The sequence below is a fragment of the Bacillus sp. BPN334 genome (assembly GCF_008368885.1).
Taxonomy (GTDB): domain Bacteria; phylum Bacillota; class Bacilli; order Bacillales; family Bacillaceae_G; genus Bacillus_A; species Bacillus_A wiedmannii.
Genome location: NZ_QOZW01000020.1, coordinates 1 through 115343 on the forward strand (window position 1 = coordinate 1; position 115343 = coordinate 115343).

85 protein-coding genes, 5 pseudogenes and 1 riboswitch (1 of these 91 running past the window's edge) are annotated in these 115343 nt (G+C 33.7%); of the genes and pseudogenes, 20 read left to right on the forward strand and 70 right to left on the reverse strand.

Features of this window, described 5'->3' with window-relative positions:
• Nucleotides 1–22: 22 nt before the first annotated feature.
• Genes DN393_RS26715 through DN393_RS26725 form a run of 3 tightly spaced genes read right to left on the reverse strand, consistent with a single transcriptional unit; the run spans nt 23 to nt 1349 of the window.
• On the reverse strand, nt 23–343 hold the full coding sequence (locus DN393_RS26715; protein ID WP_064476358.1) for a carboxymuconolactone decarboxylase family protein: 321 nt from the start codon (nt 341–343) through the stop codon (nt 23–25).
• A gap of 8 nt (nt 344–351) precedes the next feature.
• A complete protein-coding gene (locus tag DN393_RS26720) occupies nt 352–759 on the reverse strand; it encodes a tautomerase family protein (protein WP_064476359.1) in 408 nt (135 codons plus the stop codon).
• A 41-nt stretch (nt 760–800) separates the two neighbouring features.
• Entirely contained in the window at nt 801–1349 is a 549-nt protein-coding gene (locus tag DN393_RS26725) for a DUF4865 family protein (RefSeq protein ID WP_064476360.1), read from the reverse strand.
• 120 nt (nt 1350–1469) lie between these two features.
• Here DN393_RS26725 and DN393_RS26730 point away from each other — a divergent pair, with 120 nt between their 5' ends.
• Nucleotides 1470–2258, forward strand: a complete 789-nt coding sequence (locus tag DN393_RS26730) for a LysR family transcriptional regulator (protein WP_149174104.1) — start codon at nt 1470–1472, stop codon at nt 2256–2258.
• Between the two features lie 92 nt (nt 2259–2350).
• Here DN393_RS26730 and DN393_RS26735 read toward each other — a convergent pair whose 3' ends face one another.
• The 6 genes and pseudogenes from DN393_RS26735 to DN393_RS26760 all read right to left on the reverse strand — a co-directional run.
• Nucleotides 2351–3304, reverse strand: coding sequence for a branched-chain amino acid ABC transporter permease (locus DN393_RS26735; RefSeq protein ID WP_064476679.1), 954 nt, complete (start codon nt 3302–3304; stop codon nt 2351–2353).
• A gap of 49 nt (nt 3305–3353) precedes the next feature.
• Nucleotides 3354–4214: a branched-chain amino acid ABC transporter permease gene (locus DN393_RS26740; RefSeq protein WP_149174105.1), complete on the reverse strand. Its 861-nt coding sequence runs from the start codon at nt 4212–4214 to the stop codon at nt 3354–3356.
• 21 nt (nt 4215–4235) lie between these two features.
• Nucleotides 4236–4937, reverse strand: a complete 702-nt coding sequence (locus DN393_RS26745) for a branched-chain amino acid ABC transporter ATP-binding protein (protein WP_064476363.1) — start codon at nt 4935–4937, stop codon at nt 4236–4238.
• The gene (locus tag DN393_RS26750; protein WP_149174106.1) at nt 4915–5688 is read right to left on the reverse strand and encodes an ABC transporter ATP-binding protein; all 774 of its coding nucleotides are present in this window, start codon (nt 5686–5688) and stop codon (nt 4915–4917) included. Before DN393_RS26750 ends, DN393_RS26745 begins: the two co-directional genes overlap by 23 nt.
• 90 nt (nt 5689–5778) lie before the next feature.
• Nucleotides 5779–6996 carry a substrate-binding domain-containing protein gene (locus DN393_RS26755; RefSeq protein ID WP_149174107.1) on the reverse strand — a complete coding sequence of 406 codons (1218 nt, stop codon included), beginning with the start codon at nt 6994–6996 and terminating at the stop codon, nt 5779–5781.
• Nucleotides 6997–7177: 181 nt separating this feature from the next.
• Nucleotides 7178–7627 (reverse strand): annotated as a pseudogene (locus tag DN393_RS26760) (3-oxoacyl-[acyl-carrier-protein] synthase III C-terminal domain-containing protein); the annotation flags it as partial.
• A 233-nt stretch (nt 7628–7860) separates the two neighbouring features.
• Here DN393_RS26760 and DN393_RS26765 point away from each other — a divergent pair.
• Nucleotides 7861–8856 carry an S-layer homology domain-containing protein gene (locus DN393_RS26765; RefSeq protein WP_149174108.1) on the forward strand — a complete coding sequence of 332 codons (996 nt, stop codon included), beginning with the start codon at nt 7861–7863 and terminating at the stop codon, nt 8854–8856.
• A gap of 100 nt (nt 8857–8956) precedes the next feature.
• Here the strand turns inward: DN393_RS26765 and DN393_RS26770 are convergent, their stop codons facing one another.
• Both DN393_RS26770 and DN393_RS26775 read right to left on the reverse strand, forming a co-directional pair.
• Nucleotides 8957–9880 carry a CobW family GTP-binding protein gene (locus tag DN393_RS26770; protein ID WP_064476367.1) on the reverse strand — a complete coding sequence of 308 codons (924 nt, stop codon included), beginning with the start codon at nt 9878–9880 and terminating at the stop codon, nt 8957–8959.
• A 103-nt stretch (nt 9881–9983) separates the two neighbouring features.
• On the reverse strand, nt 9984–11420 hold the full coding sequence (locus DN393_RS26775) for a flavin monoamine oxidase family protein (RefSeq protein ID WP_064476368.1): 1437 nt from the start codon (nt 11418–11420) through the stop codon (nt 9984–9986).
• Between the two features lie 201 nt (nt 11421–11621).
• Between DN393_RS26775 and DN393_RS26780 the strand changes: the two genes are divergently transcribed.
• Complete coding sequence (locus DN393_RS26780) at nt 11622–12566, forward strand: L-lactate dehydrogenase (RefSeq protein WP_149174109.1); 945 nt, start codon at nt 11622–11624, stop codon at nt 12564–12566.
• 87 nt (nt 12567–12653) lie between these two features.
• On the opposite strand, the gene DN393_RS26785 is transcribed toward DN393_RS26780, so the two are convergent.
• From DN393_RS26785 to DN393_RS32230, 3 genes are all read right to left on the reverse strand, one after another.
• Complete coding sequence (locus tag DN393_RS26785) at nt 12654–13667, reverse strand: AI-2E family transporter (RefSeq protein WP_087980217.1); 1014 nt, start codon at nt 13665–13667, stop codon at nt 12654–12656.
• 178 nt (nt 13668–13845) lie between these two features.
• Entirely contained in the window at nt 13846–15456 is a 1611-nt protein-coding gene (locus DN393_RS26790; protein ID WP_149174110.1) for an amidase family protein, read from the reverse strand.
• 97 nt (nt 15457–15553) lie between these two features.
• Nucleotides 15554–15688, reverse strand: a complete 135-nt coding sequence (locus DN393_RS32230) for a hypothetical protein (protein WP_064476371.1) — start codon at nt 15686–15688, stop codon at nt 15554–15556.
• A gap of 184 nt (nt 15689–15872) precedes the next feature.
• Here DN393_RS32230 and DN393_RS26795 point away from each other — a divergent pair, with 184 nt between their 5' ends.
• Nucleotides 15873–16292, forward strand: coding sequence for a GNAT family N-acetyltransferase (locus DN393_RS26795; RefSeq protein WP_149174111.1), 420 nt, complete (start codon nt 15873–15875; stop codon nt 16290–16292).
• 151 nt (nt 16293–16443) lie between these two features.
• On the opposite strand, the gene DN393_RS26800 is transcribed toward DN393_RS26795, so the two are convergent.
• The 4 genes from DN393_RS26800 to DN393_RS26815 all read right to left on the reverse strand — a co-directional run bounded on the left by DN393_RS26800 (nt 16444) and on the right by DN393_RS26815 (nt 19246).
• Nucleotides 16444–17046: a nitroreductase family protein gene (locus tag DN393_RS26800; RefSeq protein ID WP_064476373.1), complete on the reverse strand. Its 603-nt coding sequence runs from the start codon at nt 17044–17046 to the stop codon at nt 16444–16446.
• 57 nt (nt 17047–17103) lie between these two features.
• Complete coding sequence (locus DN393_RS26805; RefSeq protein WP_000216675.1) at nt 17104–17754, reverse strand: DsbA family oxidoreductase; 651 nt, start codon at nt 17752–17754, stop codon at nt 17104–17106.
• A gap of 70 nt (nt 17755–17824) precedes the next feature.
• Nucleotides 17825–18256, reverse strand: a complete 432-nt coding sequence (locus DN393_RS26810) for an Rrf2 family transcriptional regulator (protein ID WP_064476374.1) — start codon at nt 18254–18256, stop codon at nt 17825–17827.
• Nucleotides 18257–18376: 120 nt separating this feature from the next.
• On the reverse strand, nt 18377–19246 hold the full coding sequence (locus DN393_RS26815) for a LysR family transcriptional regulator (RefSeq protein ID WP_000156767.1): 870 nt from the start codon (nt 19244–19246) through the stop codon (nt 18377–18379).
• A 97-nt stretch (nt 19247–19343) separates the two neighbouring features.
• Between DN393_RS26815 and DN393_RS26820 the strand changes: the two genes are divergently transcribed.
• Both DN393_RS26820 and DN393_RS26825 read left to right on the forward strand, forming a co-directional pair.
• Nucleotides 19344–20249, forward strand: a complete 906-nt coding sequence (locus DN393_RS26820; protein ID WP_064476376.1) for a DMT family transporter — start codon at nt 19344–19346, stop codon at nt 20247–20249.
• A gap of 122 nt (nt 20250–20371) precedes the next feature.
• Nucleotides 20372–21148 carry an alpha/beta fold hydrolase gene (locus DN393_RS26825; RefSeq protein WP_149174112.1) on the forward strand — a complete coding sequence of 259 codons (777 nt, stop codon included), beginning with the start codon at nt 20372–20374 and terminating at the stop codon, nt 21146–21148.
• 123 nt (nt 21149–21271) lie between these two features.
• Here DN393_RS26825 and DN393_RS26830 read toward each other — a convergent pair whose 3' ends face one another.
• The 10 genes from DN393_RS26830 to DN393_RS26880 all read right to left on the reverse strand — a co-directional run bounded on the left by DN393_RS26830 (nt 21272) and on the right by DN393_RS26880 (nt 57207).
• Nucleotides 21272–21892, reverse strand: coding sequence for a YcnI family copper-binding membrane protein (locus DN393_RS26830; RefSeq protein WP_149174113.1), 621 nt, complete (start codon nt 21890–21892; stop codon nt 21272–21274).
• A gap of 34 nt (nt 21893–21926) precedes the next feature.
• Entirely contained in the window at nt 21927–23576 is a 1650-nt protein-coding gene (locus DN393_RS26835; protein ID WP_149174114.1) for a copper resistance CopC/CopD family protein, read from the reverse strand.
• 560 nt (nt 23577–24136) lie between these two features.
• Complete coding sequence (locus DN393_RS26845) at nt 24137–36376, reverse strand: non-ribosomal peptide synthetase (protein WP_149174146.1); 12240 nt, start codon at nt 36374–36376, stop codon at nt 24137–24139.
• Complete coding sequence (locus DN393_RS26850; protein ID WP_149174115.1) at nt 36360–39527, reverse strand: cyclic peptide export ABC transporter; 3168 nt, start codon at nt 39525–39527, stop codon at nt 36360–36362. Before DN393_RS26850 ends, DN393_RS26845 begins: the two co-directional genes overlap by 17 nt.
• A gap of 23 nt (nt 39528–39550) precedes the next feature.
• On the reverse strand, nt 39551–44035 hold the full coding sequence (locus tag DN393_RS26855) for a non-ribosomal peptide synthetase (protein WP_149174116.1): 4485 nt from the start codon (nt 44033–44035) through the stop codon (nt 39551–39553).
• 18 nt (nt 44036–44053) lie between these two features.
• The gene (locus DN393_RS26860) at nt 44054–48280 is read right to left on the reverse strand and encodes a type I polyketide synthase (protein WP_064476382.1); all 4227 of its coding nucleotides are present in this window, start codon (nt 48278–48280) and stop codon (nt 44054–44056) included.
• The gene (locus DN393_RS26865; protein WP_149174117.1) at nt 48273–54041 is read right to left on the reverse strand and encodes a non-ribosomal peptide synthetase; all 5769 of its coding nucleotides are present in this window, start codon (nt 54039–54041) and stop codon (nt 48273–48275) included. Before DN393_RS26865 ends, DN393_RS26860 begins: the two co-directional genes overlap by 8 nt.
• Nucleotides 54031–54750 carry a thioesterase II family protein gene (locus DN393_RS26870; protein ID WP_064476384.1) on the reverse strand — a complete coding sequence of 240 codons (720 nt, stop codon included), beginning with the start codon at nt 54748–54750 and terminating at the stop codon, nt 54031–54033. The genes DN393_RS26865 and DN393_RS26870 overlap by 11 nt, the downstream gene beginning before the upstream one ends.
• A 194-nt stretch (nt 54751–54944) precedes the next feature.
• Complete coding sequence (locus tag DN393_RS26875) at nt 54945–55955, reverse strand: fatty acid desaturase family protein (RefSeq protein WP_002189230.1); 1011 nt, start codon at nt 55953–55955, stop codon at nt 54945–54947.
• Nucleotides 55956–56175: 220 nt separating this feature from the next.
• On the reverse strand, nt 56176–57207 hold the full coding sequence (locus DN393_RS26880) for a serine hydrolase domain-containing protein (RefSeq protein ID WP_098111938.1): 1032 nt from the start codon (nt 57205–57207) through the stop codon (nt 56176–56178).
• 324 nt (nt 57208–57531) lie between these two features.
• On the opposite strand from DN393_RS26880, the gene DN393_RS26885 reads away from it, so the two are divergent.
• Complete coding sequence (locus DN393_RS26885) at nt 57532–58251, forward strand: 4'-phosphopantetheinyl transferase family protein (protein WP_149174118.1); 720 nt, start codon at nt 57532–57534, stop codon at nt 58249–58251.
• 217 nt (nt 58252–58468) lie between these two features.
• Nucleotides 58469–59308 (forward strand): dimethylarginine dimethylaminohydrolase family protein, encoded by an 840-nt coding sequence (locus DN393_RS26890; protein WP_149174119.1) that lies wholly within the window; start codon nt 58469–58471, stop codon nt 59306–59308.
• 171 nt (nt 59309–59479) lie between these two features.
• Here DN393_RS26890 and DN393_RS26895 read toward each other — a convergent pair.
• The 5 genes and pseudogenes from DN393_RS26895 to DN393_RS26910 all read right to left on the reverse strand — a co-directional run.
• Nucleotides 59480–59686 (reverse strand): annotated as a pseudogene (locus DN393_RS26895) (branched-chain amino acid transporter); the annotation flags it as partial.
• 35 nt (nt 59687–59721) lie between these two features.
• Nucleotides 59722–59823, reverse strand: a pseudogene (locus tag DN393_RS32565) (copper resistance CopC family protein); the annotation flags it as partial.
• Nucleotides 59824–60038: 215 nt separating this feature from the next.
• On the reverse strand, nt 60039–60458 hold the full coding sequence (locus DN393_RS26900; RefSeq protein WP_064476389.1) for a VOC family protein: 420 nt from the start codon (nt 60456–60458) through the stop codon (nt 60039–60041).
• Between the two features lie 85 nt (nt 60459–60543).
• Complete coding sequence (brnQ, locus tag DN393_RS26905; RefSeq protein ID WP_064476390.1) at nt 60544–61899, reverse strand: branched-chain amino acid transport system II carrier protein; 1356 nt, start codon at nt 61897–61899, stop codon at nt 60544–60546.
• 235 nt (nt 61900–62134) lie between these two features.
• Entirely contained in the window at nt 62135–62827 is a 693-nt protein-coding gene (locus tag DN393_RS26910; RefSeq protein WP_000522525.1) for an FMN-dependent NADH-azoreductase, read from the reverse strand.
• Nucleotides 62828–63121: 294 nt separating this feature from the next.
• Here DN393_RS26910 and DN393_RS26915 point away from each other — a divergent pair, with 294 nt between their 5' ends.
• Complete coding sequence (locus tag DN393_RS26915; RefSeq protein WP_064476391.1) at nt 63122–64087, forward strand: arsenic resistance protein; 966 nt, start codon at nt 63122–63124, stop codon at nt 64085–64087.
• A gap of 127 nt (nt 64088–64214) precedes the next feature.
• Here DN393_RS26915 and DN393_RS26920 read toward each other — a convergent pair whose 3' ends face one another.
• Nucleotides 64215–65462: a DUF4153 domain-containing protein gene (locus tag DN393_RS26920; RefSeq protein ID WP_064476392.1), complete on the reverse strand. Its 1248-nt coding sequence runs from the start codon at nt 65460–65462 to the stop codon at nt 64215–64217.
• A gap of 1321 nt (nt 65463–66783) precedes the next feature.
• On the opposite strand from DN393_RS26920, the gene alr reads away from it, so the two are divergent.
• Entirely contained in the window at nt 66784–67899 is a 1116-nt protein-coding gene (gene alr / locus DN393_RS26925) for an alanine racemase (RefSeq protein ID WP_064476393.1), read from the forward strand.
• 561 nt (nt 67900–68460) lie between these two features.
• On the opposite strand, the gene topB is transcribed toward alr, so the two are convergent.
• Nucleotides 68461–70605: a DNA topoisomerase III gene (gene topB / locus DN393_RS26930; protein ID WP_064476394.1), complete on the reverse strand. Its 2145-nt coding sequence runs from the start codon at nt 70603–70605 to the stop codon at nt 68461–68463.
• A gap of 332 nt (nt 70606–70937) precedes the next feature.
• Between topB and DN393_RS26940 the strand changes: the two genes are divergently transcribed.
• Nucleotides 70938–71486 carry a hypothetical protein gene (locus DN393_RS26940; protein ID WP_088048519.1) on the forward strand — a complete coding sequence of 183 codons (549 nt, stop codon included), beginning with the start codon at nt 70938–70940 and terminating at the stop codon, nt 71484–71486.
• Between the two features lie 97 nt (nt 71487–71583).
• Here DN393_RS26940 and DN393_RS26945 read toward each other — a convergent pair whose 3' ends face one another.
• Nucleotides 71584–72867, reverse strand: coding sequence for an aminopeptidase P family protein (locus tag DN393_RS26945; protein WP_064476396.1), 1284 nt, complete (start codon nt 72865–72867; stop codon nt 71584–71586).
• 221 nt (nt 72868–73088) lie between these two features.
• On the opposite strand from DN393_RS26945, the gene DN393_RS26950 reads away from it, so the two are divergent.
• Together DN393_RS26950 and DN393_RS26955 are read left to right on the forward strand one after the other, a co-directional pair.
• Complete coding sequence (locus DN393_RS26950) at nt 73089–74072, forward strand: F510_1955 family glycosylhydrolase (protein WP_064476397.1); 984 nt, start codon at nt 73089–73091, stop codon at nt 74070–74072.
• 15 nt (nt 74073–74087) lie between these two features.
• Nucleotides 74088–74804: an urease accessory protein UreH domain-containing protein gene (locus tag DN393_RS26955; protein WP_222654983.1), complete on the forward strand. Its 717-nt coding sequence runs from the start codon at nt 74088–74090 to the stop codon at nt 74802–74804.
• A 45-nt stretch (nt 74805–74849) separates the two neighbouring features.
• Here DN393_RS26955 and DN393_RS26960 read toward each other — a convergent pair whose 3' ends face one another.
• The gene (locus tag DN393_RS26960; protein ID WP_064476398.1) at nt 74850–75722 is read right to left on the reverse strand and encodes a LysR family transcriptional regulator; all 873 of its coding nucleotides are present in this window, start codon (nt 75720–75722) and stop codon (nt 74850–74852) included.
• Between the two features lie 143 nt (nt 75723–75865).
• Here DN393_RS26960 and DN393_RS26965 point away from each other — a divergent pair, with 143 nt between their 5' ends.
• Both DN393_RS26965 and DN393_RS26970 read left to right on the forward strand, forming a co-directional pair.
• Nucleotides 75866–76573, forward strand: a complete 708-nt coding sequence (locus DN393_RS26965; protein ID WP_064476399.1) for an alpha/beta fold hydrolase — start codon at nt 75866–75868, stop codon at nt 76571–76573.
• Between the two features lie 146 nt (nt 76574–76719).
• The gene (locus DN393_RS26970; protein ID WP_064476400.1) at nt 76720–76950 is read left to right on the forward strand and encodes a DUF896 domain-containing protein; all 231 of its coding nucleotides are present in this window, start codon (nt 76720–76722) and stop codon (nt 76948–76950) included.
• 50 nt (nt 76951–77000) lie between these two features.
• On the opposite strand, the gene DN393_RS26975 is transcribed toward DN393_RS26970, so the two are convergent.
• The 12 genes from DN393_RS26975 to DN393_RS27030 form a co-directional block, all read right to left on the reverse strand.
• On the reverse strand, nt 77001–77480 hold the full coding sequence (locus tag DN393_RS26975; protein ID WP_064476401.1) for a CcdC family protein: 480 nt from the start codon (nt 77478–77480) through the stop codon (nt 77001–77003).
• 15 nt (nt 77481–77495) lie between these two features.
• Nucleotides 77496–77891, reverse strand: a complete 396-nt coding sequence (locus tag DN393_RS26980) for a DUF2871 domain-containing protein (RefSeq protein WP_064476402.1) — start codon at nt 77889–77891, stop codon at nt 77496–77498.
• Nucleotides 77892–78037: 146 nt separating this feature from the next.
• Complete coding sequence (locus DN393_RS26985; protein WP_064476403.1) at nt 78038–78433, reverse strand: cytidine deaminase; 396 nt, start codon at nt 78431–78433, stop codon at nt 78038–78040.
• 33 nt (nt 78434–78466) lie between these two features.
• Nucleotides 78467–79768 carry a pyrimidine-nucleoside phosphorylase gene (locus tag DN393_RS26990; RefSeq protein ID WP_064476404.1) on the reverse strand — a complete coding sequence of 434 codons (1302 nt, stop codon included), beginning with the start codon at nt 79766–79768 and terminating at the stop codon, nt 78467–78469.
• 36 nt (nt 79769–79804) lie between these two features.
• Complete coding sequence (locus DN393_RS26995; RefSeq protein WP_064476405.1) at nt 79805–80986, reverse strand: NupC/NupG family nucleoside CNT transporter; 1182 nt, start codon at nt 80984–80986, stop codon at nt 79805–79807.
• A gap of 102 nt (nt 80987–81088) precedes the next feature.
• Nucleotides 81089–81760, reverse strand: a complete 672-nt coding sequence (deoC, locus tag DN393_RS27000; protein WP_088048516.1) for a deoxyribose-phosphate aldolase — start codon at nt 81758–81760, stop codon at nt 81089–81091.
• Nucleotides 81761–82065: 305 nt separating this feature from the next.
• Nucleotides 82066–83013 carry a sugar-binding transcriptional regulator gene (locus DN393_RS27005; protein WP_064476407.1) on the reverse strand — a complete coding sequence of 316 codons (948 nt, stop codon included), beginning with the start codon at nt 83011–83013 and terminating at the stop codon, nt 82066–82068.
• A 368-nt stretch (nt 83014–83381) separates the two neighbouring features.
• The gene (locus tag DN393_RS27010) at nt 83382–84008 is read right to left on the reverse strand and encodes a LysE family translocator (RefSeq protein ID WP_064476408.1); all 627 of its coding nucleotides are present in this window, start codon (nt 84006–84008) and stop codon (nt 83382–83384) included.
• A 233-nt stretch (nt 84009–84241) separates the two neighbouring features.
• Entirely contained in the window at nt 84242–85321 is a 1080-nt protein-coding gene (gene nheC, locus DN393_RS27015) for a non-hemolytic enterotoxin NHE subunit C (RefSeq protein WP_064476409.1), read from the reverse strand.
• Nucleotides 85322–85428: 107 nt separating this feature from the next.
• Nucleotides 85429–86637 (reverse strand): non-hemolytic enterotoxin NHE subunit B, encoded by a 1209-nt coding sequence (gene nheB / locus DN393_RS27020; protein WP_064476410.1) that lies wholly within the window; start codon nt 86635–86637, stop codon nt 85429–85431.
• Between the two features lie 37 nt (nt 86638–86674).
• Complete coding sequence (gene nheA, locus DN393_RS27025; RefSeq protein WP_046959101.1) at nt 86675–87835, reverse strand: non-hemolytic enterotoxin NHE subunit A; 1161 nt, start codon at nt 87833–87835, stop codon at nt 86675–86677.
• A gap of 593 nt (nt 87836–88428) precedes the next feature.
• Nucleotides 88429–90255 (reverse strand): APC family permease, encoded by a 1827-nt coding sequence (locus DN393_RS27030; RefSeq protein ID WP_000254869.1) that lies wholly within the window; start codon nt 90253–90255, stop codon nt 88429–88431.
• Nucleotides 90256–90398: 143 nt separating this feature from the next.
• Nucleotides 90399–90545, reverse strand: a riboswitch (cyclic di-AMP (ydaO/yuaA leader).
• A 138-nt stretch (nt 90546–90683) separates the two neighbouring features.
• On the opposite strand from DN393_RS27030, the gene DN393_RS32235 reads away from it, so the two are divergent.
• Nucleotides 90684–90812 carry a hypothetical protein gene (locus DN393_RS32235; RefSeq protein ID WP_000031869.1) on the forward strand — a complete coding sequence of 43 codons (129 nt, stop codon included), beginning with the start codon at nt 90684–90686 and terminating at the stop codon, nt 90810–90812.
• A gap of 55 nt (nt 90813–90867) precedes the next feature.
• Here DN393_RS32235 and panE read toward each other — a convergent pair whose 3' ends face one another.
• Nucleotides 90868–91812, reverse strand: coding sequence for a 2-dehydropantoate 2-reductase (panE, locus tag DN393_RS27035; RefSeq protein WP_078183608.1), 945 nt, complete (start codon nt 91810–91812; stop codon nt 90868–90870).
• A gap of 174 nt (nt 91813–91986) precedes the next feature.
• Here panE and DN393_RS27040 point away from each other — a divergent pair, with 174 nt between their 5' ends.
• Nucleotides 91987–93462 carry a hypothetical protein gene (locus DN393_RS27040; RefSeq protein ID WP_064476412.1) on the forward strand — a complete coding sequence of 492 codons (1476 nt, stop codon included), beginning with the start codon at nt 91987–91989 and terminating at the stop codon, nt 93460–93462.
• A gap of 173 nt (nt 93463–93635) precedes the next feature.
• On the opposite strand, the gene trhO is transcribed toward DN393_RS27040, so the two are convergent.
• A complete protein-coding gene (gene trhO, locus DN393_RS27045; RefSeq protein ID WP_000246220.1) occupies nt 93636–94595 on the reverse strand; it encodes an oxygen-dependent tRNA uridine(34) hydroxylase TrhO in 960 nt (319 codons plus the stop codon).
• Between the two features lie 492 nt (nt 94596–95087).
• Here trhO and DN393_RS27050 point away from each other — a divergent pair, with 492 nt between their 5' ends.
• On the forward strand, nt 95088–96383 hold the full coding sequence (locus DN393_RS27050) for an Nramp family divalent metal transporter (protein WP_064476413.1): 1296 nt from the start codon (nt 95088–95090) through the stop codon (nt 96381–96383).
• On the opposite strand, the pseudogene DN393_RS27055 reads toward DN393_RS27050, so the two are convergent.
• From DN393_RS27055 to DN393_RS27065, 3 genes and pseudogenes are all read right to left on the reverse strand, one after another.
• A pseudogene (locus DN393_RS27055) lies at nt 96373–97282 on the reverse strand (M23 family metallopeptidase). The gene DN393_RS27050 and the pseudogene DN393_RS27055 overlap by 11 nt on opposite strands.
• Before the next feature lie 82 nt (nt 97283–97364).
• Nucleotides 97365–98432: a sensor histidine kinase gene (locus DN393_RS27060; RefSeq protein WP_149174120.1), complete on the reverse strand. Its 1068-nt coding sequence runs from the start codon at nt 98430–98432 to the stop codon at nt 97365–97367.
• Nucleotides 98422–99120: a response regulator transcription factor gene (locus DN393_RS27065; RefSeq protein ID WP_064476415.1), complete on the reverse strand. Its 699-nt coding sequence runs from the start codon at nt 99118–99120 to the stop codon at nt 98422–98424. Before DN393_RS27065 ends, DN393_RS27060 begins: the two co-directional genes overlap by 11 nt.
• A 142-nt stretch (nt 99121–99262) precedes the next feature.
• Here DN393_RS27065 and DN393_RS27070 point away from each other — a divergent pair, with 142 nt between their 5' ends.
• On the forward strand, nt 99263–99787 hold the full coding sequence (locus DN393_RS27070; RefSeq protein WP_064476416.1) for a GNAT family N-acetyltransferase: 525 nt from the start codon (nt 99263–99265) through the stop codon (nt 99785–99787).
• Between the two features lie 170 nt (nt 99788–99957).
• Here DN393_RS27070 and DN393_RS27075 read toward each other — a convergent pair.
• The 13 genes and pseudogenes from DN393_RS27075 to DN393_RS27135 all read right to left on the reverse strand — a co-directional run.
• Nucleotides 99958–100101: pseudogene (locus DN393_RS27075) on the reverse strand (radical SAM/SPASM domain-containing protein); the annotation flags it as partial.
• A 27-nt stretch (nt 100102–100128) separates the two neighbouring features.
• A complete protein-coding gene (locus tag DN393_RS27080; protein WP_064476417.1) occupies nt 100129–102174 on the reverse strand; it encodes a class I SAM-dependent methyltransferase in 2046 nt (681 codons plus the stop codon).
• Between the two features lie 51 nt (nt 102175–102225).
• On the reverse strand, nt 102226–102456 hold the full coding sequence (locus DN393_RS27085; protein WP_064476418.1) for a hypothetical protein: 231 nt from the start codon (nt 102454–102456) through the stop codon (nt 102226–102228).
• A gap of 45 nt (nt 102457–102501) precedes the next feature.
• A complete protein-coding gene (locus tag DN393_RS27090) occupies nt 102502–102882 on the reverse strand; it encodes a BA_1872 family lipoprotein (protein ID WP_000771817.1) in 381 nt (126 codons plus the stop codon).
• 59 nt (nt 102883–102941) lie between these two features.
• Entirely contained in the window at nt 102942–103151 is a 210-nt protein-coding gene (locus DN393_RS27095; RefSeq protein ID WP_000726954.1) for a hypothetical protein, read from the reverse strand.
• 441 nt (nt 103152–103592) lie between these two features.
• Nucleotides 103593–105221: a peptide ABC transporter substrate-binding protein gene (locus DN393_RS27100; protein WP_149174121.1), complete on the reverse strand. Its 1629-nt coding sequence runs from the start codon at nt 105219–105221 to the stop codon at nt 103593–103595.
• A 154-nt stretch (nt 105222–105375) separates the two neighbouring features.
• Nucleotides 105376–106701, reverse strand: a complete 1326-nt coding sequence (locus DN393_RS27105) for a bifunctional S-methyl-5'-thioadenosine deaminase/S-adenosylhomocysteine deaminase (protein WP_142289441.1) — start codon at nt 106699–106701, stop codon at nt 105376–105378.
• Between the two features lie 53 nt (nt 106702–106754).
• The gene (locus tag DN393_RS27110; protein ID WP_064476422.1) at nt 106755–107114 is read right to left on the reverse strand and encodes a YunG family protein; all 360 of its coding nucleotides are present in this window, start codon (nt 107112–107114) and stop codon (nt 106755–106757) included.
• A gap of 27 nt (nt 107115–107141) precedes the next feature.
• On the reverse strand, nt 107142–107585 hold the full coding sequence (locus tag DN393_RS27115; protein ID WP_064476423.1) for a GNAT family N-acetyltransferase: 444 nt from the start codon (nt 107583–107585) through the stop codon (nt 107142–107144).
• Nucleotides 107586–107815: 230 nt separating this feature from the next.
• Complete coding sequence (locus DN393_RS27120) at nt 107816–109330, reverse strand: acetyl-CoA hydrolase/transferase family protein (protein ID WP_064476424.1); 1515 nt, start codon at nt 109328–109330, stop codon at nt 107816–107818.
• Nucleotides 109331–109457: 127 nt separating this feature from the next.
• Nucleotides 109458–110102 (reverse strand): LytTR family DNA-binding domain-containing protein, encoded by a 645-nt coding sequence (locus DN393_RS27125; RefSeq protein ID WP_000389704.1) that lies wholly within the window; start codon nt 110100–110102, stop codon nt 109458–109460.
• A gap of 81 nt (nt 110103–110183) precedes the next feature.
• Entirely contained in the window at nt 110184–110789 is a 606-nt protein-coding gene (locus tag DN393_RS27130; protein ID WP_048561151.1) for a pentapeptide repeat-containing protein, read from the reverse strand.
• A 55-nt stretch (nt 110790–110844) separates the two neighbouring features.
• Nucleotides 110845–111768, reverse strand: coding sequence for an alpha/beta hydrolase (locus DN393_RS27135; RefSeq protein WP_149174122.1), 924 nt, complete (start codon nt 111766–111768; stop codon nt 110845–110847).
• A 204-nt stretch (nt 111769–111972) separates the two neighbouring features.
• Between DN393_RS27135 and DN393_RS27140 the strand changes: the two genes are divergently transcribed.
• Nucleotides 111973–112734 (forward strand): DODA-type extradiol aromatic ring-opening family dioxygenase, encoded by a 762-nt coding sequence (locus DN393_RS27140; protein ID WP_000982936.1) that lies wholly within the window; start codon nt 111973–111975, stop codon nt 112732–112734.
• 53 nt (nt 112735–112787) lie between these two features.
• Here the strand turns inward: DN393_RS27140 and DN393_RS27145 are convergent, their stop codons facing one another.
• The 3 genes from DN393_RS27145 to DN393_RS27155 all read right to left on the reverse strand — a co-directional run.
• Entirely contained in the window at nt 112788–114002 is a 1215-nt protein-coding gene (locus tag DN393_RS27145) for a multidrug efflux MFS transporter (RefSeq protein WP_000179291.1), read from the reverse strand.
• Between the two features lie 167 nt (nt 114003–114169).
• A complete protein-coding gene (locus DN393_RS27150) occupies nt 114170–115021 on the reverse strand; it encodes a GNAT family N-acetyltransferase (protein ID WP_142289440.1) in 852 nt (283 codons plus the stop codon).
• An 18-nt stretch (nt 115022–115039) separates the two neighbouring features.
• Nucleotides 115040–115343, reverse strand: the 3' portion of a protein-coding gene (locus DN393_RS27155) for a DUF554 domain-containing protein (protein ID WP_064476426.1). It continues 413 nt past the right edge of the window; 304 of the gene's 717 nt are visible here — the last part of the coding sequence; its start codon lies off the right edge, out of view; the stop codon is at nt 115040–115042.

Consider the following 115343-nt stretch of genomic DNA (forward strand, 5'->3'; position numbering starts at 1 on the left):
GAATTCTTTCTTATCGTTATTCTTAACTTTCCATTTCATTCATTGCTATATTTAAAGCTCCCACTGCTTTGGGCCAACCAACATAAAAAGCCATATGTGTTATTAATGCGATCATTTCATTTTCTCCAATTCCATTTTGTTTGGCCAGTCGCAAATGAAATGGTAATTGTTCTGTATGACCAAGACTGATTAATACCGACACTGTACATAAACTTCTTTCTCTTAATGTTAAAGTGTCATCCCGCCACACTTCCTCGAACAATATCTCTTCACTATAATGAGCAAATGCAGGTGCCATTTCTTTCATTCTCTCTTGAATACAATATTTAATTGATTGATTCATTCATCATTTCACTCTCCCTTCACTTTTACCAATTGTGTCAATCCTTGACCAAATGACCAATTTTCAGCAGATGTCTCATTTAGCGTAATAAAAATATCTGCACTTTTTATACTAGAACATTCAGAAATCTTCAAGGATATCGACTGATATAGATTCATTTTCTGTTTTATCGTTCTTCCCGGTCCGCATGTAATAGAAACATAAATCATCTTCTCTGTTCTCTTTTCTCCTCTTTCTAATAAATAATATGGATTATATAAAAAGTGATTTTGTTGATAAGGTAAAAACATTTGAAAAAAATCATTTTCAAGGATGTTAAAATGTTCAATTAATGACAGATGAATACATTCACCTATCTTTTTCAACTCTTCTTTATTTAATATATTTTCATGATAATAAACGTTCACAAAAGGCATACATTTTCATTCCTTTTTCCTAATTTAACTTCAACAAGTTTTCATCGTGAAATGTGCAAAATCTCATATACTGTAACACCTTTATTTGTTACCATTTCAGGCTTTTCTTCATAAAAACTTAACTGACTATACCTCCATTTATCTGAATTATAAATCATTACATTTCCTAAACACTTTTCTATATTTTGTACACATTCATTCATAGTTTTTAATTGAGTCTCCCTCAGTGAATTACTTTGAGAAATACTCCCTACATATTCAACAGCATATTTACTTTTCTTAAAATCATCACTTAGATTAACAACTAATGGAACACCTATATTTATTTGTTGCCACCCAAAAGATTGTAAAATATTATCGTAATACCCTTCAAAGATAAATTTGTTCATTCCTTCATGGCCATTCCAAATATATAAAGGTGCATAACAGTTATAGAAATTCCCATCCTTACCTGTCTCAGTAATTAAATATGCTTTGAAATTCAATTCTTGAAAACCATCCGTTTTATATCCATTATCCTTTACCCTTTTTTTAATAATCTCTATGTCATAATCCTTTGGCAAAATGACCTTATATTGCATTCCAATCATGTTTATCACTCACTTTCAATCTTATATACACAATGATAAACCGATGATTGACTAACGTAAAATAGGTATAAATTATATTTGATATCATTTATAATGATATCAAATAAGGGGCTGTGATATATGGACATAAATGATCTTATTATATTCAAAACTGTAGCCAGCGAAGGTTCTATTAGTAAAGCTGCGAAAGAGTTAGGATATGTTCAACCGAACGTAACTGAGCGAATCAAAAAATTAGAACAAGAATTAGAAACGCCTTTACTACATAGAGATAACAAAGGAGTATCCTTGTTACCTTCTGGTGATATTTTATTAGACTACACGAATCAAATATTAACTCTAGTAGAAGAAGCGAAAGATAAAATTAAAACGAATAGTTCTTCTTATATAATCGCGACGTCACAATCTATTTTGACTAATTATGTAAGTAAGCGCATTAAAGAAAATTTCAGGAATTATCAAATATATGTAGAAAATAGTAGTCATTTGCAAAAATTACTGCAACAACAAAAAGTTGATATGGTCATTACTTACGAGGATGATCCCGACGCAGCTTTTAAAAAAGTATTTACTGCTTCAATTTCTGTAGGCTTATTAAAAGCGAAAGAAACGCCTACCATTGACTATTCAAAGGAACTCTTCTTCGTTAGTAATGACAAAAGGTGCCCTTTTAGAAATAAGACAATACAATTTTTAAAAGAAAATAATTTATCTCAGCGTCAACTTCAACAATTAGATTCTTATTCGCTTATGGAAGAGTTTATTCAGGATGGAAAAGGAATAGCCTTTTTGCCGATTAGAAATGATACATTGGTACCAATTGAAGATTTTCCAATTGAGAAATTAGCTGTTCATTTTTTTACGAATCAACACTCTTTAAAACAAATCCCTGATGAACTATTTAATTAATAGAATAGCTATAAACTAATTACATACACCAATAAAAATCCCTCCTTTACGAATCTAAAAGAGGGATTTTCATATTCTATACAATTGATTTTTCACACATTTTGCTCCACTTCTGCACTTTTCTCCTTCTTATTCCGTTTCATATTCTTCAAACTCTTTACCGTTCCAACTAATCCTTTCGGGAAAACTAGCAAGACGATAATGTACAATAAACCAAGAATAATCGTCCATCGTTCAAAAATCGGATACGCTGTAGCTAGTTCTGATAAATAATATTTCAGTGATTCAATAATTCCAGCTCCAGCAATTGCTCCAATTAACGTTCCAACGCCTCCAATCATTGTCATCAATAATGCATTTAATGTCATTTCAATTGAAAATACAGTTGTATTAACAAAGCGTAGTGTGATAACAAATAAACCACCGCTAATCGTAGCAACTACTCCTGCAACAATACTAGCAATAATTTTATAATGAAGAACTTTATATCCTAATGCTTCAACACGTTGTTCATTTTGTGAAATTGCCTTTAATACTTTTCCGATAGAAGATTTTGTGAAAAGACGTAACAGAATAAAAATGACAATTAAACATATAAGTGTTACATAATAAAACGTAAAACGATCACGGAATAAGTCTGGTACACCAAATGTAAAACCGTCCCCTCCGTGAGTGAGCCCACGCCATTTTTCAGCAAGTACGAAAAACAACTGTGAAATAGCAAGTGTTAACATTGCATAAAAATGACTTTTCAGTCGTAACGAAAGCAAACCGATTATATAACTAACAATTGCTGAAATGATAATTGCAGCTACTAGCCCTATTAAAAAGTTCGTTATGGATACTCCTTGCCGATCAAATAAAAGTGCTACGCCATATGCCCCTATTCCAAAGAACATACAATGACCGAATGATACAATTCCTGTATATCCAAGCAATACATCAAAACTCATTGCAAAAATAGCAAAGATGAAGATTTGAGTGAACAAAATTAACAAGCTCCGTGAATCATTTACGAATGGAAATACACTTAAACAAATGAGCATACATACTCCGAAGTATACTTTAATTCGATTTGAAGTGCTGTTCACCATTTCACCCCTTTTCACTAACAAGTCCATTTGGCTTCACGATTAAGAAAAATAGTAACATTAACATATTGATTGCAAGTGAGAAATCCGGCATAAAATACGCTGTAAAAGCACCAGCTAATCCGACAATTAAAGATGCGATTGCTGAACCTTGTACGCTTCCTAATCCTCCAATTATTACTACTATGAAAGCTAAAATCGCATACTGCATACCCATCTCGGCGAAAATAACTCCTGAATACGGCGCTAATAAGAAGCCTCCCAACGCTGCCATCCCTGCTCCTAATAAAAAGACGAAAGAAAATATCGCTTTTACGTTAATACCGAGCGCTTGAACCATTTCTTTATCCATTACACCTGCGCGGATCATTAGACCTATCTTTGTTTTTTTAAGCAATAATAGTAAGGCAATATAAATGATGATCCCAATTAAAATTACGAATAGACGATATTTAATTAATATAATACCTTCAAATGTATAACTACCTTGTAACCATAACGGTAATTTAGCACCAATTGGATTTGGCCCCCAAAATACTTTAATACATTCACTAAGTACAAGCATTCCTCCAAGCGTCACAAGAAGCTGGCGAACATGATTTCCATATACCGGTCTAATAAGGAATCTTTCTAAAATGAATCCAAGAAACATTCCCATAGCAATTGCTCCAATTAACGCTAATACATAACTACCTGTCATATTAAATAGCCAAACACCTGTAAACGCTCCCCAGGCAAATAAACCACCATGTGCGAAGTTTAGAACGCTCATTAAACCGAAAATCAGTGAAAGACCTGATGCTAATAAAAAAATGAGCATCCCTGTTGAAATCCCATTTACAAATAAATTGATTAACACATCCATCCTTCTCACCTCGGATTCATGTTAAGAGATTCCTAAATATTTGTGACACATTTCCTTATCCTCTTTTAATTCATGCATAAAACCGTTATGAACAATTTTTCCGTTATCCATAATATAAAAGTAATCACCAATTTGACTAGCCATCATAAAGTTTTGTTCAACGAGTAAAACGGTTGTTTTCTTCTTCATTTTCAAAATGGCTATCATTAATTTTTCTATCATAATAGGGGACAAGCCTTTACTCGGCTCATCGATAAGTAATAAACCATCACTATTAATAAATGCTCTTGAAATTGCTAGCATTTGCTTTTGTCCTCCGCTTAATAGTCCGCTTTTTTTGTGCCAAAACTGCTTTAAATCTGGAAATAGTTCAAGCATCCACTCAATTTTCTCTTCCGCTTCTTCTCCCTTACCCCTAGCAAGAGCGAATGTTTCTTCTACTGTCAAATCGTGAAAAATACCTTGATTTTCTGGTACATACCCTATTCCTTTTCTTGAAATTAAATGTGTAGATAATCCATTTACTTGTGTACTATCATAATAAATTTCACCATGTGCGATATGGTGAAATCCCATAACCGAACGTAATGTCGTCGTCTTCCCTGCCCCATTTCTTCCAAACAGTACAGTAATCGTTCCTTTCTCAACAGCAAGAGATACGCCTTGTAAAATATGAAACTGATCTAAATACGTCTCTATATTATTCACTTGTAATAGTGCCACTATATAATCCCCCTAAATAAGCACTTTGTACACGCTCATCTTTCATAATCTCTTCGGGCAAACCTTCAGCCAATAGCTCTCCATGGAATAAAACGATAAGATGGTCTGACAAATCTAGTACCATATCCATTTTGTGTTCAATTAGTACAATTGTACTCTCTGGATGTTTCTTAATATTTTCAATCACTTGTAAAATAGCCGGTACTTCCTCAACTGATATACCTGCCGTCGGCTCATCAAGTAGTAACACATCTGTTTTTAAAGCTAATAACATTGCAAGCTCTAACTTTCGTTTTTCTCCATGCGCTAAATCTTTCGCTAATACATGTTCTTTTTCCTGAAGTAATACAGTTTTTAAGACACGTCTCGCCTCTCCCACTTGTTGCTTAAATTTTGCCGAACTCGGAAAAAAACTATAGCAATCTTGCACAAATGATTGAACACTTAAACGAACATTTTCAAGTACCGTTAACTCTGGGAATATATTTGTAAGTTGAAAAGAACGACCAATTCCTAATCGAGTTCGATCCGAAATTGATAATTTTGTAATCTCTCGTCCTTTAAAATATACTTCCCCCTTTGTTGGAGAAATTTGTCCACTTAGTAAATTAAATAACGTTGTCTTTCCTGCACCATTAGGTCCAATAATGGAAATGAGCTTTCCTTTTTGTACTGTTACATTCACATCTTTAATAACATGATGCTCGCCAAAAGATACGCAAAGATTTTTCGTTTCTAGCAAATGTGTCACGAAATCCCTCCTTTTAAAGCTTTAAGTACAAAAGAAATACGTATAAAGAGGGCGTCCCCCTCTTTATACAAAATCAACGGAAAATTCAGTTTATTTATTTTGAACTGGTGGTTCTGTCTCTTTCATCGTTAATTCTCGCTCTAATACTGGCACCGGATAGTCAACACCATCTTGCTTTTTCAATTTGATAGAATACAGTGTCTGCATCGCTTGGTGATCCTTTTCTCTAAACTTCATCTTTCCTTTCGGTGTATCAAATTCCATTCCTTCCATTTTCTTAATCAATGTATCTACATCTGTATCACCTTTTGTTTTCTTTAAAGCTTCTACAATAGAAATTGCCGCTGACATTCCACCCGCTGTAAATAAATCTGGCACCGCACCATTAAATCGTTTTTTATGTTCTTCAACTAACCAATCATTCACCTTATTTTTCGGAAGTGTATGATAATAAACAGAAAAACCTTGCATTCCTACTAACGCATCCATCGTTTTTAATGCCGGTATATCTGGTGCACCTGTAGAAATTTTAATACCTTGTGCTTCCACATTCATATCTTTTAACTGTTTCCAAGGTGAGTTTGCCCCTGCCCAAACGATAAATAAATAATCTGGTTTTGAGCTAATGATATTTTGAATATTTGCAGTGAAGTCAGTCGAATTTGTATCTGCATATTGCTCGTTTACAATATTCGCACCTAATTTCTTCGCTCCAGCTTTAAACGCTGCAATCCCTTCACGGCCAAATGCATTATCCGGGGCAAACGTCGCAATCTTTATATCTTTTTTTGCAATTGCAGCTGCTCCTGCAATCGCATCTTGCGAAGAGCTTCTTCCTGTTCTAAAAACATATTTATTCCAATTCTTTCCGGTAATACTATCAGCAACTGCCGGTTCTACAACCATTATTTTTTCATATTCTTCAGCTAGTGGTAAAACCGCTAATGTATCACTTGAACTAGACGATCCGACTAAAAAATCCACTTTCTCTTCTTCTAATAATTTCGTAGCTTTTTTAACTGCTACCTCTGCTTTCGTTTCCGTATCTTCTACAACAAACTTAATCTTCTTCCCTTCCACTTTCCCCGTTCCATCCGTCGCATAGTCTAACCCTAATTCAAATCCATTCACTGTTTGTTTTCCATATGATTCTAATGGACCTGTTAATGAAGCAAGAACCCCTACCTTAATCGTCTTTTCATCCTCAGTACTTGTTTTCTTTCCTGAACAAGCTGCCGTTATTAATAACGAACCTAACACACAACCAGTAGCCACCATTCTTAGCCATTTACGTTTTTTTATCGACATTGTGATCCTCCCCATACTTTACTTTCTGATAGAGTCAAACACGCCAAAGTTACCCATCCGTAATTATGACTTTTCCTTTGAATCATACAAACACAGCTGTTTGAAAAATTTAATGAAGTACCTTTACATTCGCCGCCTCTTTCCAAATACCTCCATTTATCATATATTCATCTAGTATTTTTCACCACCTAATTACAGTCGCTGCCCATGTATACCCAGTCCCGGCACTAACTACTACTGCAATATCTCCGGCCTGTAATTTTCCCTGTTCATTTGCAAAGTGAAGACCAATGCAAGGATCAAGCGCTGACATATGTCCATAATGATCTAAATATACAACTTGTTCTTCTTCTAGCCCTAGTCCCTGTATCAATTCTATTAACATGGAACGTTTTGTATGCAGTGGTAACAATACTTTAATATCTTTAGGAGTACATCCACTTTTTCTTAACGCCTCCCTAATAACCTTGTCAAAATTAGGGATTGAAACCCGGTCTAGACGTTCTTTCATACTATTAGGATCTATTACATCAATATAATGTTGTCGATTCTCAACTGTATCATAGCTCGCAACCTACTTCGATCCACCAGCTGGAATACGAACATCGTCATGAAATGAACCATCTGTTAATTTATCAGAATTTTATAGCATATCCCTAATCAAAATGAATAAACGCCCCCGTCAGTTAACCTTTTTGCACTCCCCTCCTTCTTATAACACCACATATATTTAAACAACATTACGAAGGTAAATCCATATTTTACAAAAACAAAATATGCTAATATAATAGATAAGTGATTATCACTTAAAAGGAACTGATATAAGTGAGAAGATATTGTTTTACATACTTAGGAGGAATCATAATGAATTTTAAACATGTACTTGCAACAGGCTTAATTACCGCCACACTATTTGGTGCAACGAATGCTCATGCACAAACTGAACATTTCATTGATGTACCAAAGGAACATTGGTCTAAAGATTCGATTAACTACTTAACTGAACAAAAGGTCATTAGTGGCTATGGCAACGGAAAATTTGGATTTGGGGACAATGTAACTCGTGGGCAAGTAGCTGCGATTATTTCAAGATACTTAAAATTAGAAAATACTGGATCTACAATTAAACATTTCTCTGATATTCATGGGCATATGTTTGAAAACAATATTAAAGCAGTTGCTCAAAAAGGACTCATGACAGGGGACAATAGCACTGACAAGTTTAGACCAGACGATACATTAACTCGATACGAAATGGCTGTTATCTTACAAAAAGCGTTTCATCTACCTGTAAAAACAAACGACCTTTTCTATGATGTTCCAAATAATTTTTGGGCAACAGACTCTGTTCGTTCATTGTATAGTAATGGAATTACAAAAGGAATTGGAAACTATCGATACGGCGGAGAAATGAATGTAACAAGAGAACAATTTGCAACGTTTATGTATAACGCAATTAATGTAAACCCTTATTTTGTTCCTGATTCTATTCCTGCGAAAGATGAGGATAAGTATAAAGAAATTGAGAATATACTGATTGATTCTGGATTTTTAAAAACAGATTATAACTATGTATATACTAAAACTGGTCGAACATATGATGGCATTATGTATTTTAATTTTTCTCCCTATGATGACAGCGCATATAGAATGTCTATTCATAGTGATGATCCTGTATTAAACGAGCCGGTGAAAAAAATCCTAAATACACTACTACCAACTAAAGCAGATTATCTGTATAGTCTAATTAAAAATCCTACTACAAGCTCTCGAACAATAAAATTAGATGGTCGCAAAATTGAATTTAGTAGAGACTCTAGTACTAGTGTAAATGTTTATCTTGGAAAACAAAAATACTAAAAGAGTGACTATTTAACATGAATACAAGTAGCTCTCATAAGAAATAAAAAGGCTGCCCCACAAGTCGGTTTCAACGACTTGTGGGGCAGCTCCTTTAATCTTAATTAGAATTAAGTTCCACTTTCTCTAATCCTTTAGCCAATTGTTTCTTATCTAGCCCTTCTCCTATTACTACCAAGTTCGTTGGGAAACCGAAGTCTTGTTCCAATAAAGTCGGTACCCCGAACGAATATTGGAATAGGTGCGGGTATTTATCTCCATGGAATTTCACAAATCCTTTTACGCGATAAATACTATCTGGTACATTCGAAAGCCATTCGTATAATTTATCTTGATCAATCGATTTCGTAAATTGATACGTCATCGTTTGTATATGTAAATGCTGTTTGACATGTAGTGTCTCATGTTCCCCATCATTCGTAAATTCAGCTTCTTCTATGTCTTCTAAAGATATATTACAATATTTTGTTTCAAACAATTTCGCATGATTGTTTATTGCTTTCACTTCTTCAATTACTTTGTTCTTATCCGCATCTGTTAGTAAATCTGATTTATTAATTAAAATGTGGCTACCAAACTTCAGTTGCTCATGCAGTAATTGCTGAACGTTTGCACTTAATACTCTTCGATTTAACCATCTTACTGCATCTAAAACGACTACAATTGATTTCACTTCTAAGAAAGGTGCTAAAATGGGTGATACACATGCATCTAACACTTCAATTGGATGTGCAACACCTGTCGTTTCTATATAAATGACATCTGGTCTTTCTTGCTGATATAACGAGTGTAATTGTATTTCAAGCTCTTCTTTTAGCGTACAACAAATACATCCTTTCAGAAGTTCTCTTAACACATTTTCTTTTCCAATAATATCCGTATCTACCGAGTATTCACCAATTTCATTCATTAATACTGCAACTTTTCTATTCTTCTTTTTCTCCGCTAACAATAAATTTTGTAATAATGTTGATTTTCCGCTACCTAAAAAGCCACCTAATATATGAATTTCTACTTTTTTCATTTGATCGACCATCCATTTCTTTATTTCAAACGTATTCAAAGCGTAATAATTACGATTTATATTTATTATTTTATTAAAAGAATTGTGATTTGTAAATATATCTTCACTGTTCGTTTACTTCATAAGCAACTCTAATTCCAGACTCTATTGCTCCTTGCATCCATCCATGCGTTAATGTCGTATGCTCTCCTGCAAAGTGTACTTTGCCAGCTGGCGGCGTAATATACGGAAATAACTCTAACTCTTGGCCTGGTTCGAAAGCTGTAAATGCGCCGCAAGAATATGAATTTTGACTCCAGCTAAAAGATGTTCCAGTAACAAACTCACTATAGACGATGTCACCGTATATTTCCGCTAAATTTTTCAATGCGTAACGAATACGATCTCTTTGCGGGAGACTATCCCATGTTAACGCCTCATCTGCCCACGTATAACTCGCTAAAACGATAGCTGCCCCTTGTGTATGAATACCATAACTCGGATAATATGTAAATCGTATAGGTAAATCTGTAATAGATTTTCCACCACATTGTCTCGCTTTCTCCCAAAATCTACTTTTAAATTCTATCGCAATTTTAGTTGCAGCAATATAATTTAATTCACGAATTGCTCGTCTTTTAAAATAAGAGAATAAATGATATGGCTGAACTTCTACAAATCGTAACGCTGAAAATGGAATTGTGATAATAGCAATGTCGCCTGTTACCATAAATGGATGTGACGTTTGTTCATTTGTTACTTGCATCATCACTTTATTATCTTCCTGTATAATTTTTTCTACTTTATAAGACATAAAAATATTATCTTTTAACTTCGGTAAAAATGAATTTGGTAATGTATCCATTCCGCCCGTTATCTCATAATATTTTGTCGTTGAAGTAAAAAAGATCATTTCACGTAATGCTTCAATTAAAGACATTCCCATATATGCTTCCATATCTAGAAGTACCCCAATCATATCTATTGCTCCATCTGAATAATACTCACTTAAAAATGATCCGAGTGAATATGTTTTATACTTTTTTTCAACGATGATCCAGTTTTTATTAGGATCTTTTTTTATAAAATTAAGTATTGGTTCTAATACTACTAACATTAACTCTTCTGCCGTTTTTCCATTTTCGTTCTCTAAAATTGGATATCCAAGTATACTTGGATTTTTTTCAAACACATTCAATCTCGTTTTAATATTATTCGTATAAATAATATCTGAAGCGGTTTTATTTATAAAAAGATTTAACGGTAATTTAAATTTACGAATGTAAGCTAAAGTTAACTCGTGCGTTTCAGGAATTCGCATTGGCCCTGCATTAAAATATAAGCCTCTGCTAAACGGTTCACGGATCGTATATATTCTTCCGCCTATTCGGTTATTCGCTTCTAAAATTGTTATGCTATGCCCTGATTCTTTCAATAACGAGGCTGCAACTAATCCTGAAATTCCTGCACCAGCAATAATAATTTGCTTTGGATTCTTCGTTTTTACGAGTCCCACATTAATAATATGAAGCATTCTTTCCATCGTTAATGGCTGCATCATGCCCTTTTCCCCTTCGATAAAGGATTTTATTGCATTATATTCGGTTCACTTACTTCCTATGTTTCGTGCACGAAATTGCACGGATACATTTTCAAAAACTTGAATATCTTTTATAAAATGTAATAAACTAGATATGAATCTATAGAAGTAAGACGTATTATCTTACATAATAAAATCAATGAAATTGCGAGGAATTTTGAAATGAAAAAAGGTATTAACCGTGTAGTATTAGTAGGAACAGGAGCAGTTGGATGTAGTTATGCTTACTGTATGATTAACCAAGCTGTAGCTGAAGAATTTGTTTTAGTTGATGTAAACGAGGCAAAAGCTGAAGGAGAAGCAATGGATTTAAGTCATGCTGTTCCTTTTGCACCAGCTCCAACTAGAGTATGGAAAGGTAACTACGAAGATTGTAAAGATGCTGACCTTGTAGTCATTACGGCTGGATTACCACAAAAACCAGGCGAAACACGTTTAGATTTAGTTGAGAAAAACGCGAAAATCTTTAAACAAATCGTTCGTAGTATTATGGATAGCGGATTTGATGGTATCTTCTTAATCGCAACTAACCCTGTCGATATTTTAACTTACGTAACTTGGAAAGAATCTGGTTTACCAAAAGAACGCGTAATCGGTTCTGGTACAACTCTTGATTCTGCTCGTTTCCGCTATATGCTAGGTGAGTATTTCGATATTGGTCCACACAACATTCATGCTTATATTATCGGAGAACATGGTGATACGGAACTTCCTGTTTGGAGTCACGTATCAATTGGTATTCAAAAACTACAAACGCTTCTTGATAAAGACAACACATACACGCAAGAAGATTTAGACAAAATCTTCATAAACGTTCGTGACGCAGCTTACCATATTATTGAGCGAAAAGGTGCAACTTACTATGGTATTGGTATGTCACTTCTACGTGTTACAAAGGCGATTTTAAACGACGAAAATAGCGTATTAACAGTATCAGCTTACTTAGAAGGTCAATATGGTCAAAAAGATGTTTATATCGGTGTACCTGCTGTATTAAATCGCGGCGGTGTTCGTGAAATTTTAGAAGTGGAATTAAGTGAAGAAGAAGAATTAAAATTCGATCGCTCTGTTCAAGTTTTGAAAGAAACAATGGCTCCTGTTCTGTAATCGTGTATGCAAAAAAAGCAATCCAATTTATTTTGGATTGCTTTTTTTGATTGCTCCTTAAAAACATCAGTTATTTTCTATCTTTTCCTATTTTTTAAACTGTTCCTCATTGTTTACATCAAGTACATCTAATAAAAAGATAAAGATTGGTATCCCTATAATAAGCCCCCATATTCCAAGAAAATGTTCTGAGAAGATGAGAATCATAAATGTATAAAAGATTGGTAAATTCGTTTTCGCAGACATGAATTTTGGGTTTAAAAAATAACTTTCAAGAGCATGGATTACTGTAATGAACACAAGTATGTATACAACGTACATTACTCCGCCTACGTTATAAGCAATAATACAAAGTGGAAACAAGGAAATGATAACACCAGCAACTGGAATCAAACCGAGTAGAAAGACCATGACGGCCAATACAAGAAGCTGCGGAAATCCTAAAATCACAAGTGCAATTACAGTGAGTACACAATTGACAACCGCAATTAAAAACTGTGCTTCAATTACTTTACCGAACGATCTTGCAAACCTTTCACCAAAATATGCAATCTCCTCATAAAAAACCTTCAGACTACTATCTTTAAATTTCGAAGTAAATGATATTATGCGTTCTTTTTCTAATAAGAAAAATAAACTTAAAATAAGAGAAAGTAGTATTTGCAAACTGACTTTTCCTATATTTGCAATCGATTGATATATGACATCTACACCTTGTTCTATATATTTTGATACTTCCATCCCATTAATTGTTGAAAGTGCATATTTAATGATTTCATTATCAGGTGGATTTTGAAAAAACAACCTAAACTGATAAATCAATTGGGAAATTTGTATCGTTAGCACAGGTAAATATTTATATAATGTTGTGCCGATAAAAGTAACTAATATTATATACAAACATGCGATAACAATTTTCCGATTCACTTTCAATTTCTTTGAAATAAAACGTTGAAACCGATCCATTAAAAATGTCAGTATGAACGTAATTAATATTAAATTGATCATACTTTTTAATCCATATAATACAAGCGCTACTATTATTAAAACGAGAAACCGTTGGAACCCTCTACTTCGAAAGAAATTTTTCACTTCATTCATTAAAATTTAACCTCCCCCTTCAATGGATGGAAATTGAATATATTACATTTTATGAACTTCTATAGACAATCTTTCTTACTAATTGAGAAGAATCCTTTTTTTCTTTTTATATTGTTAGATTCTTTTCATATTAGCCCACCAACATATTTCAGTGGAGCTCTATTTTTCGTTTATCCTTTTACAGTTTTGGTGATTTTCTATTTTTAGACTGCTGCTCATACGCATATCCCATATTGAACAGTTCCTTTTCACCAAATTGCTTCCCGACAAACACTGCACCTACCGGCTCTCCATTGTTATCATATCCTGCTGGCACCGCTAATTCTGGATAGCCAGCTACAGCTGATAGAAGAACTTCTTCGTTGTTAATCATAACTAAAGCATCCAAACCTTTTTTTACTAAATATCTATCTAGCTCTTTTCTTGCATTTTCTTGACTCGATCGCACTATTTTTTCAAACTCATCTTTCGTTATAGCAGATTTTTCAGATCCCTCAATTAATGTTTGTCCGTATTTTATTCGTCTATTACTATCCTTTTTATTAAACACTATAATCTCTTCTAGCGATTTTACCGGCACATTTTTTTGCTGTGAAAGATAATCCTTAACATTATGTTTGAACTCATATTCTAATGTTTGTAGATTATCTACACCCTCAGCGTTTAACTGAATATCATCAGTCAATATTGCACCTGCATCTTGAAGGTCTTTTCTAATTTTTTCTGCTACTTCTTTTCTATTTTCATCTTGTCGATCTATTGAAAAAAGAACTCCTATTTTTTTCCCTTTCAATCCATCTATCGATAAATCCTTCGCATAATCAACTCTTTCTTTATCTTTCATTTTTTCTGTCATAGCATCTTTTTCATCATAACTTACCATTATGCTAAATAACGTTGCCGCATCCCTCACCGTTCTTGCCATCGGCCCTGCTGTATCAAGTGTTTCAGCTAACGGAATAATGCCAGATCTACTCACCATACCTAGTGATGGACGTAACCCAACTACTGATTGTTGCGTCGCGGGTGCTACAATTGACCCAGTCGTTTCCGTCCCGATTGCAAGTGGTGCAAAATCTGCCGCAACTACTGTAGCAGATCCAGAACTTGATCCCGATGTATCAAACGTAATCGGACCGTATGGATTCAAATTTTGTTCTTTTTTCCCGCTATATCCGCTAGGCATTGTAAAGGATAAATAATTTGCCCACTCAGACATATTCGCTTTCCCTAAAACAAAAGCACCTTCTTCTTTCAACTTCTTCACGATTGTCGCATCTTTATCTGCAATCCAATCTTTTAACACATACGTGCCCGCACTTGTCGGCATCACCTTTTCTGTTTGTACATTATCTTTTACGATAACCGGCATACCGTATAAGTTCGACTTCTTATTTGAAGACCTTTCTTTATCTAACTTTCGCGCTTCTTCCATTGCATTTGGATTAATCTCTGTAACAGCATTTAATGATATTCCATTTTGGTCATGTTCTTGTATTCTAAAAAGATAAATACTCGTTAATTCTTCATATGATAATTTTCCATCATCAATCATTTTTTGAAGCTCGTTCACAGTCGCATTTACAACCTCTTTTTCTTTTATCTTTACTTTATCTATGTTGATTCCTTTCAGCTGATTATGTATCGGTTTTAACACTCTATCTTTATCATATACGATACGCTCAGGTTCCTTTGGAAAATAATTTTTATACACGTAATATCCTCCGGCACATGCCAATAGGACAATACCCCCAGCAATTGACAGCGTAATCTTTACCCACTTTTTCATGCTGTTTCCTCCGCTCTAAAAGTTGCTAAATTGTATTGAAAAAGAGAGTTATCCTTATAACCCTCTCTTATTAAAATGCTAAATGAAGAATTTCAATTTAATTCATTCTTTTTTGCATTTGCTTCGCTAATAATTCCTTCACTTGATTATACGTTAATCCTGAATCTTTATTTAAACGTTTTACTTCCTCAACATTAGTACCTACCACTGTATATTTTTTCTCATCATTCATTTTTCCACTTCCCTTTCTACTGCATTATTTCTTATATTTTTCCCCTAAACTCTTATAAATTAACACAAATATAAATAAGGAAACTGTACGAAACTCAATAGGTGAAGGCAATTACGTAAGAGGAAAAGACAAAAAAATGTCGAATTTATATACTTGTTGAATTTAAGGACTTGGAGGATATATTTTGAATACATATGAGTTTAAACATAACATTCCAACTCTACAAGAGTATAAATATTTGTGTGATTCTGTTGGTTGGTCTAATTATATGAATTTTGAAGTGGCGGAAACTTCACTGAAGCATTCTATTCACTGCATCACAGTCAAAGATAATGAACAAATTATCGGCATGGGAAGAATTGTCGGCGATGGATCTATCTATTTCTATATTCAAGATATAGTAGTTCATCCAGATTATCAGAAACATGGTATCGGGAAAGAAATCATGTATCGTTTAGCTGCATACTTACATGAGAATGCCCCTGATATGGCGTTTGTCGGTTTATTTGCATCACAAGGTAAAGAATCGTTCTATGAAAAATTTGATTTTAAGGATTACTCACCACACATGACGGGGATGTTTACTGTCATTACAAAACAATAAACATAACAGATTTTTAATTGTACGGAAAAACTTCAATTCATATGAAGGAAATCGTTCTTGCAGTAAGAGTTTAACATTGCATACGAAAGGAGAGTACATATATGGCTAATATGTACTCTCCTTTTATTTAACTTTTTATACATTAAATTTCTTAATAAAATTTCACTACATCTTCAGTAGGTAAGAAAGTTCTTTCTCCTGGTTGTTCATTTGGCTCACCAAATGGCATTTGTCCTACTAAACTCCACTCTGCTGGAATGTTCCAAGTTTCTTTCACTTCAGCATCTACGATTGGATTGTAATGTTGTAATGATGCACCAATTCCTTCAGCCGATAATAACATCCATACAGTATGTTGTAACATTGCATTTCCTTGATGAGACCAGAATGGGAACTGATCTTTATATAATGGTGCATTTTCTTGCATTTTTTCTACTGTTGCTTGATTTTCAAAGAATAACACAGTCCCAACACCTGTATGGAAACCTTTTAATCTTTCTACAGTCGCTTCAAAGTTTTCTGCTGGTACGCGAGCTCTTAGTGTTTCTTTAACAATATCCCAAAACTTTTCATGCTCTCCATCCATTAATACAACCATACGACCACTTTGCATATTGAAAGATGTTGGTGCGTGTAACGCTGTTTTTAAAACTTCTTCAATTCTTTCTTTCGTAATTGCATCGTTTTTTGTTACTTTACGAATAGAACGACGGTTCACAATTGCTTCTTTTAAGTTTGTTGTAGTTGCTGACATTTTAATTCCTCCAAATATTTGTTTTATAATTTATTTTGTTATTTCATAACAAGCGAATTAGCAATATCCATCTGTATTACATTGCATACCTTCAAATGAATTTGTTTTATCCTTTTCAATTTCTTTATCAATGACTCTTTGTAGCGTTTCTTTACTAGCTAGCCCTTGAATGACTTCATCTCCAATCATGACAGTTGGAACAGCCATAATATTCGCTTCATCATATGCATGCTGAATTGCTTCTTGATGCTTTTCTTTATATTTACGAGTTACTAACGCATCTTTAAATTCAGCTTCAGGAAGGCCTACTTCTACCGCTAATTTTGTTAAAACATCAATATCTTCAATGTTTTGCTCTTCTTGGAAAAATGCTGTGAATACGCGGTGATGATACTCATTTCCTAGTCCACGTTCTTTCGCAAATTGACACCCTTCGAAAGCTAAATGTGTATATGGATGCGGAGAAACACGTGGCAAACGCATATCGATTCCTAACTTCTTCGCAGTTGGAAGAATAAAAGCATCCCATGAGCCTAATTTTTCTGGCTCATTCCATGGATCTATTTTTGAATATGGACTTGGACGTAATTCAAATGGCATCCATTCAATTTCTACATCTTTCTCTTTCGCTACTTCATCTAATGGACCTTTTGCTAAAAAACAAAATGGACATATAAAATCTGAGTATACTTTCATTTTTACAGTCATACTTTTACACCTTACCTTTATAGTTGTAATCAAATCAGTTACATTGATAATAAAAAAATATAAATATGATTTAAGCATTCATTTTTTCTTGCAAAATTTCAAACAAATGCCCCATCGTAATATTTCTCAAAACTTCTTCCATCGCGGATTGCGCTTGTATTAATATAACTTCTAACACCGCTTGAATATTTGCTCCAATTGGACAATCTGGATTTGGTTGCTCGTGAATATGAAATAGTTTGTCTTCTTCGACTACATTTACTGCATAGTATACATCTAACAATGTGATTTCATGTAAATCCTTTAATAATCCCGCACCACCTGGACCGCGATTTACATATACAAAACCAGCTTGTTTCAAGTACGACATAATTTTACGAATGACTACTGGATTTGTGTTTACACTTTCAGCTATATAGTCTGAAGTACAAAGTGAAGATGGATTGTTTTTCAAAATAGATAAAATATGAACAGCTATAGAAAAGCGGCTACTAATTTTCATCGTGATCACCACCCTGATGTAATCATTATAGTTACAACAAAAAGATAAGTCAATCCTTTTCATAGATTTTTTATAAGCAAATAAAAAAGTGTCCCATTATGATATATGAGACACCTCTTTTTATTCTGCAAATAGCGCTTGAAATTCTTCAATAAATAGCTGCACAGCGATTGAGGAATCCTTTAATGAAGGAACAGCTAAAGCAATTTCTCTCCATACTTGTGGTTCCAATTCTCTCGTTTGCACATTCTGTGGTAAATTCGTTAAAGATAATTCGGCTAATATTGCAATACCTAGCCCTTCTTGAATCATGTTTAAAGCTGTAGTAACGGTTGATATTACATACTCAGCCCGAAGTGGTACGTTTGCTTGTTTAAACATATCAATAATGGGTGGTTCGTATCCACCCTTACATAATATGATCGGTTCATTCTCTAAATCACTAATTGTAATAGAGTCCTTCTTACAAAGAGGATGATCATCTCTTAAGATAGCAACCATTTTCCCCTTCGTTAATGGGACAATCTCCATCTCTTTATTAGGCAAAATAACAATTCCTATATCAACAACCCTCGATACTAACCAATCTTCAACTTCTTTAATCGTTCCTTCACAAAGAACGACTTCTAAGTTCGGATACTTCTCCTTAAAAAGGTTTATCATTTTGGGTAAGAAATGTGCAGAGGCACTCGGAAAACTCCCAATTCGAATCGTCCCAACTTCGTGTCCTTTCTCCATCGCAACTTCTTGCTCAATTTTCTCTACACCGTTCAAAATCTCTCTAATATGCACAAGAATTCTGTTTCCTACATCCGTCACGATTAGCCCTTTTCGTTTATCACGTATAAGAATCGTAACTCCTAACTCTGACTCAATACTTGAAATTGCATGACTTACAGCTGGCTGCGTCATATTTAACACCCGAGCAGCCTTCGTAAAACTACCTAACTCAACAGTTTTTATTAATACTTGCAGTTGTGTAATGGTCATAACTAATCACTTATACTCCCCATAAAAAAGATTCATTTTATTTATTACAGTCGATATCATATCATAGTGAAATGAATAACAACAAGGAGGTCTTACCGTGACACAGCTTTCTCGAACTAAGACGGCCATAATCCTTACCTTTCTCGTTTTCATGTGGGGAATCAATTGGCCTTTATCTAAGTTTGCCCTGCATTATACACCACCCGTTTTATTTGCAGGCGTTCGAACTTTAATTGGAGGATTCATTTTACTCCTTTTCGCATTACCGAAATACAAAGAGTTACACTTAAAAGAAACTTGGCATTTATACGTTATTTCTTCTTTACTTAACATCATTATATTTTACGGATTACAAACTGTAGGCCTTCAATATATGCCCGCTGGGTTATTTTCCGCCATTGTATTTCTACAACCTGTTTTACTCGGCATTTTCTCATGGATTTGGCTTGAAGAATCTATGTACGGCTTAAAAATTTTTGGGCTTGTTCTTGGATTTATTGGCGTGGGTGTCATTAGCTCTAGTAGTTTAACTGGACATATTTCTATTATCGGAATCCTTCTCGCGATAGGATGCGCGATTGGCTGGGCACTTGGAACAGTATTTATTAAGAAGACTGGGCACCGCGTTAATTCCATTTGGATGGTAACACTTCAGCTCATTATTGGCGGGCTTTGCTTAATTGGATTTGGTTCAGAGTTTGAAAGCTGGTCTAGTATCGCTTGGAGTATACCATTTGTTAGCGTACTACTCTTTATTTCATTCTTTGTTATTGCAATGGGATGGCTTGCATACTTTACTCTTGTTGGAGCTGGTGAAGCAAGTAAAGTTGGGGCTTATACATTTCTTATTCCATTAATCGCTATTATTGTAAGTTCAATTTTCTTACATGAGGCCATTACTATTAGCTTATTCATCGGACTATTATTTATTGTGGTAAGTATTTGTTTCGTAAATATAAAGCCAAAAACGCTTACTGTAGGGCAGCAAGTTGAAGTGAAATAAATATGAGAAAGAGCCTACTATTTGTAGGCTCTTTCTTATTGTATGATAATACTTAAGTAATAAAAATATTACTTCTACTATACATGGATGAACTAACAATTCTAATCATAAGGGGGAATTATATGGTTTTACAGTATAAAGAATTTGGAGATTCAAGCTCTCCACTTATGGTTTTTATTCATGGGAGCGGAGTCAGTGGATGGATGTGGGACAAGCAAATTAAACATTTTACTAACTTTCACTGCCTTGTTCCTGATTTACCTGAGCAAGGAAAAAACAGAAGTAAAGATCATTTCTCAATAAACTTTAGTGCTGAAAAAATCATAGAACTAATTGAAGAAAAAGGACAAGGGAAGACTGTTATAGTAATTGGGTTTTCATTAGGCGCTCAAGTATTAATTGCTATGCTAAGCATGAAACCAAACTTAATTCAATATGCTATGGTCAATAGCGCATTAGTTAAACCAATTCCTTTCGCTAAAACATTAATAAGCTCTCTTAGCCTAACCTACTTCTTAATAAAGAGTAAGAGATTTTCCAAAATACAAGCAAAATCAATGTACATAGATGAAACACAGCTTGATAACTATTATCATGACAGTTGTCAAATAAACAAAAATACATTTGTAAGGATATTAGAAGAAAATATGTCGTTTACAATACCAAAAAGTTTCAAAGATGCTAATAGTAATATATTAGTAACTGTTGGAGACAAAGAAAAAAGAATTATGAAGGACTCAATGACTGAAATCCTTGAAAATAATACGAATTGCACAGGTATTATCATTCCTGAAATTGGTCATGGAATCTCTTTAGCAAATCCCATGCTATTTAATACTATAATTGAAAACTGGCTCGAACATGATATTCTGCCGGAAGACTTCATAATCGTCAATTAAATTCCAGACATCGATAAACTTCATTATAGAGTGGCTATAATAGTGCCGATATCCTCATTCCTTCTAATCCTTAGACCTAATAAAAAAGGTCTCATTATTTACGATGAGACCTTTCAATCTTACTTATCTTTTACGACGTACTACAAAAACACACGCACCAACCGACGATACAATCGCCAAAATAGATAAGACAATCGCTATTACTTGCATATTACTAGTGCCCTCATTCTTTTCTACACTAGACACTTCACCATGTTCTCCTGTTAATGACGCACCTTTTGCAATTGTAGTAAGTGAATGTGGTTTTTCAGCTTTTTCATCGCCTGTCCATTCAACAATTTCTCCATCTTTATATTGTTGATATGCATCCCAAGCTATTTTTTGTTCTTTATCAGGGTTTTTAGCGACGAAAGTAAATCGCTGGAACTGACCAGGTAAAATCCCTTCTCCTGTTGCTTCCCATACTACAGTTTTAACTTTTCCGGCATTATCTTTCTGCTCTTCCACTTTCCATCCTGGCACTGGTTCATACTGTTGGAACTCTACTCCAGACGGTATTTTTAATGTAACTTTTGTCGTTGCTACATTCTTCTCAACTGGTACTTTTATCGTGTAAGTCTCCCAAGAATTAACGTCCGAAGCTTCTGGTTTCACAGTGACGTGCGCACTAACAGGTAACGAAAAAATCCCCATTGCAATTATTGTTGCGATCATTGTTGTGCCAAATTTTTTTATACGTTTCATTTTCTATTCGCTCCTTTTTATCTATACCTTCTCTTTACCTGCCGCCTACTATAAATTTATAATCCGCATCAAAGCTATCAAGAGATTTTGTTAATCCGTGCACTTTTATATTCCAGTTTCCTATCATGTTAATATACATACCTTCCGCTTCATATTCTCCTGGTGAAACGGCCGAAACTTTAAATGAACCTTTTCCCATGTTCATATCCAATGATTGCGTAGTTAAAATAAGTTGCTCCATATCGGTAACAGGTTGTCCGTTCTCATCCTTTAAAGTAATATGGAATGTATTTTGTCCTACTTTATTAGGACTTACATGTAAAGTAAGTTCATACCCATTATCTAATTGCTTACTCTCTGTAAAAGGTCCCGTAGGAGGCATCGGTGGTGTTTGTACGTTTGTCATAAAAGCTACGATGACGAAAATGATAATTCCAATGATAAACTCTACTTTCACCGTAGCGCCTAATCGTTGCTCCGCTCTCATTTTCCCTTTCACATAATGAACAATTCCCAATATCCCCATGAAAATGAATAAAAGTATCTTTGCTAATAAAGCTAATCCATACTTCGTATCAAATAACGAATGGATTGTTGGAATAAAGAATGTACTGTTAAAAAGACCTGTTATTAAAATCACGATGACAGCACCTGTTGCCCACGGTGAAAAACGCTTAATCATATCCCAATACATATTCCACTTATCATCCTCTTTACGTAAAAGAAGAATAATGGATGATAGACCACCAATCCATAATGAAGCTGCGAATAAATGTAAAAAATCCATAACGACAGCAATATCTTTAAACTTCAAACCATATGCATGGCTATTAAAGGCTTTCATAACAAGTATCCCGATAAACAATACTATTGGAATGCTCCATACTTTAAACGATGACAGCTTCTCGCGCTTCATCGCAAAATACGTAACGATTATAAGCAAACTAATAAGAGCCATTTGAGTGAGCCATACGTAACTAAAAACAGAAAGTTGTAACGTTTCTTTTAATAGTAAAGGATGGAATGCTTCTAACCATGAAACATCAGCATTTATTTTCGCTTGCAGTGGTAGAGTGAATAGTAAGCTAATGAATATGCCAATTAATGAGATCCATATTATTTTTTTACTTCTTGACCGAACCGAGGTTGCATTCCCTTTATACATAATAAGATTAAAGAATAGCACGCCTATAAATAGTGAGAAACTTGTATATAGAATTCCACGTTCCATAATCATATCTATTTGCGGGACATACCCCATCTCTTCTACTTGTATATCGTCTGCTCCCGCTTCTGCTGATCCAATTCGGAACGGAATAACCCCTTGAATAGGATGCCCGTCAGCAGAAATCACTTTCCACTGAATAGAGTAGAGTCCGTTTTTCAAATTTTCTTTTAACCCTGCTTCTAATATTTTTTTATTTTTCTTATCGATATAAGCATCTTTTAGATCTACTCTTGTACCTGAGGTATCTCTTACAAACAATGTATTAAAATGTGAAACTTGTATATCCTCATCGAATTCAATTTTCACAACAGCTGGTGCTTTCTTCAACGTTTCATTTTCAGCAGGGTTTGATTTCACAATGTACGCATGAGCAGATGCACTTTTCGGTATTGCTATGGTAAGCACGCATGCAATTAATAACCATGCCCCTAACCTTCTCATTACTTTCACAATCATTTCACTTCTTTCTTCCTCATCGCTCTATTTTTATTACATCTACTTCCCAAGTCGATTACTTAAAGAAATATTAACCTGATTAAATATAAACTTCTATACAGTAGAACTCTTTATTTCTCTCTCACCTCTAAACTTCTAATAAAATAGTAACTATCTTCATAGATACAACTTACATTTTTAAAGTCGATTGTTATTATATCATAAAATATATTTATGTAAGTTCCTGAAGAAGAAAAGTTATCGTGAATCATTTGTGAAGAAAATGTGAAATACATAAATAAAAAGGTGTTACGTTATTACGTAACACCTTTTCGTAAAAACATATAGTACTACTGCGATACCGCTATCCCCAAAACACTTCTTTAAGTCTCTCCATGATAGAGGGCTCCCTTTATATCGCTACTTCTATATCATCGTTTTAATTATAATTAAAAGCCAATCTTTTCTATACAATATATCCTTTTATTTTTCATATATATTTAAAGAATCCATTTACATAAAACAGCTATTCCTAAAGTATCGCATTAGGAATAGCCTCAATAAAAAATATCTTATCTAGCTTAAAAATTAAATTTGACATTTTCAATTTCTGTATTCTCGATTACTAACCCTTCAATCTTAATATTTTCTAATTTTATTTCCTTATTTGAGCTAATCGCGTCTAAGATACCTAAAAAATTCTCCGCTAATTTTTTAATGGTTTCCATTTTATACAAACTACTCGCATATTCAAATTCAAAAAACAACTCTTTTTTTCCTTTTTCTACAAATAAGGTTAAATCAAATTTCGAAATTTTATTTCTATATTCAACAGGCGTCATTTTCAAATTCCCCATTATACTTTCATTGATTTGAGATTCTTGAAAAGCTAACATTGTAGAAAATATAGGGTTTCTCCCTAAGTCTCTCTTAATTTTTAACTTATCAATAATCATATCAAACTGATAATCTTGATTATCATACGCTTTAATTAGCTGTTCTTTAATCTCTGACAAAAATTCTGTAAAGCTTTTTTTCTCCATAGGGAAACTTCTAATTGCAATAGTATTTGCAAACATACCAATGATATTTTTCAAATCAGAATGTGTCCGCCCTAAAATAGGCATTCCTACAATTATATCGTGCTGCGAGGAACATTTTGATAACAAAATACTATAAGCTGCAGACAAAATCATGTACAATGTCGTATCTGTTTCTAAACTTAAATTGTCTAAACGTTGCTTTAATTCATTTCCTCCTTCAAAAATAAAACTATTTCCTTCAAAACTTTGTATAATTGGTCTAGGAAAATCCGTAGGCATATCTAATACTGGAAGATCCCCTGAAAGTACATCTAACCAATATTTTTCTTGTATACTTGCAGCACTTGTCTTTAAAAACTCATTCTGCCAATAAACGAATTCTTTATATTGAATAGGGTTTTCCTGTAACAGTTTTCCTTGATATAATTCCGATAACTCCTGCAGTAAAATATTGACTGAATATCCATCTGAAATCAAATGATGCATATCTGTTAAAAGCACATGTTTATGACTACTTAAGCGAATGATCTTAACTCTTACTAAAGGTGCTTTACTTAAGTCAAAAGGTTCAATAAATTCATCAATTATATTTTCCAGTTCGACATTCAGCTTCCTTGATAGATTAGAACATAAATGTTCATCTAAAACAGAATAACTAATTTCTATATCCACGTCTCCCTGAATTCGTTGTTTAGGCACACCATCTACTACTTCAATAGATGTTTGAAATGCCTCATGTCTCTTTACAATCTCACAAAAAGCTTTTTCCAATTTATCCAGATTGATTTCACCTTCTAGTAAGGTTGCTCTTGGCATATTGTAACTAGTTCCAATCCCCTCCATCTGTTGTAGTGTGTATATCCTTTTCTGGGCTGAAGAAAGGTCGTAATATTCGCACTTTTCCACAGGTTGTAATGACACATACTTATTTTCAGATCTTTTCTTTATATGCTTACTTATACCTCTTACTGTTGGTGCTTTAAACGCTTCTCTTAACGATATATCTACACTAAACTTTTTATGAATTTCTGCCATTAAAAGCATTAACGACAATGAGTTTCCACCCATTTCAAAAAACGAGTCATTCATACTAATTTGCTTAACATTAAGAGTTTCTTCCCACATTTGTGCAACAGTTTTTTCAATTGGATCCTCAGGCAGTTCATAATTAGTTTTTATCAATAATTCATCCTTAATTTCTGGGAGTGCTTTAACATTTAGCTTACCATTTGGAGTCAAAGGAATTCTATCTAACTTAATAAAGATAGAGGGCATCATGTAGTAAGGAATCTTACTTGAAAGGTATTCCCTTATTCCCCACCCATTCTCATTCTCTTTCAACACAATATAAGCACATAGTATATTATTATTTTCTTTATCTTTTTTTGGAACAACAATTGCATCAAGTATCATATCATGTTGCAACAGTACTGAATTTATTTCTTCTAACTCCACTCTATATCCTCGAATTTTTAATTGATTGTCGATTCTTCCGAGAAATTCTACTTCTTGATGGCATGTGAGCCTCCCTAAGTCTCCCGTTCTATAGAGTTTGATTTTTTCATGTCCCAAAGGTGAAACCGTAATAAACTTTTCGCTATTTAAATCAATTTGATTCAAATAACCTTCTGTCACTCCTACTCCCCCAATACAAATTTCACCAGCCATTCCAAGTGGAACAAGTTTTTGACCTCTATCCAAAATGAATATTTTCGTGTTATCTACTGGTTTTCCAATAACCGTTCCCTTGGATACAAGGTCAAAATCAGTAGCATTAAATTTATGAAATAGAGCGCCAATAGTAGTTTCTGTAGGTCCATAGTGATTCATAATTACAGTTTGCGGATACACCCTATTAAACTTACTAATATCAGCTGACTTCACTTCTTCACCGCCCAATACGATTAACCTTAGCGCCATGCAATTCTCATAATCTTCAACCATACGATGGTTAACTAAATAATTAAATAGTGAAGGAGTCAGTTTTATATAACTGATCTTTTTCTCTTTCAAATATGTGATAAGGGTTTCTGGGAGCATATAATGTTCTTTTGGAATTAAATGTAACTCACACCCATTTAATAAAGCTGTATACAAACTTGTATATCCTAAATCAAATGCGAAGGAAGATAATAGTAGTGTTTTATCCCTATGCGTTATACTTGCTTCTCGTGTGAACCATGAAATATAATTTACCAAGCTTTGATTCTTAATCGGTACCCCTTTTGGGAGCCCAGTGGTACCAGATGTATAAATAATATATATTGGATTATCAACTGTACTTCTTTCCTCTATATTTGAAGGACATTCAAAAAATAAGCTCTTATCTTCCAATTCCATAACCTCACAAGTAAAATCATTAGAAGTTACTAAGTGAGACTGGGTCAAAAGAAGAATTGTATCACTGTCTTCAATCATGCTATTTATTCGTTCTAATGGAAACTCCGGATCAAGAGGTAAATAAATTGCCCCGCTTTTAATAATACTCCATAGTCCAATGATCATTTCAATAGAAGGCTCAGCTAATAAAGCGATTACTGTATCACTTCCTGCCCCCTTCTTTATCAAGTGTTTAGCTAATTGATTTGCTTTATCATTTAATTCCTTATAAGTTATCGTTCTCTGTCCAAACACTACAGCAGTACGATTCGGATGTTTTTCCACCAGTTCTTCAAATATACGTTTAATCGTTTTTTCTTCTGGATACAAAGTATCAGTATTATTAAAAACACCTATTCTATTTTTTTCTATCATGGTTACTAGATCAATTTCCTCAATTGGAATAGTAATGTCCTCTATGATAGTATCAATAATTTTAACGAAATGTTCCGCCATTCGTTCAATCGTCTCTTTACGGAACAAACCTGTACTATATTCAAATATAAAACGAAGTTGTCCATTCTGCTCAGTTACTTTCAGCTCTAAATCAAATTTAGATGTACGATTCGTATACTCGTACGGTTTAATTTCAAAATCACCTATTTCCGCCCTTACTGCATCAACATTTTCAAAAGCAAACATCACATCAAACAGAGGATGACGATTCACATTTTTTTGCAATTGTAGCTTATCAACGAGCATCTCAAATGAATACTCCTGATGTTCGAGAGCTTGAAGTGTGTGGCTTGCAACTTCTTTCAAAAAATCCTCAAACCGTTTCTCTGAAGTAGGATAATTTCTGAGCGCAAGTGTATTAACAAACATACCTACCACATTCTCTAATTCAGAATTCAGTCTTCCTGCTACCGGGCTTCCAATTATAATGTCTTCTTGTCCGCTATATTTAAACAATAGTATATTGAATGCCGAAAGTAATAATGAGTACAGAGTAGCTCCTTTTCGGCTTGAGATTTCATTTAATTTAGATGTATAATATGCATCCAAATTAACTTGAACTACATCACCTTCAGACATTGGCTCATCTAATCTTGGATAATCAGTTGGTAAATTGAGTAATGGTATTTCTTTTGAAAATATTTCAAGCCAGTACAGTTCTTTTAGTTTCCAGTTCCCGGATTCTATCATTTTGTTTTGCCAGTTTGAAAAATCTTTGTATTGAATTCTTACGTCTGGCAAATTATTTTTTTGATAAAGAGATGCAAACTCTCTAATTAAAATTCCCATTGATAAACCATCGGATATAATATGGTGCATATCATAAACAAGCAAATATTTCGATGATGGTAGCACCTCCACAATTGCTGCTCTGAACAAGGGCCCTTTCTCTAAATCAAATGGTCTAATAAATGTTTCAACAACACTCTCAAAATTTTGTTCATCTGCATACAAGTGTTGCATATTCCATTCAGGATTTTGATGGATTTTTTGAACTATTTTCCCTTGTACTTGTTTAAATGATGTTCGCAAACTTTCATGGCGATTAATTAAAGCTTGCAATGCCTTTTCTATCTGTACTATATTAACTTCCCCTTCAAGAAATACTGCTCCGGTAATATTATAGTTTGTAGATGCATCATTCAATTGACTAACAATATACATACTTTTTTGTGCTGGAGAGACTTCATAATACTCCTGTGGTGGTGCTAAACGAATCGCTTCATATGTTTCTTTTTTCCCCATCATTTCTTCAATGATTACAGCCAATTCCTTAATAGTAGGAAATGCAAATATATTTCCAAGTGGAAGTTCAACTTCAAATTCCCTATGAATTTCAGAAACAAGTGTTATTGCTTTTAATGATTGTCCCCCAATTTCAAAGAAATGATGATTAATACCTACACCATCAATTCCCAGTATCTTTCTCCAAATACTTACAAGTTTTTGTTGTATCGTATTATAAGGTTTTTGATACTCTTCATCAAACTCTACTTTAATCTCCATATTTTCTAGGGACTTCCGATCAATTTTTCCATTCGGACTGAGCGGAAGACTTCCTAGTTGAATAAAATAAGAAGGAATCATATATTCAGGAAGTTTCTTCCGCAAAAACCCCCTTATACTGCATTGATTATTTGTACCATGCGAGGGGGAATCATAGAATGCAACAAGATACTTATCATTTGCTACTCCATTCTTCACGACAACTATAGAGTTTTTTATGTTATCACATTTGTTTAACACAACTTCAATCTCTCCTATATCAATTCGATGCCCTCGTATTTTTGTTTGGTCATCCTTCCGCCCCAGAACCTCAATGTTACCATCGCAAAGTAATTTCCCCATATCTCCTGTTTTATAAAGCATTTTTCCATAATTATGATAATACGGATCTCGAATAAACTTATCCTTCGTCAACTTAGAATTGTTAATATAACCTCTAGCTAAAGGTATGCCACCTATGAATATTTCCCCCTTCACTCCAATCGGCAAAGGGTGCATGTTCTCATCAAGGATATAAATGCGCCTGTTAGCAAGTGGTTTTCCCACGGGAATAACTTTTAAGTCGGCACTTTTAGTTCCTTTTCCAGACACTTCATATAAAGTACTTGTCATCGCCGTTTCAGCAGGTCCATATGCATTTAACAAAATAATATCTTCTAAAGGTAACTGTTCCCACATCCCTACTTTCTCCGCTGGCATTTGTTCCCCACCAACTATGACGAGTCTGAGGTTACTATCTGGAATTATTTCTGGTCTTGTATACCATTCTTGTACAATTTCGCCCCAATAATTTGTAGGTAGATTAACAACTGAGAGTCCAAGTTCAACACATTTCTGAGAAAACTGATAAGGAGTCCATATATTCTTATCACGCAAAACAAGAGAACTTCCTGCAGCTAGTGTTGTAAAAATTTGTTCAAGTGAAATATCAAAACTTATCGAAGAAAACTGAAGAACACGATCCTCCGGTGTCAGCTCATAACGTTTGCAAATATCAATGGAGTGGCTTACAACTGCTTCATGAGACATCATTACACCTTTTGGTCGACCAGTAGAACCCGAAGTATAGATGATATATGCCAAATTCTGGGGTTCAATTCTAACACTCGGTTGGTTTTTTGGTTCTTCGAGCACTGAATCCCATTCTATATCAAGACAAACAGTATGCCCCTGATAATCTCTAATCTTCGACTGTAAATTATTTTGGGTGAGTAATATAGGTACTTGGGCATCTTTCAACATCAAATTTATTCTTTCGCCAGGATAATCCATATCTATAGGTAGAAAAGCTCCACCAGCTTTTAAAACAGCTAAAATTCCTACAATCATTTTAGGTGAACGTTCAACATACACTCCCACAGGTATTTCAGGCCCTACTCCTAATTTAATGAGCTTATGCGCTAACTGGTTTGAAAGTATATCTAATTCTGTGTAAGATACACTTTCATTCCCCTGTATAACAGCAGGTTTGTTTAAATTTAATTTTACTTGATCAGTAAATAAATCCTGGAAACATTGATTCTTAGGATAATCCAATGAAGTAGAATTATTATCACTTAAAATATGTGTAAGTTCTTTCTCAGAAATCATTGAGATATTCTCTAACTTACCATCTTCGCTAACAAGCATTTCCCACAAAATATTGATTAAATGTGAAAGTATCTGATTTGCTTCTGTTTCATTTAAAAAGGAACTATTGAATAGTAGCTTCAATTGAAGCTTTGGTTGTAGATTACAATAAACAACCAAAGGATAATCCATTTGTTCATCTATACGTACTGATTTCACTTGTAATGAACCAATTCCGTCTTTCAATTTCACATCGAATGGATAGTTTTCAACAATTACAATACTCTCATACAAATCATATAAGGCAGAGCTTCTTGGCATATCAATCCAACTTCTTATATCAACGAGTGAGGTATATTCATATTGACGCATTTCAACCTGCTTCAGTTGTACATCTTTAAGCCATTTAATCAAATTTACATTTTTATTTATCTTTACCCTAAAAGGAAGAGTATTCATAAAGCAACCAATTATTGAATCCGAACCTTCTAACTCAGCTGGACGCCCTGATGAAGTTACCCCAAAAATAATATCTGTTTCTTGGGAGTAGCGATTTAAAAGAATTGCCCAAGCCCCCTGAATCATAGTATTTAGTGTAATCCGATTCTTTCTAGTAAAGTCTTGAATTATCTGCTGTTTGTCTTCAGACACTTCGTATACTACATCTCCAAAAGCAGATAACTGATTTGAATTTTTTGCAGGAAAAATATTATTGAATCGTATAGGTGTTTTAAATCCATCTAACTCGGTTCTCCAAAATTGTTCCGCTTTCTTCTTGTCTTGCCTACGTAACCAGTCGATATAATCTTTAAATGGATATACATGTCCAAATGTTATCTTTTCGTCAACGCATAACGCTTCATAACACTGACCCAGTTCCTTAAAGAGGATGCTATTACACCAACCATCTAACTGAAGGTGATGATGCGTCCATACTACATCATAGGCATACTCGTCTTGCTTAATGACCAAAATTCTCATAAGTGGTGGTTTTGAAAGGTCGAATCCCTTCTTACGATCTTCCTCAATAAGTTGTTCTAACTTTTGCAATCCTTCAGATTTCGAAACATTTGTCCAATCTAAAACTTGAAAAGGGATTTTCAGATTTTTATGAACAATCTGTACAGGTTCTTCTAGTCCTTCCCAATGATATGATGTTCTTAAACTTTCATGTCTATCTAAAAGTTTTTGCCAAACCTTTTCAAATATCTCAATATCTAGTTTTGATTTTATTGAAAATATTGTTTGCTCCACAGTTACTGACGATTTTGGTGAATAGATATGATGAAAAACCATACTTTGTTGTACAGGTGAAAGCATGTATATATCTTCTATATTTTTATATACCTCAAGCCATTCATCAATTTTCTTTTGATCTATGGAGACAAGTGGGAAATCTGAAGGCGTCAAATATGTACCTTCTTTTGTTTGACAGTGGTCAATTATATCCTTCAAATTGTTGACGAAGTCCTTTGCCAAGCCTTGAATGGTTTCAACTAAATGACTATTCGTACTATATTTCCATTCTACACATAATTTTTTATCAACGATCATACATTCAATTTCAAGCAAGTGACTTCTAATTCCATTCAAATCACGGGTTGGTCCTGTATTCACATCCGATATATTAAATAACTGCTGTTTTTTAATTGCTTGTTCGAACTGTCCTAAATAATTAAAGCTTATTTGTGCCCTTTTCCTAGACGAAATTTGCCCTCGCATCTCTTTCTCTGCTAAGTAATATAAAATTTCATAACCAATTCCACCATTTGGTATAGCACGATACCGCTCTTTTACTTGCTTCAATATTTCTGCTATGCCCTTCTCTTTTTCAATGTCGCCCATAACAATAGGATATACACAAGTAAACCATCCTATAGTTCTTGAAGTGTCGTACTCTTTTAACAAAGGATTCCTACCATGGCCCTCCAAATCAACTAGTGTTTCACCACTCCAATTTGCTAATGTACTAGAAAGTGCGGAAAGCAGAATATCATCAATTCTCATTTTAAATAATTGATACGTGTCATGCAGTAAATACTTTGTTTCTTTCTCCGTCAACATAAAAGAAAGTGTACGAGCAGATTTTTCATCATTTCTCCCCCCTTCCATGTCAATAGGTATAGTATTTACAGAAGAAGAGACATTGTTCTTCCAAAAAGCAAGTTCATCTTTTAATTGATTGGAATAAGCATATTCATAGAGATGCTCAGACCATTTTTTAAAAGAGAGGCCTTTCACTGGAAGTTGAACAGATCCACTATTTGTAAGCTGTTCATATATCATCTGTAGAGTGTCCAGCATAAGTCTCCATGAATATCCGTCTATTACAAGATGATGTACTGTTATAAACAACCTTCCTTTTTCCTGATCCCCAGAATCAAAATATGCAACTTTAATTAATGGACCATCTGTAATATTTAATTCATACTGCAATTTTGATAAAATTTCATGCATATGACTATTATTAAAATCATGTAATTCAAATAACACATTCTCATCGGACTCTGAATAAACTTGAATCCATTCTCCAGCCCTTTGATAATAACGGAGCCTAAAACTATCATGATAATTTGTAAGTATACGAAAACTTTCATGCAACAAATTCGGATTTATACCTGCTCGTGTTTCCAATAGCACAGATTGATTCCAATGATGATAATTTTCCAAATCTTGCTCAAAAAACCACTTTTGAATCGGTGTAAGAAGCACTTCTCCAGTCTCAGGTTCTTCTATTTGATCTTCACTATAGCTTTCTTTAATATCTGCAATACAATCCGCCAGTTCTGCTATCGTTTGGTTCTCAAACATCTGACTCACGGTAATCTCTATACCCTTTTGAAGCGCTTTACCTACTATTTGAATACTTAAAATTGAGTCTCCTCCCAACTCGAAGAAGTTATCATGTATACCAATTTCCCCCTGATGTAGACCCAATACTGCAGACCATACCTCTACTAGTTCTTCTTGAACTTTATTTTTTGGAGCAACGTAACCTTTATAAGTATGAATTTGAGGAGCCGGTAAGTTCCTTCGATCAAGCTTTCCTATTGAAGTTAAGGGCAGACTCTCTAGCTGAATATAGTATGATGGAAGCATATAATCTGGTAATTCTTTTGCTAAAAATCCCTTAAGTTCCTCCATGTTAACCTGAACATGGGAAACGATATATGCACAGATAACTTTTTTCCCATTATTAATTTCCCAATCAATTACAGCAACATCTTCAATGTAGTTCCTTTTTAATATTAAATTATGAATTTCTGAAAGTTCAATCCGATACCCTCTGATTTTCACCTGATGATCCTCTCTTCCAAGAAACTCGATTTCTCCGTTTGGAAGCCATCTTCCTAAGTCCCCTGTTTTATACATACGATCATTTGGATTAAAGGGATCATTCATAAATTTTTCATTTGTAAATTCTGGTAGATTCAAATACCCTCTTCCTACACCGTCCCCAGCAATATACAACTCACCAGGAACACCTATTGGACTAATATTTTTATCTTTATCTAATATATAACATCTAACATTTGAAATCGGCCGCCCTAAAGAGACGGCATTTTCTGAACATTCAACACTTAAAGCATCCACTGTTGTTTCTGCTGGACCATAATTATTATATAATTTATATCCTCTATCAATCAGTGCATCTTTTAATGATTCTTCTAGTCTTTCTCCCCCTGAAATAACTGTGTGTAAACTCTGTAATTTGCGATCATGACATAATAATTCTTTTAATACAGTCGGTATGAAATTAATAATATGAATTTCATGTTGATCAACATAATCACAAAAATGCTTCTTATTTAAAATTAAATTCTTTTCGGCTATATGTAATGTCGCTCCATAAAGTAATGTACCGAAAAAATCCTCAATACTCGGATCAAACACATAATTTGTTAGTTGTAATAGATTTGTTTTTTCCGTTATATTAAATGTTTTTCCAAACCACTGAACAAGATTAACAACATTTCGATTTTCTATCATTACACCTTTAGGTTTTCCTGTAGTACCTGAAGTATACAAAACCGTAAATAAATCATTCGGACTAAGGTTTACTTTCGGTAGAAGAGTCTCACCCGAAAATTTTCTACTATTATCCAATATAAAAACACAATCATTGTTGAATTTTCCAATTACATAGTCGTTTTTATTAATTACATCCTTACTGGTCAATATGAACTTTGTTTGACTATCCTGTATCATATACATTTTCCTTGACTCTGGATATTCTGGATCAATTGGCAAGTATGCAGCTCCGACTTTTAAAATAGCAATTATCCCTATTAGCATTTCAATTGATGGATCCGTCATGATTCCAATAATCTCACCCTTTTTCACTCCTTTTCTAAGCAGTTCATTTGATAAGTTATTGGATATGTTATTTAATTCTTCATAAGTCATAGTCCTATTTTTATATACAATCGCAACATTATCCGGGGTTTTCATCGCTTGTTGCTCAAACAACTGACTAATCGTCAACTGATGTGAATATGTTTTACGAGTATTATTAAATTCCAAAAGGATTTGTTTTTTCTCTTCAATAGATACGATATCAATCTCTTCTATTTTTTTATGAGGATTTTTTATGACTGCTTCTGCAATTTTAGTAAAATGTTGAGCTAAACGCTCAATTTTAGATGATTCATATAATTGTTCGTTGTAACTGAAACATATCTCAATATCTTTGTGCAAACTTATACTAATAGATAAGCCATAATTAGTCATTTCAAAGGTGGAATATGAGTTCAAAGCGATTCTATTTTTGTTTGTCAGTATCGTCTGATCTAAAGGGTAGTTTTCAAAAACAACAATAGTATCAAAAAGATCGATTTCCGTATCCAATTCACTATATTTTTTTATATCTACTAAAGATGATGTCCCATACAATTCCCAATCCTGCAATGTCTTATTTAACTTTTTGATAAGTTCTATAGATGTTTCGCCAGAATCCTTTTTAACTCTTAATGGAACTGTATTTATAAATAGGCCTACCATTTCTTCAATCCCATTAAATGTTCCTGCTCTACCCGAAATAGTTGCGCCAAAAATAATGTCATCGATATTATGATTCTTTTGTAGCACAATTCCCCATAAACTATAAACAAGGGCGGCAAGAGTAACTTCATTTCCCTTCGCAAATCCTTCCAACTTATCCCTTGAAAATTGAATGCGATACTGATGATCTTTTCGAATTGATTTATGTTTCTTTTTTGTTACTTCCAAACTATTTTGCGAGTTAAATCCTTTTAAATACTCTTGCCAAAATACTTTCTGCCTTTCTTTATCCTGTTTTTGAATATATTTAATAAAATCTTTATATTTTTTTTTAGTAGGCAGATTGTAAGTTTCTGATTCACTAAGGCATCGATATGCGTTTAGGAATTCTTTTAAAATAATTCCATTACTCCAGCCATCATATATAATATGATGATTACTTATAATCATTTCATGTCTTTCTTCTGCTAATATGCACAAAGTAACCCTAAATGGTATTTCTTGAAGATCAAACTTTTTTTCACGATCTTTAACTTTTATCTCTTCTAGTAAAATATTTTTTTCACTTTCACTCTTGTGTGTAAGATCAATTATTTTAATATGAGGGGTATGTTCTTTCAATACTATTTGAACAGGAGTTTTCACTTTTTCCCAACGAAATAGTGTACGTAACTGCTCATTTGTTTGGACAACCGCGTCCCAAGCTTTCGTAAACAATCCTGCATCAACACTACCTAAAATCCCCAAACATATCTGTTCAAAATACTCATCACTTTGAGGATTTTTTAAGTAGTGAAATAACAACCCTTCCTGCATTGGTGTTAAACCAAGAATATCTTCCAAATTTTGTTTATCCAATTTTATCATCATTGAGCTCCTCCTTGAGACAATCAAATGAATCTAAATAATTATGCTTCTTCATATTTTCTATAATTTCTCCTCTTTCCATCTTGATAACTTTATCCGCGATATGAAAGTACCTATCATCATGAGTAATAGCAATGATAGCTTTTCCTTTTTCCTTTAATTCAGCCAATAGTTCTGTATAGAAAAAATGTCTAAATTCAGGGTCTTGATCTGCCGCCCATTCATCAAATAGATAAATAGATTTATCCTCTAAATAGCTAATTAATAGTGCTAGTCTTTTTCGTTGTCCTGTTGAAAGTTTAGTTGTACTAAATTCTCCATTTTGAATTTGTACTTTTTCATCGATACGTAATATTTTCAAATATTTTTTTATTTCTTCTTCCTTTGAGCTATAGTCAATACCATAGACTTTTGTAAACAAATAAAAATCACTAAATATTGCGGAATATAGCTCTCTTAACTGTTCCTGATTTATTTCTTGATTGTTAACAAATATGTTTCCGCTATTTGCAGAATATAAACCTGTAATTAGTTTAGCAAGAGTTGATTTACCACTACCATTGCCACCGGTTATAAATACAACCTCTCCTGATTTAAGTTCAAAATTAATTGGCCCAACTTGAAAAGCTTCTCCATGTTCACTTTCGTATTGATATACTACCTCTTTAATCTCCATGTTTATTTTACTTTGAGGTATCAAAGTACTGTTTACGTCTGTCTTATTAGTTTCGGTTTTTAAATACCTTGAAAAATCATTTATTCTCTTCCAACTAATTTTCATTTGAATCGCATTAGGGATCGTATTGAGTATACTATGTAGAGGTCCTGTCATATAAAGAAAAACAAAAACATAGCTTCTTAAAAACTCACTCTGTACCCCTTTAAATAAAAGCGGAAATAAAAATGTAACAGCCCCAATTACCATAACAAACAGCAATTCACCAATAATAAAAACATTAGCAAACTTAAGACCACCTTGAATCCGCTTATCCTTATAATCCTCACAGCTCTCTTGCATCCCTTGTCCAAACTCTTCTCGTTTTGACTTTCCTATGCTTAACTCTTTATAACCGCCAATGAGATCGTTTATATATCTAAAAAAAGTGTTTTGGATGTTTCTTGTTTGTTCCCAAAGATTATTAGCTGATTTTCCAGCTACATAATACATACCTGCTGCAACCAAAATAACTGCAATAGAAACAAGCAGTCCATAAACATTAATTACTCCCAAATAAACCAAACAACATAAAAGTGTAATTGAATCAGTCAAACCAGTAATGATGGTGGCAGCATAATTACTGATAGCTTCTGTATCATTATTTAAGGTGGTTTGAATTCTTTCTGACTCTATTTTTTCAATTTTTTCATAAGGATTTTTTAATATATCGTTAATTAACTGGATTCTTTTTTCATAAATCAGATTATTCGTAATGGTAATCAACTGCGTCCGTACCAATTTTTGCGCTAATACATAAGTAATAATTCCTAGCAAAAAATATAAAAACAAACTATTGTTGCTTGAATAATTACTTCTAGTTAAAGCTTCATTAATAATAAAAATAATCATCGCATTTCCAAAACCACTGGTTACACTCAACACAAAAATCGGAAAAAAATTTTTCTTATTATGCAAAGGAAAAACAGTTATTAAAGATAAATATAGGCAGAACAGTACAATACTAATTAAAGTAGCCCATACCGCAAAACTCATACTGATAGGTAACCAAACATTAACAAAATCCCAAGAAAGTCTCCCGAAAAATACAAATGGAATTTTATAAAGGGCATACCCAGCTAAGAACGCAAATAGAAACGTTATAAAGGGAATACAAATACTTTTAAATTTATTTTTTTCCAACTTCCTTTTTTTCTTATACACCTGAATCATAACTATGAAAATGAAGTATAGAGTAATAATTGAAAAAGGAACCATAAACAAAAGTACAGTAACAGAAAAGGCATCAATACTCTTATACGTATCTTTACCGTTTGTCACCACACTCTCTCCCACAAGTGTGTCCATAATAGCCTGGCCAATATTTTGAGTGTAATCGGAGTTCATGTTAGCCATCACCGCAACTCCTAACTTCTCTTGAGGATGAAATACAACGAAAGAAGAGAAATTCGGATTACTTCCTGCATGTGATATTTCACCAGGACCATTTTGAAAAACTTGCCACCCTCCGGCATAAGAAGAGCCATCCTCAGATGGTGGAACTGATCTGTTTGGTATATGTGTACTATAAATTGCCTTTTGCTGATCATCATTTAGTCCATATATCCCAAGCTGCATACGAAGCCACTTTTCCATGTCTTCATTATTTGAGATAAAATAACCTGCGGGTGTATTTCCTCGATAAATAGGTGCATTAAACTCTATAGGCTTTAAAAAACCTATTTTATATCCCTTTGACATATCATATTTAGCGACATCTTTTCTAAACAAAAAAGTATTACTCATATTAAATTGGTTTAATATACTATTCTGAACGTATTGTTCAAAAGATTGATTGGTAACTTTTTGTATAACTAATCCTAGAATATCGTAGTTAATACTGGCATAATTGAATTGCTCTCCTGGATATGTCTCCAATTTTTGATTTAATATTTCTCTAACTGTATTTTCCAACGCATCATTGTCATTTGAGATAGGTATGTCCCCAATGGTATGAAAAGGGATCCCACTCGTATGATATAAAAGCTGTTCAAGAGTTATTTCAACATTTTTATTAAGTTGTTGTCCTTTATAATTACCTTCATATATCATTTGAAACCACTGCAAATATTTGCTAACAGGGTCCTTTAAATCAATTAACCCCTTTTGAACAAGTTGATATATTGCGAGAGCTGTAAACGCCTTACTATTCGAACCGATTTCAAATAATGTTTTTTCCGTTACACGTTGCTTTGTCTCAAGATTTGAATAGCCAAAACTTTTTTTATATACAGCTTGATCACCTTTGACTACTATCACTGACATTCCAGGAATTTTGGCTTCTTGCATTTGTTTTTTTATAAGCGAGTCTAGTTGTTCTTTATCGTTTTCCGTAAACATTCTATCATTCTCTGCATTTGCTATTTGAATCCCAAATAGCATCTGTACATTTAATAATATTACAAGGGTAATCAAAACAATTTTTACTCTCATCATGATTGAATGACTCCTCTCTAATATCATATATTAAATATATTTTCAAGATCTTCACTCGAGAGGTTTGCCGTTTCAAAATCAGATGGGGTGAATTCAGCATGTTTTCTCTGACAACAATGTTGAATCAAATCTCTCAATTGATTCATATACTCCATGAAAAATTGCGATATTGTTTCTTGTTTAAATTTGTTTTTGCTATACGTAATCGACAAATTCAACTTTTTATCTACTGTATACGCAACGATATCTAGCAAACAATCCATCTCATTTTTATTGCTGTTATCTTGACCGGAATTTTCATACGCAAATTCAAAAATTCCATTGGAAAATGTAGCATTAAAATCACCTAAATAGTTAAAACGAACATATTTTCGAGATTCGGAACTTAATTCCTTCGAAATATACTTTAAAACTCCATAATTTAGACCTTTACTTGGAACGCTACGCAATTGCTCTTTTAATTGTTTAATTTGTTGTGATATATCTACATCCTCAAATTGTAACCGAATTGGAAATAGACTCGTAAACCATCCAATAGTTCGCGATACATCAATTTCATCATTTAATTCTTCACGCCCATGCCCTTCAATTTCAATAATCACATCATTTGTTTTAATATACTTAGCCATTACCAATGATAGCGCTATAATCATTAGTTCATTACCTTTTGTTCGATAAGCTTCATTTGCTTTTTGTAACAGCTGCATAGTTTCTTCTTCTGTTAACTTCTTAATCATTTTCTCGCAAAATTCCATACGATCCAATCCTAAATCAAAATCATGAAATGAATTCTCTTCATATTGATATACATGCTCCCAGTATCGCTTTTCTGATTCTGGAATTTTTTTACTCATTCTCTTTAACTCAATTGCCCAATCCTGTACCGAATTATCTTTTGGCGGCAAAGAAGTTTTCTGCTTATTTTCTATCTGTTTATATAATTGATTTATATCTTCAAAAATAATTCGCCAAGATATACCATCAACAGCTAAATGATGAGCTGTCATCAATAGTCTTTTACCAAAATCACCTAAATCAAATATACAAACTTTAAGAAGAATTTCATTTTCAATATTAAAGCTCGATTTCAATATTTCTCCAATACTAGCAATACGAATACTTTGCTCTATTTTTGATAATTCAGATAAATCAAATGATTCTATTTTTATTTTTTTATTGTAATTATTTTGATTATAAAATAATTCCTTCGTTTCCATCCGGTAACTCAAGCGAAAAGCGTCGTGATGACAAACTAATAAGTTAAATGCCGATTCAAGTATCCCAACCTCAACGTCATCCTTTACTTTGACTAACACTGACTGTGTATAATGGTTTATATTGTTCAAATCTTGCGAAAAAAACCATGAGATAGATGGTATCGTTTCAATACTACCAACACATTGTTGATTACTCTTCTGCTCTTTTGTGCTAGTCATTTCTAAATATAAAATCATATCTTCAATAACTGGATTAGCCAAAATATCCTTTGTTTTTATTTTAATTCCTTTCTCACGTATCTTAGAAGAAATTTGAATTGCTTTAATGGAATCCCCGCCTAGATGATAGAAGTTGTCTCTTATACTTACTTTTTCAACATTTAATACTTCACGTATAATACCTACTAAATCACTTTCTATCTCACCTTCAGTTTTTTTCTCTATTTTAACTTCAGGTTTCGGCAAGGCCTCTCTATCCAGCTTTCCGTTAAACGTCAACGGTATTTCTTTCAACACAATAAAATACGAAGGAATCATATAAACTGGTAAGATCTCTTTTAAGAATCTAAATAGTTCGGATGTCTTCACCTTAGCATTCTCAGTATAGTAGGCACAAAGATAGCGGTTTCCATCATAATCCTCTTGATCAATCACTACCACTTCCTTAATGCTCGGATATTTTTGCAAGTTTATTTCGATTTCTTTTAGTTCTATGCGGAACCCACGAACTTTTACTTGATCATCTTTCCTTCCCAAATACTCAATCTTATCTCCTTCAATAAATCTAGCTAAATCACCCGATTTATACATCTGCTCTTTTGCCGAATATGGATTTACAATAAATCTCTCTCTTGTTAAATCCTGATTGTTAAAATATCCTCTTGCAACACCTTCCCCAGAAATATAAATTTCTCCAACAACTCCCATTGGTACTGGGCGAAGATCGGAGTCCAACACATATATTTTCATATTTTGTGCAGGTACACCAATAGGGACAGATACCCCTTTATCTTTTTCAATATCGAATTGATGAATCATACATCCTACAACTGTTTCTGTGGGCCCATATTCATTATATATTTTTGTTTCTCTACCTAACTTTTTCTGTATGTTTGCGGCAAGGTCTACTGTTAAATTTTCTCCACCAACAATAATTTTTTTAATTGAACACCCTAAAAAGTCTGAATCTTTCAATAAAGAAAGGTGAGATGGAGTTAATTTAATAATACTTGCTTTTTTTTCTTTAAATATCCTATATAATACATATTCGTTTGCATCAGCAGGATAAATAATAATCTGATTACCACTAATTAATGGGGTAAATATAGTTGTAACAGTAAGATCAAAAGCAAGAGATGAATACAATGGGAAAACTTCATTTTCACTTGCGCCTACATATACTTGATTTGCCCAAGAAATATAATTAACCAATCCTTTCTGTTCAATCATTGTACCTTTAGGGTTTCCCGTAGAACCCGATGTATATATGATGTAAGCAAGGTCAGTCGGCTCACTTCTATTTTTAATATTAGAAGTATCTCCCATATAAATATGAGCTGCATTTATATGGATAACCTCAACCGCATACAAAGAAAGATCCCATTGATGCGAAATATCAAAATTAGTGAACAGAATATTGATATCTGAATCTTGCAGCATATAATTGACCCGTTCAGATGGATATTGTGGATCAATAGGTAAATATACCGCTCCTGCTTTTAAAATTCCTAAAATTCCAATAATTGTTTCTAGAGAATGCGTAGTTGATATTCCTATTACTGTACCTTTTGTTACATTTTTCTTTAATATATATCTCGCTAATTGATTAGATCTATCATTCAATTCACGATACGTAAGTTCCTTATCTTCCAGGCAAATCGCAACTCTATCTGGTGTCCTTTCTACTTGTTCTTCAAAAAGCTGATGGATTGTCTTGTCCTTTGGATACTCCCTATTCGTTGCATTAAATTCATATACCAACTTATCCCACATATCTTCTGGTAAAATTTCTAATTCCATCAACTTTTTATTAGGCGACTCCAACATCTGATTCAGTAAATGACTGATTCCAAGATACATTTGTTCAATTTGCTTTTCTGTATACATATGATCCTTATAATCTATATCTAGATTAAATCCTCCTAATCTAGACCATTCTCGAATAATCAATTGAATTGAATAAATCTGATTCCTATTGTAAAATTCTTCATTTTCTATTGGTGTACCATTAATTTCAGTAGGAAGTTTTGTATTGTAATAGTTAATACATGTATCAAATAAATCACCGTATCCCTTTTTCTTTAATTCCAAATCTTTCACCAATACATCATATGGATATTTTTGATGATAATAACAGCGAACCAATTCACGATTAATGCTTTTTATAAAATCTAAGACTGTCATTTTACTATCAACAGTATGACGAAATGGCATAGTACTTGTTAACATCCCCACAATATTTTTTTCATTTTTCCCCGCTCGATTAAGCACAGGCATTCCAATAATTAAATCATCCTGCCCATTTACTTTATTTAAGTAAATATAATATAGGGCAACAAAGAATGCGTACACAGAAACATTTATGCCAGTAGCAAATTGTTTAATTTCATCCGATTGATTACTTGTTAAAGAATATGTTTTTCTATTTGCCTTTGCACAATCTACTTCGTTCTTCCGCTTCACAATTGGGAGCTTACTAAACTTCTCATTCCAAAAATTTTTATCCTTCATAAATCTTTTTGAAGTTAAATAGGATTCTTCCTTCTCAAGGCAATACATATAGGTACTATTAAGCTGATCTGTTATTTTTTCACCTTTCAAAATTTGAGTGTATGCATTACAAATCTGTTCAGTTAAAAGATTCATAGACCAACCATCAGAAATAATATGATGGACCTTAACGAAATATCCCCCTTCTTTAGTATCTTGTAACTTGAACAAAGCAAAATCAAATAAGTCTTGTTCATTGATATCGAAAGGTTTTGCAGCTTCCTGCTGAACCCAGGCATCTAAATCGTTCTGACTATTAAAAATAGTATATCGAACTTGATATTTATGATATTCCTCCACATATTGATGAACCTTCTCATCCGATTCTACAAATCGATGCCTGATTCCATCATTTTTTTTTATAAAATAATTAATTGCTTTCTCAAGACAAACAAAATCCACTTCTCCTTGTATCTTTACTGTTCCCCCAATATTATGCAATGGCTGATGAGGATTAATTTTCTCCATATACCAAATCCTTTGTTGAGGATGAGTTAGTGAAAAATATTCTCTATACTTCAAATTATCACCACTTTATATTTAATGTTTTTCGAAATAATTCACTTTTTGACCATATCTAATCATTTTTTTCGTCATTTCATCCGTAATATTATTCCATACAAAACCCGTTTTTCTTAACAGCATATTCGTTTTATCCCCCATTATATGGAACAATGTTTGTTCGACATCATTAAATGTTTTCAATTCATCTCCTATACAATGCAGCTGTAAATTATATATATCTGATGCATATTGATTAAATTGCTTTTCATCAAAGATATAATCTATAAATTTATCAATTGAAGTTTCTTTTACATCTATGTCTAATCCATACGTTGTTAAAAGAGCTGATAAGCTTACATAGTTAGGATTGAAAATGTGATGAGTCTCATTCATTAATTCTTTTTTATTAAACAACTTAATAATTGCCTGACTAACATCATCCACACATGCAAAATCTATATCTCTTTCCATTTCTGGAACCAATCCAATTCTTATATATGATTTCATCATTGAGTATAATGCATTCTGCTCTATGTTTTCTTGAAACCTTCCTGTTTTAGAATCAAAACCAATGTTTCCCACTCGAAAAATATTTACATTTATTCCCTTACCCCTCATTTCCAGTACAATCTTTTCAGCTTCTAACTTTGTCTTTGGATAAGGATTTTCAATAATTTGCCCTAAATCATTATCATACTCCGTATACAATATGTCTTCGTTATTCTTTACCACACCAGAAGCTACAGCTAATGTAGAAATATGATTCACATCTTTCTTTACTCCCTTAAGCGAAAAATCAATTACATTTCTCGTGGCTAGAACGTTTGCTTCATAGGATTTTTCATATTTCCCATAATGACTAACACTGCCTGCTGAATGTATAATACATTGGATTGTTTCACTCAAATATTGATAGTTCGGCAGATCTAAGCCCATATATTTTTTTGTCAGATCGCCACTATATACAAAAATTCTTTTCTTATACTTATCATAAAAAGATGTTCCAAAATAAGAGCAAACTTTTTCTTTAATGCGATTTTCTGCTTGTATACAATTGTCACTTCTTACAATTAAATGTACATTGCAATCTAATTCAGTTAATAAATCATGTAATAAGTAAACACCCAAATATCCCGTGCTTCCTGTCAATAGAACTTCTTTATAACTGACTTGGCAAGAAAGGTTGATTTCGTAATACTTTTTGTTTCTATCATCATATAAACTTCTTATCGCTATGTCTCCTCTTACCTTCTCCTCCATCAACCGATGCCTTTCTCCTCTAGCAATCAGATAAGTTGCTAATGCATCTGGAATAGTCTTCTCCTTTTTATATGTCATATGTTGCGCTAGATCAGAAACTCTAGGGTATTCAAATAAATGATTAATAGAAATATCAAAATCCTTCTGCAAGCTCGAAACAACATTGATAGCCGTTAGTGAGCTACCTCCTAATTCAAAGAAATCATCATGGATACTAACTTGTTTTACTCCCGTAACTCTCTTATATGATTCTATAATTTTCCGCTGTTTATCATCTTTCGGAACAATATTCCTCTTTAGCTCTTCTACATAGTCGCTTTGCGATAAAGGGGAACTCTCTTCCATTTCAATATCTTTAGACAGGCTAAAGAATTGCCGTTCAAAAGGATACGTAGGGAGCGGAACACGATATCTTCTTTCTTGCGAAAAATACTTGGACCACTCAATCTTCACGCCATGAATATGCAACTTACCAATACTTTGAAGCAAGTACTTGTCATCACAAGTTTTTTCTTTTGGATGCCTTACAGTATTTACAATCGGGCATATAGATTTTCCTTGAGTATGTTGTCTAACAAAACTGCTTAATGTTCTACCTGGTCCAACTTCTACAAAAACATTTTCCGTACCCGATAGTAGATGCTTAACGCCCTCAGAAAATTTCACTACATGTCGCAGATGATTCACCCAATAATCTGCACTTTTTGCTTGTTCTTCCGTAATCCATTCTCCTGTCAAATTGGATATAAATGGTATTTTAATGTCATGGAAATTAATTTCTTTTAACTTCTTTCCATAGGTATCTAAAATTGAGTCCATCATGGATGAATGAAAGGCATGGGAGGTTGCAAGTTTTTTGAACTGAAAACCGTCCCTAATCAATTCCCCCTCAAAAGTATAGATTGCCTCATCAGAACCTGAGATTACGCATGATATTGGACTATTCACTGCGGCAATAGATACATCTTGATTCATTAGTGGTAAAATTTCATTTTCCGAAGCCATTACACTTATCATGCTTCCTTTAGGTAATTGTTGCATTAAGGTCGCCCGCTCATACACCAACTGAAGCGCTTGCTTTAATGAGAACACTCCCGCCAAACAAGCAGCCACATATTCCCCTATACTATGTCCAATCATGCCGTCCGGGTAGATGCCCCATTCCATTAGTGTTTTTGCTAATGAGTATTCAAAAATAAATATTGCAGGCTGAGTATTAGAGGTTTGATTTATATCATCTCTCATTCTAACGTCCAAATCCTTTGGGTATAAGACTTCCTTCCAGTCGACCCCACTAATCTCTTCTAAAATCTCACAACAAAGATTCACTTCATCTCGAAATCTCTTCTCTTCTTTATATAAATCCAATCCCATATTTACATATTGCGCACCCTGCCCGGGGAACATGAAAATTATTTGCTTACTACCGCCATCACAAAGATTAGTTTGAACCTTAGCAGAATTTTGATTAAAAAATTCTTGCTTCGCTTCCTCTATATCCGAAACCACTAATGCTCTTCGATATTTTAAATTTTTCCTTCCATTTAAAAGTGTATAAGCTACATCAGCCAAATTCACATTATTGTTGTGAGTTAAATATTCAGCTAACCTTTTAGTTTGCTCTTCAAGAGATTTTTTCGTTTGTGCAGAAAAAGAAAGCAATTGATATCTCCTGCTCCGCTCCGAAGCTTCTCTTTGGGGAGGTTCCTCAAGTACAACATGGGCATTTGTTCCCCCCATACCAAATGAACTTACTCCCGCTCTTAAAGGAAACTCTCGGTTCTTCCATCCCGCCAATGTATCCTGTACATAAAATGGACTATTACCAAAATTAATTTTTTCATTTGCTTTCTCGTAATTAATGCTTGGTGGAATCATGCGATGCTCCAAAGCAACTACAGTTTTTATCAAACCTGCTATACCTGCAGCGTTATCAAGATGTCCAATATTCCCTTTAACCGATCCAATACCACAAAAATTATTCTTCTCTGTATTAAATGCCAACTTCAAAGCTTCAACCTCAATCGGGTCACCTAGCATGGTTCCCGTACCATGAGCCTCTACATATGATATACTTTCAGATTCTACCTCGGCCATGTGATGGGCTGCTCTAATAACAGCAGCTTGTCCCTCTACACTTGGCGCATTAAAACTAACCTTATCAGCGCCATCATTATTTATTGCGGATCCTTTCACAACAGCATGGATGAAATCTCCATCGGCAATCGCATCCTCCATACGCTTCAAAACAACAATTCCCGCTCCATTTCCATTGACCGTTCCTCTAGCATTAGCATCAAAAGGTCTACAGTGCCCATCTGGTGAAAGAATCATACCCTCCTTGTATAAATATCCTCTTTTCTCAGGTAATGTAAGTGAAACTCCTCCAGCCAAAGCAATGTCACAATCTCCACTTAATAGCGCTTGACATGCCAAGTGCACAGCAACCAACGAAGATGAACATGCAGTTTGAACTGTATAACTAGGACCTCTCAAATTTAATTTATGTGATAATCTGGTGCCGAAAAATTGAGAACCATTTAAAAATTCCGCTTCTTTTATAAAATCTTTCGCTCCATGATATACCGTTTCTAACCAATATAAGTTTGTTGCTGCTCCAATATAAGTACCAATTAAACCATTAAAGGTATCCGGAAAGTAAGCACTACTCTCTAATGCCTCCCAAGCACACTCGTGCAAAATTTTCAGCTGTGGATCCATTACCTCTAATTCCCTAGGTGAGTAATTAAATAATTTATTGTCGAACCATTCTGTTCCTGTAATAGCCCCACCAGCCTTTATATAATTGGAACTCTGGATCGTTTCTAGATCAATTCCTCCTGTCTGTAACTCCTTATCTGTGAAGAAAGTTACCGATTCTACACCATTCTTCAAATTTTCCCAGAATTCATTTATAGTATCTCCACCAGGAAATCTGCAAGACATTCCAATAATAGCAATCTCTATACCATTTCTTATCGGTTCTTGTGCACTATCATTCATTCGAATCCCTCTTTCTTTGACGTCTCTGTTTCAACCTATTTTTTGATTCCTTTATTACCTGAACTCTATTTGAGTTCACTTCTTCCTGTCCCCTGCTCTCAGCGGTCATCTTTAATTGCTGGGATAGAGAATAAATTGTAGGAAATCTAAATAGCATCATCACAGTTATGTCAATGTTCAAATCATTTTTCAACCGTTCATTTACTTGAATAATATTCAGTGAATTCCCACCAAGTTCGAAGAAATGATCATAAATACCGACCTGATTTACCCCAAGTACCTGTTTCCAGATCTCCGCTATCATTTTTTCTAGATTCGTTCCAGGTGCTATATAAGTAGTACCTAACGATATATAATTCTCATCATCCCTTTCTTGCAAGGCCCTTACGTCGACTTTGTCGTTATTCGTTAAAGGCATACTCTCTAATTGCACAAAATGTGAAGGAATCATATATTCAGGTAACTTATTCCTCAAATAATTCCTTAATTCTGTACTGGTAACCTCTTGGTTTGCAATTAGATACGCACACAAATAGCTTTCATTACTTTGATTTTGTTTTGCAACAACAATTGCATTCTCAATAGATTTATGATTTAAAATATGGGTTTTTATTTCATCTGGCTCTACTCGGACTCCCTTAACCTTTACCTGATGGTCAACCCTTCCAATATACTCGATGTCCCCATTAGAGAGCCACCTTGTAAGGTCTCCCGTTTTATACATTTTCTCACCTGGAATAAATGGATCAGGCATAAATTTTTCATCTGTCAAATCTGACTTATTGATATATCCCCTTCCTACACCTGCTCCAGCGATATATAACTCCCCAGTCACACCAATAGGTACAGGATAATAATCTTGATTTAAAATATATGCCCTATAGTTACTTAGAGGCTTACCTATTGGTATGCTCGAACTCTCTTCATTTTCATGACAAATATAGTATGTTGAAAAAATCGTCGTCTCGGTTGGACCATACAGATTAATAATCATCTCTGCATTAACAGTACTCTTTAATTGATTATAAAGACTCTTTGTAAAGACCTCACCGGCTACAAGAACATAGTTAAGAGATTGACTTGTGACAATATTATCTATCAACACTTTCAAATGGGTAGGTACAGCTCCCAAGACATTAATTTTGTTTCTCTCAATAAAGTTCCACATATTTCTTGGCTCAGCGATTAGCTCTTCCTCAGGAATATATAACCTCCCCCCAGAGAGAATCGGGAGAAGAATTTGTTGAACAGAAACATCGAATGTGATTTTCGCCAGTAATAAATGATTCATTTCTTGATTAAATTTTAATTTTTGAATGAGTCCTATCAACTGATTCACAATATTTTTGTGTTCGACCATAACCCCTTTAGGGTTACCGGTTGTTCCAGAGGTATAAATTACATATGCCAAATCGTCGGGCTGGTTTATGCTTTCAAGATGACAACCATCTTTTTTACAGTTTAATTCATCATCCAACCTAATTATTTCCTGTTCAAAAGTAAAGCGTTCCTTCACATTATTTCGGGCCAGAACCAACTGACAATCACTGTCTCCCAAAAAATATTTTATCCTATTTATTGGAAGAGTGGGATCAATCGGCAAAAATGCACCTCCTGCTTTTAGCACACCGAGAACTCCTATGACCATTTCTAAGGAAGGCTCTACAATAAGTCCAACAACGCTATTTCTTTGCACTCCCTTTTTTCTTAAAGTGCGGGCCAGTTGATTTGCCCTTGCATCCAGCTCAGAGTACGTTAGTGTCATCTCTTTATATACGATGGCATTTTCTGATGGATTTTCTTTCGCTTTCTGCTCAAATATCTCATGCACCGTCATTTGATACGAATATTCATCCGTCGTATTATTAAATTTATAAAGAACGGTTTTCATCTCTGCTTCAGACATCATCTGGATATCTTGTAATGGTATATCCATCTTTTTGGTAATCTCATCAAGTAGATAAATAAAATGTTCTGCTAATCTTTGTACTGTATCCTTCTTAAATATATCCTTACGATACTTCCACTTAAAATGCATATCTTCATTAATTTCCAATACATGAATGAACATATCAAATTGAGTCATACTACTTTCAAATGGGAATTTACGTAAAGTGATCCCCCCTGTATCCTTAAAGAAATACTCATCATTATCCAAAGAAAACATAATATCAAATATTGGATTTCTCCCTGTATTTCGATAAACATCAACTTCATTTACTAACAATTCAAATGGATATTCTTCATGATCGATAGCTTTTATTGTATTATCCTTCACTTCATTCAGAAAATTCAGAAATGTCTTTTTGCGACATGGGAAATTTCTTATTACTACCGTATTCACAAACATACCAATAATCCGTTCCAAACCTGGACGAGATCGGCCAGCTGTAAGGGTACCAATCGTAATATCTTCTTGACCCGTATATTTTAAAAATAATACATTTAAAGCAGCAAGTAGCACCGTATATAGGGTTGTCCCATTCTCCTTCGCTATCCTTTTCAAACGCTTTGTCAAATCGTATCCCGCCATAATTGGTACATAATCACTATCATAAAGTTGCACCGGGTGTCGTGGATAATCTGTATTTAACTCTAACAATGGAGGTTCATCTTTAAATATGTTTAGCCAATACTTTTCTTTGCTCTTAAAATCATCAGTCTGAAAAAATTCTCCCTGCCATACTGCGTAGTCTCTATATTGTAATTTAACCGGAGGTAAGTCTTTATTTAAATAACTATCATAAAATTCCTCCATAATTATGTCCATCGATATACCATCAAAGACAATATGATGAGCATCAGTTAACAGTAAATGCTTATTTTCTCTGATTTTAATAACTTTAACTTTAAATAGAGGCGGTTGTTCCAGATTAAAAGGTGTAGCAAACCCATGTACATACTCCATTAATTCTTCTTCCGATGCTTCCACGATATCAACAATAACCTTTAATGTAGGATGTACATACTGCACCACTTGTCCATTGATGAATGAAAACGATGTACGTAAAGATTCATGACGATCAACAAGATGTTGGAAAGCTCTCACCAACATATCATATTCGAGATCACCCTCTATAATTGTCCCAGACGGTAAATTATAAGCTACTGAATCACGATTAAGTTGCCACATAATAAATAGCCTTTTTTGCTGTGATGAAACAGGATAGGATTCTCTTACTTCAACAGGTAATATAATTGAACTTTTATGTTGTTCCCCATCCAGTATTAGAGTTGTAAATTCTTTTATAGTTGGCTTTTTAAACATTTCACTCAAGTGTATATTCACGTCAAATTCTTGATTAACTTTCAATATGATTGAAGCAGCATTTAAAGAATGCCCACCTAACTCAAAAAAATTATCATACACTCCTATCTTTTGAATGTTAAGAACATCTCTCCATATATGTGCAACCTTTTTTTCCAATTCGCCTTCTGGTGCAATATAGTCGAAGTCTGATACTGGATCCAAGTTGGACACTGGCAATGCTTTACGATCAATTTTCCCGTTTTGATTGAGTGGCATTTTTTTCAGTTGAGTGAAGTAGGTTGGCACCATGAAATTCGGCAAACTTTTAATAAGGAAATTTCTTAATTCTGAGTTTGTTATATGCACATTGGCAACAAAATAAGCACTTAATACTTTCGTACCGAAAGTATCTTCGATTGCAACAACAACAACTTCATCTACATCTGGATGCTTCATAAGACAAGTCTCTATCTCCCCAACTTCTACCCGAAACCCCCTTATTTTCGTAAGATTATCTTTCCTTCCAATAAATTCAATATTCCCATCAGGCATCCACCTTGCCATATCGCCTGTTTTATAAACTTTTTTTTCGGTAATTTTCGGAAACTCTACAAATTTTTCTCTCGTTAAATCTGGAGCATTATAATACCCACGTGCCAATCCAACCCCAGCAATACACAGTTCTCCCGTTACACCAATAGGTACAAGATTCATTTCTTGATCCACAATGTATATTTCGACATTATTAAGAGGCTTTCCGATTGGAATCACCTTCAATTGTTCTATCTCTTGATTACTAATTCTATAGAAAGTGGCTAAATCCGTGCATTCCGTGGGACCATACGTATTTATAATTTCGCCCTTGAAATTTATTGATTTAACTAAAGGTTTGAGTTTTTTACAATTTATCGATTCACCACCTAAAAAAATACGCTTCAACGTGATTAACCTACTAAAATTAGTTCTCTCATTATACTCAACCAATGGATAAAAACCACTTGGGGTACAATTAACGCTCGTAATTTCATGAACATTTATATAATCAGACATTTTATTGTAATCATACATACCTGACTCAAAAAGGTGCAATCGCCCGCCTTTTATCAATGGAGCAAATAAATTTTTATGTGCTGTATCGAAACTAATTGGGGCAATTAATAATACATTATCGGTTGGATTCATATCAAATTCATTGGTATACCAATTGAGCAAATTCATAAATGAATTTCTTTTCACCATAACTCCTTTAGGTTCACCAGTGCTTCCAGATGTATAAAGAACATACATTAAGCTCTCTAATGGGATTTTCAATTCTAAATTCCCACTCATTTCTATAGGTGTACCGTCTCTTAAAGTTGTATCTATATCAATAAATCTAGTGTTTTCATTTATAAAATTAAATTCATTATTGCTGTACTTCAATATGATATCTACATTAGAATTACTTAGGAGATAATTAATTCGTTCATTTGGATAGTTTGGATCAATGGGTAAATATGCAGCTCCTGCCTTTAAAACACCTAATATACCAATTGGAAGTTCAAGCGATCTATCCAACATAATTCCTATTACAGAATCTTTTTTAGCTCCTAATTCAACTAATTTATGTGCTATATGATTTGCTTTTCTATTTAATTCCTCGTAAGTTAAATTTTGATTTTGATAAAAGACTGCTAGCTTATGTGGACTTTTAGCTACTTGAAATTCAAACAAATCAACAACAGATTTATCCTTAGGAAAACTTGATGTTGTGTTGTTAAACTCATTTAGAATACGATTTCTCTCATTGGATAAAATGTCGATTTCAGAGAGCCTTATACTAGGATTAGCTACTACCACTTTTAACAAATGAGTCAGTTGATCTATAACTCTTCCAATCAAGTCTTCTACACTTTCTTTACAAGTGACACAACACTCTATTTTATCTCCATGCCATTTAAAATTAAAGACGGTATCTGCATTTGTATAATGATTAGAAATATTATGTTGAATATTTTCAAACTGTATGACTGTACGAGGATTCAGTTTATTAGAATTTGCATTCTCATCTCCTAAAAGTTTTGCTAATCGCTTATGCGATACTTTCTGATTTTTATTTGCCTCTGAAATGTTTTGTTGTACTTTTAATAGAAGCTCCTTAAATGTCATATTACTATGGATATTACTTCTTATAATCAAAAGATGATCATAATATGCTGTGCCAGATTTTGATTGAATTACTGGCGTTCCAATAGAAACATCTTTACTATCCGTGTATATTGAGAGTAAATATTTCACACTAGCAATCAAAATGATAAATATTCCATATTCAGAATGATTACTTATTTCACTAATTTTATGTGATATGTTTTCTGACAATCTATATGTAAATACTTTTTCTCCCTGATTTTTCACACCAATTTTTTTATTAAAATTTAAAAAACTACTCATTTCTAAATCCGTTGATAGTTGATCCAACCAAAATTTCTCCTCTTTAGTTAACAAATCTGTATTATAAACATCATTGCTCATAATAATCTCCTCTCCCAACCAATGTTGAATTAATAAGATTTATAATATCAATGTAATTTTCATTAATAAAAAAGTGATCTCCTGGGTAGCCATAAACAACAGTATCTCTCGAAGTAAACTCACACCATTTTTCCATGTATTCCTCAGTAACATCGTCCATCTTACCGTACATTGCAGTAATACACGTATTTAACTTGTACAATTCATTACTGAATTTATATTCTTCTATCACTTTAAAGTCAGATCTTAAAATTGGTATAAACATATCCATTAACTGTTGATTATTAAGAACTTCTTTTGGAGTACCATTTAAATTTAATATCACATCTTTAAATTCTTTTTCTGGTAAGTTAGACACTTTTTGTTCTCTAATAAAATTAGGCGGTTTTACACCTGATAGAAAAATATGCACAGGAGCATTAAGATTTCTACTTTCTATTTCCTTACAAAGTTCATAAGCGATAAGCCCTCCCATACTGTGACCAAAAAACGCGTAATCGCAATTACCTACAACTCTATATACATATTCAAATATATCGTTAACCGCGTGATTCATATCATCATAACAATCTTCTTGAAATCTTTTACCTCTTCCTGCGTATTGAATTGGTTTCAATTCAATACTAGGATGTAAGTAATTTTTCCACTTACTATATATCGAACCGGATCCACCAGCATAAGGAAAACAAAAAAGCATCGTGTTATTCATATACTCTCCTTTCCTATGAATCAAAATTATTTACTAAATTTTAAAAGGCTCTATAGAACTTAATTAGCCACCTAACATCTCCCAATTTCTTTATTAATCTAGCTCCCATTTATATTTTAGGGTGCAATCAGGAATTATCTTTGGTAAACCATTAAATTTCCATACAGCCTATGTAGCACAACACGTATAATGATCTATTTCCCTTTCACTTTATTCCAAAATGGTATCCGTCCTTGTATATCATCTATTACAGAGGAGAATCCTGGTGCAGTGGAAAAAAAGAACCCTGTACAATGATGCGCTTTTTGATATTCTTCATCTTTCATTAAAATAAGATGAGCTTTCTTTATGTTAAAGTGTGGAACAGCAGGGAACAAGTGATGTACCAAATGGTATGAGTTTCTATGAGGATGAATGAGAAAGCGCTCAAACCAATTCCCAAAAGAATTTCTTGATGCAAATATCTCATTTTCCGATTCTAGTCCTGCATGTTCGGCCATTTCAGCCCAATATTTTAACATTTGAAAAGTTGTTAAAAACGGAACTACCCAAAATAAAATCAACTCTTGCCAGAAACCGAAAACAATTGAACAAATAATGATAGCGCCCCAATATAGAGTCCTGATTATTTGATCAAATCTAGGTTCCTCTTTTGCATATGCTGTTACTTTGATCATTCCAATCAAATAATTCGGCACATGTACTAAGAACAAAGGCTTTAAGCAATGCTGAATAAAAAATTTCATTTTATTTTTAGTCGGTTTATCTAACCCAACAATTTGATACCTTTGCTTATCAGGGTCTATCTCACTCCATAAATACCTGTGGTGATTCATGTGACTCTTACAATATGCTTTATAAGAAATCATTATCGGATAAGCAGCAAAGAAACATGCAACCCACTTATTTAATTTACGATTTTTAAAAAGCATACGATGACTTGACTCATGCATCATAATATCAAGGCCACGCATACGGCTACCAATGATAACAATACTAATTAAATACATCCACATAGTAGGGATAAAATAATTCAATGCAATTACTAAGGACACAATACCCCAATCCAACCCTATAGCAAAAAAATTATACCAATTGTTGGTTTTTTGTAATTCGCGAATTTCCAAATTGATTTCTTTCGAAAAACGATGCTTCTCTAACTCTTTCTTTTGACTTTCCCCTAAATCGGTAGTTCCTCTAATCATATTATTAACTCCTTTATATAGAAATTAATGCTGTTGATTTATATCAGGAATCCTTCATTTAAATCCTTAACAAACACCCTTAGGCTCTCAAAATTTATACTCTAATTAATCATTTAAAGCGAACAATCCAACAGTTTTTATAAGCTGATTAACTCTTAGTTAAATATTCATATCCTTTTTTATTTTGTAGGTATCAAAAAACATCCATGAATCTCAAAAACTAAATCTTTTTTTCAGAAATTAATTTATCAATCCCATTTTTAATAGGAACTACATTTTGTTCTACATTAGACATAATATGGAGTTGCATCTTAGACTTTGCATTTACAGATGAATGAACCCTCACACCTGGATCAAATCCAAATACAAAATATTTGAGAATCTCATCATTTTCCATTGAAATCCAAACACCATATCCATAATGTAAACTATTATTTTTCACATAAGGAGTTAACAACTGATTAGTGTACTCTTTATTTAAGAGTTTCCCATTAAATAATCCATTCCAAAATTCTCCTAAATCTAAAACTGTTGTAAAAGCCCCTCCATCTGGCCCACCAACTATAGGGACCGAATAGATATTAGTTCTCCAAGTGTTATCATCTTTATTATCTATATATCCAAGTGCAGTTCTTTCCGGCAGTTGATCCATCCGGAAATATCCTGAATCTGACATGCCGCAAACTTGAAATATATGCTCTTTTACATATTCTGCAAACTTCATCCCTGTCAATTTTTCTACAATCAAACCAAGTAAAATATAACCTGCATTACTATAAGAAAATTTACTTCCAGGATTAAACTTCATATGATAATTTTGAAACATAGGCAGAAAATCTGCAGGAGATTTAATAGAATACATTGGGGTATCCTTCCATAAATCTTCAAAATCATCCATTTCTTCTTCATCAAAATAATCTGGTATGCCCGAAGTATGAGTTAATAAATGATGAATTGTAATACCTTCATAAAAATGTGGGAATGGGTCTTCTAAACACTCTTTCAAACAGGTATCAAAAGTTAAAACACCCTTTTCAACTAATTGACATATTGCCACTGCAGTGAAAATTTTACACCCAGAAGCCATACCAAACCGAGTACGTGATGTATTAAAAATTTGTTCACTTCTATTCGCATATCCAAATCCATCTTCAAAGATCTTTTTTTTATTTTGAATTAAAATCGCACCTGAGAATGGTAATTTATCATCATAATTCTTTATAAATTCTTTTATTTCTCCAGAAATTATCACTTACCCAATCCCCTTTTATTTTTCTGATTTTTCCAACTATTAAACAGGATTAATTGTAACTTCATTTAATTTTCAAAGCAATCTAAAATACATAACAAAACTTGAGAAACTTTTTTAATAATTGAATTGACTTCAAAAAAAAATAAAACATAAGTTTGTTCATTTCTTCAAAATAGCTATACAATAACACTTAATATAATTCACATGATTTCTCAATAAATCTTATATCACTCTCTATAATGTAATGGTAGTTGATAAATAATAAAATTAATTATACATTTAAATTCTCTTGAGACTATTATTTATATTGTTAGTGAGGTCATTATGAAAAAAATTGATAGTTACTTAGAAATTATTGCAGTTAAATTAGGAATTTTACTACCCTACAAAGACATAGAGCTGAAACTCACAAAATTACCTAAAAATGAAAGGGAAAGAATTTTAAGATTTCATAAATTAGAAGATCAACAAAGAACATTATTAGCTCATCTATGCATCAGAAAATGTTTAGAAAAAATTTTACTCATACCTGCAGATGCTATCTCTATAAACAGAGATCGAGCAGGCCGCCCTTTTTTAAATAAATATCATGGTTGGAAGGGGGATTTTAATTTATCTCATTCTGAAGAATGGATTATATGTGGACTTACTTCAAATGGAAGAATTGGTGTAGACATTGAAAAAATTCAACCTATAGATTTTTCCATAACCAAACTATGCTTTACTCAAGAAGAACTTGACTATTTTCAGCATATTCCTCACGATAGACAGTTATCGTTTTTCTTTGATATTTGGACTTTAAAAGAATCATTTGTTAAAGCGATCGGAAAAGGACTTCTATATCCATTAGATAGTTTCGGCTTCAATATGGACGATTGGTCCCAAAATAAAATAACATTACGGAACACTAATTCCACTTTTAGTCAATTTTATTTCTACCTAAATCGGTTAGAGCAAAATTACACTATCGCGGTTTGTTATACAGATTGGGAACAGATAAACAATTCATCTATAAAGATACTAGATTATTCTGAGTTCCTATAATTATTTTACGTTTTTTCTAGAACAATGATACACCCGGCGTTATAAAAAAACTGAAGATACAGAAAACGATAACTTATAATAATCACTTTAATTGTTATAAGCTCAATCTTTTTTAATTTCATATTTTATTACGTTTTATCTTCTGTATCCAAAAATATTTTAAGCTTCAATCATCGTATAACAATTTAAAAATCACCTATATTGGAGGATTATTAGAATGAGTATTTTAAAGTCATATTGCTCAAGTGAATATAGTACGTTAAAAAAAGTTGTACTATGCGAACCATTATATATGAATATTTCTAGCGGTATAAACAAGACCCAAAAATATTTTATCAATTTAGGCTTTAATGTAAATCTAGCGAGAGAACAATACTCAAAATTTATTGATATGCTTAAAGAAAATAGAATACACACTTTAATGCTACCTCCTGAAGTACGCTTTCCCGAACAAGTTTTCACGAGAGATATCGGTTTTACTGTAGGGGAAACTGTTTTCATTTCTAACATGAAAAATGAAGTTCGTAAAGGAGAAGAGCAAATTTTCAAGAAAATATTATTAGAAAAAGATATTACTTATATAGATTGTATTAATAGTCATATAGAAGGCGGCGACGTCATTATCGATCAAGATATTGTATATATTGGCGTAAGCAATCGAACGTTATTTAACTCTGTAATAAAACTTCAACAGTTGCTCACACACTATGAAATAATTCCCGTTCCTTTTTCCAAAGATTTTTTACATTTAGATTGTGTTTTTAATATCATTTCACAGGAAGAAGCTTTAATATATCCACATGCATTTAGTAATAGTACACTAAACATGTTATCAGATCGTTATAATTTAATAGAGGTATCTAAAAAAGAGCAATTTACTTTAGCAACCAATGTATTATCTTTAGGCAATGAAAAGATTATTAGTTTACCCAGTAATACTAAAACAAATAACGAACTGAGACGTAGAGGTTATGAGGTTATTGAAATTGACTTTGGAGAGATTATAAAATCTGGTGGATCTTTTCGCTGCTGCACTCTTCCTCTGCAAAGAGAATGATTAAAAAACTACGCTTTAAATGCTCTCATTTAAAGCGTAGTCTACAGTTACTGGCTTTCTCTACTAATATGAATCCTACATTTATCATACAACTACCTATAATATAAACTGCCATGATGATGTATTCTATATATAAGGGTTATAGGATTAAATGCTATAACCTTTTTTTACTTAACCTATTTTCTTATTCTCTCTAGCTGCTGGTTGAACTTGATTTTTCACTCCTAAAACATTAATACCCTCCCCAATAAATCCACCGATAATCGCGAGGAAAATCCAGTCTAACCCTACTACCTGCATCGTGAACAGATGGCTTACTACTTCAATGTTAACTCCAGCTGCAATTAATCTATTACATAAACTGATGATAAATGTTATAGCCTCACCGCATTTAATTTTCACAACAGTTAGCGCTTCTTCAACATTTCATTTTCAGTAGGGTTCGATTTCACAACATACCCATGAGCAGCGGCACTTTTTGGTACCCCTATAATGAAAATGCACTCTATTAGCAACTATGCCTCTAGCCTTCTTATTACTTTCACACTTCACTTATTTTTCATCACTATACTTTTCTTACATATACTTCCTAAACTATATTCCCATCCTAAGAATTTAACCTCATTAAATATAAGGAACTCTATAGCAGGATGTTCCACCTAAAGAAAATACACAAATTAAAAAGGCGTCACGCAATTACGCAACACCCTTTTTCAATCATAAAATTCCTCTACTTCTCTTCCGGATAATCACAATACTCAATGATTGTTCCCTCTGTATCCGCTGGGTTAAGATATATTAATCTTCTACCGTGCTTATTAATCCGAAGTGTATGCTCTAATGTCCGAATACCTTGTTCTTTTAACTCTTCTAGAGCCACATCTAAATCATCGACACGATACGCAACGTGATGAACACCTTTACCTTTTTGTTTAATAAAACGGGCAATTGGAGATGTCGTATTATTCGTCGGTGCAAGTAATTCAATTCTATCTCCATCCACTTCAAGAATGGCTACTTCGCTTTCCACACCAGGAGCTTCACTTACGTAACGATCTATTAAAGTTCCTAGTAACACATTTTCATAAAAACGTATCGTACTATTTATATCTCGAACTGCGATGCCGATATGATCAATTGTTTTTTTCATTTTATTTCCCCTACTACTTTATTTTTTCTATCCTTATCAATAGTAACAAAAAAAGTTATAGAAACAAGTTCTATAACTTTTTTATTTAACCTATTTTCTTATTCGCACTAGCTGGTTGAACTTGATTTTTTGCTTTTAAAACGCTAATGCCATATCCGATAAATCCACCGATAATCGCTGGGAAGATCCATCCTAATCCTACTTCTTGCATCGGAAGGAATTTAGTGAACACTCGGCTTACTACTTCAATGTTAACTCCAGCTGCACTTAATCCATCGAATAAGCTGATGATAAATGTTACGATTAAGCTCACTTGATAAACTTCAGCTCTTCCTTTGAATAATGAATGGAAGAATGTTAAGAAAATCAATACGATTGCTAGTGGATAAATTGCTGTTAGTACTGGAACAGAAACTGCGATTAATTGTGTTAATCCTACGTTTGCAACAATTGCACTAAATACACATAGCGTGATGGCAATCGCTTTGTAAGGAACACTTGGGAATAACTTATGGAAGAATGAAGAACATGCTGATACAAGTCCCACACTAGTTGTTAAACACGCTACTGTAATCATTAATCCTAATAATACTCCACCATATGATCCGAAATAGTAGTTAGAAACTTTCGCTAATACTTCTCCACCGTTCTCTAAATGTCCAAGCTTCGCAACACTTGAAGCACCCATATAAGAAAGAGCTGTATAGATAATTGCTAAAATAGATGCTGCAATGATTGTCGCTTTTGCACAAACGATCATAATCTGTGTTTTCGTTTTTGCACCTTTTTCTTTAATTGCATTAATGATGATGATTCCAAATACGAATGATGCAAGCGTGTCCATTGTTAAGTATCCTTCTTGGAATCCTTTAAAGAATGCATGTGATGTATAAGCTTCCACTGGTGCTTGCATATCTCCAATCGGATGTATAAAAGCAACGATTACTAAAATACCAATGAAAGTTAACTTAATTGGCGTTAAGATTTTTCCAACAATATCGACAATTTTCGCAGGATTTAGCGAAAAAAAACAAGTGATGCTAAAGAATACAATTGTGAAAAGAATTAAAGGTGTAGAACCTAATCCTTCTGGCATAAACGGTTTAAGACCAATTTCATAAGAAACATTTCCTGTTCTTGGTATTGCAAATAACGGGCCAATCGCTAAGTATAAAACTGTTGTAAACACAATCCCGAATACTGGGTGAGCACGACTTGCTAATGACTGTAAATCATCTTTACCCGAAAAACCAAATGCCAGTACACCTAGTAGTGGTAATCCAACACCCGTTACTAAAAATCCAGCGTTAGCAATCCATACATTCTCTCCTGCCGATTGACCGAGCATTGCCGGGAATATTAAATTTCCTGCTCCAAAAAATAGTGCAAATAACATTAATCCAATAACTACTATGAACGAAAACGGTACTTTATTCGCCATAATATAACCCCCATTCAAATTTCCTTATCTCATTTTCCATTTTTAACTAATTGAATTTTCTGAATATTCAATTCGACTATCAACTATTCTTGAACTTATTATAGTTTGTCATATAATATTTTGCAATACTATTTTCAAACTTTTCATTTATTTTATAAATATACATTTTTTAACATAGAAATAGACTAAAAAACCAACATGGTCATCCATGTTGGTTTTTTACATTTACTATCAATTAAAATTTTGCCGCTACTTTCTTAACGTTCTCTAAACCTTCTTCAACAATTTGTTGTGAACGATCTGGATATTGATTGTGCCCTTCAATTACAACAGTCTCTGGATTTGTAATTCCCCAGAACCCAAGCACATTCGTTACATAATTAACCGCCATTTCCATAGGAGCCATTTGTTCTGAAGAATAATCCGAACCACGCGCACCTAATACAACGACTTTCTTATCACCAGCTAAACCTACTGGGCCATTTGCTGTATATTTAAATGTTTTTCCAGCTTGAGATAAGTATGAAATATATGTGATTAATGGTGCTGGCACTGTGAAGTTCCATAGTGGGAACGCAAATACAACTTTATCAGCTTCTAAAAACTGATTTAAATATTGATCTACCTTAGCTACAGCCTTCTCTTCTTCTGCTGTTAACTCCATTCCTTGACTACGTTTATATCCACCTGAAATCGCGATATTTCCGTAATACGGCAGATCTAATGCGAATAAATCTAACTCCGTAATTTCTGTATTTGGGTTCGCTTCTTTATAAGCACTTACAAATGTTTCATACATTCTTGAACTAACTGCTTGCTCCGCCGGACGATCGTTTGCTTTTACAAATAATACTTTTGACATTGTTTTATTCCCCTCTACTTTTGTATTTTCTTCTTTTTTACCAAATAATGAGCTAAATAATCCCACTTTCTTCACCTAAACTTTCTTATCATATTCATTATTCATCATCATAAAAATTCTTATTCTAGTAAAAAGTTCCAATAGATACCTTAAGTAAAAACACAAAAAACTTTTTGTTATTTAATTACCTTATGTAAGTGATTGTAATACAGTAACTTACTTTAGTCAAGTAACTTTAAATAAAAAATAATATCTCGGATTAAAAATAATGACCACAATACAATTCATACACCAATTGTAACTTTATTGTTTGTATAATGGATGTAGAGAGGGCAATTCATATTTAGAAAGGATTTACTCATGAGCACTATAGAAAAGATTCAAACTTTTATTATTCTTTTTGCTGTTACATGCGGCATCGTACTCGGACAATTTCATTTGATACATATGTATTCAGAGCAATTTATTGTCCCCTTCTTATTTTTCATGCTGTATGGATTATTCCTCAGCATTCCATTGAAAGAAATAAAAAATGGATTCCGCAATTTAAAATTTGCTGGAACGAGCCTTACTATTAATTTTTTATGGACACCTTTACTCGCTTGGGGATTAGGAGCACTATTTCTTTCCGACCATCCAGCACTTTGGGTTGGATTTATTATGTTAATGGTTACTCCATGTACAGACTGGTACTTAATCTTTACTGAAATAGCGAAAGGAAATGTAGCACTTTCTACTGCCATTTTGCCTGTAAATTTAATTTTGCAAGTACTACTCCTTCCCATTTATTTATTTTTATTTGCTGGTGTCATGAAGACTGTAGCGGTTTCTGTTTTAGTAGAAAGTATTGTTATCGTAATCGTCTTACCATTTGTACTTGCACACGCTACAAAATTCATTATGTATAAAATGAAACAAACTGAAACACTCGAGAATAAACTCATTCCGTTTTTCAGCTCTGCGCAAATTGTATTTTTAAGTTTAGCAATTGTAGCGATGTTTGCATCACAAGGTAAATATTTACTACAAAATATGAATGTTGTTTTACTATTACTCATTCCTGTTCTATTGTTCTTCATCATTAATTTTGTACTTGGACAATTTATCGGACGCATGATGCGTTTATCTTATAAAGATACAGTTAGTCTAAGCTTAACAACATTAGCAAGAAACTCGCCTGTTGCACTCGCTATTGCTGTAACAGCTTTTCCAGACGAACCTCTTATTGCACTTGCATTAGTGATTGGACCATTAATAGAACTACCAGTACTTGCTTGTGTGTCACAAGTGTTATTACTTATTAAGAAAAAAAAGCAATATACATAATAAAAAAACGTCCTACTTTGGGACGTTTTTTTATTTTAGAGAACTTATAGAAGTAACGATCATTATCGACTCTAAGGATTTTATACGTGATAGAAAATTAGCTTGTCGTTACATTTACTATGTCTTTCTAATTAAAAATTATAGGAAAAGTAAATATTACGAAAGCTGCCCAAAGTCCGTAGATTGGCAAATACTTCGTAACAGCATCTTGAATAGCTGTCGGTCCTGATTTGTTTTGTAGAAAACGCATATAGGAAAACATAATCCAAATGAGATTTGCCCAAATCAGTATGTTTACGCCTAAAACAGCAAGTCTATTAGGTGTAATCCCGTAAGAAGAAAGTCTGAATACGATAGCTGATAATGCGACAGTGTCAATAATAAGCGCCAGAACAATTAAGGCAAAATTTATATAATCTGAAATGCTCTTTTTCTCGTCTGAATCACTCTCAACGATAGAAAATATAGTAACAGCCAATACACCAAGGAGTATTACGTTGAAGGCCATTAGGAAATCACGATCCAAGAATGGATTTTTCGCGACCCAAATTACCGTTATAAGATAAATAAACAATGTGATCAGGACGAGAGGACTAAAAATTTTAGATATGTATGGTGTAATATTTTTAGCAAGTTTAAGATTCAATGATACTAAGTATGCAGCAACTACAGCGAGAGCGGCAGCTCCAAATAATACAACATTACTAAAATAGAATTCTCCTATATCCAAATCAACAAAGCTAAATAACTTCATGGTGAATACTGCTAGTATCATTCCGCTCACTGCCATGCTCGCGTAGAGAAGACAATATTCTAAATTAAATTTAATATAAGCTAATCTTGTACTGCCTTTTGAATATTCATTTCCCGTAAACGCAAGTCCCAATAAGACCCATAACAATATAGGAAGATGTAAATACGCAAGGATACTGCTGTCTTTATAATTTAATGGCAACATATTAAGATACAACCCGGCAATTAGGAACAACGCTGCAAGGAAATAAATAATACTTTTTTTCGGAGTATTATTGTAAATAAAATAAGCAGCAATAAAGGGAATTACACCAAAAGCCAAGTTAATTGGAGCAATTGCTTCCTGCTCGACAAAGTGGAAAATGATTCTAGTGCTTAGCCCAGCTAGAATAGCTAACATGCCCATGAATAAGAAACCTTTTTGAAACAGCGATATTTTTTCTTTATCTGCCGTCTCCTTGAAATGCAACCTTTCATACCAAGCAGCTAGCACCTGAGAATCAGGATTTTTATCCCATGCTTGTGAGAATGACTTTTTAAAAGCTTTCGGGTCTTTTCTATACATTCTCTCCAACTCATGAGGATTATCCATATTTTCAATAATCAAATTGTTAATGTCCATATTTATACCTCCTCTAATTAAAAAATAAAGTTGTTACCTTTTCCATAAAAAGCACCACACTTATTTATTATGTTTTTGATTTTAATATAATTTTTATCGTTTTACAATAAATTTTTATTAATTCATACGATATTTTTATTGCATATTTTCACAAATATTAGTGTAAGCTACTTTCGGTTGTGCTCTTAATTGCTTATTTCCATTTTCTAATTCCTTATTTTCCCTTTATATAAAAGAAGTTCCCTATAAAATAGATTTTTTCAGTGTCTACTCTATAGGGTACAGTTTAATTGGCATACTTTTTTATTTGTTGAAACCACTTGTCCCAAAGTAAAGAACTTTTTCTTCCGAATTTTTATGCTTCATAGTTTTTTAAAATTAAAATACCTGACATAAAAAGTACCTTCACCTATAAAGGAATATTTTTTCACCTGTAAATTGTAAAATGTACCTTATGACTCACGAAATAATAATGATAAATATATAAGTTTCCTAGCCAAAAATAAACTCTAAGCAATCCTAAAATATCTAATCTTCCTTTATATATTTTCATCCACTTTAAATAAGATAACAGCAACTTCGATTTGCTTTTTACTACTCTTTTATGAATCAGTATCTTTTAAAATAATCACATTTTATTTACCACATTAGAAATTTGTTTATTATGAAAGTAGACTTTTTCTTCTAAGTATTTCGCTACTTCTGGTTTCAACCCTTGATATAGGCTCGTTAACATTTTTATTTTAGCAATAGTAGCTCTTTTATTACTAAATTTATTTTCTAACACATATTTAAGATGAAGAACAAAACTCAAAGTTTCAAAATGTAAGAGAAAATGAAAATGTCCAGAGATAAAAAAGAATTTTAATTTACAATAAATTCTTTTAAAACATAATAAATTTGTTTAAAAAATGCTGGTCATGTTATTTAACAATTGGGCCATTTAATAGAATAACTCCTTATACAATTTATTTGAATTTAATTAATCTAAAGGGGGATGACCCACCATCATATTTTCTAGCTACCATCTATCATGGTGGTTCCACACCCTACCATAAGACCGTAAAAATACTTATTGTGTGGACCTTTTTGGATTAGTGCAGGTATGTAAAAATTTTAGCAATGGTATGAATATAGTGTTTAACGCCTTTAAGCTTACAGACGGCCGTCCTGTATAGTCTCCCTTATGTGTTGGAAGTTAATTAATTCCCTAGGAAGACGAAAAAAAGTCTGCTCTTAAAAAGTTCACAATCAGTGGGCAATCGGTTTAATGAGCTACTTGAAACGATCATTGAAAATTCACCTAAAGTGGGGGGAAATGATGTATAGACCAATATGGACTGAAATTAGCCTTAGTAATATTTCACATAATATTAGTGAATTTCGAAAAATAATACCTAACTCAACAATAATAATGGCCACCGTAAAAGCGAATGGTTATGGGCACGGTGCTGTCGAGGTTTCCCAAAAAGCGATTAATAGTGGAGTGGATTATCTAGCGGTGGCCAGTTTAGAAGAAGCTATTAAACTACGAAAATCAGATATTCAGGCACCTATACTTATACTTGGATACACACCTCCATCAGCATCGAATCATGTTGTTTATTGGGATTTAACACAATCAATTTTTGATATGGAACATGCAGAAGCTTTATCAAATTCTGGGCAAATCTTAGGAAAACAGGCAAAGGTTCACGTCAAAGTCGATACAGGAATGGGACGATTGGGACTTCAAGCAGAAGGAGCAAGTGATTTTATCCATATCGTGTCAAAAATGGATGGCCTTTATCTAGAAGGAGTCTACTCGCATTTTGCTACCGCAGATGAAGCCGACATACGGTATGCAGAAAAGCAAAAGAACCGATGGAGAAGGTTATTGGAAGAATTGGAGAAACAAAAAGTTTCTATTCCCATATTTCATATTGCCAATAGTGCTGCAACAATAGAAATGCCAGATATGACCTACGATATGGTTCGTATTGGTATTTCAATGTATGGCCTTTATCCATCTAAAGAGGTGAATAAAACAAAAGTTAATCTTAAACAAGCAATGCAGTTAAAAACCAAAGTCATCTATATCCAGACACTTGAGAAGGGAGATGGCGTATCATATGGAGCAACTAGCGTTGAAAGAGATAAAGCAATTATTGCAACTATTCCAATTGGTTATGCAGATGGGTATTCGAGGCGATTATCTGGAACGGCTTATGTCCTTATACACGGACAAATAGCTCCTGTTTTTGGTAGAATATGTATGGATTTTTGTATGATTGATGTTACTGATATTAAGGATGTAAATATTGGTGATGAAGTGGTAGTTTATGGAGGTCAAGGGGATTATTTCATATCATTAGATGAAGTGGCAAATATGTTAGGAACCATATCGTATGAAGTTGCTTGTAACTTGGGTCAGAGAGTTCCTAGAATTTACAAATAACCAGCTAAAGACAGTATTTATCATAATTATCTCAATTGTTATGTATTAGGTCACTATGTTGAAAAGATATGAAATGGATGTAGCTTCATAACCCTTTTTCCAGAATAAATACGTAGCTTTATTCAAAACATGTTCTTTGTTAATATTTATACTTCTACCTAATTTACAACACTCCCATTCATATAATTTATTTTGAAATCAAGCCTTCCATTCATGAGATTTTATTTAATGTTCAAATCAGAATTTTAACAGAATTAACGGAAAATTATTTCCTTCTGATTTTCCTCTAGCCTAGTTAATTGTTCCCCAGTCTAATTAATTTTTCCTTTTGGACACTTCAATTGGACCAAGCTATATTAAATTAATATGGTGGAAAATTGTTTCCACCATATACAATGCACCTTCATACCCAGATATTCCAGATAAATATAGCTTGACTAATTGTAGAAAAAGCATGACATAAATTTGTCATGCTTTTTCTTTTCTATAAATATTTTTTCAAACCTAGTCTGTTACAGAAGCTTTTACTCAAGAAAGAACTTTTTTATTTATTGACACCACTTAATTCTCAAATACAAAATTCATCTTATTATCTTTCCACTCTAACTTCGCATCAAATGTTTTCTCGCCCTTTTTAAAGCCTTTAATTAAATCGGTCTTTTCACCTTTTAAGAGCTTTGTCATATTTTTTTGCGAAATTGTTTTGCTTAATATTTTCTTTGAGATGGTAAAATCACATTGCGTCGTATTGTAGTTAGAACAACCGTAAAACGTTGACTTATCAATCACATCGCCATCACATTTTTTACAGCTACCTACCTTTTTACCTGTTGTAAATTTCGATCCTTTTCGTTCAATTGATTCAACATGTAATCCAGTGAAATCCCATTTCTCCGACATTTCTACCGCATCTTCAATAATTTTAGCTGATAGCTTTTTCGTTTGTTCCATAAATGTAGCTGGTGAAGCTGTGCCTTCACCAATTTCCGCAAGGCGCTGCTCCCATTTCGCTGTCATTTCTGGTGAAGCTAATATTTTGTCTCCTATTGCGGTAATTAATACTTTCCCTTTATCGGTTGCATACACTTGGTTCTTCTGCACATCTATATATTTACGGTCTTTCAGCATCGTAATAATACCTGCACGCGTTGCCTCTGTACCTAAACCTTCTGTTTTCTTTAATACTTTCTCCAGCTCTTCATTCTCTAAATACTTACCGGCCGTTTTCATTAACGTAATAAGTTGTCCTTCTGTATAACGCTTCGGCGGCTGTGTTTTTCCTTCTTTCACTTTCACCTTTACAACTTTTCCTTGTTCACCTTCTGCGACAATTGGAAGAATTGTTTCGTCATCTTTATCGTCTTGGAAAATAACTTTACGCCAACCTTCTTGAATTTGCTGTTTTCCTTTTGAAATGAATTCAGCACGTTCGTCTACAAGAGTTGTAATCGTTGTGTAGTCAAAGATTGCTACTTCATAATGCGCCGCAATCAGTCTTCTTACGATCATATCGTAAATTTTCTTTTCATCACCTGATAGTTTACTTGGATTTGTAACTTGCTCTGTCGGAATAATAGCGTAGTGATCTGTAACTTTTTTTTCATTCACATAACGCTTATTATTCATAATCGATTCAACTGGAGCTGGTAATAAACCTTTATATTCATCAAATTGACTTAACTTCTGTAAAATATCAGGGAACGTCGCTGCTTCTCCTTGTGTAACATAGTTAGAATCCGAACGCGGATAAGAAACTATCCCTTTTTGATATAGTGCTTGTGTTATATCAAGCGTCTTTTTCGGTGAAAATTTAAAAGCTTTATTAGCTGTCGCTTGCAGTGCTGATAAATTAAATAAAAACGGCGGCTGAAACTCTTTACGCTCCGTTTTCATTTCTTTTACTACGGCCGGTTTCCCTTGGCAAAATGCTGCAATTTTATTTGCCATATCAGGGTCTTGTAAGCGAGATTCATTGTCTTTCTCCCATTTCCCCTCATACTTCTTTCCTTCTATATTAAAGGTTGCAAACACTTCCCAAAATGGCTCTGACTTAAAGTTCTCTATTTCTTTTTCACGCTTTACAATTAATGCAAGTGTCGGTGTTTGTACACGACCAGCTGAAAATACATCGTTCATTCCTTTTTTCTTTAGCAAAATACTAAAGACACGCGATGCATTCATACCAACGACCCAATCCGCACATGACCTTGTATACGCCTCATAGTACGTATTAATTGTATCTGATTCATCAAGCAAGTTTTTAAACCCTTGGTAAATAGCTTGCTTCGTTAAAGATGAAATCCAAAGACGCTTCATCGGCTTTTGCACGTTGCAAAGATTAATAATGTTTCGTACGATTAATTCCCCTTCACGCCCAGCATCGCCCGCATGAATAATTTCTGTTACCCCCGGATTATGTAACAGCTGTTTCACAACGTTAAACTGTTTATACTTCGACTTTGTTACTTCAAATTGAAAACGCTCTGGAATCATCGGTAACGTATTAAGTGACCATTTTTTCCACTCTGCGTGATAATGCTCTGGATTACATAACTGCGTCAAATGACCAATTGCCCATGTACAGTACGCTCCATTTGGAAATAACTCATTCGCTTCTACTTCTAAATATCCATCTTTCCGGCGATATTTAAATTGTGAAACAAGAGCCAAACCTTGATCTGGTTTCTCGGCAATAATTAATTTCATTTTATAACTCCCTATCTGTATTCCAGTGTTACTTTCATTGTCTATCTGTTTAGAGGCGATGATAAAACAACAATCTTATTTATCATTCGCGGTTTGTCTCGCAAATGGGAGACCTATAATATTATACGCTTATTCTTTATGGCTTCACAATAGAAACTCTTCATTTAACTCTTACATTCACATGCTCATAATTAAAAAGACGTCCCAAAAAATCAGAAGCCTTCTTGCTTACATTTATGAAATTGTGCAGATAATATGCAGATATAAATAAGCATAAGTACTCTCCATATGAACATATGATGAAATGAATGATAGGACAGGGAGGTATCATAATGTTCGCTTACACATTAACCGCCTTAACACTTTGTTGTATCTCGATTCTTATTACATCATATATATCTAAACTCAAGGGTACCCTAATGGAGTATATGGTATTTATTATGTCTTTTAGTATGAGTACGGGTTTAAGTATCGGTTTTTATTTAGGTATTCTTTTTAAAGGTGAATTACTATATTCTACTTTGCTTGCGATTTTGATTAGTAGTTGTATCGGTTTTTTAGTCGGTCTACGGTTTCACCTATTTACTGCTTTAGAAGGAATGTTCTCTGGATTAATGGCAAGTATGATGGGAGCAATGATTACAGAAATGTTAAACGCTCAACAAGCTCATAGTATACTGTTTATTAGTCTTTTACTTACGATAACAATAACTATGTCATGTATGATTCAACTTTTATCAGAAACTTTTTCTACTTTTATTCAACGGCGTTTTTTGTTATTACTATCAATTAGTGTGGTAATTATCGTTGCCGTATTCGTGACATTCCCAGATCATACTCCCCCACCTTCGTCCGGGCATGATCAACATATAATACATTGACATTTGGAATATAATTGAAGATGCTTTTCGAGGAAATATCGCGGTTTAAAATGAACAAAATAAAAAGACGCTCAAACTTGAGCGTCTTTCCCGATCATTATTTCGTAACAACTTCATCTTCTTTTACATTCACATTATTTTCTCTCATAAACGCTTCAATCTCTTCCACTTCTCTAATAATATCTTTTGACAAGTTTTCATGTCCGTCTTTCGTTACAAGAATATCATCTTCAATACGAATTCCAATTGATTCTTCTTCAATATAAAGACCAGGTTCAATTGTTATTACCATACCTTCTTCTAACACTCTATCTTTATATGTTCCTACATCATGCGTATCTAAACCAAGGAAATGGCTAACACCATGATAATAGTATTTTGATAACTCTTCGTCTTCTTGAATTAAGCCAATTTCTTTACACTCTTCTGCTAGTACCTTTTTTGTATGCTCATTTAATGCAGCAAACTTTACTCCTGGCTTAATGAGTTCCGTTGTTTCTTTCAATGCTTTTAATACAATATTATACATTTGTTTTTGGCGACTAGAGAATGTTCCATTTGCCGGGAATGTATAACTAATATCAGCGTTATAGTAGTCTTTTTGAGCGCCTAAATCTAGCAGTACTAAATCACCATTTTGAATTTGTGCATCATTGTCTTCATAATGAAGAACTGTAGCATTTTTTCCACTTGCCAAAATTGTATTGAATGCATGATGCTTAATGCCAGATGATTTCAGTGTGAAATCAAACTGAGCTTCTAATTCATACTCCATCATGTCAGCTATTGCATGCTTAAGTACGTTGTAAATGCCCTCTTTCGTTACAGAAATTGCTTCTTTAATAATTTCAACTTCTTCTTCTGTTTTAAACACTCGTAATTCACAAATATTCGGATATACATTACCAATTAAAACGTGTGGATACTGTTCTCTTACATGTTTAGCAAAAGCATGCGTTTTGGTCTCCGTACCATTCCACTCACGACGCTCTAAATCTAAATATAGATGCTTCACATTTTCTGTAAAAAGTATATTTGAAATTGTCTTTTCAAAGCTATCTAAATATACAACTTTCTTTATACCTGAAATTTTCTCTGCTTCTTTGTTAGAAACTGTTTTACCGACCCATTTTTCCATGACTGGATCCGATTTTTCAATGAACAGTGTTTCTTCAACACTATTTCCAAACTTCTTCAACATGAAAATAACATTTGGTTCCTCGATTCCTGTTACATAGTAAAAATTTCGATTCGGCACAAATTTATAATGTGCATCCGCTGACATATGAGGTGCTTGTCCAGCAAATAAAATAGTAATAGATTCATCTGGTAATGTGTTTACTAATCGTTCTCTATTTTGAGCAAAAAATGTTGATTTCATAATATTCCCCCTAGCGTTCTATGTATACTGGTAAATCTAATTACCCAATACAATTCATTCTATTATTGTTATAATTTTTCGTCAATTAATAGTACTCATAGTGAAAGGAAATTTTTCATTACTAGGGCCACTTACAATCGAAATTATGCATACCACTCCACAATTTCTTGACATTTATTCCATATACTTAAAATCTCATATATAGGAAAGGAGCTACTACTTTGAAACATTATGTAGCAACAAGATTAGCAATTACTTCTTTATTGTTCATTACAGGATGTTCTAGCAACGCCGAAACAGCACCAGTGAAGAAAGACACGGTGCAATCTCAGCCAAAACATACAGAAACAGCAAATACAATTCCGCAAAACTTCTATAAGGAAACTACATTTGGAAAAATCGAGCACATTCACGGAATTGGCTATGCAGGAAATATGCCTGGGGTTTCTATCGCCACTCATAGCGGGATAAAAGTTTATCAAAATGGAAAATGGCTTGAAACTAAGACTGAGCTACATGATTATATGGGGTTTCAGGCAACGAAGAACGGATTCTTTGCCAGCGGCCATCCTGAACCAGGTGCAAATTTAAAAAATCCTTTAGGATTAATGAAAAGTTCTGATGGCGGTAATACCCTCGAGAAGCTAGCGTTTTATGGAGAATCTGATTTTCACAACCTTGCTGTTGGATATAATACGGAAGCAATTTATTTATACAATGAGCGTCCAAATTCTAAATTACAACAAGGTTTTTATTTCAGTACGAACAACGGACAAGATTGGAAAAATAGTAAGTTAAAAGGTCTTTCAAGTACAATTCATTCCTTTTCCGTACACCCTGATCAATCTAGTGTAGTCGCGGTAAGTGCTAAAGATGGTGTTTACTTATCTACAGATTACGGAAATACATTTGAACTATTGTCTACATCACTTGAATCGACAGCAGTTACATTAAGTAATGAAGATGTTTTTTACGCCCCTATCAATAAGCAAATGATAACGAAGAAATCAATTGCTACAAATGAAGAAACAAACATACAAACTCCATCTTTAGATTCTAAAGATACAATTATGTACATATCACAAAACCCTCAAAATTCAGCTGAAATAGTATTTGCTACAATGAAAGCAAATGTGTTCATTTCTACAGATGAGGGTAAAACGTGGAAGCAGATTACGAAAGAGGGAGCATTCCAATTTAATTAGAAAGGTGAATATAACGTGTTTTCAACAATTAGTGAATGGAGCTACCAACTCATGTCTCCTTTAATGGATGTCGCGAATGCTACGAAATCAGTACCTCTTTTATTTGCATTTTTATTTGGCGTAGTAGGTACCCTTGCTCCTTGCCAATTAACAGGAAACATAAGCGCTATTACACTTTATGGAAATCAATCTTTACAAAAGGGACATGCATGGAAACATATATTGTTATTCATTTCAGGAAAAATAATAGCTTTTACAACGCTTGGACTATTCGTATGGTTCTTAGGAAAAGAGTTTCAGCAAATATTAACTTTGTACTTCCCGTGGTTACGAAAAATAATTGGACCTTTATTAATTTTAATGGGGTTAATGTTGGCAGGTATTATAAAGAGCAGAAATTTCTTCTCGATCAAATTTATACGAAAACAAAGTGAAGTCAGCTCATTTTTACTTGGATTTTTCTTTTCGTTAGCTTTCTGTCCAACTATGTTCGTTCTATTTTTCGGAACGTTAATCCCTTTATCTTTATCATCTAATTATGGGTACTTGTTTCCGACATTCTTTTCAATAGGAACTGCTCTACCAATCGTTGTCCTTATGTTCATCATCTTCTACCTCGGATTAAACGGAGCATTATTGAAAAAGAGCCGAAAAATAGGGAAAATTATTCAGCTTATAACCGGTGTTCTTCTGATATTCATCGGACTTTATGATACTACTCTTTATTGGTAATATATACAAAAGGTAAGCTTCAGTGAAATGAGCTTACCTTTTGTATCATTTTTTCTTTTGTTGTAGTTGATTTAGTAAATTCTTAACAAATTCTAAGAACAGCGGATCATTCTCTTTTTTAGGTGACCATTGCATAATAAGTTGTCGTGGAATTTTAATTTCTATCGGTTGCACGATAAAGTCATGAATGATTTGTTTATGCAGTCCTGATAACGGAACGATTGTTATACCGTTAACTTGTAAAGTAAGTGCTAATGCCGAGCTAATTGACTCTGACTCCATCACTTTATTAACTGTTATTTCATTTTTCATCAAATATGGTTCAAGTACTTCTTTACAACCAGAAAGCGGCATAATAAAAGGATAATTTTTCAACTCTTTAATAGTAAGGTTAGGTGGAATAGTCTTTGAAGAAACCATAACATAAGGATCTTCACCAATAACTTCATAATGAAATCCTGGTATTAAATTTTCTTTTATAGAAATAGAAAAATCAGCACTTCCAGAAGACAGCCAATCTAATACTTCTTGATAGCTTCCTTCTCGAACTGCAAGCACGTACTGACTTTGATCAATATTACCTAGTTGGATACACTCCGCCAAACAATATACAGTAACGGAAGGATACGTAGCTAGTACAATCTTATACAAGCTTCTATTTTTTAATTGTAAAACTGTTTCTTCAAGGTTTTCATACTCCATTAGAAGTCGATCTACACAAACTAAAAATTCCTTTCCATTTTCAGTTAACATCGTTCCTTGTCTAGAGCGATCAAATAAAGTTAAAGCATATCGTTTCTCTAATTTGTTTATGATATGAGTTATAGCGGGCTGTGTCATATGTAATTCTTTCGCTGCTAAACTAATGCTGTTCAACCGAGCCACATTTTTAAAAACTTTAAAATCAAAAACGTTCATTCTGTTCTCCTTATATAAAAGATATTTATATCATCTATAAATATCCTTCATTATATTTATCAAACCACTTCAGATACACTAATTATACACCATCAATATTACGAAAAAATAAAGCATATAAACATTAGAGGAGTGTTGATTAAATGAGTACTTACATTTTAATACATGGAGCATGGCAAGGTGAATGGGCATGGGAATTAGTAAAACCTCAACTAAAGGCTTTCGGACATACAGTTGTTACACTAGACTTACCTGGAAGTGGAAAAGATATGACTCCATCACAAAATATAACGCTAGATTCTTATGTTAATGCAGTAACAGCTACTATAAATCAACAAAATGAAAAAGTTATTCTTGTTGGACATAGTATGGGTGGAATTGTAATTACGCAAACAGCTGAACTTATACCAAATAAAATCGATAAATTAGTATATCTTTGCGCATTCTTACCACAAAACGGAGAAAGTCTTGGTAGTAAATTAGATGGTGAAGCTGGTCCACAATTCTCAATTAATGAGAATGACATGACTGCAGAACTTATACCAGAGTTGACTGAACAAACATTTTTAAATGCTACAAAAAATGCAGCTATTAAAGAATCTTCTTTCAAACAAATGCGTCCTCAGCCACTAGGACCGTTTCAACAAGAGCTAAAAATTTCTGAAGAAAACTTCGGAACTATAGATCGCATTTATATTGAAACAACTCTAGATAGAGCGATTCCAATTGATTTTCAGCGCCGAATGAATACAGAAACTCCTTGCGCGAAGGTTATTACTTTAGAAGCTGATCATTCACCGTTCTTCTCTAAAACATCAGAACTTGTTAGTCACTTACATGAATTAAGCTAAGCTTTATATTTTCCTTGTAGACACCCACTTACTGTAATACGGGTGTCTACTTTTCTTTTACCCTTCTTGACATATTCATATAAAAAAGTTAAAATAACTATAAATTAGTAAGTAACTAATTTAATTTAAAATTAGAGGTGAAAGAAATGAAAAACATTTTATTCCGTATTAACGAATTATCAAAAAAAGAAAAAGCATCTGGATTAACAGTTGATGAAAAACAAGAACAACAAATATTGCGTCAAAACTATACAAAAACATTTCGTGGAAGCTTAGATTCCATTTTATTAAACACAAAAATTGTTGATCAACATGGTCTTAACGTTACACCAGCCGCATTACAAGATGCTCAAATACGTTTAAAATTAAGCAAATGAAATCAAAGCTAAACAAACAATCGTATAAAACATAAAAAGAGCCGGAATTCCTATTTAGAAATTCCAGCTCTTTTTATTGTTTTTTCTAATTTAACATATAAACGATACATCGCAATTCTCCACGATACAATCATCGCAAATGCGAGCAAGAAAAACATTCCGCTTAACTCTGCTAAATCAATTGATTGACTTAAATATGATTTTAACGCTACTCGTACAGCCAATAACCCGACTAAAATAAATATGAATGCTTTTGACGGTTTCATATATATATGTTCGCTTCTTATTTCAAACTTAGTTGTTTTAATAAGAAATATAGAGAAAATAAGTCCTATACTAATCGCCTCTACTATTTCTAACGATGTTAATCGAAACTCCGGCAAGAAGTACATCATTGCGCCGGTACTCATAAAAATTGGCGGTAATATAATTTTCTTTTTCGTTACCGGTTTTTTCGCTGCTTTAAAGCGAAGAAACATTACTCCAACAGCCATACAAACCGCTATAATACTTGATAAAAGTGCTATCATATTCTCCACTCCTATCTATTTAAATGACTTTTTGAGCAAAATCATAAACCAAACGAACCCGATACTTATAATAACATGACCTAATCCAGCCATATGGCTTAAACCGTTAAAGTCAGTTCCATTTACTTGTAGTAGACCTCTCCATAGCATTGTAGCAATAGTAAAAATTAATCCTACATTATAAACAACAAACCATGCACGAAAGCTCTTTGTTTCTTGTACATGAAACACTTTACATAAAGCTAAAGCAATTAAAAAGAATACGAAACCGAGCACTAATACATGTGTATGCACCAATTGCAACATTGTGGATCCTTTAATTCCTTGTGCTTTCGTATACTCTCTTGCAAATACTCCTGATAATAAACCGATAATTAAGTAAATGAATGCTGCATTATATAATCTCTTCATTTTATTCCTCCTGCTGTAAACTTTCTATATTCACTGCAATCATTTTACGCAAAGTTTATGAATGGAATATGAACAAAATATTACATTCAATTTTTGAAAATAAAAAAGCCATTCCACAATTAATAATTGCGGAATGGCTTTTCAACTTATTTTAAATCTTCTATTGAGAAAGCACCTGGAAGTAATTGCTCAACAGTTACTTCTTTTTCATCACCTTTTACATTCGTTAGTAATACAGGCATTGTCGGTTCACAGAACTCAGCAATTACTTGTCTACAAGCACCACATGGTGAAATTGGTCCGTCCGTTTCGCCTGTAATAACTAAGTAACTAAAATCGCGCTCCCCTTCTGATACTGCTTTAAAGATCGCTGTTCTTTCTGCACAGTTACATAAACCGTAAGAAGCATTTTCTATATTACAACCAGTATAGATTTTACCTTCTTTCGTAACTAATGCTGCACCAACAGGAAATTTCGAATACGGAATATATGCTTTTGCTAACATCTTATTTGCTTCTTCGATATATTTTTTCTTATCCATATTATTTCCTCCTCAAAGTAAATGTAATGATGATTAATCAGTAATAACTGTATGAACTAATTTAGGAGCCACTGCTGTTTCAGCGATAGAAATGTTTTCATAAATTTTAGCTTTTACATCTTCTACATTTTCGCGATTTGCATAAATCGTTACGAACGGCTCGCCTTCTTTTACTGCATCGCCCACTTTTTTACGTAACATTAATCCTACCGCTAAATCGATTTCATCTTCTTTTGTTGCACGACCAGCACCAAGTAACATAGCAGCGATACCGATTTCATCTGCAACAATGTTAGAAATAACACCTGAAGTTTTTGCAGGTACATCAATTACATACTTAGCTTGTGGCATTTTTTCTGGATTGTCTACAATCGAGCTGTCTCCGCCTTGGTTGCTTAAGAACTCTTTAAATTTCTCAGTTGCTTTTCCATTTTTCATAACTTCAATTAACATTTCACGAGCTTCTTCTAATGTACTTGCTTTTTTCGCAAGTACAACCATTTGGCTACCTAATACGAGTACTAATTCTGTTAAATCTTCTGGACCTTCACCTTTTAAAGTATCAATCGCTTCTTTCACTTCTAGAGCGTTACCAATCGCAAAGCCAAGAGGTTGTGACATATCTGAAATAACAGCCATCGTTTGACGTCCTACGTTATTTCCGATACGTACCATTGCATGTGCTAATTCTTTTGCATCTTCTTCTGTTTTCATAAATGCGCCAGCACCTGTTTTTACATCAAGTACGATCGCATCAGCACCAGCTGCTATTTTTTTACTCATAATTGAACTTGCGATTAAAGGAATCGAGTTTACTGTTCCTGTTACATCACGAAGTGCATAGATTTTTTTATCTGCAGGTGTTAAGTTTCCTGTTTGTCCAATAACAGCAACTTTGTCACGGTTTACAATATCAATGAACTGCTCTTTCGTAATTTCAACGTGGAATCCTTCTACCGCTTCTAATTTATCAATTGTTCCGCCCGTATGTCCTAAACCACGACCAGACATTTTTGCTACTGGTACATCTAAAGCAGCTACTAATGGTCCTAATACTAATGTTGTTGTATCACCAACACCGCCAGTTGAATGTTTGTCTACTTTAATTCCTTCAATTGCTGATAAGTCGATTGTTTCTCCAGACTCCACCATTGCCATCGTTAAATCTGCACGTTCACGATCTGTCATATCTTTAAAGAAGATTGCCATTGCAAGTGCACTCACTTGATAATCAGGAATACTTCCGTCTGTATATCCATTAATAAAGAATTTGATTTCTTCAGTCGTTAATTCTTTGCCATCACGTTTTTTTGCAATAATATCTACCATTCTCATTACAATCACCATTCCTTTTTATATGATATGAATCTATTAAAATAATAAGCCAACGATTGTTGCTGATAAGAAACTTACTAATGTTGCACCGAAAAGTAATTTCAAACCAAATCTTGCGACTACATTCCCTTGCTTTTCATTTAAGCTCTTAACTGCCCCTGCAATAATTCCAATTGAAGAGAAGTTTGCAAATGAAACTAAGAATACAGATATAATCGCTGTCGTTCTATCTGAGAAATTAAAGTTGCCTTGTGCTAAATCTGTCATAGCGACAAATTCATTTGATACTAATTTTGTTGCCATAATATTTCCGGCATTAACTGCTTCATGCCAAGGTACACCCATAATAAATGCAAATGGTGCAAATACATAACCAAGAATTTCTTGGAATGAAATACCGATTACACCTTTAAATACTGCATTAATGAATGCGATAAGTGCAACGAAACCGACTAACATAGCTGCTACTGTAATCGCAACTTTAAATCCGTCTATAATATATTCTCCTAATACTTCAAAGAAAGTCTTTTTCTCTTCTTCTTGTACTTCTAACATATCTTCTTCTTCAGTAACTTCATACGGATTAATGATAGAAGCGATAATAAAACCACCGAATAAGTTAAGCACTAAAGCGGTTACAACATATTGTGGTTTTAATAACACCATATACGATCCAACGATAGACATTGAAACGGTAGACATTGCAGATGCACATAATGTATACATTCTTTTCTCTGGCAATAAGCCTAATTGTTTCTTAACTGAAATAAACACTTCAGATTGTCCTAAAATTGCAGAAGCAACAGCGTTATATGATTCTAATTTCCCCATTCCATTTACTTTACTTAATGCTAGACCGATAGATTTCACAATAATAGGTAATACTTTAATATGTTGCAAAATACCTATTAAAGCTGATATAAATACGATCGGCATTAATACACTTAAAAAGAACGAAAACTCTTTTTGATTTACTAATCCACCAAATACAAAATTCACACCGTCAGCGGCATATTTTAATAGCTCTCCAAAACCATCTGCTATTCCGCTAATTAATACATTCCCTACACTTGTATTTAATAATAAAAACCCCAAAATGAATTGTAATATAACCATCGTTATGATTGGGCGATATTTGACTTTCTTTCTATTATTACTAGCAAGCCAAGCGATACCTAAAATCAATACGAGGCCAAAAATACCAATTAAGTATTTCATAAGCCGTCTCCTCCCATTCGTATCCGCTTACATTCTTTTCAATTGTTAGAGCAATAGATACACTTTATTTTGTGTATCTATTGCTTTTGACTTCATTAATGATTAGTAGTTATCTGTAGCACCTTTTGCATCATTTAATACGATTGCAACACTAGCACTTGCTCCAACGCGAGAAGCTCCAGCAGCTACCATGTTGTCTGCATCTTCACGTGTACGAACGCCACCAGATGCTTTTACACCAACGTTTGGTCCTACTGTTTTACGCATTAATGCGATATCTTCAGCAGTTGCTCCGCCAGTTGAGAATCCAGTTGAAGTTTTTACGAAGTCAGCACCAGCTTTTACTGATAATTCACAAGCGCGTACTTTCTCTTCATCTGTTAATAGGCAAGTTTCAATGATTACTTTTACAAGAGCTTTTCCTTTTGCTGCTTGTACTACTTCATAAATATCTTTTTCAACGAACTCATTGTCACCGTCTTTTAAAGCGCCTACGTTGATTACCATGTCAACTTCAGTTGCACCTTTTGCGATAGCATCTTTTGTTTCGAAAGCTTTTGTTTCAGTCGTGCTTGCTCCTAATGGGAAACCGATTACAGTACAAACATCTACACCATGTCCAGCTAATTCTTCAGCAGCTAGCTTTACCCATGTAGGATTAATACAAACAGAAGCGAATTTATATTCCTTTGCTTCTTCGATTACTTTCATAACATCTTCTTTTGTAGTATTAGCTTTTAAAATTGTATGGTCAATTAACTTTGCAATATTCATTATCTTCACTCCTCATATCTTTTAACAACTTCATTCTAACTCTTAGTTGAACAAATGTAAATATACTTTTGAAATTTTGTTCATTCTTTTTTAGAAGGAATCTCTTGTAGTAAATAAAGCGCATTCTAACTAAGAAACACTTCATATATAAAATGAAAACTTTTATATTAACAATGGTAGTATGTATCTCAATATCCATAATTATTTTTAAAAAGGCAATTTGTATTCAAAAACACTCCCATAATTCATACATAGTAAAATAAAAGGCTTTCTCAAAATTAAAATCTTGAGAAAGCCTTTTATTTCTAATCTTTTTGATAATGTAACAATTCCTTCGCTGTATGCTGATCTATAATTAATACATTTGCATACCCGCCACGTAACGCACCATCAATTGCTTTTATTTTTCTATTACCACCAGCAACTAAAATAGAGCGTTTCTTTAATTTCAGTTCTTCTAGCTCAATTCCAATGGTCCGCTGATTAATTTCTTCACTACTAATATTTCCGTCCCCATCAAAGAATCGTGAACAAATGTCACCGACCGATTGTTTTTTGAGTAAACTCGTTTCATCCTTATCGAAATAACCTAATCGGAATAATAGTGCTTCGTCTCTCACTGTTCCTACAGTGAAAATAGCAATATTCGCTTGTTTTCCCATTTCGATAATGTGATGAATATGTCGATCCTGCTCTACTAATTCTTTTGTCACTGCATTATCAAATATAACTGGAAGGGGTAGATTTCTTGGCGTCGTTTGAAAAGCATCTGCAAATAAAGCAATAGTCTCATTCGCATATGTATTTACACTTGAATGACTAATACCACCTTTTAACTGAACAACTTCTACACCTTTTACATGTTGTGGTACAATTTTTCTAGCGATTTCATACATCGTCATTCCCCAGCTTACACCAACGATATCACCATTTTTAACCGTCTTTCCCATATACTCAGCTGCATATTTACTAATATACTCTGTAATCGTTGCATATTCTGGCACTGGAGAAAATACGACATGTGCCTCTAACAAGTTGTACTTTTCTTTTAGTAAATTCCCAACGTTATCTAAATCAGCAAATGGATCGGCTATACTAATTTGAACAAATCCTTTTTCTTTCGCGTACTTTAATAGTCTAGAGATAGTCGGCCTTGAAATATTTAATTTGTTAGCAATTTCTTGCTGACTATAATCTGACTGATAATATAACCTTGCAACTTCAACGCTTAATTGTTGTTTATCTTTATCCATAGCAACTCGTTACATATCCTTTCCTGTATTTCCTTTTCGTTACAAGCATTATACAGCTTTATGCAAGAAATTTCGACTACCGAATTTTATCCGCCTATACTGCTACTTCACTTAATGTATGCAATGACACTTTAATCAATGGTTTTTTGTCCATCCCCCTACCGATTATCAGCCCGACCCTCATAATGTAAGATTTTTTCTTATAAAGCAAACCGGTCAGGTTATTGAGGAACTTATTTTTTAAGTTCAAATTAGATACGTGTGTAAAATTTGTATGAAGGTATGAAATCAATTGTAAAATGGTAGTTTTAGAATAAGTAAATAAGAGAAATAACCACTATTGATTATTTCTCTTTTCATATACATATTTATTTTTGGAAAAACAACCTCACTCCAAATACTAATAATACTGCGCCCGTAATACCCTCTATTGTACGGTTCACTCTTTCTTTTCTTAGAAAAGTTCTTAATTGACGTATGAGTGAGATATAAAGTAAATACCATATTGCTGTCAAAGTCGTAAATGTGACTCCTAATAAAAGAAATTGAAGGAAATGATTTTGATTACTCACAATAAATTGGGGTAAAAAACTAAGGAAAAACACAGCAGTTTTTGGGTTTAAAATTGCCGTAGTAAATCCTTGTCTAAAGCTTTTAATTGCTCCAATATCCTTAGAGTCCATTTCTACTGAACCTGACATAGCTTCTTTTTTATATAAGGCACTTTTAATTGACTTTACAGCTAAGTAAATTAAATAAAAAGCCCCAGCATATTTTATAAATGTAAATAACATAGCAAATTTCATTAGGATGGCAGAGAGTCCTAGCGTGGCCATTATTGTATGAATCATCATTCCAGATATCGTTCCTAAAACAGTCTTTATCCCACCATTTTTACCATGCGAGATAGTGTTTTTTGTAACTAGTGCAAAACCAGGACCAGGCATTATTATGATTAACAGTGCTGTAAGGATAAATAACAAATAATTTTCCATGTTCTAGTATTTCCTTTCCAATTTTTAGTTTTGCTTACAGTATAACTTTTTTCATTAAAACATTACATATAAAAAGCTTGATCAGAAGTTTATCTAGGGTATTAGTATCGATTTGATTAAACATTACCCTAAAACTATATGAATAAAAAACATGACAAATTTAAATATCAAATTACAAGTCCAACTCTCACAAAAAACAGGATAAAAAATAAACAGCGGAACTAGTCCACTGTTTACTTCGCCACACCTTCATGTAATTTTTCTGTATAATCTTTTACGTCTTTCCAGCTATCTTTTGCTGTATATAAGTCTTCTTTTATGAAGGTAAATTCTTCAGGGCTGATTTCTTTAACATTTTGCAGTAAATTATTATATTTTGCCCCTACTGTATACCATTGATTTGATATATTTTGCAGTGCTGTAATTGCTGCATCAATTGTTTCAGTCATGTTTGTTGTTTTATTTTTTACATCTGTCAAAATTGCGACTTCTGCTTGTGCGCCAGAAATTCTATCCTTTAAATTGGCTATTTCTCTTTCTGCATTTGCGATATCTTTTTTCGCAATCGCAATCATCGGTCCACCTGCAAGACATGTAATTAGTGCTACGCAAAGTACGCCACCAGCAATGACCATATCATTACTCTTTTTGATTGAATCGTTATATGTATTGATTTGTTGCTCTAGAGCTGGGATACCAGCATTCGTACTTGCTAATATCGCTGTTAATTGATTTGTATCCTCTTTAAAACTATTTGTGTCTTTCGCCATTCTATCGCGAAAAGCTTTCAAATCCCTTAATAATACATCTACCTCATTTTGATTCTTTACAATATCCGCATACAACTTTTCTAAATCCGCTTTTAACTTTACGCTATCCTTTTGATCAATCGCTATTAGCATGCTATTATAATACGCTTGAAAAGTATTATTGTAATTAATAACATTTTGATCTGTTTTCATAATTTGAGGCTTCATATAATTTAACCAATACGCCGCGTTAATTTTTGCATCTCTTTGGTGCTGAATCATATTTCCTTTAAACTCACTATTAATGGAACTTATTTTACTCAAATCAGTCTCTTGCTGATTTTGAATTAATTTTGCATATGAATCCATTGCAAATATGCTCGATGTCGTTTGCGCCATAACATCTTGGAATCCAGCTGGTCCGAGAGAATAGTTTTTCGCATTTTCTTGTAGCACCTTTGCATTTGGTTCTGCTGCAAAAGGATGTAAAGGGAATGCGTTACTCGTTGCCACCCCAGCAATCATTAACGTTAAAAGACATTTTTTATAAAATCTTTTCTGCATTTTTTTCACCTATTTTCTTTATAAGGGGATAAAAAGCTCCTGCTCACAACTGAACAGGAGCTTCAAACCCTTCATCAATACGTAACGCTCTAACGCTTCGTATTTGATTAAGATTTTTTCGTATCTACTACTTTAATATCTTCAGCATAAATCTTTTCTGCATAGTCTTTAATGTTTTTCCAGCTATCTTTCGCAATGTTTAAATCTTCTTTAATGAAAACAAGGTCATTCGGACTAATTGAATCTACATTTTGAAGTAAAGAATTGTATTTTGATCCCATTGTGTACCATTGGTTTGAAATGTTTTGCAACGCTGTAATTGCAGTATCAATTGTATTTGTTAAATACTCCGTTTGTGTTTTAATGTTCGTTAACCCAGCTACTTCTAATTGAGCAGTTGTAACTTGTCCTGTTATTTTTTGAATTTCAGCTTGTGCATTATCAAGCTCTTTCTTCGCTAATACGATTCCAGCTGTACCACCACCTACAGCTGCTGCACCACCTGCAATTAATGCGACTCCTAGCGGCGTTCCTGCACCTGTAGCAATAACTACTGCACCACCGATAATTGCAATTGGGCCTAGTGCTGTTGCAACAGATGAACCGATAATAATTGCATTATATTTACTAATTGCTTCATTGTACGTTGTAATTTGATTTTGCAGAAGCGGAATTCCAGCATCTTGACTAGCTAAAATAGATGTAATTTGATTTGCATCACCTTTGAAGTTTTGCGTATCGGACGTCATTTTGTTTCGGAATTTTTTTAAGTCTTCTACTAACTGATCTACTTGCGCTTTATTTTCATTAATACTACTTGATAATCTAGTTAACCCTTTCGTAAGAGTCGCTTTATCCTTCGCATCTACCGCAGCGACTAAAGTATCATAATAGTTTTGGAATTTCGTATTGTAGTTAATGATATTTTGATTCGTTGAAATAAGCTGTGGCTTTAATACATCTAACCATTGCTTCGCATTTCCTCTAGCTGTATCTTGGTGCTGAATTACTTTCCCTTTTAAAGCCGCATCAACAGACGATACATTACCAAAGTTAACATTCCCTTGTTTAATAATTGTTAAAGCGTACAGATCCATTACTAAAGCGTTTGAACCCGTTCTTTCCATTGCATCTTTTAAGCCTTCTGGTCCTAATGAATATTCTTCATAGTCATTATAAGCTTTTGCTACCGCATGAATTGGAGCTTGTTTCACTGTACTTTCAGCTGCATACGTATGCGCCGGCATAATGTTCCCTGCTGCAAATACTGCCATAAGTGCTGATAGAGCCATTACTTTATAAGGTTTTTTTGTCATTTTTCTTCTCTCCCTATATCGCTAATTATTTTTCTGCTTAATGTACTTCAACGTTTGTAACGTAATCTTCAAATTGATTCGTTTGTTTATTCATTTCATCACTTACTTTTTTAATTTGGTTGAAATGTTTTTGAAGTAAACTACTGTCTGTATATGTGCCTTCTTCAACATTCTTTTGAATTTGGATCATATTATTGTTTAAAACTTTCCAATCCGTTAATAACGTTTCTAGAGTTGTAATTTGACGATCGATTAGTTCTGTAAAGCTACTTACTTGATCTTCAACGAATGTAATTTGTGTTGCCTCTGCTTCAGTTTGTGATAACTTTTGAATAAGTGGTAATAGCTCTTTTTGCTTTTGCTGAATGCGAAGAGCCGCTTCTCTCGTTTGGCTATCTGCAGCATTTACAATTTCATTACTTAAAGTACCGATAGAAACGAAATCAATTGTTTTCGTTTGCGCAGTTTGATTTGTAATTGTAAATACTTGTTTACCGATATTAATAGAACCTTTAATAATTTCTTGAGGTCTATTCAAAATAGTCGTTAATTCCGCTTGAATTTCCCCTTGAATTCTTTTAATATCTTCTCTTAACTTCACAATATCTCCACTTGATCCTTGTAGTGTTTTTATTGCTTCATCAGCTTTAAGTGATAAGTTGCTACTATCTTTGTCTAATACCGTTTTAAATCGATTTAATTCTAATAAGTCTTGCTCCATACTCTCTTGGATGCTTTGTACTTGCAATTGTAATTTTCCATATGCATTTGTAAAATCTGCTTTTGCTTGTTCATCTTCATTTACGTTTCCTGCTAGTTCATAGAGCTTACTATAATAACTATTAAATCTAGTACTATATCTCATCATCTCTTGATTTAAGTCGATTAGCTTCGGATTATATTCATCAATCCACTCTCGTACATTTGCCTTTGCAAACTTTTGATGATTTGTTAAGCTACTCATAGCATTTACCTTAATGTCTGGCTGTTGTAAAATAACTAATCCGTATGCTTGTATAAGTGGTGACTGTGATCCTAACATCCTAATTGAATTGGATAATGTATTTGGAGCAATTACATTTTGTGCATATACTGTTTTCACTTCTGTTTGCCCCTCCTTAGCGTAAGCGCTTACAGGAATAAAACAACTCGTAGATACTGCTGTAACCAATAACCCTGTAATTAAAGTCTTTTTCACTTTAACTCCTCCTATGTATTAGCAACTATTACTATCGCATTTTATTATTCTATTTTCTTGCACGTAATTTGAGATGGTTAAAATAGAGAACGTTCTTACCGTGATTCATATACGAACCATCTCTCCCAACTTTTATTGCTACAGTACTCACTTATCGTTCTAAAACATTTCATATGTGATTAGTATGAATAACATTGTATAAAATTTCTATTTCATAGCCATTTCCACATTCACACAGTGAATATATTACATAAAAATATTATTCATTTTAAGCTAAATAACGTACGCAAATATGAAATTTCGTTTTGTTTTCATGTAAGTTTTGTACTGTAAGGTCATTTAAACACAGCTATTTATCTATCGTAAAGAAGTATTTTCATTCCCTTTATTTTCAAGCTTTCCTGTCCTTATTTCAAAATATAATCCACTTCACTTTTTCAATTGAAATATCCATATATCACAACAAAAACTCCTACTTACTTATAGATATAAAAATTATATCAATATATCTTTTAGGTTCATATGCAATTATGCATAGCGTATACACAAAAAGGATAGCTTCACTTTCGTAAAGCTATCCTTAAAAAATCTTCTTACTTTTTCAAATGATATGGAACTGTTGTAATAACAACATTTCTTTTATAGAGTAAATACGCACGAATGAGTAAACTAGACTGATTATGAAGAATGTTATGCCAACCTTTTTTCGGAATGAACTGTGGTATAACGACAGTAACTCGGTAATTTGATTCACTCGCTTTATATTGCACTGTATCAATAAACTTTGTTAGCGGTTGAATAATACTTCTATAGTGAGAATGTAAGGTAACAAGTCTTACTTCAGGTTGCCACTTCTTCCATTTCTCTTCAAATTTCTTTTCCTCTTCTCTGTCAAAAGCAACATATACAGCGATAACTTGATCTGCAGAAAGAGCCTTCGCATAGTTCAATGAATTTTCCACCACATGAGTCATGCCCGCTACAGGAACGACAATTACATTTCCCTCAATTGGAACAAGTGGTTCACAAGTTTTTAAACTCAATTGATCGCCCACTGCATCGTAATGCTTCTTAATTCTATGGAACAAGAAGATGATGGCAGGTAAGAAAATAAGGATTGACCAAACTTGTGCAAATTTAGTTAAAAAGAACATGCTCATTACGATAAAACTAATAACTGCACCAATTAAATTAACCGTTAATCTCAAAGCCCATCCTTCAGGTTTTTCACGAAGCCATTTTAATACCATACCCGTTTGAGAAAGTGTAAATGGAATAAATACACCTACTGCATATAACGGGATTAAATGTTCTGTTTGCCCTTGGAAAGCTACAATTAAAATAATCGAAGCTATCCCAAGTATAATAATACCGTTTGAGTAACCTAGGCGGTCTCCTCTAATCGTAAACATTCTCGGTATAAATTTGTCTTTTGCAAGGTTAACTGCTAATAGTGGAAATGCAGAATAACCTGTATTAGCAGCAAGAATTAATATTAAAGCAGTTGTACCTTGTATGAAATAGTACATGAAATTACGTCCAAAAGTTTGTTCAGCAATTTGTGAAACAACTGTTACTTCCTTACTTGGATTAATTCCGTAATAATAAGCTAAAAAGACAATTCCTGAAAATAAAACGGCAAGTAATGCACCCATTGCAAGCAATGTTTTCGCTGCATTGTTAGGTGCAGGATCCTTAAAGTTTGGAATTGCGTTAGAGATTGCCTCAACACCTGTTAAAGCCGAACTACCCGATGCAAATGCTCGTAGCAGTAAGAACAAACTAATTCCCGCAACCGGCGTTCCAATCGGCGTGTGTAAAGTCGGTGAAACGTGACCAGTTAAAATATTGTATATCCCTACCCCAATTAATATAAATAGTGCTAGAACGAATAAATAAACCGGATATGCTAAAACGGAAGCTGATTCCGTTACCCCTCTTAAATTTAAAATAGTAATCAATATAACAAATATAATCGCAATGATTACATTATGTGCATGTAAACTTGGAAAAGCTGATGTGAGCGCATCTGTACCTGCGGACACACTTACTGCAACAGTTAAAATATAATCGACTAATAAAGATCCTCCAGCTATTAACCCTGGATTCATCCCTAAATTTTCTTTTGATACAACATACGCGCCTCCGCCATGAGGATAAGCAAAAATAATTTGACGATAAGATAAAATAAGGGCTGTCAATAACACTAATACCCCAACAGCGATTGGAATTGAATACCAATAAGCAATCGCTCCAAGACCTGCTAAAGCAATTAAAATTTGCTCTGGTCCGTATGCAACCGATGACAATGCGTCAGAAGATAAAATGGCTAACGCCTTCGTTTTATTAAGCTTTTGCTCTCCTAACTCAGTTGATTTTAACGGTCTTCCAATTAAAAACCTTTTAATAGATGAAACCAATGCTGTCCACTCTCCAATAATTTTGTACGAACGATTCTGCTAGTTACAGCGGATAAACAATTTCTTCAGAAAACAAAAATGTCTACAAGCCATAACGAAATAGACTTGTAGACATTATATTTTTTGTCGCACAAGCTCCACCTTCCTTCTCAATATAACGCTTACGAGGTTAGCTGTCGGATTCGGGCCTATGAGTAGCCCTACCTTTTTCAAGGATTCACCCCATTGGATTAAGTACTAATCCATAAGAACGGGTCCCCCGCACCATGCGGTTTCAGCGATTTAGAAAATTGAAACTGTGGATTATAATACTCCTTTATTTTCAAAATGTAAACAAAAATTTTGAAAAAGAAAAAAATAAAATGATTGCGCATAATCCGCTGGTAAATATACATAATGAATACTAAAAAACGATAAAGGAGACCCATATGTCTAAAGAAAAGAAGCCTATTTTTTCCGATTCCTATTTAGATGCATTAGCAAATGAAATTAATCAATTATACGGTAAACGTGAACAGGAAATAAATTTGACAGATAGAACGAAAAGAAATAAATAAGTTGTCATAAAAAAAGAAAGCAATACACTTATATATTGCTTTCTTTTTTATTTTTTCATACATCCAATTCTATTGCTGATTTGTTAAAGATCATTTCTTCATACACTTTTAAATTTTGATATACCGCACCCAATAATGGTGCTTCCATAGAAAACTGTTCTGCTACATCTAGTAAGTATCCTTGTATGTGCTTCCCTTCAATGGACGAACCTTTTTCCATATCACGCTGCATCGATGACTTCATATCATACGAAATTTTATCAATTGTTTTCATATGTTCCTGGGCAATATCTTCCTTAATTGGTGCCCCTATATATCTCATGATTTGCACACATTCTTCAAATAAGTTTTGAATAAAATCACGTCCACCTTCGCTTTCACGAATCGGTCCTATTGGTGCACGCATTAATGTTGTCACACCTGACATTACAGTAATAAATAAATATTTATGCCACATATCTTGCGTAATATTTTCACTTAAAACAAAACTAGATTTCGTACCTGCAAATGCTTTAGCAATATGCTGTATTCTCTCTGAATCTTGAAACTTCATTTCTCCAAACAGAAGTCTGTTGGCAGCGCTAGTTTGTACAATTTCTCCTTGATCGTTTAACGTCGTCTCGATAAAACATAGACCGCCAATCACTTTCTCTTCACCAAATTCTTTTTGTAATAGTGATACATGAGCAATACCATTTAACAATGGAATGATGACAGTATTTTCACCTACAAACGGCTTCAAATCTTGAATCGCCTCGTTTAAGTGATACGCTTTTGTTGAAAATAAAATGACATCAAATGGAGAAGTTCGATCTTCTTTCGTTATTAATTTCGGTTGGAAGGAAAAATCCCCATTCACACTACGAATAACAAGTCCCTTTTCCTCTAATTGCTGTTTTCTTTTACTACGAACAAGAAACGTAACATCTTCCCCTTTTTCGACTAATCGGCCACCAAAAAATCCTCCGACGCCACCAGCTCCTAATACTAAAATACGCATACAACATCCCCCTTTTCAAAATACAATTTTATAACATGTAGTATACATAACATTATACATGTCCTCTACTAAATAAGCTGAATTTTCATTCTTAATCAAGTATAAAACAGTGGTTATTTTCAAATAAATTTGGGCATGTTGTTTTTATAGCATATATGAAAGGAAACAATGTAAATGGAGGCAATACAGACAATCGAGGAAAAAGATGTAGCAACAGCTATATTTCAATTTATATTCCCGTTTTCTTTTAAAACCGGATATGAACAAAATATGTTCCCTTTCTTACAGAAAAATGATTTTCGCCCTTTTCGACTCGATCATCTTGAAAATGAAAATACATACTACGGAAAGTTTCAAGTTTCACATCAAAATATGGAAGCATACTATCTTTCATTTACAAATAAAATTCTATTTCCTCACTCAGAGCACCAAAAAGGATTGCAGCGCTATTCTAAAGACCTTAACTTAACTGGACATTTAACAACAAATTTGATTTCCGTTCCATTCAAAATTCATTCTATTGACGTAACACTTTGTCCTTATGAGCTTGGCTTCTTAACAATTCGGACAGAAGTAGAAACCGCTCCAAACATGACATTGTCAGAAGCAATCGAATTTGCCGCCCGCTTCCGTGTCCTTGAAACTAAAAATGATACAACTGAAACTATCTGTATTGAATGTAACGGAAAACAATATTCACAAGTAGAGAAGCTCATATTCGGCGATTTATTTCATGGCTTAACAGACTTCTTTGAGAAAAAGAGATTGCGGAGTTCTTACTTTCAAACATTCCCCTTCTTTGAAGATCAACGAATGTATGTACAAACTTTATTATCCATAAACAAAAAGTCAGACCTTCATGTAATCGATGTATACCGAGCTTCCAGTCTTTCCGGATTAACAGACAATGGCAAGCCCTATATTAGCGCAAATAATGTTCCTTATATTCAAGATTATTTAACAAAACATTCTTATCAAAGATGGGCTCCTAATCGCTACTTTATTATGGAAGAACATATTTTCACATGTATAACAAACGAGGATGAACACGAATTCGCTAAACTTGCTAGTCAAATGTACGGAGAGTTTTATTACGCTTTGTTATTAAATCTATTTCATAAAGTTGTTTTATTAAAAATGGCAAACGCTTATGCTGAACTAAACATTGATCAAGATACAAATGAAATAGAGAAATTAATTTATTCAATCAATTCATTTACAGCGAATTACTTTTCTTTAGAGTTAGTATCCCAATCACAGAGTGAAGATATTTTTTTCCGCTTAAGAAAACTATTTAATATTGAAGTACTTTACTCGAATGCAAAACAAAATCTCGATAGTTTGTTTAAATATCAAGAAAATGTCGCTTCTAAAAAAGATAGCCTTTTACTATTAATTTTAACGCTCTACTCTGTAGTAGGCCAAATGTTAGGGTTTACTATGATTGATCTTTTAAGAAACACCGATTCAAACAAAATCTCGTCGCCACTTGAATTTTTCGCACTTTTAATAGCAATCAGCGGCATAGTCATTTCATTTATTTTAGGCGCGCAAAGTTTATACCAATGGAGTCTACAACATAAACGAAGAAAATCATGGGTAAAACAAACTGTACTTTCTGCTGTGAAAGAGAAAGATGATAAGAAGTAAAGAAGGTTATTTTCAAATTACAAATACGTGGTACGCTTCAGTAAATGAAATTTTTATTAGCGATTTTTAAATTCTATCGACTTACCGACAAAAACTGACAAAAAAAGTACCGCATAGTAAAAAAAGTACTCCAAAATAAAATTTGGAGTACTTTTTTATTACACTAATTTATCTTACTTTCCTGCTTCGATTTTCTCTAATGCAGCAGCTACTTGCTCTTCAGTTAATTCGTGTTGCACGATATAACGATTACGTGGGTGTACACGACATTCATGAGAACATGCACGTAAATGTTTTGCTTCGTTTTCTTCAGAACATAAAATTTTCTTATTACATTCTGGATTTGCACAGTTTACATAGCGCTCACAAGGTTCACCTGTAAAGTGGTCTTTACCAACGATAACATGCTCTTTTTGGTTTACTGGTACAGAGATACGCTCATCGAACACGTAACATTGTCCATCCCAAAGCTCACCTTGTACTTCTGGGTCTTTGCCGTACGTTACAATACCGCCGTGAAGCTGACCTACATCTTCGTAACCTTCACGAACTAACCAACCAGAAAACTTCTCACAACGAATTCCGCCTGTACAGTATGTTAAAATCTTTTTACCTTCAAGTGTTTCTTTGTTTTCTCTAATCCAATCTGGTAATTCACGGAATGATTCGATATCTGGTTTAATTGCACCCTTGAAGTGTCCTAAATCAAACTCATAATCATTTCGTGCATCAATAATAACTGTATCTTCTTGTTTCATTGCTTCATAAAAATCTTTTGGCTCTAAATACTTTCCAGTTATTTCGTGTGGGTTAATGTCATCTTCTAGACGAAGTGTCACTAACTCTGGACGAGGACGTACGTGCATTTTCTTGAATGCGTGCCCTTCTTCTTCATCTATTTTAAATACGATACCGTCAAAGCGTGGATCGTTGTTCATTGCTTCCATGTATTTCTCTGTTTGTTCTACAGTTCCAGAACAAGTTCCGTTAATTCCTTCTTTAGCTACAAGGATTCTTCCTTTTAATTCAAGTGAATTACAAAATGCTAAATGCTCTGCAGCGAATTCTTCAGGGTTTTCAATTGTTGTATACATGTAATATAGTAATACTCTGTATGGTTTTGTAGTTGCCAATGTATTTCTACCACCTATCTAATTTTTAAAATCATGTATAAGTTAACGTTCATATCAAAACATATATAATAAGAAAATGTATCCAAAGTTTTATGCATCCCATTTTCTTCTCTTTATACTATTTTCTATAAGTTAACAAAAATAAAAAACAAGATTACACATCAAAACACTATGGTTAAGTTGTAATCCCAATATATTATATATCATACAAATGCAATTCCATCAATTAATATGCTGTATTATAGGCTTTATGTTCACATAAATTTCAAAAATAGCCCTTTAATTCATTATGTTTCCCCACGTCATCACACCATAAACTCCCAATTTTTTATAACACGACACCATCTATTGCAGCAAGGCATATAATTTGCACTAAGGAAACATTTGTGTTCAAATAAAAATATCATCTAATACATCTAAATGTATTGAAATAAACAATAAGAATACTTACAATAATTTCATCAAGTTAACATTTCAAAGGGGAAAACTACTATGAATAAAGATATATCAAAAGATGAACAAGTCCCTTCTCAAAGTACAACTGTTCAATCCGCACACTTAGCTTTAAGTGGCGAAACGAAAGGCTGGAAACGACTGTTACCGTTTTTAGGACCCGCTTTTATCGCATCCGTAGCTTATATTGACCCTGGTAACTTTGCTACAAATATCGCAGCTGGTTCACAATACGGATATTTACTATTATGGGTTATATTCGCTTCTAACTTAATGGCAGTATTAATTCAAACTTTATCAGCTAAATTAGGAATTGCTACGGGAAATAATTTACCTGAAATAGCTCGCGAGCACTTTCCAAAACCTGTGTCTATCGGCTTATGGATACAAGGTGAACTCGTTATTATGGCTACAGATTTAGCTGAATTTATCGGGGCAGCACTCGGATTGTATTTATTATTTGGAATTCCTATGTTACCAGCTGCTTTAATTACAGCAGTCGGATCATTTATTATTCTTGAGTTTCAACGCAGAGGATTTCGCCCACTAGAAGCTATTATTACAGGGATGATTTTTATTGTAGTAATAGCATTTGGAATCCAAGTTTTTTATGCAAAACCAGAATTAAGTCCCCTTCTTTCCGGACTATTTATTCCGAAATTCCAAGGTGTAGACAGTATATTACTTGCAGCAGGGATATTAGGTGCGACAGTAATGCCACATGCAATCTATTTACATTCTGCATTGACACAACGCCGCGTGGTTGGAACAACTGACGAACAAAAGAAAAAGATTTTCCGTTTCGAATTTATTGATATCATTATTGCAATGGTTATCGCTGGAGCAATTAATGCGAGTATGTTAATTGTTGCTGCTGCACTATTCTTTAAAAATGGCTTGCATGTTGAAGATCTTGATGTTGCTTTTAACCAGTTCAGTACTTTAGTCGGTCCAGTATCGGCTGCTTTATTTGGAATTGGGCTCTTATCAGCAGGACTATCTAGCTCTTCTGTCGGTACAATGTCAGGTGACATTATTATGCAAGGATTCATTCGAATGCATATTCCGTTATATTTACGCCGCTTTATTACAATGATTCCACCCTTAGTTATTATCGCTTTAGGAGTAAATCCAACTTACGCTCTAGTCATGAGCCAAGTCGTCTTATCATTCGGTATTGCTTTTGCATTAGTACCACTTATTATGTTTACAAGCAGTAAAAAAATTATGGGTGCACTCGTTAACCACCGCATAACAACCTTTTTCGCTTGGATTATTGCTGCACTTGTTATCATTTTAAATATTTTCTTACTGTATCAAACATTTATAGGATAATGAAAAAAGGTATTCCAATAAAACTGGAATACCTTTTTTCATTACCACTTATGTATGTACCTCTTTCTGGCATTATCGCACCTTTTTCAGTTCGAAAGTAAAGTGGTAATCCTTCCGAGAAAAATATACTCACCTTGGATGGATCCTGCCTTTGGTGATGTATATGTAAATGCGGCTCACTTGAACTTCCTGAGTTACCGACTTGAGCAAGAACCTCTCCCTCATTTACATGTTGTCCTTCCCTCACTTTAATTGAGTCTTTCTTTAAATGCGCCAGAACCATAAATGTCCCTGATTCGTCTAGTCGTAAATAAACATGATTCCCCGCCATTGACTGGAAATCATCCGATCCCGGAACTATATCTTTTTCATCATTATTGATTGATACAACTGTTCCATTAGCTGGTGCCATTACTTCCGCCCCATATATTCCATAATCCTCTAACATACTACTTTTCACTTCAGCAGGCGGAATAAGAATATCATACGCCCCATCGTTCATTTGGTTTGATAACGTGATAGTTCGTTTCTAACCGATCGCCGCCCCAGCCCACTAGTGCTCGTTCATTTAAAGGAAAACGAACGACTATTTTAGGGCTCATAGAATGTACATCTGCTGGGTAAGCAAGTCCGCCTATGTTAGCAAACCACCCTAAAGGCCAAGCTCCAATTATAGAGAAAAGAACGATGAAGAGTAGCGTTCTATCTATTCGCTTTCTGAAAATGCCTTTCCACACAAATAGTAATACTGAACCTATCAAAATAAAGATTGATACTAAACTAAATGCTTGTATAATCCACCAAAAAATGACTATTATAACACCATTAGCTAAATAAACTACACTCCAACTTATAATTAAAAACGCAACTAAAATTACTAATACATATTTCTTCCACATGTTGTATCCCCACTCTCATATCTTTGTTCTACATGATACGAAGTGAAAATTACGACATACAAAAGAAATACTTACGACTTTCTTATATTTCTTTATACTGCGGTAAAACGATAGTGAAAACCGTTTCTTTATCGTTACTACGTACAGTGATATCTCCTTTATGAAGTTCCCCTATACTTCTCGCAATTGCAAGTCCCATTCCTTTTCCACCCGTATGAGAGCTACGTGATTTTTCACCACGATAAAACTTCTCAAAAACGTAAGGAAGGTTCTCATTCGGAATGCATTGTCCAAAATTTTCAATTTCTATTTCAACATTCATGTTTCTTTTAGAAATTTGAATCAAAATCTGTTTTCCGTCTTTCCCGTACATAATACTATTATTAATTACATTTTCGAACAGCCTCACCATAAGCGCTACATCCACTTCCACATGTAACTCCTTATCACCGTTAATATAAAAGCTCATATCGGCATCATCTAGTAATGGTACAAAATCAATCATGATTTGTTCAATGAACGCTTTCATATTTACTACACTTTTATTTAATTCAATCTCCCTATAATTTATTTGACAATATTCTAATAAATCATCTACTTGATTTTTCAATTCATAACTTTTTCGCTTTAATATACTTACATACTGTTCACATTCTTCTCCATTTGAATGAAGCTGATTTCCTAACAGGTCCGCGTAACCGATTATAGATGTTACAGGTGTTCGTAAGTCATGAGAAATATTACTAATCATTTCAGTTTTCATTTCCTGCGATTTTTTTTCATTTTCGATAGACTCTTTTAAACTTTTAGCCATTCTATTAACATTCGCTGCTAATTCACCAATCTCGTCATTTTTTGAAATAGGTATATGTATTTCTAAATTACCATTACTTATTTCTTTCACGTTCTTATTTATTTCAGATAACCTTTTCATCATTGTTTTTGTCATGAATGCAAAGTATATTGTAGTAAAAGTTAAAAAAGCTATTAAATATAACAATGAATATTTTTCCTCTAATCCAGTAATATGACTATATATATTTCCAACTACAATTTGAAACGCTATTATACTTACAGTTGCTAACAAAATGCTACATATGAATGCGATAAAAAACTTAGCTCTAATGCCTTGTAATGATTTAATCTTCAATTTTATATCCGACTCCCCAAACATTTTGAATAAACTTCGGCTCTTTTGGATTCGCTTCAATTTTATTTCTTAATCTTGCAATATGAACCATTACTGTATTATTACTTTCATAGGCTCTTTCTTTCCAAACGCTCTCATATATTTCTTCAATAGTGAACACACGATTCTTTGCAGCGGCCATTAAGTACAAAATATCATATTCAGTTTTCGTAAGATTGATTGTTTCTCCATATAACATTACTGTTCTCGACACTTCATCGATTTCTAACCCTCTAATGTTTATTTTCATTTCTATTACTTGGGCAGCATTTTGATTGAAATATGTATACCTTCTTAATTGAGCTTTCACTCTCGCTATAAATTCAATTGTACTGAACGGCTTCACAATATAATCATCTGCCCCAGTACTAAACCCAATTACTTTATCTACATCCGATGATTTCGCGCTTAAAAACATAATTGGTAAACTATGTTTCTCTCTAATCCTTCTACACAATTCTATCCCATCCATATGTGGCATCATAATATCCAAAATAGCAAGTTGAATACTGTTATTATTTATTATTTTTAAAGCCTCTTCTCCGTTATGAGCACTAAAAACTTTAAAACCTTCTTGCATTAAATTCGCGTTAACAAATCGAACAATATCTTGATCATCATCTACAATTAAAATTGAGTTTTTCTCCATATACAAACCTCTTTTTGAAATATATTCCACAATCAATTTTATCACAAATTAAAACCATACTTCCCTCTTGAATAATCTTTATTTTCAGACTAAATTATATAATAACAACACATTCTAGTTTCAGAAGAAATGGAGTGAAAGTATGTTTCCTATATTAAAAACCGACCGACTCATTTTACGAGAACTTACCGAAGAAGATGCACCGAGTATACTACAATGCTTTTCTAATACTGACGTACTGCGCTATTATGGCCAAAAACCATTACAAAATGTTGATCATGTGAAACAAGTCATTCATAACTTTAAGCTGAGTTACAATGCAAGAAGTGGTATAAAGTGGGGAATTGAATTAAAAGGCAAGAAAGAACTCATTGGTACCATTGGTTTTCACGATTGGTCTTCTGAGCATAAACGAGCTAATATAAGTTATGCCTTTCTCCCTGAACACTGGGGAAAAGGATATGCGACGGAAGCTGTTTCTGACGTTATATCATACGGTTTCCACACACTTCACTTAAAGCGGATTGGGGCAATTGTCTTTCTTGAAAATGAGGCTTCCAATAAAGTGCTATTAAAATTAGGATTTGAAAAAGAAGGCGTTCTAAAAAATTATATGTATCAAGATGATATCCCATATGATACAAATTATTATTCTTTATTAAAATGAGTTTAATAGAAATTATACGTAAAAACTCGTTTCAGCATAATGAATCAAGATAGTGGATTTTTAACGAAAGATGGGAAACCGAGCGTTTTTCATTTCTTAGATCATCATACGACTGATGCGAAGTACAATAAATTATATAATCTAAACAAAGGGCATGAGCATATTCTTACTCATGTCCCTTTGTTTACGTTCTTTTTCTGTTTTCGCAATGCTTTTGGAATGTATACACAGAAAGGTTCGCTTTCCATGTAATCTCCCGTCATTGCATATGATTTAGAACGAGATCCTCCACAAACATATCGAAACCCACAAACTAAACTTTTTATAAGTTTTCAATATCATTACCTCTTTTCTAAAACCATAAAGAACGTACTATCCGGTAGCACAACCGCATTCCCAGACTCATCTTTAAAATCGATTTTCTCGCTAAGATGTTGTGTATATCCATCCTGTAAATAGTTCATAGCTTGAACGATGTTTACTTTATCTCCAAAGATACCCTTTACGAAATCCTTATAGTCGTTTGGCGTAAAGATTCCAAACTGCTCTTGCACCTCGTGAACAAAGGAATCCTCACCCCATGTATACGTATATAAGAACTCCATCGCATCGTTAACAGGCATTTTGACTGTATTGTCTGCAAGTACCTCATACTGGATTATACGCCCCTTAAATTCACGGACATACTGCTCTAAGAACTTCATTCCACCTGCATCTTTAAAATGAATCACACGCATTAACATTTTATCTTCAGTCATGATGCCATCACGAATGATAATACGACCTCCTGGCTTTATCACCTCGTAAGCACTCTGTAACCCCTTTTTAATTACTTCATGATTGAATTTCTTCCCTTCATACTCGATATAAGAGAACAGTTCATGAAGGATAGAAGAATATACAATCGTATCAACCGATTCTTTATCAAACGAACTACCTAAGTTGATTGCATCCCCTTTAATGACGTCCCAAGAACGACCTTCGTCCTGTTTCTTCTTTTTCAACGTATCAATCACGTTTTCGGAAATATCGATACCGTAGATTCGTTTATTTTCGGTCTCTTCTTCAATCATGTCTAGCATAACACCACCACCAGCTCCAACATCTACAACCGTATCTCCCTTTATATAATCAAGAATAATTCGTTTATCATCAGCCGAACTATTCATATGTTCCAAATACACTTCTTCGTTATGGAATCTATCATATGCGTCCTTTCGTAACCCGAAGAAATCAAAGAGCAGTACATTTGCTCGAGCATGCATCATATCTATCTTTTCTGCCTCTACACAGAAGATGATTAACGCCTCACCTACAGCAGAAAACTGAAACGACACATACGCAGTCTTCATATCTTCATCGACTTTAATCTCAAAAGAAACATGTGTTGTATCCGGCTTCTCGTTCTCACGGTACTCCCGTAGATACTTCTCAATAACCCGCTTACGATACACATTGTCCTTCTTCTCACCTTTGAAATCATAGTGCAACTGCTGCATCAATTTCTCGAAATGGATATGTTGAACCTTTCTAGTTCCTATCTCGTTCTTTAACATAACAAAAACTGTCCAAATATCCTCGAAGCTAAGGGCATGCATAGACGGTTCTACATACCACAAATCCTTATCAGATAAAAATGTTTGAACGTTTCTCTTCTCGCTCCCCATAATTATATCTTTTTCAAATACTGACTCCTTATGTTTTGGCGTGAGTCTATGTACACGAGAAGTAAATGGCTCCACATAACCATCAAATAGCCCATCAATTGTAATCTTCACATCGTTCTTTACTTCGCTCCACAAAGATTTTGATACACCTTCAATAATACATTGATTAAGATAGTATAGAATCTCCTTTAACCTAACGTCTCCGTATTCTTCTTTATATGTGTCAATTAAATCAATATGAGAGTTCAAACGAGCCTCTCCGCGGATATACTGCCCGATTAATCCATGTGTTCTAATTAAATCTCGAACAAACAAATACTCAGTAGAGTTTAAGTTTGTCTCTATATGTTCGATAAACTGAATATCACTAAAGATATCAGCAGAACCCTCGTTATGTACCAATAGATTGATTCCGTTCTTCTTCCATTTCTCTCGCTGTTTTAAAGAGCCTACCTTTGCAAGCTCACTATACGTTAGTACTTTTTCAATAATGCGATACGCTTCTTCATCTAAAGACAATCCATCTAACACTTGCAGCGTACGGTGTACATAGTACAACACCGCATCTGTTTTTAATTCACCAAGTACTTGTACATTCTCATAGTTTTGATGTATCTCCTCTGCCTCGATTAGATACTTTAACCACGTAGGGAGAATATTAGAAAACCCTTCAATGTATTTATTTAGAATCTCAATATTTTTCACCTTATTTACCCCCATATATAATCAATTTCAGTAGTATGGTCTGGGATATCTTCTCTAAAAAGATTATCACCTTATGCCCCCTTTACCATCTATATCTCTTTCAAATACAAATGCATCAAACCGAGTCTTTTTATCATGTAAAAGAGAGTTATCAATTTCGTTTCTAACATGCCAAGTTTGTAACACATTCTTTTGTTCATCTCTTATTTTAACTTCATCAGGAATTTCGGCGGAATAAACAGCAGGGCGCAGCGAAGCATTTCTTACATTAATAAACATTTGTTGTGATAGAATCAACCGAAAATAGAAACGGCAAGCGGGTGCACTCCACTTGCCATTTTTTCATAGCTTAGTATGTATTTGAATTTCTTTTGCTTTCTCTTTTTCACCCTTCACTCGTACAATTAAATCATATGATCCGGATTTTGGCGCTTCAAAAGAAAGCAGACCTTCTTGTTGAGAAGTGACTTCTTCTTCATAAATAACCTTATCACCTTTTGTAACTTGCAATAAAATCGTACCTTCTTCAACGGCTGCTTCATAAGGAATTTCCACATTTCCTTTTTCAGCTTTAATCGTTTGCACATCGTAATACCCTTGCAACGAACCAATTTTTAAAGTCGTTTCGCCATTTTTTTGAACCTTTGTGACTTGTGTTGCTGTATTGCATGCGCTTAACAATACAACAAGAGTGAGAATCATAAATAAACGTAGTAATTTCATAGAAATTCTCCTTTTTTATGTATATGAATTAAATTTCTAACTCTAAATTTTGTACCATCTTATTTCCCACCTCTTAAAATAACTGTTTTTATAATAAAATAAGTAATAGAAAATAATAAACAAGTACCCATTGTACCAAAAACTGCAACTGAGATGTTACCTGCTAATGTTTCATTTGGATCTAATGCATTAGGTAAAATTGTACCCAAAATTGCAATACAGGCTAATACAACCATAAAATATTTAAATCTTTTTATTTTCTTTTTCATACTAATTATCCCCTTTATTCCTTAACATTAACTTCTAAACCAAATCCCATAAACCTACATCAGGACCTAATGGTACATGGAATTTGACTCTGCTTTTTCTAGCTTCAAAGGATCCCCCTAGATTCCCAAATTAATATCCCCAAGTATTATACATACCAATTAATTCATATAGAAAAAGCCCGTTCAATTCAAATACTTAAGCTCCCTTATTTTTATAATACTCAAATAATTATACACAAACATCGCTATCGATTCATCTTAATACCTCATTTACCTTTTAAGTATATCAATGACAAAATATATAATTTAATATTTTTTATATAATTAAAAACAAACATAGTTACAACAAGAGATTGTTTTTATGCTGATTTGTACTGTATTCCCTTATTCCATGTACTCTTTAAAAAAACCTTACTTTTTAAAAAGTAAGGTTTTTTGTATTTATTCATTAGCGATATAAGCATTCTTATACGTATAAACACCACCAAATTGATGCTTCTCAATTCCTTTTACATAATCCTTTTGTACGTAGGCTGATCCCATTTGATAAAGCGGTGCAACTGCAGCATCCTCTAGCAGAATACGCTCGGCCTCTTGCAATGCTTCCCATCTTTTCTTTTGATCTAGTACAAAATCGCTTTTCGCTTTCTTTATTAATTCATCGTAGTGAAGGTTAGAATAATTCATTTTGTTATTCTGATTATCCGTCGTAAAGAGTTCTAAATAACTAATTGGGTCTTTATAATCCGGTCCCCAATTTGCCATAGATATATCGTAATCTCCTGTTTGTTCTAACTGTAATTTTTGCTTAAATGGCTGTTGTTTAATTTGTATCGTTAATCCTTGCAAATTCTTTTCTAAGTCACCTTTTATATATTCTGCTATACGTTTTGCATTATCTTGTTCAAACGTTAAAAACTCTAGGTTTACTTGTTCTACTCCAAGCTCTTTTTTCGATTCTTCCCAAATCTTTTTCGCATTTTGCAAATCATATGAAGAAAGATCTCCGTTTTCTTTTCTAAAATCTTTGCCAGTCTCTTCATTTATATGACCAGCCGGTACAAGTTCGCTTGCAGGTTTTGCCCCGTTATTAATAAAGTGAGCAACGAAATCTTCTTTATTTAACGCGAATGAAATAGATTGACGCACCTTTTTATTTGCTAACGCACTATTTTTTTCATTAAAACGTAGCATAGCAATTCCTGAATCGCTCGACATATGTAAGTCCTTACTTCCCTTATACTTGTCTACAAATTGAGAATTAATAGGCACTCGATCCAAATCACCAGCTTCGTATAAATTAACAACCGTCATTGTATCTTTTACAATTTGAAAGTTTATTTCGTCTAATTTCACTTTCTTTTGACCCCAATATGTAGCATTCTTCTTTAATTGAAACTCTTGTTCATGCTTCCACTTCTCTAATACAAATGGCCCGTTATATATGAGATTACTAGGTTCCAATGCATAATTCTTTCCTTGTTCTTTCAAAAATGATTCATGCTGTGGTAAGTAAATCGGCAGTGCTAACAACTGTAAAAAATACGGAATTGGCTGTTCGAGTTCCACTTCTAACGTATAATCATTTATTGCTTTAACCCCAAGTGTATCAAGAGGCATTGTTCCTTTATTAATTTCTTTCGCATTTTTCACATGAAAGAGCATGTACGCATATTGAGATGCTGTTTCAGGTTTAATTGCACGTTTCCACGCAAACATAAAATCATTTGCTGTCACACTGTCTCCATTTGACCATTTTGCATCTTTACGCAAATCAAATGTATATTTTTTACCATCTTTACTTCTTTTAAACGATTTTGCTACCGCTGGAATAGGCTGATCTTGATCATCTAATACATACAAACCTTCAAATATGTTTTGCATAACGTGCGCTGATGTACCATCCATCGTTTTCGCAGTATCAAGAGAAGGAATTTCTTCTGATACTGTTACATTTAACACTTGTTTTTTAGCTTCTGCATCACTTTTATTCGCTTTATTATTACAAGCTGTTAATAATAAAGTTGTAACAAGTGCCATTACCATTAAATGGCTCTTTTTTTGCTTCATGAATTGTTCTCCTTAAGTATAAAATATTATAAAGCGTTATATATTATAGCAGAAATATGAACAGAAAGATGCGACATTCTTTTGAATATTTATTCGTTCAAGAAAAAAGCTATCCTTTTAAAAAAGGATAGCTTTTTCAACTACATATAATTACCTATCTTTGTAAACCTCGTTTATAACGACTCGCTTCAAATATAATACGCTCTTCATCTAACGTTTTACATTCACCATTCCAAACGACACGTTTTCCGTTAATAATTACATCGCTTATATCTTTTCCACTAGCGGCATATACAAGGTGTGATAACACTTCATCTGCTGGTTGTAAATGCGGCTTATTAGACGGATCAATCGTAATAAAATCGGCACACTTTCCAACCTCAAGTGATCCTGTTTGTTTCATGCCGATTACTTCAGCAGCTCCTTTAGTCGCAAGTGTAAGAGCCGTTTCAACTGGTAATGCTGTTGCATCTTGATGAATACCTTTTTGTAGTAAAGTCGCTATACGCATTTCTTCAAACATATCTAAATTGTTATTAGATGCCACACTATCTGTTGCAATTCCTACTTTCACTCCTGCTTCTAGCATCGCTTTTACATTCGCTATACCAGAACCTAGTTTTAAATTACTATTCGGGTTATGAGCTACTCGAACATCATGTTCTGCTAAAAATGCACGCTCATTTTCATTTAATACTACACCGTGTGCAATAACTGTTGGGCGTTTAAATAAACCGCAACTTGCTGCATATTCTACTGGACGTTTTCCGTACTGTGTTTCAATATCACGTACTTCACGCTCTGTTTCCGAAAGATGAATATGAACCATCGTTTGATTTTCTACTGCAATACGAGCACACTCTTCTAACAGTTCTGTAGAACATGTATATGGACTATGCGGCGCAACCATCGTAGTTAACATACCACTTTCGTTATAGTAACGCTTCACATATTTTTCAGCTTCTTCAATCGCTTTCTTCTCATCGTCCTTCTTTCCGAAGCTAAATAAAGTTCTTGAAACAGCAGCTCGCATCCCACTCTTTGATACCGTTTCCATAATTGCATCTTGATCTACTCCAATTGGATTAAACATATCAGAGAATGATGTTGTACCACTTTTCACCATTTCAAGTAATCCTAATTCCGTACTAGCAACCGCAAGCTCTGGCGTAAACTGACCTTCAAGTGGCCAAATTCTCGTCTCCAGCCATGGTTGTAATAACATATCATCGCCAATACCTCTTAAGAGACTCATTACAACGTGTGTATGTGTATTTACAAGCCCTGGTAAAACCCACTTTCCTTTCATATCAATTACTTCATCTACTTCAAAATCATTAGCGAATTCTCCGCTCTTTACATCTATAATTTGATCATTTTCTACAATGATATATCCATTTTCTATCACTTCGTTTTGTTCATTCATCGTTACGATTGTAGCGTTTACATAAGTTGTTTTCAAAAGTATTTCCCCTTTCAACTCTATGAAGTTCCCTTTAATAAGTTACCACCATTATAGTAACTTATTAAAGATTAAGAGTCAAAAGATAATTTGAATTCTTTCATTATCTTTTCCTTCAAAATGCTATATTGTTTTTCATTTGTATCCGCAAATGCTTCTTCCCGATTTGATTTCTCATCCATATAATCCATTTCTCTATTGAATTGAGCCCCTGTAAAATCAAGCCTCTTCCCATCTATACAGTTATAAAAGTGCCACACCTCTCCTATTTTTGTCTTCTTGATTTGCCCTCCGCATATATCTTGAATGACTAAAGCCGTTACACCACACTGTCCCTTTGCTGGATTTTCACTTGTCCACTTTGAACTCGTTTCAATCGACCACGATTTTATTAGTGCTTCATATATTCTTTTTCTCTTTATATGATCCATTTTCAGCTTCTCCTACTATTAATTGTTTTACACATCATATTTCAAAAGAGGCAGTAATCGTTCCTTAAAAACCGTTGATGGTGTTTCCCCGATTAACTTTGCTCCCATCTTCAAGTAAAACCCTTTTGCATTCGGATCACTATCAATTGTAAAACTTTTTATTCCTAGTTCATTTGCTTTTTCTATTACATACTCCCAAAGTATTTTCCCGTACCCTTTCCCTTTGTAACGAGGATGAATGTATAGGAAATCGAGAGCATTTTCATTACGTAAAAATGAAAAAAATCCAATCATCGTATTATCGTTTTCTAAAACATATACAAAATTATTTTTTATGTACTCATCGGTAATTGTTAAATCTTCCTTACAAGCAAGTATGAATTCTTCGCTATAGTTCCACGTTGCTTTTGAATGTAGTGCGAGTTCACTTAATTCATTTACTTCACTTAATAACGCTTTTCTTATCTTCATGATTCTTTCTCCTCACATTCAATATATAAACTCTTAAAATGATTCGAAAAGTAATTTAAAAAACCTCTTATTTCCGTAAATAAGAGATTACTTTTATAAATCTTTATTATAGGTAACAATTTTTGAAAAGAAAAAGAACGCCATTCCTGAAAATTGACGTTCTTTTTCTTTTAACCTTTATGGCATATTATATTGAGAGTCATTTGTTTTACTATTTTTATACTACATAACTATATATTTTCTACTACTGCTTCAAGCATTGTTCCATTTTTAGCATAATTCGTATGCCAAGAAAAAGCTTTTTCTAAAACATGAGGGGTTTGTCCACCTCTTGTTTGTGCTTCTTCGAAATAAGCTCTTAGCTGGTCACGATACATTGGATGTACGCAATTCTCAATAATTAGTTCCACTCTTTCTCTTGGCGCTAGTCCTCTTAAGTCCGCATACCCTTGTTCAGTGACGATAACATCTACATCGTGTTCCGTATGGTCTACATGCGAAACGAAAGGAACGATACTTGAAATGTTGCCGCCTTTTGCAATCGATTTAGTAACAAAGATAGCTAAACGCGCATTTCTTGCAAAATCGCCAGAACCACCAATACCGTTCATCATTTTTGTACCTAAAACGTGAGTAGAATTAACATTTCCGTATATATCTAATTCTAAAGCAGTATTAATCGAGATTAATCCAAGGCGACGAATGATTTCAGGATGATTAGAAATCTCTTGCGGGCGCATCATTAATTTATCACGATATTTTTCAAAGTTAGAAAATACTTGTTGCATTTTCTCTTCAGAAAGCGTGATGGAGCAGCAGGAAGCAAAATTGACTTTCCCAGCATCCATTAGATCAAAGACCGCATCCTGTAAAACTTCAGAATACACTTCTAAATTTTCAAACTCCGAATCTAGCATACCGTGCAATACTGCATTAGCAACTGAACCAATTCCAGATTGTAACGGCGCTAAACGATTTGTTAATCGACCTACTTTAACCTCTTCTCGAAGGAACTCTATTAAATGCTGTGCCATAATGACAGTTTCTTCATCTGGAGGAACAATTGTCGATGGCGAATCCAGTTGATTCGTAAACACAATTCCCTTCACTTTTTCAGCATCAATCGGAATACCGATTGTTCCAATTCGATCATCCGTTTTTACGAGCGGAATTGGGAGTCTTTCCCCTTGTTTACCTGGTTCATATAAATCATGTAGCCCCTCTAGTTGCGTAGATTGAGCCATATTCATTTCAATAATAATGGACTTAGCATGTAAGGAGAATGCTAAGGAATTTCCAATTGAAGTGGTTGGAATAATCATGCCATCTTCAGTAATCGCAACCGCTTCCAAAATAGCGACATCTATATCCATAACGTCAGCACGGAGTAACTCTGCTGTATGAGATAAGTGCTGATCCACAAATAAAAAGTCTCCGTTATTAATTCCTTTTCGCATAGTCGCATCAGCTTGGAAGGGCAATCTTTTCCCTAAAATTCCTGCCTCAGCAAATAATTTATCTACATCCGAACCTAAGGAAGCCCCTGTATAAACATTCACTTTAAAAGATTTATCATTCTTCACTCGGTTTACAAGTGCAAATGGGACTGCTTTTACATCCCCAGCGCGTGTAAATCCACTTAAACCTAAAGTCATTCCACTTTCAATCCATGAAGCTGCTTCTTCAGGTGTAACTACTCGATCTTTTAAACGTTGATCCCTAATTCTATCTAAATTATTCTCCATATGTAATCCCTCTCTTAATGAATATTCATAATTATTTTACACATTAACAGTATCAAAATAGGAATTTTCTTACACAATGCCGAAAATTCAGATAAAACAGCGAATCTAGGTTCTAAAGCAGAAACATTTAGAATCCTAGAAGCTTACGAAAATAGCTAGCATATGATTGACTCACTGGTACCCTCTCTCCGTTATCCATAGAAAGTAAAAAAGTAGAATGCGTATCAGGGTAAATCGCTTTAATATGATTAACATTTACAATAAAAGAACGGTGACATCTAATAAAAGAATCTTTCGGCAGCAAGTATTCGAATTCTTGTAGCGAGTACTTATGTGTTCCTGTTAACTCTTCTGAATTCACATACGTCTTTTTATCTTTAGCTTCTAAATACATGACCTTTGAGAAAGGAACTGGAACCCAGCCGTCTGTTGTTTTTAAAGTAACGACCGACTTACCATCCGTTAAAGCGGGATAAATTGCCGTCACGCAACCTTCAATCTTGCCATTATTTGAAAAAGGTACGGCCATTCCATGATAAGGAATACCGAAAACATCTCGGTTAATAAACTCAGAGGCTTTTTGCTTCGTTATCATTGCTTTATGAGCAATCGTCCCTTCCTTAATAGGATCTCCGGTGCTAATCTTTAAATCAATTCGTTTGCTTGGTCGATAGTAAATATATTCTTTCGTATTTGAAACGGCGATTGATATTTCATCTGAAAATAATTCCCCAACAACATCTAGTAGTATACCTAATGTTTTATCTTCCATATTATTAACACCTCATTTACTATTATACTACTATTATGATTTATAAAACCGTTCAGCAATTTGAACGGTTTTACAGATTATTTAGTTCACCTTAGCCCCATAACATCTTGCTACTGCAACTGCCTGCGCTATATCTAATTTCACATTTTTTAAATCAAAACTTGTAAAATCAATTCTATCAACTACCGCCCCTTTTAAATCTGCACCACTAAGTTTCGCCTTACCTAATTGTGCACCTGTTAAATCTGCTTCACGTAAATCTGCTTTTTCTAAATTACATTCATATAGGTCAGCTTCAATTAAACGTATACCCTTTAACATTTGTTTACTTAAGTTCGCGAACCTTAAATTCGTATATGACCAATCGCCCGATATTATAGTTATTCCATCTAAATTCGCTTCTTCAAAATCAGAGCCAGTCATTTTACATTCTTCAAACTTCGATACGAATAAATTCACACCAACAAACTTACAATTCGCAAATGTAGTTCCTTGATGGATAGAAGCGTTAAATAGAGCACCGGTAAAATCACATTCTATAAAATTACAATTTTCAGTAGAAACTTCCGATGCATCTATCCCTCTAAAACGGCATTTTATGAAAGTACAATTTTTCAATTCCTCTTCTTTAATCAAAACATCTTGAAAATCTATTTCTATATACTCTTTATTTACAAATTCACTCATAACTATTCCTCCGTCTCCTTAAAGAAACCTCACTTGAAAAAAGTGAGGTTTCTTCTCATACAATATGTCCATCTAACCAAGAAATCAAATCTTGAAATACTTCATCTCGATTTACTTCATGGAACATTTCATGTCTTCCATTTTCATATAGACGCAATGTTACATCTTTCACGCCACATTTTTTATAATTTTCATATACTTCTTTTACACCTTTCCCCATATCCCCAACAGGATCACGATTTCCTGAAAAAATATGTATTGGAAGGTTTTTCGGTGTTTTCTTAAACTCTTCTAGTTTATTTACTTCTAATACCCCAGAAAATAATTCACGATAAAAACTTGTTGTACAAATAAATCCACATAAAGGATCCGCAATATATTTATCAACTTGATTATTATCTGAAGATAACCAATCAAATTTCGTACGATTTGGTTTAAAGTGCGAATTGAAATTTCCGAAAGATAAAAAGTTTAGCATCGGACTTTTCGTTTTTGCCCCGCGTAGTTTCATCTCGATTGTCGCTACTTTATGACCAATGCCTCCTAAGAATCCCGGGTTCCCACCAGTTCCTGAAATAAGGAATCCATCATATAATCCACCTTTAAGTTGTACAGCACGTCTTGATAAAAAAGAACCCATACTATGTCCAAGTAAAAACAACGGGCATGTCTGCTCTTTTCTTATCGTTTCTGATACAAAAATAACATCAGACACAGCCTCATTCCAACCTACATTTGGTTCAAAATGACCATAATCTTCTTCTCTTTTCACTGTTTTCCCATGACCTTTATGATCATGCGCATAAACACCATACCCTGCTTCTAATAAAGCAGCAATAAAGTCTGTATAAACACCTGCATGTTCTGTCATACCATGTGCAATTTGAATAATCCCTCGCGGATCTCTTTCTGGTAGCCACTTACGTAAATAAATTTCCGATCCATCCAATGCCGTAACGAAACTTTCCTGTACGTTCATTTCGTCAGCCCCCAACTCTATTATGTATATCAAAAAATGAATATCCATTCATTATTCTTATTATGTATTATATGCAATTGCTTTCATTATGACAAATACTGCACTTTTCCAATTAGCTCTATAACTATTATGTTGACGAATTTAAAATAAAATTATATAGTAACTTACATAAAGTAATTATTATATTTTTGGGAGGTTTCTATTATGATGCCATCATTATTTTTAGCACACGGATCACCGATGCTTGCTATTCAAGATACAGAATATACAAGTTTTTTAAAAACACTTGGAGAAACATATAAACCGAAAGCAATTGTTATTTTTACTGCTCACTGGGAAAGTGAAGTATTAACGATTTCCTCATCAGATAACGAATATGAAACAATTTATGATTTTGGAGGTTTTCCTCCTGAGTTATATGAAATTAAATATCGTGCGAAAGGCTCTTCTAACATTGCATCTATGTTAGAAACAAAATTTAAAAACAAAGGTATTCCAGTCCATCATAATATGACGAGAGGTTTAGATCATGGCTCATGGACACTCTTGCACCGCATGTATCCAGAAGCAAATATTCCTGTCGTCCAAATATCAGTCAATCCATTCCTTCCTGCAAAAGAACAATTTGAAATTGGAGAAGCACTAAAAGGACTTGGGCAAGAAGATATTTTAGTAATCGGGAGCGGTGTTACCGTTCATAATTTACGAGCTTTAAAATGGAATCAAACGACACCCGAACAATGGGCAATTGAGTTTGATGATTGGATTATTAAACATATGCAGACTACTGATAAAGATGCATTATTTAATTGGGAGAAAAATGCCCCTCATGCACAACTAGCAGTACCAAGAGCAGAGCATTTTGTTCCTTTATTTATCGCTATGGGAAGTGGCGATAATAACGGTGAAGTCATTCACCGTAGTTACGAGCTTGGTACATTAAGCTATCTTTGTCTCCAATTTTAAAGAAAAGGATGAAGCAATCGTTGCTTCATCCTTTTTCTTTTTCATTCACTTAGTTAACTAACTTCCAAATGTCGTTTCTCTGATACCTCTTCGTTCTTATTGTGAAAATAAACCCAAATGCACGCAATAAATAATAGTGATGAAGTAGAAAAGAAAACATATTGGAAGCCCGCATGTGCTGCAATTTGTCCACCAAGTACTGGTCCAATCATATTTCCTAAAAACTGAAACGATTGATTATACCCAAATATTCTTCCCGTTACATGGGTTGGTGTATGTTGTTTTAGTAGAGTTTGTACGGAAGGTAATAGTCCTGCTTGTGCAATACCTAATAAAAAGCGAAGAATTAATAGTTGCCAAGCTGAGGTTACAAATGCTTGCGGAATAAAAATAATTCCTGCAGCAAACAACGCTACAACTAACGTTTTTTGAGGACCGATATGATCTGATAATCTACCTAACTTAGGAGCTGCCATAATAATCGCTAAACCTGTCGCAGACATGACTGCGCCTGCAATCATTTCAATATGAGCTGTTCCTGGGCCTTCTAAATTCTTTACATACAATGTAATAATAGGTTGAATTGACATGTTCGCAAGTTGAATAATAAATGTTGTTACAAATAAACTAATAATTAAATGCTTTGCTGGAACCATCGTCCATACTTTTTTCTGTTGTACTTTTTTTGCTTGAGCGGAGTGATTCTCTTCATGTAGGAAGAAAAAAACGATGAGAAAAGAAAGGAATAAAAAAGCTCCTGTAACAAGAAAAACATGGCGCATTCCAATTAACTCAGACAAATAACCACCAAGTAATGGGCCAAGTAAAGAACCGCTCACGCCACCTGTTGAAATTGTGGAGATTGCCCAACCTGAATGTTCTTTCGGAGTTTCTGCTGCAATAAATGTCATCGCCGTTGAAAGGAAACCAGATACTGCTCCCATTAAAAATCTTAGTGCTACTAATTGATACACATCCGTTACAAATCCCATAAGCGTCATAATAATCGCCATACCTAGGCTCGCACGAATAAGCATCAATTTCCGTCCATGTATATCACCCAGCTTTCCCCATATTGGTGATACGATCGCACCCATTAAAAATGTTATACCAAATGCAAGTCCCGACCACTGTGCAATACTAGAAGTGCCAGTTACTCCTAATTCCTCAATATAAAAAGATAAAAAAGGAATTACTAAACTCATACCGGCTGCAGTGGTAAAACAACCTAGCCAACAAATCATTAAATTTCGTTTCCAGCTGGCCATTTTCACACCTTCTTTCTTTAGATACCCATTCTACACCCTTTCTTGTAAAAAGTTTAGTAATTTGCTTTATTTGTAAGATTTACTACAAAACCCGCTATTTTCTAGTAAAAACCACTACATCTTTACATTATTTTCATAAAAAAACCAACTCCCCTATATGGAGTTGGTTACTTATTCTCTAACGGTATTAAACGCGCATCACAATTTCGCTCATAAAACTCAATCGGACCTGCTTGTCCAATAATTACGTATTCATATCCTTCTTGCTTCATACTATGTAAACAACGATGTAACAATTGCTTCCCTACACCTTTCACTCGATTTTGTTTCGCTGTGCCCATTGGACCAAACAATCCCTTCTTTCCTCTCACTACATCATAACAAGCGAAGCCTACTATCGCTTCTTCTTGTTCTGCTATATAAATAGGTAAATTATCTTTATATGTACGAAATCCATACGCTATCGAATGCAGCCAACGTTCACCAAATTCCGCCTCAACAAAACTTGCTAATTTTTCGAAATCAGAAGAGCTAGCCTTTCTAACAGTACAAGTTAAATCATTATAAGTAGGAACAAAACATTTTAGATCAACCGCTAAATCTCTTGGCTCAGCTATAATACGTAATATATCTCTTTGTATTTGTGCATTTTCAATAAACGTATTTACACGAAATAGTGCATATATAACATGCCCTTCATTCATTATTACTTGCTGAAAACGTTCCATACGTTTCTTCGCTATTTGTAAAATTTCTAGCACCTTATAAGATACCTTATATTGTCCTATTTTTTTATACTCTTGATCCGTTAAATCGTATTGTTTTCGTAATGAAAGTTTTTCTAAAAAATCCGTACCCACGTTACGAAACAAATACATATACAACTCGCTGCAAACTCCAGCACCTTCTTTACACATGCCTATAAGCAGATGAGCTGGTTGAATGATATTACTTTCTGCCTCTTCTGCTGCAATCTTCAATATGTTATGAACACGTTTTGTAAATTTATACTCCTCCATATGTATCTCCACCCCCTATTACTTTACTATTAAACCGTAACCATAAATAAGTGAAACAATTATTCCAACTACCAATATACCTGGCAGTAAATTTGCCACTTTAATTTTAATAATACCAAGTAAGTTCAATCCAATAGCGGCTATCATAATACCACCTGTAGCTGTCATTTCCACTATAAATTGATTCATTAATTCTTTCGGGACCAAACTATTAATCTGTGTTGCAAAAACCGCAATCCCTCCTTCGTATAAAATAACTGGAATCGCCGAAAATACTACACCAATTCCTAAAGTTGTCGTTAATATAATAGAAATAAATCCA

What these genes read in the sequence shown, in the direction of transcription:
- DN393_RS27100 (WP_149174121.1), bottom strand. Translation starts at nt 105,221, where the DNA reads ATGAAGCAAAAAAAGAGCCATTTAATGGTAATGGCACTTGTTACAACT.
- DN393_RS26770 (WP_064476367.1), bottom strand. Translation starts at nt 9,880, where the DNA reads ATGAAAAAAGTAGAAATTCATATATTAGGTGGCTTTTTAGGTAGCGGA.
- DN393_RS27135 (WP_149174122.1), bottom strand. Translation starts at nt 111,768, where the DNA reads ATGAACGTACAGGAAAGTTTCGTTACGGCATTGGATGGATCGGAAATT.
- DN393_RS26995 (WP_064476405.1), bottom strand. Translation starts at nt 80,986, where the DNA reads ATGAAATACTTAATTGGTATTTTTGGCCTCGTATTGATTTTAGGTATC.
- DN393_RS26740 (WP_149174105.1), bottom strand. Translation starts at nt 4,214, where the DNA reads ATGGATGTGTTAATCAATTTATTTGTAAATGGGATTTCAACAGGGATG.
- DN393_RS27115 (WP_064476423.1), bottom strand. Translation starts at nt 107,585, where the DNA reads ATGAAGATAAGAAAAGCGTTATTAAGTGAAGTAAATGAATTAAGTGAA.
- DN393_RS26875 (WP_002189230.1), bottom strand. Translation starts at nt 55,955, where the DNA reads ATGATTAGAGGAACTACCGATTTAGGGGAAAGTCAAAAGAAAGAGTTA.
- DN393_RS26945 (WP_064476396.1), bottom strand. Translation starts at nt 72,867, where the DNA reads ATGAAATCAACATTTTTTGCTCAAAATAGAGAACGATTAGTAAACACA.
- DN393_RS27010 (WP_064476408.1), bottom strand. Translation starts at nt 84,008, where the DNA reads ATGGAAAATTATTTGTTATTTATCCTTACAGCACTGTTAATCATAATA.
- DN393_RS26755 (WP_149174107.1), bottom strand. Translation starts at nt 6,996, where the DNA reads ATGTCGATAAAAAAACGTAAATGGCTAAGAATGGTGGCTACTGGTTGT.
- DN393_RS26805 (WP_000216675.1), bottom strand. Translation starts at nt 17,754, where the DNA reads ATGACTGTAAAAATGAAAGTATACTCAGATTTTATATGTCCATTTTGT.
- DN393_RS27095 (WP_000726954.1), bottom strand. Translation starts at nt 103,151, where the DNA reads ATGAAAAAGAAAATAAAAAGATTTAAATATTTTATGGTTGTATTAGCC.
- DN393_RS27005 (WP_064476407.1), bottom strand. Translation starts at nt 83,013, where the DNA reads ATGGATAAAGATAAACAACAATTAAGCGTTGAAGTTGCAAGGTTATAT.
- DN393_RS27090 (WP_000771817.1), bottom strand. Translation starts at nt 102,882, where the DNA reads ATGAAATTACTACGTTTATTTATGATTCTCACTCTTGTTGTATTGTTA.
- DN393_RS32230 (WP_064476371.1), bottom strand. Translation starts at nt 15,688, where the DNA reads ATGAATGATGAGAAAAAATATACAGTGGTAGGTACTAATGTTGAGGAA.
- DN393_RS27145 (WP_000179291.1), bottom strand. Translation starts at nt 114,002, where the DNA reads ATGGCCAGCTGGAAACGAAATTTAATGATTTGTTGGCTAGGTTGTTTT.
- DN393_RS26885 (WP_149174118.1), top strand. Translation starts at nt 57,532, where the DNA reads ATGAAAAAAATTGATAGTTACTTAGAAATTATTGCAGTTAAATTAGGA.
- DN393_RS26960 (WP_064476398.1), bottom strand. Translation starts at nt 75,722, where the DNA reads ATGAACGTTTTTGATTTTAAAGTTTTTAAAAATGTGGCTCGGTTGAAC.
- DN393_RS26775 (WP_064476368.1), bottom strand. Translation starts at nt 11,420, where the DNA reads ATGATGCAGCCATTAACGATGGAAAGAATGCTTCATATTATTAATGTG.
- DN393_RS27080 (WP_064476417.1), bottom strand. Translation starts at nt 102,174, where the DNA reads ATGGGGGTAAATAAGGTGAAAAATATTGAGATTCTAAATAAATACATT.
- DN393_RS27150 (WP_142289440.1), bottom strand. Translation starts at nt 115,021, where the DNA reads ATGGAGGAGTATAAATTTACAAAACGTGTTCATAACATATTGAAGATT.
- DN393_RS26900 (WP_064476389.1), bottom strand. Translation starts at nt 60,458, where the DNA reads ATGAAAAAAACAATTGATCATATCGGCATCGCAGTTCGAGATATAAAT.
- DN393_RS27120 (WP_064476424.1), bottom strand. Translation starts at nt 109,330, where the DNA reads ATGGAGAATAATTTAGATAGAATTAGGGATCAACGTTTAAAAGATCGA.
- DN393_RS26725 (WP_064476360.1), bottom strand. Translation starts at nt 1,349, where the DNA reads ATGATTGGAATGCAATATAAGGTCATTTTGCCAAAGGATTATGACATA.
- deoC (WP_088048516.1), bottom strand. Translation starts at nt 81,760, where the DNA reads ATGAATATTGCAAAGTTAATTGACCATACAATTTTAAAAGCTAATACT.
- DN393_RS26985 (WP_064476403.1), bottom strand. Translation starts at nt 78,433, where the DNA reads ATGGATAAGAAAAAATATATCGAAGAAGCAAATAAGATGTTAGCAAAA.
- DN393_RS27065 (WP_064476415.1), bottom strand. Translation starts at nt 99,120, where the DNA reads ATGGAGAAAAACTCAATTTTAATTGTAGATGATGATCAAGATATTGTT.
- DN393_RS27125 (WP_000389704.1), bottom strand. Translation starts at nt 110,102, where the DNA reads ATGGAAGATAAAACATTAGGTATACTACTAGATGTTGTTGGGGAATTA.
- DN393_RS27040 (WP_064476412.1), top strand. Translation starts at nt 91,987, where the DNA reads ATGGAGGCAATACAGACAATCGAGGAAAAAGATGTAGCAACAGCTATA.
- DN393_RS26835 (WP_149174114.1), bottom strand. Translation starts at nt 23,576, where the DNA reads ATGATTGTGAAAGTAATGAGAAGGTTAGGGGCATGGTTATTAATTGCA.
- DN393_RS26970 (WP_064476400.1), top strand. Translation starts at nt 76,720, where the DNA reads ATGAAAAACATTTTATTCCGTATTAACGAATTATCAAAAAAAGAAAAA.
- nheB (WP_064476410.1), bottom strand. Translation starts at nt 86,637, where the DNA reads ATGACAAAAAAACCTTATAAAGTAATGGCTCTATCAGCACTTATGGCA.
- DN393_RS26735 (WP_064476679.1), bottom strand. Translation starts at nt 3,304, where the DNA reads ATGCTCATTTGTTTAAGTGTATTTCCATTCGTAAATGATTCACGGAGC.
- DN393_RS27140 (WP_000982936.1), top strand. Translation starts at nt 111,973, where the DNA reads ATGATGCCATCATTATTTTTAGCACACGGATCACCGATGCTTGCTATT.
- panE (WP_078183608.1), bottom strand. Translation starts at nt 91,812, where the DNA reads ATGCGTATTTTAGTATTAGGAGCTGGTGGCGTCGGAGGATTTTTTGGT.
- DN393_RS26890 (WP_149174119.1), top strand. Translation starts at nt 58,469, where the DNA reads ATGAGTATTTTAAAGTCATATTGCTCAAGTGAATATAGTACGTTAAAA.
- DN393_RS26975 (WP_064476401.1), bottom strand. Translation starts at nt 77,480, where the DNA reads ATGATAGCACTTTTATCAAGTATTATAGCGGTTTGTATGGCTGTTGGA.
- DN393_RS26920 (WP_064476392.1), bottom strand. Translation starts at nt 65,462, where the DNA reads ATGGACATTAACAATTTGATTATTGAAAATATGGATAATCCTCATGAG.
- DN393_RS26830 (WP_149174113.1), bottom strand. Translation starts at nt 21,892, where the DNA reads ATGAAACGTATAAAAAAATTTGGCACAACAATGATCGCAACAATAATT.
- DN393_RS26810 (WP_064476374.1), bottom strand. Translation starts at nt 18,256, where the DNA reads ATGAAAATTAGTAGCCGCTTTTCTATAGCTGTTCATATTTTATCTATT.
- DN393_RS26860 (WP_064476382.1), bottom strand. Translation starts at nt 48,280, where the DNA reads ATGAATGATAGTGCACAAGAACCGATAAGAAATGGTATAGAGATTGCT.
- DN393_RS26720 (WP_064476359.1), bottom strand. Translation starts at nt 759, where the DNA reads ATGCCTTTTGTGAACGTTTATTATCATGAAAATATATTAAATAAAGAA.
- DN393_RS26790 (WP_149174110.1), bottom strand. Translation starts at nt 15,456, where the DNA reads ATGAAAAAGTGGGTAAAGATTACGCTGTCAATTGCTGGGGGTATTGTC.
- DN393_RS26940 (WP_088048519.1), top strand. Translation starts at nt 70,938, where the DNA reads ATGTTCGCTTACACATTAACCGCCTTAACACTTTGTTGTATCTCGATT.
- DN393_RS27070 (WP_064476416.1), top strand. Translation starts at nt 99,263, where the DNA reads ATGTTTCCTATATTAAAAACCGACCGACTCATTTTACGAGAACTTACC.
- DN393_RS26800 (WP_064476373.1), bottom strand. Translation starts at nt 17,046, where the DNA reads ATGTCAGCAACTACAACAAACTTAAAAGAAGCAATTGTGAACCGTCGT.
- DN393_RS26715 (WP_064476358.1), bottom strand. Translation starts at nt 343, where the DNA reads ATGAATCAATCAATTAAATATTGTATTCAAGAGAGAATGAAAGAAATG.
- brnQ (WP_064476390.1), bottom strand. Translation starts at nt 61,899, where the DNA reads ATGGCGAATAAAGTACCGTTTTCGTTCATAGTAGTTATTGGATTAATG.
- DN393_RS27130 (WP_048561151.1), bottom strand. Translation starts at nt 110,789, where the DNA reads ATGAGTGAATTTGTAAATAAAGAGTATATAGAAATAGATTTTCAAGAT.
- DN393_RS26730 (WP_149174104.1), top strand. Translation starts at nt 1,470, where the DNA reads ATGGACATAAATGATCTTATTATATTCAAAACTGTAGCCAGCGAAGGT.
- DN393_RS26825 (WP_149174112.1), top strand. Translation starts at nt 20,372, where the DNA reads ATGGTTTTACAGTATAAAGAATTTGGAGATTCAAGCTCTCCACTTATG.
- alr (WP_064476393.1), top strand. Translation starts at nt 66,784, where the DNA reads ATGTATAGACCAATATGGACTGAAATTAGCCTTAGTAATATTTCACAT.
- DN393_RS26765 (WP_149174108.1), top strand. Translation starts at nt 7,861, where the DNA reads ATGAATTTTAAACATGTACTTGCAACAGGCTTAATTACCGCCACACTA.
- DN393_RS26965 (WP_064476399.1), top strand. Translation starts at nt 75,866, where the DNA reads ATGAGTACTTACATTTTAATACATGGAGCATGGCAAGGTGAATGGGCA.
- DN393_RS26915 (WP_064476391.1), top strand. Translation starts at nt 63,122, where the DNA reads ATGAGCACTATAGAAAAGATTCAAACTTTTATTATTCTTTTTGCTGTT.
- DN393_RS32235 (WP_000031869.1), top strand. Translation starts at nt 90,684, where the DNA reads ATGTCTAAAGAAAAGAAGCCTATTTTTTCCGATTCCTATTTAGATGCA.
- DN393_RS26865 (WP_149174117.1), bottom strand. Translation starts at nt 54,041, where the DNA reads ATGAGCAATGATGTTTATAATACAGATTTGTTAACTAAAGAGGAGAAA.
- DN393_RS26850 (WP_149174115.1), bottom strand. Translation starts at nt 39,527, where the DNA reads ATGATGAGAGTAAAAATTGTTTTGATTACCCTTGTAATATTATTAAAT.
- DN393_RS27050 (WP_064476413.1), top strand. Translation starts at nt 95,088, where the DNA reads ATGAATAAAGATATATCAAAAGATGAACAAGTCCCTTCTCAAAGTACA.
- DN393_RS26980 (WP_064476402.1), bottom strand. Translation starts at nt 77,891, where the DNA reads ATGAAGAGATTATATAATGCAGCATTCATTTACTTAATTATCGGTTTA.
- DN393_RS26815 (WP_000156767.1), bottom strand. Translation starts at nt 19,246, where the DNA reads ATGACCATTACACAACTGCAAGTATTAATAAAAACTGTTGAGTTAGGT.
- DN393_RS26785 (WP_087980217.1), bottom strand. Translation starts at nt 13,667, where the DNA reads ATGAATGAAGTGAAAAATTTCTTTCGAAGTAGAGGGTTCCAACGGTTT.
- nheC (WP_064476409.1), bottom strand. Translation starts at nt 85,321, where the DNA reads ATGCAGAAAAGATTTTATAAAAAATGTCTTTTAACGTTAATGATTGCT.
- topB (WP_064476394.1), bottom strand. Translation starts at nt 70,605, where the DNA reads ATGAAATTAATTATTGCCGAGAAACCAGATCAAGGTTTGGCTCTTGTT.
- DN393_RS26990 (WP_064476404.1), bottom strand. Translation starts at nt 79,768, where the DNA reads ATGAGAATGGTAGATATTATTGCAAAAAAACGTGATGGCAAAGAATTA.
- DN393_RS27110 (WP_064476422.1), bottom strand. Translation starts at nt 107,114, where the DNA reads ATGGATCATATAAAGAGAAAAAGAATATATGAAGCACTAATAAAATCG.
- DN393_RS26845 (WP_149174146.1), bottom strand. Translation starts at nt 36,376, where the DNA reads ATGATAAAATTGGATAAACAAAATTTGGAAGATATTCTTGGTTTAACA.
- DN393_RS26780 (WP_149174109.1), top strand. Translation starts at nt 11,622, where the DNA reads ATGAAAAAAGGTATTAACCGTGTAGTATTAGTAGGAACAGGAGCAGTT.
- DN393_RS26870 (WP_064476384.1), bottom strand. Translation starts at nt 54,750, where the DNA reads ATGAATAACACGATGCTTTTTTGTTTTCCTTATGCTGGTGGATCCGGT.